This is a genomic window from Nocardioides daphniae (assembly GCF_004777465.1).
In the GTDB taxonomy this organism is placed as follows: domain Bacteria; phylum Actinomycetota; class Actinomycetes; order Propionibacteriales; family Nocardioidaceae; genus Nocardioides; species Nocardioides daphniae.
The window spans coordinates 2,975,075-3,086,633 of sequence record NZ_CP038462.1; the positions used below are offsets into that span (position 1 = coordinate 2,975,075).

The following is a 111,559-nucleotide window of genomic DNA, read 5'->3' on the forward strand; positions in this document are numbered from 1 at the left end:
AAGGTCGACCCGGCGACGATCACCATCAACGGCGCGCCGCTCGACCTGGGTGCGACCTACCGCATCACCACCAACAACTTCCTCGCCGACGGCGGGGACGGGTTCAGCGTCCTCACCGAGGGCACGAACCGCGCCGGTGGTGGCGACGACCTGGCCGCGCTGATCGACTACATGGGCGCCAACCCGGGCCTGCAGCCCGCTCCCACGGACCGCGTGACCGAGCTGCCCTGACCCTGCGCCCGACCCCCGTCCGGGGACTCGTCGACCTCGACCGGACCGCCCGCGTGGCGGTCCGGTCGAGGTGCTTCTGCAGAGTGGCGCCAGTGTGTGGACTGACGTGAGAGAATGAAGGTGCCGTTCTGCTCGTCACGAGCGGCCGCACGCAGATCCGCATCAAACGAAGAGTGTGAGCATGGAGTTCTCCCAGGGCCAGACGGTCATCCACCCCCACCACGGTCCCGCGACCGTGGCCAAGGTGTTCAGCCGTACCTTCAAGGGGCAGGAGCGCCAGTACCTGGAGCTGCAGGTCCACAGCAGCGACCTGTCGATCAACCTGCCCATCGACCAGGCCGACGAGGTCGGCGTCCGGGCCGTCTTCGCCCAGGACGAGACCAACGACCTCCTCGACGTCCTGCGCGCCCCCACCGGCGCCCAGGAGCAGAACTGGTCGCGTCGCATGAAGGCCAACTCCGAGCGCCTCAAGCTCGGTGACCTTCCCACCACGGCCGGCGTCGTCCGCGACCTCATCCGTCGTCAGGAGGAGCACGGCCTCTCCCCCAACGAGCGGGAGATGCTGAAGACCTCGAGCCGCCTCGTGCTGGCCGAGCTCGCGCTGTCCCTCTCGATCGACGAGGACGCCGCCGAGGAGCTGCTCCGGCAGACGGTGCTCGGCGAGGTCGCCGCGCAGCCCGCCGAGGCCTGACGCACCACGCATCTGGCTCTCCAGCCACCTGTCGTGACCGCCACTGGTCACTTGATGGGCATCCAGGACACCGGAACGCCCATCAAGTGACCAGTGTGCATTTCGGGGGCCGCGCTCAGTCGGCCAGACGGGCCTCGGTCCAGGCCAGCAGGTCGGGGAGCATCGGCGATTCCTCCTGCACCAGGCTCAGGTGGTCCAGGCCCGGGTAGACCACGAGGTCGACCTCGCGGCCTCCCGCTCGCACACCCGCCACGTAGTCGCGCTGCAACCGAGGGGTGATCAGGGTGTCGGCGGCACCCTGGGCGACCCACAGCGGCGACCTGCCGGGCGCGTCCGGCTCGTTCTCCTCCAGCCGCCGGCCCAGGGGGCCCGCGGCCGCGTCGCGGCGCAGCACGTCCTCGTCGCGCATCGACAGCGCGGTCAGCACCGAGGCCAGCACCCCGGGCTCGGAGAGGCAGCGGCTCGCCATCCGGCGCACCAGCGGCACGGCAGCCGGACGGACGACGTCGCGCAGGCGTACGTCGTCGTAGGCGCTGGCGTAGCCCTGCACCACGAACGCGGCGAAGACCGACCCGCCCGTGACGTCGGCCAGCACATGGTGACCGGCAGGCCGGTGCGCTCGCGGATCCGGCGCTCGAAGGCTGAGTTGCCCTCGGTGCCGCCCAGAAGGTCTCGGCCGACATGCCCATCACCATGCGCTCGGGCTCGGCCGTCAGCACGTCCCGCACGGCGTCGTCGATCGAGCCGCGGATCTGGGTGAGCAGGGCCTCGAAGCCGGCGTCGCCGTCGATGGTGGGGTCGGGGATGAACATCGAGCCGGCCCGGAAGGCGACATCCTCGACGCCGGCCTTCCAGTAGTCGTGCTCGACGACGGTGTTGGTGGGGGGACGATCACCCCGAACACCGCGCGCGGTCCGACGGCGTTGGTCACGCCTGGCCCTGCGGGAAGTAGAGGTCGACCGCACGGTGGGCCCGTTCGCGGCTGGCGGGCCGGTCGAGCAGCAGCGCGTCGACGAGGAGCGGCGCGACGATGGCGTTGACGGCGTCGTCGGCGACCTCCCCGGTGACGCCGTCGGAGGTGAGCACGGTGCGGAACGGCGCGACCAGGTCGTCGACGTAGCGCTGGCGCAGCGGGATCGCGGCGGGGTCGCTGGCGGCCATGGTGACCAGGGCCTGGAGGAAGGCCGCCACCGGACGGTCACGCAGGCGGTCGCAGAGCAGGTCGACCTCGGCGTGGAGGTCGGCCACGGGGTCGCCCGTGAGCGTCCGCTGCACCGGCGGCGCGACCTCGATGAGGGCGGCGAGCACGTCGGTGGGCGTCGCCCAGTGCCGATAGATCGTGGAGCGGGAGACGCCGGTGGCCTGGTGCAGGCGCAGCGGGGTCAGCGCGGCCCCACCCTCCGAGAGCAGCAGCTCGAGCGCCGCCGTGAGGACGGTGGTGACGGTGTCAGTTGCGGGCCCCGCGGGCCGTCCGATCTTGCTCACAAGAGTTGACGCTACATCGTGCACCGTGGCGTGTAGGACCTCTTGGGCGAGCCGGCATCGAATCGACCGAACCCGGGTAAGAGGTCACGGTGTGCGCACGCCCGGCACGCACCCCACAGCACCCGTTCCCCAGGAGGTCGCATGTCGAAGGTCATCATCATCGGCGGTCACGGCAAGGTCGCGCTGCGCCTGGCCCCGCAGCTGGTGGAGCGCGGTGACGAGGTCACCAGCGTCTTCCGCAACCCCGACCACGAGGACGAGGTGGCCCGGACGGGCGCGCGGGCGGTCGTCGGCGACGTCGAGACCATGAGCACCGAGGCGCTGACCGAGCTGGTCCGCGACCATGACGCCGTCGTCTGGTCGGCCGGAGCCGGGGGCGGTGACCCGGAGCGTACGTACGCAGTCGACGGGACGCCGCCGTGCGCTCGATGGAGGCAGCCAAGGCCGCCGGCATCCGGCGCTACGTGATGGTCTCGTTCCTGGGGGCGGCGAAGGAGAACCTGCCGCCCGAGGACGACTCCTTCTTCGCGTACGCCGACGCCAAGGTGGCCGCCGACGAGCACCTGCGGACCTCGGGGTTGACGTACACGATCCTGCAGCCCGGGATGCTGACCCTGGACGAGCCGACCGGCCAGGTCGACGTGCTCGACGCTGTGCCCGACGACGGCAACACCTCCGTCAGCCGTGGCGACGTCGCCCTGATGACGGCTGCGGTGCTGGCCGACGACGCCACCGCCAACCGGACCATCGCCTTCCGCAACGGTGGTACGCCCATCGCGGAGGCCATCCGCTCCTGACACCAGGCGTCGAGTCAGCCGGCCGTGCGTCGCCACCGGACCGGAGGGACGTCGCGTGAGGGAGGGTGACCCTACTCTCTCGCGCCGAGTTTGCCCGCCCGGTCGGTCAGGTGCTGGCGGATTTGGCCTGTGCGGAACCCCGGCCGGACTTGGACGCGAACTGACGCAGGAGCTGGTCCTCGGCGCGATCGAGGTAGTTGAGGAGCACCTCGAGAGCCTCCTGACTGCGCCCGGCTTCCACCAGCGTCGCGATGCGCTCGTTGTCGCCCAGGTACGGCTCGTAGAAGTCGCGCACGGTCGGCATCACATGGAAGACCAGTCGGAGCTCTGCCAGCAGCTGGTCCATGATCTCGTCGATCCGAGGGCTGTTGGCCAGCGCGGCAATCGAGCGGTGAAAGTGCATGTTGGCCGTTCCGACGCCGTCCCAGTCCGCCCGCTCTGCCGCAGCCACGCCCATGGATACGGCGGAGCGCACCTGCGAGACGGCCTGGGCGCGCCCAGCATCGGCCGACTCACCCCAGAATCGGAGGGCAGCTCCCTCAAGGGCCCGCCGTATCCGGTAAATGTCGACCACGTCGGCCTCGGTCAGCACCCGCACAAAGACGCCGCGGTTCAGCTCATGCACAAGGAGCCGCTCGTGGGTCAGCAGACGAAAGGCCTCGCGAAGAGTGTTGCGCGACACCTGGAGCGCATCCGCGATGGAGTCCTCGGCCAACTTCGTTCCTGGCAGGACCCGGCCCTCCATCACCATGTCACGCAGGATGTCGGCGACCTTCTCGGCCGTCGATGCGCGGACCAGCGAGCGCCTCGCCGAGATCAGCTCCGCGGTCCAGCCAGACGCGTCCGTCATGTCCCCCCCCCTCCTCCGGTGACCCTGTGCGCTCGTCCCATTGTCGCCAAGGACGGCGACCCGTGCGGTCGTGGTCCACCTGTCACGGGATTTAACAAGGTTGTCACACAAGTGCATTGCCGGATCGTTCAACAAAACTTAGGCTAGCCCAACCGCTGCACCGCAGTGAGCGTGAACCGAGGAGGCCCCCATTGTCGGCTGCACAGCTTGAACTGAAGTCCGTCGAGAAGGTGTTCGGCGACTCTGTCGCCGTTCATCCCACAGACCTCGAGGTCCACGACGGGGAGTTCCTCTCGATCATCGGCCCCAGTGGTTGCGGCAAGACCACGACGCTGCGGATGATCGCCGGCCTGGAGTCGCCGAGCGCGGGCCGGATCAGTTTCGAGGGCAAGGACATCACCACAGTCCCGCCGCACCGCCGCGAGTTCGGGATGGTGTTCCAGAAGTTCGCACTCTTCCCCCACATGGACGTCGCGGCGAACATCGCCTACGGCCTCAAGCTGCGGAAGGTGTCCAAGCGGGAGATCAGCGCGCGCGTCGACGAGATGCTCGAGCGTGTCGGGCTCACCGCCTTCAAGCACCGCAACGTCACCACCCTGTCGGGAGGCCAGCAACAGCGCGTGGGAATCGCGCGGGCGTTGATCACCAAGCCGCGCGTCGTCCTCCTCGACGAGCCGACGGGTGCCTTGGACGCCAAGCTCCAGCTCGCGATGCAATCGCAGCTCAAGCAGCTTCAGCGCGACCTCGGGCTCACGTTCATCCACGTCACCCACAACCAGAGCGAGGCGCTCGCCATCGCCGACCGCGTCGTGGTGATGAACGTCGGCTCCATCGAGCAGGTCGGTCGGCCCGAAGAGGTCTTCGAGCGGCCGCAGACCCGTCACGTGGCGGAATTCGTCGGTCGCAACAACATCCTCGTCGGCACCGTGAGCAGCGATGGGAGCACGTTCTCCTGCGCGCTGGGCGAACTGCCTTTGGCCACGCCCTGGCCGGCGGGGCCGGCGACCGCGGTCCTGCGGGCGGACGCCATCTCGGTCCGCCCAGGGAGGGCTATCCCCACCGCGCCGAGGTCGAGCTGCAGGCGCTGGAGTACACCGGCGCCCGCGTGTCGTGGTTCACCAGCGCCGGTGGCTCCGACATCACGGTCGACGTCTCCACACGCGCCACGCAGTCAGTGGCCCCTGAACTCGGGAACCGCTATCCCATCTGGCTCCGCCCCGGCGAGCTTCACCTCATCGACGACCACCTCACCCGCTGACCCGCGCCACTGACAGGAGATTTGCCATGGAAGCACGCCTCGGAAGACGCTCGTTCCTCAAAGGGGGTCTCGGCGCCGGTGTCCTGCTCGGCGGCGGCGCACTCCTCTCGGCCTGCGGGTCTGGCGGATCGGGGTCGTCGACCGCTGCCTCCGCGCGCAGCCTCGGTCTCAGCCTGACCACGGACCCGCGAATCCTCGCGGGCTTCAAGAAGAAGACCGGCAAGGTGATGCAGGGCCAGGCCGACACGGTCGGCAACATGCAGGTCCAGTGGGCCCAGGGTGCCTACCGTCAGCTGGACGTGCTGGAGCCCAACGCCCAGTGGGTGGGCCCGATCCAGGGCAACAAGCTCTTCAAGCCCGTCCCCGTGTCCGACGTGCCGCTGTGGACCGACGACGTCCTTCCCCTCTTCCGCGAGGTCGGTGCACCCGGCTACGTGAAGGAGTCGGGCTGGCCCCTCAAGACCATCTACACGCAGCAGGCCCTGGAGAGCAACGCGCTCGACGAGTTCACCATGGTGCCGACGTGGTTCGGCTTCGATGCCTTCGGCTACCTGGAGAACCGCGTCACCGAGGGCGAGGACATGGACTCCTACGGCCTCATCTTCGACAAGCGCTACGCCGGCAAGGCAGCCCTCTTCGATGACGCCATCCAGACGCCGTTGAAGGTCGCGACCTACTTGCAGGGCTCGGGCCAGTACTCCTTTGACGGTGCACTGGGCAACCTCACGAAGGACGACCTCGCGGTCGTCTTCGAGTTCCTCGACGAGATGAAGGCCCGCAAGCAGTTCCGTCTCTTGTGGAACGACTTCGGCCAGCTCGTGGACCTGATGGTCTCGGAGGAGGTGTGGGTCTGCGACGCGTGGTCCAGCGCCGTGTACGCAGCCAACGCCGCCGGCGCCAAGGCCCGGTTCGTCGACAACCCGACCGAGGGCAACAACGCCTGGTGGTACGGCGTCCTCGTCTCGCCCGAGACGAAGAACTACGAGACGGTCGTCGACTACATCGACTACTGGCTCGGTGGCGAGCCGCACAAGATCATGGCCCCGCAGGGCTACTACTCCCCACGCCCCGACCTGGTGAAGCCGCTCATCGAGAACACCTTCACCACCGACCCCGACGTCTCCGACTGGGACTACTGGTACGCCGGCGCCACCGACAACCGACCCTCGCTGGAGTCCCGGATCCAGAACACCGCCGAGTGGCAGCAGTACCCGGACGAGTTCGCCGAGTACTCGCGCCTCTGGACCGACTTCACCGCCAGCTGAGCCCGAAAGGGCACCGAGAAGGACCACGATGACGACGACGACGACCGAGACCGGGACCAGGTCTCCTCAACTCCGCGGACCCAGGCGACGCAGGGCACTCCCCCCACTCCTGGCATGGCCCGCACTGATCTGGATCTCGGTCTCGGTCATCGTGCCCGTCGCCTTCGTGGTCACCGTCGGGTTCTGGCGCCTGGACGGCTTCGAACTCGTCCAGGACTGGGACCCCTCGACCTACTCCCAGATGCTCGGCGACTCGACCTTCTGGGGCATCGTGGCCTGGACGGTGCGCACGTGGGTGACGGTGCTCGCGCTGGTCCTGGCCATCGGCATCCCGGCGGCGTACTTCATCGCCCGCCACGTGCGGTCGCTGTCGATGCAGACCGCGATCCTGATGCTGACCGTGCTGCCCTTCTGGGTCAGCTACGTCATCCGGATCATCACCTGGATCCCCATGTTCGGCAACAAGGGCGTGCTGAACGGCGCGCTCGTGAAGGCCGGCATCCTGGAAGACCCGAGCTCGGCGTTCCTCTACAACGCGACGGCGATGACGATCGCGCTGGTGTCGATGTACATCGTGTTCATCGTTGGACCGGTCTACTTCGGTCTGTCGCGGATCGACGCCGACACCCTGGCGGCGTCGCGCATGTCGGGGGCCTCACCGTGGACGACGTTCTGGAAGGTCGAGCTGCCTCTCGCCAAGCCGGGCATCGTCGCTGGCTCGTTCTTCGCGACCGTGTTCCTCCTCGGTGACTTCGCCACCGAGCAGATCGTCGGGGGCCACCAACCCGATGCTGGCCGGGCTCTCCCTGCGGTATGCCGAGACGCTCCAGTGGCCGATGGCAGCGGCGGTCTCCGCGGCGCTGCTCGCGATCGCACTGGTGCTGATCTGGCTGCTCAGCCGCGTCCACGACTTGCGGAAGGAGGTCTGAGCCATGGAGGTCCAGACCCGAGGACAGCGGATCTTCAAGTTCGTCAGCATGGCGTTCCTCATGCTGGTGCTGATCGCGCTGTACGCACCTCTGCTGGTGATGACCAGCCTGTCCTTCACCGAGGACCAGACGTCGACGTTCCCGCCGGAGAACCTGTCGCTGATCTCCTACGAGAAGCTGCTGCACCCCGACCGGATCGAGCTCTTCACGATCGCAGGCGAGCCGATCACCGACTACTGGGCCCCACTCCAGCTGTCCTTGCTGCTGGGGCCCTCACCGCCGTCGTGGCGACGGTACTGGGCCTCTCGGCCGCCATCGCTTTTCGCCAGCAGTTCCGCGGCCGCAACTCGCTCTTCTTCGTCCTGCTGCTCGGCATGATCGCGCCGGGGATCGTGGTCGGTCTCGGCATCCGGCTCCTGGCCACCGCGATCGACCTCGAGCCGCGCTGGTACACCACGGGGCTGCTCGTGCACGTGGGCTGGACGCTTCCCTTCTCGTTCGTGATCTTCATGATCTTCCTCAACCGCTTCGACCGCCAGATCGAAGAGGCGGCGTCGATGCTCGGTGCCACGGCGCTGCAGGTCTTCCGCCACGTCACCCTGCCGATCCTGCGTCCCGCGGTGCTCGCGTCCCTGCTGTTCGGCTTCACCCTCTCCTTCGACGAGCTCCAGCGCAGCGCGCTGGCGCTGGGTCAGGACGTCTCGCTGCCCCGCGCGCTCGTCTCGGTCACGACGATCCGGGTGACGCCGGTCGTCTACTCCCTGGGCGCAATCATCGCAATCGCCTCCCTGGCGCTGGTGCTCGTCTACCTGGTGGTGTTCGAACGGGATGCCAAGAAGCTCTACGCCCCGCCACGGCGAAGGACGACGAGTGATGGGCGACCCCGTGCCGACCGAGTCCGCCGACCTGCTGCCCGAGCTGTCGCCCGAGCTGAACCTGCTGCTCGCCCGCATGCGCGAGGTGGCGCTGGGCGAGACCGCCGTCGCCATGTCGTTCGACCCGAGCCGAGGGGCCCCGAAGTGAACAGTGACCTCGACATCCTGAGCGCCGGTGCCGCGATGCGCCGCGGCGACCTCTCGCCGGTCGAGCTGACCCGCGCCTGCCTGACCCGCATCGACGAGGTCGACGGTGCGGTCAACGCCTACGTCGAGGTCTACGCCGACGATGCGCTGGCCGCCGCCCGGCAGGCCGAGGACGAGATCGGGCGTGGCGTGGACCGCGGCCCCCTCCATGGCATCCCGATCGCGGTCAAGGACCTCTTCGACGTCGCCGGCCGGGTGACCGCTGCGGGCTCACGGTCGCTGGCCGACGCTCCGCCCGCCGAGGCGGACGCCCACAGCGTCGGGCTGCTTCGCGACGGCGGTGCCGTCATCCTCGGCAAGACCCACACCCACGAGTTCGCCTTCGGCTCCACCACGCCGCAGACGGGCAACCCGTGGGATCTCGACCGGGTGCCCGGTGGCTCCAGCGGCGGCTCCGCGGCCGCACTCGCCCTGGACACCTGCCTCATGGCCCTCGGCACGGACACCGCCGGCTCCATCCGGATGCCCGCCGCGTTGTGCGGCGTCGTCGGGATCAAGCCCACCTACGGCCGTGTGAGCAAGGGCGGCATCGCACCGCTCAGCTGGTCCCTGGACCACGCCGGGCCGCTCACGCGCTACGTCGCGGACGCCGCCGCAGCGCTGCAGGTGATGGCGGGTCACGACCCGGCCGACGTGGGCTCGCACGACGCGCCGGTCCCGGACTACCTGGCCCGCCTCGGAGACGGGGTCGAGGGCCTGACGATCGCCGTTCCGGTCAACCACTACGCGGAGAACCTCAGCGCCGGCATGCAGCAGGCCTACGAGCAGTCCCTTGCGGTGCTCGAGCAGCTGGGGGCAAACATCGTCGCCGTCGAGCTCCCCCTCGCGGGGGCGTACATGGGCGCAACGTTCGCGATCATGATGGCTGAGGCCAGCGCCTACCACCGGCGCCGACTCGGGTCGCTGGGCGACCTCTACACCGAGGACGTCCGCGCCCTGCTGGAGGCGGGCCTGAGCCTGCCCGCAGTGGACTACGTTGACGGCCAGCGCACCCGCGGCCTCGTCCAGGCCGAGTGGCAACAGATCCTGACCAGCGCGGACGTCGTGGTCGTCCCCACCCTCCCGACCTCCGCGGCACTGCGGGACTCCGACGTCCTGGACATCACCGACAGCTACTCCGAGTCGGTCATGAGTGCCTACGTCCGGCTCTCGTGCCCGGCGAACCTGACCGGGCTGCCCGCGCTGTCGGTGCCGTGCGGTGTGGACGCCCAGGGCCTGCCGCTCGGCCTGCAGATCATCGGTCGCCCGTTCGACGAGGCGACCGTCCTACGCGTCGGCGCGGCGTACGAGCGGGCCACCACGTGGCACCAGCTCCGTCCGCCGTCCCCGGAGCCCCACACGGGGAGCGGACAGCGGTGAGTGCCACTCCTCTCGCGGTCGACCTGAACTGCGACCTGGGCGAGTCCTACGGCACCTGGCGCCTCGGGGACGACGCCGCCATGCTGTCGCTGGTCAGCAGCGCGAACGTCGCGTGCGGGTTCCACGCCGGAGACCCGACGGTGATCCGACAGACCACGGCGACCGCCGCCGCCGAGGGCGTGACGATCGGCGCGCACGTCGGCTACCCGGACCTGGCTGGCTTCGGCCGCCGCTTCATGGACATGTCTCCGGAGTCCCTGGCCGACGCGGTGCTCTACCAGATCGCCGCGCTCGAGGGCTTCGCCCGGGCTGCGGGCCGACGCGTCGCCTACGTGAAGCCGCACGGCGCGCTCTACAACGCCGTCGTGCACCACGTCGGCCAGGCACGGGCGGTCGTCGCGGCGACGAGGACGTTCGACCCCTCGTTGAAGATCCTCGGCCTGCCCGGCTCCGCGGTGCTGGCGGCGGCCCGTGAGGAGGGGCTCGAGGTGGTCACCGAGGCGTTCGTCGACCGGGCGTACACCCCCGAAGGGACCCTCGTCAGCAGGTCCGAGCCCGGTTCCGTCCTCACCGACGTCGAGCACGTGGCCCGTCGGGCGGCCCGCATGGTCACCCATCGCGAGGTGGAGGCGATCGACGGCAGCATCATCAGCATCCACGCCGACTCCCTGTGCATCCACGGGGACAGCCCGCGCGCGTTGGAGATGGCACGCGCGGTCCGTGCCGCGCTGAGCGACGCCGGTGCCGAGATCAGAGCGTTCACCCGGTGAAGTTCCTGCGCTGCGGTGACGTCGGCGTGCTCGTCGAGCTGCCCACCCTCGACAGCGTGCTGTCCCTCCATGCAGATCTCGAGGCACGCCCGGTCCCCGGAATGACGGACCTGGTGCCGGCGCTGGAGACCTTGCTGGTGAAGTTCGACCCCGGCGCCGCGACTCCGGAACAGGTCTGCCAGGACATCAAGACAAGGTCCCCCCAGCGGCTGCAGCGACAGGCCGGAGAGGTGCTCACCGTGCCCGTCCGCTATGACGGCGAAGACCTGGCGGAGGTGTCCTCACTGCTCGGCATCTCGGCCTCCGAGACCGTCCGTCGTCACACCGGCCAGGTGTGGACGGTGGCCTTCGCGGGATTCTCTCCCGGGTTCGGCTACCTCGTCGGCGACAGCGGAGGGCTGGAGGTGTCACGCCGGGCCAACCCTCGCACCCGGGTTCCGGCCGGAGCCGTGGCCCTGGCCGGCGAGTTCACGGGGGTGTATCCGCGTGAGTCTCCTGGCGGGTGGCAGATCGTCGGTCACACCTCCCTGAAGGTCTGGGACCTCGACCGCGATCCTCCAGCCCTGCTGACGCCGGGGTCGCGCGTGCGCTTCGAGAGCGTGGACAGCTGTGCGTAGCCCGGAGCTGGTCGTGCTGCACGCAGGCCCCCTGGCGACCGTCCAGGACCTGGGCCGCCCGGGGCTGGCGAAGATCGGCGTCGGCGCCTCGGGCGCTGCCGACCGAGGGGCGTTCACACTCGCGAACCGGCTCGTCGGCAACCCCGAGGACGCCGCTGGCATCGAGGTCACGGTCGGCGGCTTCTCCGCCTCGCCGACGGAGGATCTGGTGATGGCGGTGACCGGAGCGCCGGTGCCCGTCTGGGTCGACGAGCGGCGAGAGGGGTGCAACGCCGTCCTGCGCGTCAGGGCTGGACAGACCATCAGGCTCGGCGTCGCTTCCTCCGGCGTGCGCAGCTATCTCGGGGTGCGGGGCGGGATCGCGGTCCCAGCGGTGCTCGGCTCCCGGTCGACCGACATGATGGCGCACCTCGGCCCGGCGGTGCTCGAGGACGGCGTACGACTGCCCGTTGGCGCCGCGCCGACCACCTGTCCCACGGTCGACCAGGCCGTCACCCGCGGGGCGACCGGCGGGCGGCTCCGGGTGATCATGGGTCCGCGCGACGACTGGTTCACCGCCGAGTCCCGCCGAGCGCTGGTCACCGAGCCCTGGACGGCAACCGCCGTCGGGGACCGGATCGGCATCCGGCTGGACGGGCCGGTGCTCCAACGGGCGGTGTCCCGGGAGCTGTCCAGTGAGGGGTTGGTCCGGGGAGCGCTCCAGGTGCCTCCCAGGGGCCACCCGACCCTGATGCTGTCCGACCACCCGGTGACCGGCGGGTATCCCGTCATCGCCGTGGTGGTGGACGCGGACATCGACCGTGCTGCAAACATGCGACCCGGCGACACGTTGTTCTTCGAAGAGACAAGGAAGCAGGACCTCACATGAGTGCACCAGTGGAATCGTTGACCCCCGCCGAGGCCCGACAGATGTTCCGCGACGGTCTGTCGGTGCCGACGAGCGGCTGGTGCACGGGGATGACCCAGGCCAACCTGATCGCCGTACCCAAGCAGTACGCCTACGACTTCCTGCTGTTCGCCCAGCGCAACCCGCAGTCCTGCCCGGTCATCGACGTCACGGACCCGGCTCCCCCCGCACGAGCCTGGCTCCCGGGGCCGACCTGCGCACGGACATCCCTGGCTACCGGATCATCGCCGACGGCGTCGTCGTGGAGGAGCGTTCCGAGGTCACCGAGCAGTGGACGGACGACATGGTCGCCTTCCTCATCGGCTGCAGTTTCACCTTCGAGCATGCGCTGGTCGAGGCCGGCGTGCCGGTCCGGCACCTCACTGCGGGCCGCAACGTGCCGATGTACCGGACACACATCGCCTCCCGCGCAGCGGACGTCATGCACGGACCGATCGTCGTGTCGATGCGGGCGATCCCCGCCAGCCAAGTGGCGACCGCCGTACAGGTGACGAGCCGCTACCCGACCATGCACGGCGCACCCCTGCACATCGGCGACCCTGCCTCCCTGGGCATCGCCGACCTGGCCTCTCCCGACTACGGCGATGCGCCGCTGATCGAGGACGGCGACGTGCCGGTGTTCTGGGGGTGCGGAGTCACGCCCCAGGCGATCGCCGTCGCCGCCGGCCTGCCCTTCGCGATCTCCCATGCTCCCGGCAAGATGATGATCACGGACGTGGCCGACAAGTTCTGGGCCGCCTGACCCTGCCCGCAGCAGCGTGGGACGGGTCCGCGCGCGATCTGGGTCATGCCGACCTGTCCTAGGTGTCGGCGCCTTGACGTCGAGACTCCCATCCGAAGCGGCTCGGCGGACGGTCGGTGGTTCGGTACCGCGCGAGCACGACCCGCATGTGGCCGACAGTCTGCTGGTGCTCGGCTGGACCGGGATGCGGTGGGGCGAGACGCGAAGAACCCGCAGGTCGGATCGACCTGCGGGTTCTTTGCCACCGTGGTGGAGCTGAGGGGATTCGAACCCCTGACCTTCTCATTGCGAACGAGACGCGCTACCAACTGCGCCACAGCCCCGTGAACCATTGGTCCACCGCACCAACCGATGCGTCGGAAAACATAGCACCTGCCGGCTCAGCCTTCCCAATCACCCCACCCCTGCGGGGCGGGACACCTCAGGAGCCGACAGCGCGGCGGTGGGCGGCCTCGTCGGCTGCCTGCTGCTCGGCCTTCTTGATCTCCTGGGCGGTGCGGGCCAGCGCCGACTCCGCCTCGGAGTGGCCCGACGTCCACACACCGGTGGACTCGAGGTCGAAGGACTGCACGGTGCGGCGCGCCACGGCCGGCTTGGTGACGTAGGTCGGGAGGGTCACCGGGACCATGTCCCAGCGCGACGGGTCATCGGGCGCCAGCTCGACGTCGACCGCGGGCAGCGTGACCGAGGAGTCGGAGAGCTCGGCCGTGACGACCGGGTGGGCCTGCGTCGGGCCGTCGTCCTCAGCTGCGGCCGGGGCGGCGGGGACACGGCGTACGACCGGGGTCGAGCGCCGCTCGGACTTCACCATCAGGCGGCAGGCCACCAGCCAGGCCGCGAGCAGACCGGCAGGGGCGGTCACCGACCACCAGGAGAAGACACCGGCCGCCGCCAGGGCGACCACGACGACGAGGCCGAGGAGGATCACCGAGAGCACGTTGCGACGACGGCGCGCCGCACGGTTGGCCGCGGCACGGCGGGCGGCGACGGAGGCGACGACGGGCGCAGGGCCCTTCGTCTCGATGACGGGACGCGACGGAGCGCGCCCGGGCTGGATCACCAGACGGGCGTCGCGCGACGAGGTGGGTTCACGACGGGCCAGGACCCGCATGCGATGGGAGAAGCGCTCCACCGAACGGCCGCGCTGCACCGAGTCATGGTGCTTGAGCGCCTTGGGCAACAGATACACGGCCCACGCCACGGCGAGGGCGACGAAGATCAGTGCGCTCGGGTCCACGTGACGAGACTAGATTCGTGGAGGCCGTCCGGCGTGCAGCGCAGTAGGTGTGTCGCACAACTACTGGTGTGGCTCATGTGATTTCGTTGCGCGACCGCTTCAACCGGACGAGCATCCCCTCCGGGACCTCCTCCTGGGTGACCGCGTAGATCCGGTGGTCGCGCCAGTCGCCGTCGATGTGCAAAAAGCGCGGGGCGAGACCGACCTCGTGCATCTGGAGCTTCTCCACGACGCGCAGGGAGTTGGTGTTCTCCGGGCGGATGCAGATCTCGATGCGGTGCAGCCCCGCAGTGGTGAAGCAGTGGTCGATCACCATGGCGACCGCCTGCGGCATCAGGCCGTGGCCGGCGACCCGCTGGTCGATCCAGTAGCCGATCGAGGCCGACTGGGCCGAGCCGCGCACGATGTTGTTGACCGTCACCTGCCCCACCAGCGACCCGGCGACCTCGATGACGAAGGGCATCGTGGTGCCGAGCCGGGCCGCGCGCCGCAGCCGGGCCACCAGGTTGTTGAAGGTCGAGGGGCGCGGCTCGGTGCCGGCCGGGACGGTCGCCTCCCAGCGCGCCAACCACTCCCGGTTGTGGCTGCGGGCATCCATCCACGCGCGCCCGTCGCTGCGAGTGATCGGACGGACCTTGACCGGTCCGTCGACCAGCACCGCGGGCCACCCCTGGGCCTGGGGCATCGTCAGTCTCCGTCCTGTCGCTCGTGGTCGCCGCCGGCGACCTGGTCGACCGCGTGGGCCAGCACCGGCGCGAGCACGGCCAGGCCGTCCTTCACGCCGCCGCGCGACCCGGGCAGGTTGACCACGAGCGTACGTCCGGCGAGGCCCGCCAGTCCTCGGGACAGCATCGCCGAGGGGACGCCCTGGGCGAGGCCGTACGCCCGGATCGCCTCCGCGATCCCCGGCACCTCGGCGTCGACGACCGCGCGGGTCGCCTCCGGCGTACGGTCGGTGGGCGTGAGGCCGGTGCCGCCGGTGGTGAGGACGACGTGGGCGCCGGCCGCCACGGCGTCGCGCAGCGCCTGCTCCACGGGGGCGCCGTCGCCGACGACCACCGCGTCACCGACGGCGAAGCCCTGCTCGCGCAGCCAGTCGACGATCAGCGGGCCGGTGGTGTCGGCGTACACCCCGGCAGCTGCACGGTTGGAGGCCACGACCACGACCGCGCTGGGTGCGGCGCCGCTCATCGGCGCCAGTCCCCCGACTTGCCGCCGGCCTTGGACTCCACGCGTACGTCGGTGATCACCGCCGCCTTGTCGACCGCCTTGACCATGTCGACCACGGTCAGCGCCGCGACCGAGACCGCGGTCAGCGCCTCCATCTCCACGCCCGTGCGGTCGGTCGTCGAGACGGTCGCGGTGATCTCCACCGCGTCGTCGGCCACGACCAGGTCGACGGTGACGGCGGAGATCGCCAGCGGGTGGCACAGCGGGATCAGCGCGGGCGTCTGCTTGGCGCCCATGATCCCGGCCAGCCGGGCCACGGCCAGGGTGTCGCCCTTGGGCACGCCGGCGCCGCGCAGCAGCTCGACGACCTGCGCACTGACCAGCACGCGGCCCGAGGCGACGGCGGTCCGCTTCGTGACGGCCTTGTCGGAGACGTCGACCATTCGGGCAGCCCCGGACTCGTCGACATGGGTCAGTCCCGGTGCTGCCTCGCCCACGCGAGCCTCCTCAGAAGTCCTCGTCCAGGCAGAGCACCTGGACCATCTCGCCGGCGCTGACGCCGGAGCTCTCCTCCGGCACCACGACGAGCGCGTTGGAGGAGGCCAGGTCGCCGATCATGTGCGAGCCGTGGCCGCCGACCGGCGTCGCGAAGGCGCCACCGCGGTCGGTGCCGTAGCGGGCGCGCACCAGCTGGCGCTTGCCCGGCGTCGAGGTGATCGGGTCGGTCAGCCGGGCGCGACGGGTCGGGCGCGAGGCCGGGGTCTTGCCCATCATGGTGCGCAGCGCCGGAAGCACGAACGTCTCGAAGGAGACGTAGGCCGACACCGGGTTGCCGGGCAGGCAGAAGATCGGGACCTCGTCCTCGCCGACGACGCCGAAGCCCTGCGGGCGACCCGGCTGCATGGCGACCTTGCCGAACCAGACCGTGCCGAGGCCGCCGAGCGCCTCCTTGACCACGTCGTAGTCACCCTCGGAGACGCCGCCCGAGGTGATCACCAGGTCGGCGCGGACGAGCTGGTCGCTCAGCGCCTCGGTGAAGGAGCGGACGTCGTCGGGCACGATGCCGACGCGGTACGCCGTCGCACCGGCCTGGCGGGCGGCCGCGGCGAGCAGGTAGGAGTTGCCGTCGTAGATCGAGTCGTGGCCGAGCGGGGTGCCCGGGTCGCGCAGCTCGGAGCCGGTGGAGATGACCACCACGCGCGGACGCGGACGCGAGCGCACGGTGGCGCGCCCGATCGAGGCCAGCAGGCCGAGGTGGCGCGGGCCCAGGACAGTGCCGTGCTCGACGACCAGGTCACCGGCCTGCACGGCCTCACCGGCCCGGCGGATGTTGGCGCCCGTCTCGACACCGCGCTCGATCCGGACGCTCACGACGCCGCGGTCGGTCCACTCGTAGGGCACGACGGCGTCGGCGCCTGCCGGCACCGGGGCGCCGGTCATGATCTTGACCGCGGTGCCCGGGGAGAGGGCCAGGTGGGCGGCGCGGCCGGCGCTGATCTCACCGACCACGGGCAGGTGCACCGGCTCGTCGGCCGAGGCACCCGCGACGTCGGCGGCGCGCACGGCGTAGCCGTCCATCGCGGAGTTGTCGAAGCTGGGCAGCGCGACCTCGGCGACCACGTCCTCCGCGACCGCCATCCCGAAGGCCTCCATCAGCGGCAGCGGGAAGTCGGCCAGCGGGCTGACGGAGGAGACGATGCGGGAGACCAGGTCGTCGACGTTCACCACGTCGGGCTGGGCCCCGGACACCGGCTCAGACATCGGCGCCCCCGTCACCGTCGGTGCCGGCCTCGCCCAGGACCTCGCCGGCCGGCACCCGCTGCGCGGACGTGGCCTCGAGCGCGACCTCACCGGTCAGGCGTACGCCGCGGCCGAAGGTCCAGTCGCCCTCGATGCGCACCGACGTGGCCTCGCGCAGCGACGGCGCGCCCTCGGGGAAGCGCTTGTCGAACTCGCCGACCAGCTTGTAGTAGTCGCCGTCGAGGTCGACGAACGGGATCGTCTCGGCGACCTGGTCGAGCACGAAGTCCTTGCCCAGGTCGTAGATGTCGGAGCGCAGCACCAGCAGGTCGTTGGTGGTCTTCACCGGCACGAAGCGGTCACGGCCGACCTCGATGGTCGTCGCGCCCTCGAAGACCTCGATCGCGGCCCCCATGGCGGTCTCGATCTGGACCACCTCGGGCGAGGACGGATCGGAGGGGTCGACCGTCTTGACGTTGCGGATCAGCGGCAGGCCCAGGATCCCGCTGCGCTGCACGAGGGTGTCGCGCATGGCGTGCAGGTCGAACCAGAGGTTGTTGGTGGAGGTGAAGCGGTGGCGCCCCAGGTCGGCGAGCGCCTCCTTGTCGGCCTCCAGCGTCTGCGCCGACTCGCGCAGCACGATGCGGCCGTCGGACTTGCGGCGGGCGAAGTGGCCGCCCTTGCGGTCGGAGGCGGTGCGGCGCACGGCCTCGATCGCGAAGGGGGCGCCCGAGGTGGCGAACCAGCCGGCCACCCGCGCGTCCGGCACGGCGCCCAGGTTGTCGGAGTTGGAGACGAAGACGTAGCGGTAGCCGGCGTCGATCAGCTGGCCGAGCAGACCGGAGCCCTGGAGCGCGGTGTAGATGTCGCCGTGGCCGGGCGGGCACCACTCGAGCTCCGGGGCGGTGGGCCACGCGACCGGGGTGAGGCCGTCGACGAGGAGCTTGGGCTCCTTGTTCTGCAGGAACTCCAGCGGCAGCCCCTCGACCGCGAGGTCGGTGTAGCGGGCCAGCGCGTCGAGGGTGTCCTGGGAGGTGCGGAAGCTGTTCATGAAGATCAGCGGCAGGGGGGCGTCGTACGCCTCGCGCAGCTGCAGCACCTGCCGCACGATGATGTCGAGGAAGGAGAGGCCGCGGCGCACGCAGAGCAGCGACTTCGCGCGGTCCATGCCCATCGAGGTGCCGAGGCCACCGTTGAGCTTGATCACGGCGGTGGCGCGGACGGCGGCGAACGCGTCCTCCTCGCTCACCTCGACGTCAGCGAGGGACTCCATGTCGAGCGGCTCGATGGACGACTCGGCGATCATGCCGGTCTCACCGTGCTCCAGGAGGCGGTAGTAGTGCGCAAAGGTCTCGATCGCCACCTCGTCGACACCCGCTGCGCGCATCTTGGCGCGGGCGGCCTCCAGGCCCTTGCTCCGAACAGTCATTGCCATACCCACGATCGTAGGCTGATCCGGTGACGGAAGCGGATTTCCCCCACGGACCGGTCACCGACCCTGCGTCGGTGGCCGCGAAGAAGGCGTTGCGCCGCGACGTCCTCACTGCGCGGGCGGCGCTCGACGCCGACGCGCTGGCCCTCACCGCCGAGCGTCTGCGCGACCACGTCCTCGCCCTCCCGCAGGTCGTCGCGGGGGCGTGCGTGGCGGCGTACGTCTCGGGCGGCAGCGAGCCCGGCACCCGACCGCTGCTCGACGCGCTGCGCGAGCGCGGCGTCCGCGTGCTGCTCCCGGTGCTGCTGCCCGACGACGACCTCGACTGGGCCGAGTACGCCGGCCCCGAGGCCCTCACCGAGGGGCTGCGGCGCACCCTCCAGCCCGCCACCCCGGCGCTGGGGGTCGACGCCGTCGCCGACGCCGACGTGGTGCTCGTGCCCGGCGTCGCAGTCTCCGCCACCGGGCACCGGATGGGGCGCGGCGGCGGCTCGTACGACCGTGCCCTGGCCCGTGTCGACGGCGCCTTCGTGGCGGTGCTGCTGCACCCCGGCGAGGTGGGCCGTCGGGTGCCCGTCGAGCTGCACGACCAGGTCGTCGACGCCGCCATCACCCGCGACGGCGTGGTCGTGCTCGCTCCCTGAGCCGTCCTCGCCCAGCCGTCGGTCAGTCGTCGGTCGGGGCGAGCAGCAGCCGGTCCTCGCTCGCCCTGCGCACCGCGTCGCGGCTGAAGTGCCACGGCAGGGTGCGTCCCTCGACGAAGAGCTCGACCTGGTCGTCGTAGTGGCTCGAGGCCGGGTGGCCGGAGACACCGGTCAGGTTGACCCAGCGCGAGTCGTCGAAGTCGGCCAGGTCGACGACCATCCGCATCGAGGGCGACGAGGTCACGGTGAAGCCCTCGGTCGCGTCGTACGCCGTCGCGTTGGGCGCCGCGTGGCTGCCGTCGACGCCACCGCCGTTGCGGTTGAAGATCCGCTCGACGAGGCCGATGCCCGAGGTGCCGAGCGTCTGGTGGGTGAGCTCGAGCTCGTGCAGGTGGCCCCACGCCCAGCGGTCGGGGTTGCGGGAGCGGCGGGCAGTCATCTCGTCGCGCGCCTCGACCAGGGCACGGCGCAGCACGTCGTCGCGCTGCTCGGTCTCCTCGGTGTCACGGTCGTCCCACAGCGCGTGGCGGGGCTGGGTGAGCAGCCGCTCGACCACGCTCACCCAGCGGGCGCCGCCGTTGGGGTGGATGCGCTCGCGCAGGTCGTCGTGGAAGGTCAGCGCGAGCAGTCGCTCCCACACCACGTGGAAGTACGCCGCCGCGGCACTGTCGGCACGGTCCTGGCCGTCCCACTCGGCGAGCAGGTCGACCGCCTCCTGGACGTAGGGGCTGAGGTCGTCTATCGCGGTCAACGCCGGGACCAGGGCGTCGGCCATCGGGTTGGCGGCGTCGAGCTGGATGCGGGCCATGTCGCCGACCGAGACCTCGGTGTCGTCGGCGAGCAGCTCGCGGATCCGCTGGGCGCGGTAGCCCTCGTCCCAGTCGTCGGTGAGGAAGTAGGGGTAGTCGGGCCCGGTGACGGCCTGGTTGGCGGTGACGATGAACCCCTCGGCGGGGTTGAGCACCGACGGCAGCGCCTCGAAGGGGATGTGGCGACCGGTCCAGTCGTTGGCCTTCCTCCATCCGGCCGCCGGAGTGCGGCCGTCGTGGCCGGGGCGGCGGACCGGGATCCGTCCGGGTGCCTGGTAGCCGATGTTGCCGGCCCGGTCGGCGTAGACGAGGTTCTGCGACGGCACGTCGAAGAGGGCGGCCGCGGCCCGGAAGGACGTCCAGTCCCCGGCCCGGTTGAGCGCGAAGACGGCGTCGGCGGTGGTGCCGGGGTCGAGGGCGGTCCAGCGCAGGGCGACGGCGTACGGGTCGGGCTCCCCGGCCTCCCGGGCCGCGTTGGCGCCGACGGAGCTGGCGTCCTGGAAGACGTCGGAGATCAGCGGGCCGTGGTCGGTGGAGCGGACCCGCAGGACGAAGTCCTCCTCGCCGCGCACCCGGATCGTCTCGGTGCGGTCCTCGAGGCGCCGGGCACGTCCGTCCTGCCACCACACGTCGCCGCGGACCCGCTCGAGGTAGAGGTCGGTGACGTCGGGGCCGAGGTTGGTGAAGCCCCACGCGATCTCGGCGTTGTGGCCGATGACGACGCCCGGGAAGCCCGAGAAGGTGAAGCCGGCGACGTCGAGCGTGCAGTCGGGCGTGACCTCGCGGCAGTGCAGCCCCATCTGGGTCCAGATGCCCGGCTGGCTGGTGCCCAGGTGCGGGTCGTTGGCGAGCAGCGGCTTGCCGGTGGCGGTGCGGGAGCCGGCGACGACCCACGAGTTGGAGCCGAGGCTGTCGCCGCGACCGAGGAGGGCCGGCACGGCGTCGGCCGCGGCGCGGGCGGCGTCGAGGGCTGCCACGGCCGCGGCAGGGCTTGATCCCCCGTCGGCCAGGTCGTCGGCCAGCTCGTCGGCCACCTCGTCGACCCGGCCGCTGACCGAGGCTGCCTCCGGCACGATCGACAGGTGCCGCCGGGCGTCGTACGGCGGGTGCAGGTCGGCCACCACGGACGGGTCGTTGTCCAGGGCCGCGACGGCCCGGTCGATCTCGTCGTCCATGTTGCCGCGCAGGTCCCACGCCATCGCCTTGAGCCAGGCCAGGGAGTCGGTGGCGGTCCACTTCGCCGGCACATGGTCGAGCCCGGTGAGGCCGAGCAGCGAGTACTCCACCGCGATCTCGTCGGGGTCGTGCTGCGCCAGGTAGGCGTTGACCCCGTCGGCGTACGCGTCGAGCAGGGCCCGGGTGTCGGTGCTGACCAGCCCCAGCTCCTCGTCGGCGACGCGGCGCCAGCCCATCGTGCGGACCATCTTGTCGCTGTCGAGCGCCTCGCGGCCGAAGAGCTCGGCGAGGCGACCAGCGGTCGCGTGCCGGCGGACGTCCATCTCGAAGAAGCGCTCCTGGGCGTGCACGTAGCCCTGGGCGCGGATGAGGTCACGGTCGGTGTCGGCGTAGAGCTGCGGTACGCCGTTGGCGTCACGCAGGACCTCCACGGCGGCACCCAGCCCGGGCAGCTGCGCCTCGCCGGTGGTCTGCGGCAGGGGCCGGCGGTAGACGTTGGTCGCGTGGACGGCGAGGGCGACCAGCAGCAGCACGAGCGCGATCACCAGGCCCGTCGTGACGTGGGCCCAGGTCGGCCAGCTCCGGTAGCGCTCCCACCACGACCCTGGCGCGGGTGTGGCGGGCGCGGCGGGTGCGGCATCGGTCACAGGGCCCGTCTGAGTGCTCATCGTCGGTCATTCTGCCTACAACCGGTGGCTTATCATGGGCGACGTGCCGACCTACCAGTACGCCTGCACCGAGTGCGACCACGCCTTCGAGCAGTTCCAGAGCTTCAGCGACGACGCGTTGACCGAGTGCCCCCAGTGCGCCGGGCGCCTGCGCAAGCTCTTCAACGCCGTGGGTGTGGTCTTCAAGGGATCGGGCTTCTACCGCACCGACTCCCGCTCGGGCTCGTCCTCCAGCGTCCCCGCCTCCTCGAACTCGTCGACGAGCTCCGACTCGAGCAGCTCCTCCTCGAGCAGCGCGAGCACCAGCACCTCTTCCGGCACCACCTCCAGCGCAGCCAGCTGACCTCCCCAGCGCCGCGACGTCGTCGCGCCTGTGGACGCGGCCCGTACGGACCCCGCCCTGCCCTCCTAGCGTCGGGGCATGCCTGCTCCTGAGTCACCGACCGGCCGCCCCCGGCTGCGCGTACGCCGGTGGTGGCGCCGCCACGTGCTGGCGCACCGCCGCGGCCTGGCGGCCTGCTGCGTGGCCGTCGCCGCGCTGGCGACCCTGCGGACCGTCGCGCCCCCTCCCCCGCCGGTGGTCGAGACGTGGGTCGCCGCGCGCGACCTGCCCGCAGGCACGGCACTCACGGCGAGTGACGTGGAGCTGGCTGCGTACGCGGTGGGGACGGTGCCTGACGGCGTCGTCGCCGCGCCCGCGGGCCGCAGGCTCGCCAGCCCCCTGCGACGCGGCGAGCCGGTGACCGACGCGCGGGTGCTCGGGCCCGACCTGCTCGAGGGCTACCCGGGGCGCACCGCCGTGCCTGTGCGGGTGCCGGACGCCACCGTGGTCGACCTGGTGCGGGTCGGCGACACCGTCGACCTGGTCAGTGCCGACCCCTCCACCGGGCGGGCCGCGACCGTGGCCCGCGACGCCCCGGTGGTGGCCCTCCCGCCCGATCCGGAGGGTGTTTCGGGCCAGGTCGCCTCGGGCAGGGTCGTCGTGGTGGCGCTCGCCCCCGACGACGTGGACGACGTCACGGTCGCCGCCGTGCAGCAGTTCCTCACCGTGGTCTGGTCGCGCTAGCGTGGTCCGAGGCGAGAGCCCACCGTCACGCACCATGACTCGGATCCGCCCATGGATCCGGCGAGAGATCTGGAGACACACATGAGCGGCTTCAAGGCATTCCTCCTCCGCGGCAACCTCATCGAGCTGGCCGTCGCGTTCATCATGGGCGGCGCGTTCGCCACCGTGGTCACCGCGACCGTGGCCCTGATCATGGACCTGCTGGGCAAGCTGGGAGGGACCCCCGACTTCTCCAACTACAAGCCCGAGGGCATCTCGGTCGGCGCCTTCCTGACGGCCCTGATCTCCTTCGTGATCATGGCCGCCGTCGTCTACTTCGCGATCGTCGTGCCCTACACCAAGGCCAAGGAGAAGTACTTCCCCGCCGCCGACGAGGAGGACGCCGCCGCCCCGGAGGACGTGCTGCTCCTGCAGGAGATCCGCGACCTCCTCAAGGCCCAGGCGACGCGTCCCGGGTCCCTCTGACCACGCGGAGCACGTCACGACGAAGGCCCGCCCGGGTGACCGGGCGGGCCTTCGTCCATCTGCAGCGCTCGGGCGTCAGTGCCCGCCGTGGTGCGGCGGCACCTGGCGCATGAGCCACGCCTCGCTGGCCGACTCGGTCGACCGCGCCTCGGGCTCGCGCTCGTCCTTCGTGGTGGCGGGGAGGACGTCGCCGAAGATCTCGGCGAGACGTCGACGCCGCTTCCACTCCGGCTCGGGACGGTCCTTCTCGCTCATGCGTCCAGCGTACGCCCGGGCCCGGACCGGTCGGCCGGGGCAGCCGTCAGGCGCAGCGCGCCTCGTACTCGGCGGCCGCCACCTCGGCGTCGGTGGGCTTTTCCTCGTCCGGGTCCACAGAGCCGGTGGCCGACGGGCTCGGCGAGTCGGAGGCCTTGTCCTTGCCCTTCCCGGGCGCGCGGTCGGCGCGGATGGCCTTCGACGTGAGCTCGGCGCCCAGCGGCCTGTCGCGGGCGATCTTGCGCCACATCTCGTCGGCCTGCTCGGTCCACTGCACCCGGCCCCAGAAGGGGGACTCACGGGGGAACTCGGAGTGCGGCACGGTCACGAACTTCACCTTGTCCATGCCGACGTTCTGCAGGCTCAGGGCGATGCCGGTGAGGCGCTTCAGGTCGCTGATGTTCTCCGAGATGGTGAGCGCCTTGGCGACGGCCGTGAGGAAGCCCAGCACCTTGTCCGGACGCGACAGCGTGCCGGCCGAGCTGACCTTCTTCACCATGGAGGCGATGAAGGTCTGCTGGCGGGAGATGCGCCCGATGTCGGAGCCGCTGCCGACCGCCCGCACGCGCACGTAGTCGAGGGCCTCGTCGCCGCGGATCTCTCGCTCGCCCGCCTTGATGAAGATGTCGTGCTTCTCGTCGTCGATGTCGTAGGGCACGCAGACCGGCACGCCGTCGATGGCGTCGACCATGCCCTTGAAGCCGTTGAAGTCGAGCTTCACGAAGCCATCGACGCGCACCCCGGTGTTGAGCTCGAACTGCTCGACCGTGCAGCCCTCCTGACCGACCTGGTACGCCTCGTTCCAGGTGGCGTTCTCCTCACCCGGGATCTCGTCGTCGACGCCGCAGTCGGGGCGGGTGACGAGCGAGTCGCGCGGGATCGAGATGCCGTACGCCCGGGAACGGTCGGCGGAGATGTGCAGCAGGATGTTGGTGTCGGAGTGCTCGGTGCCGGTCTCCCCGTCGATCTTGTTGCCCTCGCCGGCACGGGTGTCGGTGCCCATGACGAGGATGCGGACCGGCTTCTTGGGCCCGGTGTCGTAGTCCTCCGGGCGGTCCTTCAGCTGGTTCATCGCGTCGGACTCGTTGAGGTTGCCCGTGATGCTCCGGTAGAAGGCGACGGCTCCGAGGCCGGTGACCAGGGTGAGCACCAGCAGCGTGGAGAGGATGACCGTGCCGACCGTGTGGCGCTTCTTCTTGCGGCCGCGACGCTTCGGGCCGGCGCCCGGGTCGCTCGACGGCTCGGATACCTCGCTCACGCGCACCTCGGTGGAGATCAGGGGGAAACGCCCGGGGGGACCAGTGTCCGGGACGGGTCGAATGTACGGCAACTGCCCAACTCCCGCCGCCCTGGCCCTTGGCCGCCGGTGTGGCGCCTGTCACGATGGCCGGATGCCATCTTCTGACACCACCCGCGACCTCGACCTCGTCCTCCTCGGTGCGACGGGATTCGTGGGGCGACTGACGGCCGACCACCTCGCGGCCCACGCCCCCGCCGACCTGCGTTGGGCCGTGGCCGGGCGCAACGAGTCGAGCCTGCAGGCGTTGGTCGCCGACCTGGCCGGCACGGCGTGCCCACCGGTGGAGACGGTGGTGGTCGACGTCACCGACCGGGCCGCGCTCGACGCGCTGGCCGCCCGCACCCGGGTCCTCGCCACCACGGTCGGGCCCTACCTCACCTACGGGGAGCCCGTCGTCGCGGCCTGCGCCGCGGCCGGCACCGACTACCTGGACCTGACCGGGGAGGCGGAGTTCGTGGACCGCACCTGGATCCACCACCACGCCAACGCCGTGGAGTCGGGCGCCCGGCTGGTCCACGCCTGCGGCTTCGACTCGGTCCCCCACGACCTGGGCGCACAGTTCACCGTGGAGCAGCTGCCCTCGGACGCCCCGATCACGGTGCGCGGCGTCGTACGCAGTGACGCGGCCTTCTCCGGTGGCACCTACCAGTCGGCGCTCACCGCCATCTCGCGGATGTCGCAGGCCAAGCAGGCCGCCCGGGTCCGCCGCTCGCGGGAGGACCGTCCGCCGGGCCGTTCGTCGCGGGCCGTGGCTCCCAAGCCCCGCCGCGACGAGGTGCTGGGCTTCTGGCTGCTCCCGCTGCCGACCGTGGACGGCCAGATCGTGGCCCGAAGCGGGGCTGCGCTGGAGTCGTACGGTCCCCGCTTCCGCTACTCCCACTTCGCCGGCACCCGTACGCTGCGCGCCGCCGCGGCAGGCGTCCTCGGCGTCGCGGCGCTGGGCACGGCCGCCCAGGTGCCGCCGCTGCGCAAGCTGCTCTCCGACCGGGTGCCTGCCGGGACCGGGCCGTCACCGGAGAAGCGCGCACGATCGTGGTTCACCGTGGACTTCGTCGGCGAGGGCGGCGGACGCCGGGTGCACACCCGGGTCAGCGGCGGGGATCCCGGCTACACCGAGACCGCGGTGATGCTCGCCGAGGCCGCGCTCTGCCTGCTGCGCGACGACAACCCGGTGACGTCGGGCCAGGTGACCACCGCTGTCGCCATGGGGCCCCGGCTGCGTGAGCGGCTCGTCCGTCACGGGATGACCTTCGAGGTGGTCAACGAGGGTCCGCTGGCCTGAGGCCAGCCGCCGCACCGTCACGGCACGCACCCGACGGGATCGTCAGCGGTGGCGTCGGTGGCCAGTCCGTCGAAGACGGCGCCCGCCCCGACCGTGGCGGCTCTGCGGGGCCCCAACGCAGGTCCGTCCAGCCGGTCGTCGAGCGATCGGCGCATCCGGAGCAGGAGGACGTCCAGGTCGTCGAGGAGCCTGCGCAGCGCCTCGCAGGTGGTGACTACGGCGCGCAGCGGGACACGGAGGCGCGCGGCCAGCACCGCGATCCGGGTGGTCACCTCGGCCAGCACCACGGGGGTGGCCGCCCCCGCCGTGAGCCCCAGCACGATCATCCGTTGCATCACCATGCCGGCGACCTCCGCCAGCGCGTCGCGCACCAAGGAGTGCATGACACTGACGTAGCCGGCCGCCACGTCGAGGGCGCGGGCCACGCTGCCGGCCGCGGTCGCCGCCGCCTCCAGGTCAGCCACCAGGAGGCGGCACTGCTCGGCGCCCGTCTCCACGGCCAGCCCCTCCATGCCGTCGAGGGTCGCCACCATCCCACGTCGTACGTCGTCGGCGAGCGAGAGCAGCAGCTCCCCCTCGGCCTCCACCACCTGTGCCGCGGCCATCACCCGGTCACGGTCACCGGTGAGCTCCTGGAGCCACCCGCGCAAGGGCTCGACCTTGTCGAGCACCTCTGCTCCGAGGTGCGACAGCAGCGTGCCCAGCGGGTCGCCTACGACCCCCACGAAGGTGATCGTCGTGGCGCCGGACTGGAGGAAGGCGGCGCCCCAGTCTCCTTCGTCGAGCAGCTGCGCGACCTTGATGACGTCGTTGGCGACCGTGACGTGACCCGACAGCAGCCCGAGTCCCAGGTGGCTCATGGCGCCGCCCGCCCGTCGAGGCGGCACGCCACCCGGCTGTCGGTGTCCGACATGTCCCGGGCAAGAGCGGTGACAGCATCGGCCAGGGCGGTCACCAGCTTCGCGTGGGCGCCGACCTGGCCCACCAGCCCGTCGCGCACCCGGTCGAAGGCGAGAGCCAGCGGCAGGTTGACGAGTCCGAAGCTGTCCTGGCCGATCGAGACGTCGCCCAGCACCAGGCTGCGGTCGCCCACCCGGTCGCCGACCGCCAGCAACCTGTTCGCCTCGGCCTCCAGCACCTCGGGCTCGACCCGCAGCCGGGGTGCGACCCTCATCGCCCACCCCCGGGTGCGGTCTCGACCCCGAGACGCTCGCCGGCCTCCGTCATGATCCGCGCGACGAGCGGGTCGCTGCCCCACACACGCTCGGCGTGGGCCTGGACCTGGCTCAGCGCATCGACCTGGGCCACGCGCAGGGCCGACATCACTGCCCGCGCGAGGGAGTCACCGGCGGAGGGGCGGCGTGCGGGGCGAAGCAGAGGCCCGTGAGCAGGCCGGCGGAGTCGACCTCGACGGCGACGCCGGTCGCCGAACCGTGCCCGCGCAGCGTGCAGCGAGCGCCGCGTGGAACTCCCGGGCCCTGATCATCTCGGCCTCGGCCGCCCGCGTCTGGGCGTCGATGCGGGTGAGGACGTCGTCTGTCGTTTCGTACGTGACCATGACGCCCACCCTGCCGCCGCCGGGGCCGCGTCCGCGGCGGCCCTGCACAGCGCCAGAGCCGGGCGGTGCCTGTGGACGTACGGCGGTGGTTTCCTCAGCCCTGGTCGCCGGCCTCGAGGAGGAACGGCCGCTCCGGGGTGCGGTAGTCATACATCCAGGCCGCGCCGGTCCACATCTCCAGCTGACCCGGGCGGTTCGGTGAGGGGTAGTGCCCCGGAGGCAGGACCGACGGGTCCGGCGGGCTGACCACCCGCCGCGTGGGTCGAGGTGCCAGAGCCCACGCAGGTCCCAGGGTGCCGCGGAGAGGCCGGTGCTGGCGCCGAACCGGCCGTCCGGGTCACGCCCCCAGGTCCCGGCCCGCCACTCGACCAGGCGGTAGCCCGCCGCCACCTCGAGCCGCTCGCGGCGCTGCATCACCACGACCACGCGGACCACGAGCCCCACGACGACCACGACGACGCCGAAGGTCCAGACGCTCGGGGCCGCCACCACGACGGCGATCGCCGCCAGGGCGAGCAGCGCCACGGGCAGCACCCCACTGTACGACGGTCGGCAGACCAGCGCCGGTGGGGTGGGTGGCACCTGCGGCGTGAGCCCCAGGCGTACGGCCTCGTCGAACCCGGGGACGTCGCGCGGGTGCGGTCGACGGCTGTACGACGCTCTCCCCATCTGCCCCTCTCCTCTCCCGGTCGGTGGCCCGCCACGTCGTGCGGCGGGCCACCGCACCCGTCACGGAACGGTGAACTCGAAGACCGGGCTGGTGCCCGACCCGCTCTGCGAGACGACCTCGCGGCCCTTCACGTAGACCCGCAGCGTCCACTCCTGGCCCACGAGGCCGCAGCCGTTGAACTCGACGACCCGGACACCGTACGTCCCGGGGGGCGCCTCGCCCGTGGCCCAGTTGACGTTCTCCACCCACGACTGGGTCTGCTGGGTGTTGCCGCACCCGGGGATCCAGTCGTGGTCGAGCTCGCCGCCCGAGGCGCTGGTCGGGTTGCCGTAGTAGACGGTCTCCCCCGACGGGTCGGTCACGTGGAGGTCGTAGTCGGGGTTGCTGCCCCAGCGCAGGGTCGCACGGACGTCGCCGTCGCCGAGCTCCTCGTCGGTGGCGCACCCGTAGGGCCAGTTGGCCTCGAACAGCTCCTTGAGGGTGCCCTCGGCCAGGGTCAGGTTGCTGCCGACCTTGGCCGGCCCCAGCCAGGCCTCGGCCTTGAGGCCGATCGAGCCCTCGATGGTGCCGGTGAAGGTGGTGCAGTTCTCCTGGCCCTCACCGCCCCACTCGCCCTCGAGCCCGATCTTCGGGGCCCACAGGTCGCCGGTGAAGCCGGCCACGGCGCCGGCGGAGGTCTCCTCGCCGGAGCCGGCGATCGACCCGAAGCCGACGACGACGCCCAGGGCAGGTCCGAACTCGCCGGACGCCTTCGCCATCCCCGTGCCACCGTTGAAACGACCGTCGACGGAGGCGGAGCCGCTGACCCCGTCGTCGACGCCGACGCCGACGGCGACCGCGCCCTTCCCGCTGAGGGTGGCGCCGACCGCGATGTCCTTCACCCCGACCTCGCCGCCGACCGCGACGGCGAGACCGCCCTCGAACTGCACGGTGAGGGGTGCGGGGTAGGTCGGGATGTTGACCGGGAAGTCACGACCGATGAAGCAGGAGAGCTCCTTGGCCACCACTGCGTCCATCTGCACGTCGAACCCGACCTCGAACCACGCGTCGCCGACCATCGCGTGGGCCGGAGCCTCGAAGGAGCCCCACCGGGTGTTGACCCGGTGGCGGTGGAAGTCGAGGCGGAAGTTGCCGTCGGCGGTGGCGCTCCAGTCGTGCATCGACAGGTTGACGAAGGTGCCGTAGGACAGGCAGCTCTCCTGGCTCTTGGCGTCCTCGGCGCTGATCGCCGCGACGTCGGCAGGTGCCGTCAGGGGCGCGATCGCACGTGAGGAGCCGGTGGCGCGAGCTGCCGTCGCGCCCTCGGTGGCCTTGGCCACCTTGCTCGCCCGGGCACGCCGCAGCGTCTCCGTGCCGGTCCCGGGGGCCGGCGCGGGGGTCCCGAGCTCCACACCGGGCTCGGTGTCGGGGTCGGCCGACCCCACCTGGAGGTCGGGGATCTTCACGCTGGTGCTGTAGTCCGCGTCGATCCGGAACAGGTCGAACGCGTCGGCGAGCACGCCGGAGACGACCAACACGCGCCGGCCGTCCGGCGACACCTCGGCCACCTTGCCGATGGCACCGGCGGGCAGGGCCGCGGAGACCGGCAGCACGATGCCCGAGCCCACCGGAGGCGTGGGGCGTCCGGCCGCGAGCGTCACCCAGACGCCCCGGTCGGTGACCTGGACCTTGTCCTTGTCGCCGGTGTCGACGACCACGGCGCCCGGTGCGAGGGCGTACTCGGCGCCGAGCTCACCCTTGACCGTGCCAGCGACCAGGGTGGTGGGTCCCACCCACTTCTTGCCCTTCTTCGTCCACAGGGAGTAGGCGTAGCGGCCACCCTCCGCCAGGCCCTTGTCGGTGAGGGCCCTCTTCCTGCCGAGGTGCACCCGCTTGCCCGCCTTGCGCGTGGCCGGGGCCTTCTCCCCCGTGGCGCGACGCACCTCGAAGGTCTTGCCCACTCCAGCCCACTTGAGGTCGATGCTGCGGGTGGTGGCCCCGGTGGCGAGGAGGTCGCCCGTCCTGGCGACGGGCTTCCAGACCACCTTCAGGGCGACCTTCGCCGCCTTCTTCCCCTTGCGCACCTTCTTGACCTTGATCGTGGTGCGGGAGATGACGGGCTCGTAGAGCCGGCCGCGGACGACCAGGTCGGGCGCCACGACGCGGAAGGAGCCGGCGCGCAGCGGCACGACGACCTTCGCCCTCTTCCTCGCGGGGGCCTTGAAGACCGTGCGGCCACCGCGGCCCCTGAGGCTGACCTGGCCCTTGACCCCCTGCGGGCCGGCCATCGTGACGGTCACCCTGGCGGCCGGCTTCGGCGCGGCCGACGCAGCCGGCGACTCCACGGCCTGCGCAGGTGGGTGGAGCGTCGCGCTGGTCAGGGCCAGCGCGACGAGGACGGCAAGTCTGGGCATGCGTGAGCGGCTCACGGATCAATCCCCCCGGTCGTTGATCGTTGTCGAGCCGCGACTGTAGTGACGGAGGTGTGGGCGCCGAACCATCGAATTTCGGCATCCCGGAGGTGACGTGGACCACCCGGCACGTCCTGGTTGGTGCCCCAGGCAAGAGTCGAACTTGCGACCTTTCGCTTAGGAGGCGGCTGCTCTATCCACTGAGCTACTGGGGCGTGACGACCGGGCACGCGTCCCGACGTCAGGGGACATCTTGGCATGTCGGGCCACGGTCGTCGGCAAGGCCACGGGAACCGCGCGACCCCCACGCGCGTCACACCCGCATGAAGAGGTCACCCCGCCTGCGTCGCACCCTCCTGGCCGCGACCGCCGTCACCGCCCTGACCGGCGTCTTCGCCGCCGGGGTGCTGGTCGGCGGGGCCGAGCCGGACGCACGCCCCGACGCCCCGCCGCTGAGCCAGGGCCCGTTCCGCCTGGCCAGCACCGCGCTCGCGCCGACCCCGACGTGCGACGAGCTGCTGGAGAGCTACCAGGCGCGGGCGCTCCCGCTGGTCGGTCCGTGGGGGTGGGAGGGCGTCATGGAGCTGGCGGTCCCCGCGGCCGGCGCCGAGGTCGGTGACACCGCAGCCCGGCTCCCGGCCGCCGCGACTCCCCGGGCGGCGACCTCCAGCGAGACCGGCACCAACGTGCAGGAGGCCGGTGTCGACGAGCCCGACCTGGCGAAGACCGACGGGTCGCTGCTGGTCCGCGTCGACGGCAGCACCCTGGTGGTCCACGACGTCACCGGCGCCACCCCGGTCGAGCTCTCCCGGCTGCGCCTCCCGGGAGTCGTCGACCCCCAGATCCTCCTGGTCGGCGACACCGTCGTCGCCGTCGGGGCACGGGTCCCCGACCCCGACGAGTGGGCCGTCGGCAGCAGCGTCGTCACCGTCGACCTCGGCGACCCGAAGGCGCCCGAGGTGGGTGAGCTGGCGGCGTACGACGCGGGACTGGTGACCGCACGCCAGCACGGCGACGTGGTCCGTGTCGTCCTGCGCACCGACCTGCCGCAGCTCGACTTCCGGCACCCCGGCGGGAGGCTCGGCGAGCGCGGCGCCCGCCTGCGCAACCAGGAGCTGGTCCGCCGGACCACGCTCGCCGACTGGCTGCCGCAGGTCGACGGGGAGCTGGCGGTCGACTGCGCCGACGTGGCCGTCCCTGACGACGAGGAGGCAGTCCTGGGCACCGTCACCACCGTCGCCTTCACCGCGGCGGCGCCGACGCGGCGGACGTCGGTCGCCGTCGCCACCGCGACCGACCTTGCCTACTTCTCCACCGACCGCCTGCACCTCGCCACGCAGGCCTCCGGGTGGTGGGGGCTGTCGGAGGTGATGGGGCGCACCGCGATCCCGAGAGGCGCGGGGGGCACCCACCTCTACTCCTTCGCCCTCGACGGGACCGACACCACCTTCGTCGCGGCGGGCGGGGTCGACGGCGCGATCCGCGACCGCTGGTCGATGGATGCGGTCGACGGGGTGCTCCGCGTCGCCGTCGGACCGACCATGGAGACCGGCAACTTCAACTCGGTCATCACCCTGACCGAGGAGGACGGCGCCCTGGTCGAGACCGGCCGCCTCGACGAGCTCGGTGTCGGCGAGGAGATCAAGTCGGTGCGGTGGTTCGACGGACTCGCCTTCGTCGTCACCTTCCGCACCGTCGACCCGCTGTACGCCGTCGACCTCACCGACCCGGCCCGCCCGAGGCTGCTGGGCAAGCTGAAGATCCCCGGCTTCAGCCAGTACCTCCACCCCCTCGGCCCCAACCGCCTCCTCGGCATCGGCCAGGACGCCGACGTGCGCGACGGTGGCCTCCGCGGCGCCCAGGCGGCCCTCTTCGGGGTGACGGACCTGACCGCCCCCAAGCGCCTCGACACCGTCACCTACCCGCGCGAGAGCGTGGCGCAGGCGGGCCACGACCCCCGCCAGTTCACCTGGCTGCCCGAGCAGCGGGTCGCCCTGACGGTGATCTCGAAGGGCTGGGAGGGACGCACCGGGTGGCTGTCGATCATCAAGCCGCGCGGCCACCGGCTCACCGAGACGCGCACCGAGGTCGAGTACGGGCGCGACGTCGACCGCGTACGCATGCTGCCGCTGCCCGAGGGCCGGGTGGCGCTCGTGACGGGAGACGACGTCACGTTCGTCGACGTAGATTGAGTGGCATGTGCCGCAACATCCGCCCGCTCAACAACTTCGAGCCGCCGGCCACCCCTGACGAGGTGAGCGCCGCAGCGCTGCAGTACGTGCGCAAGGTCGCCGGCACCACCAAGCCGTCGGCGGCCAACCAGGCCGCCTTCGACGCCGCCGTCGCCGAGGTCGCCCACACCACCCGGCACCTCCTCGAAGCCCTCGTCACCACCGCGCCACCCAAGAACCGTGAGGATGAGGCGGCCAAGGCACGCGCCCGGGCCGAGCTGCGCTACGCCCGATGACCGACCAGCTCGTCACGGCTCCTCAGGGCCAGGCGTACGCCGCCGCGCTCGACCTGCTCTCCGACCGCCGGCTCGTGGTGCTCACCGGGGCCGGGCTGTCGACCGACTCCGGGATCCCCGACTACCGCGGACCGGGCTCGACCGCACGGATGCCGATGACCTACTCCGAGTTCGTCGGCACGGCCGCGGCCCGCCAGCGCTACTGGGCGCGCAGCCACGTCGGCTGGTCACGGATGCGCCACGCCGACCCCAACGCCGGCCACCACGCGCTGGCCCGCCTCGACCCCGAGCTGCTGATCACGCAGAACGTCGACGGCCTCCACGAGGCCGCCGGCAGTGGCCGGGTCGTGGCCCTGCACGGCCGGATCGACGAGGTCGTCTGCCTGGCCTGCGGCACCACCCTCCCCCGCGCCGAGCTGCACGCCCGCCTGGACGCGCTCAACCCCGGTTGGCTCACCGCGCACGCCGACGTGGAGTCGCGCCCCGACGGCGACGTCGAGCTCGACGACACGGGCGACTTCGTGGTGCCGGACTGCCCGCACTGCGGCGGCGTGCTCAAGCCGCACGTCGTCTTCTTCGGGGAGAACGCCCCCAAGGAGAAGGTGCTGCGCTGCTACGAGGCCGTCGACGCGCTGACCCACCCCGACAGCGGCCACACCGGCGCGCTGCTGGTGGCCGGGTCGTCGCTGACCGTGATGAGCGGGCTGCGCTTCGTGAAGCGGGCCGCGAGGAACGGCACCCCGGTCGTCATCGTCAACCGCGGCACGACGCGCGGCGACGACCTCGCTGCGCTCACCGTGCACGCCGGGACGAGCGACTTCCTCACCGACCTGGCGGGGCGCCGCGGTCGGTGAGGCCCGGTGACGTCGGGGTCAGATCGCCTTGACGAAGATGTGGTCGGCCGACTCGTAGTCGATCTCGGCGCTCTCGCCGCCGGAGCCCAGCAGGACGCCGTCGGCGGTCGCGACGATCTTGACCGACTTGTCGGGCACGGCGCCCACCCGGCGCAGGGTGGCCATCAGGGCCTCGTCCTTCTGCACCTCCTCGGAGATGCGGCGCACGTGCACGCGCGCGGCGTCGAAGGTGGCGATCTTGGAGAGGGGGGCGACGCCGGTCATGAAGGTCTCGCCGCTGTCCTCCTGGCCGAGCTCGTCCAGGCCCGGGATCGGGTTGCCGTAGGGCGACTCGGTCGGGTTGTCGAGCAGCTCCATGAGGCGACGCTCGACGGTCTCGGAGATCACGTGCTCCCAGCGGCAGGCCTCGGCGTGCACCAGCTCCCAGTCGAGGCCGATGACGTCGGTGAGCAGGCGCTCGGCGAGGCGGTGCTTGCGCATGACGCGGGTCGCGAGGCGCAGACCCTCCTCGGTGAGCTCGAGGTGGCGGTCGCCCTCGACCGTCAGCAGCCCGTCGCGCTCCATCCGCGCCACCGTCTGCGAGACGGTCGGCCCACTCTGGTGCAGGCGCTCGGCGATGCGGGCACGCAACGGCACGATTCCCTCCTCCACGAGCTCGAAGATCGTGCGGAGGTACATCTCGGTGGTGTCGATGAGGTCGCTCACCCGGCCCATTGTGTCCCATGGCGCCGACAAGTGGCACGCTGGTGAGATGAGCACGCTCATCGTCCCGTCCCGCTTCTGCGGGCCCCCGGTCTCGGGCAACGGCGGCTGGACCGCCGGGGAGCTCGCCGCCCACGTGGAGCACGGCTGCCCCACCGACCACGCCCGGGCGTGGCCCCCGGTCAGGGTGCGACTGCGCCAGCCTCCGCCGCTCGACGTCACGATGACGGTGACGGAGGTCGACGGCACGACCCGCAGCCACGACGGTGGCGTGGTGGCCGAGGCCGTGCCGGGCCTGGACGAACTCACCGCCGTGACCGGCGTGGACGTCGCGACGGCGCGGGCGGCCGAGGCCTCGTACGCCGGTGCGACGCGACACCCGTTCCCGACCTGCTTCTCCTGCGGCCCGGAGCGCGCCGCGGACGACGGCCTGCGGATCTTCCCCGGCGAGGTGGCGCCCGTCGAGGGCCGCCGCCGGGTGGCGGCCACCTGGACCCCGCACCCGAGCCTGGCCGAGGACTACCACCTCTACTCCGGCGGCACGCAGCGCGCGAGCCTGGCCGTCACGTGGGCGGCCCTGGACTGCGTGGGCGGCTGGTCGGAGGACCTGCTGGGGCGCCCGATGGTGCTGGGCCAGATGACGGCCCGGGTCGACCGGCTTCCCGAGATCGGGCAGACCCACGTCGTGGTCGGTGAGCACCGCGGCACCGAGGGCCGCAAGAGCCACACGGCCTCGACGCTGTGGTCGGGCGACGGCGACGTGCTCGCGGTCGCCGAGCACGTGTGGATCGCCGTCGACCCGAGCCGCTTCAGCTAGGCCAGCTCCTCGGCGAAGAGGGCGTTGTAGCGGCGCATGCTGGTCACGAAGCCGGCCAGCGCGGCGTCGTCCCAGCCCTCGATGCGCGCGCGCAGGCGCTCCCGTCGTAGCACCTCGACCTCGGCCATCCGGGCCCGTCCGGCCTCGGTCAGCGCGAGCAGGTGGGCTCGACGGTCGGCCGGGTCGACGGTCCGCTCGACCAGGCCCAGCTCGACGACGTGCTGCACCTGACGGCTCACCACGCCCTTGTCGAGTCCGTGGGCGTCGACGACCTCGGAGGCCCGGATCGACCCGCGCTCGCGCAGCATCGCCAGGAGCAGGTACGCCGCCGGCTGCAGCTCCGGGTGCACCAGCGCGGCCCGGGCAGCCACGACGCGGCGCGCCCGTCGCACCAGGACGACGATCTCGCGCTCGAGCTCGTCGAGCACGAGGTCGCGCTCGTCGCGCTCCTCAGTCACGACTTCGCCACAGGGACGGACGGCTCGGCCGCGGCCACCTTCAGCTCGTCGGAGCGCTGCACCGTGCGACGCAGCGGCACCTCCTTGATGAAGAGGATGCAGACGAAGGAGAAGAGGGCGAAGGGCACCGTCAGCGCGAAGACCGTGGCGATCGCGTCGCCGTAGGCGTTCTCGAAGAGCAGGCGCACGGGCGCCGGCAGCTCGTCGAGCTTGGGCACCGAGTGGGAGTCGCCCGACCCGGTGAGTGCGATGCCGAGCCGCGCCAGGCCGGCCGTCACCGAGTCGGAGACCTGGTGGGCCACGACGGCCCCCAGGGCGGCGACACCGGCCGACCCGCCGATCGAGCGGAAGAACGCGACCAGCGCGGAGGCGGCACCCATGTCGGCGAAGGCGGTGTTGTTCTGCACGGCCAGCACGAGGTTCTGCTGGATCGCGCCGACGCCGATGCCGAGCACGGCCATGAAGAGGCCGACGACGACCAGGTCGGTCTCGCGGTCGATCGTGCCGAGCAGGCCCAGACCCACCATCACGAGCACCGAGCCGCCGACCAGGTAGCGCTTCCACTTCCCGGTGTCGGAGATCAGCTTGCCGCTCAGGATGCCGGCCACCAGCGTGCCGGCGACCATGCAGATGCTCATCAGGCCGGCCTTGGTGGGGCTCATGCCGCGGGCGAGCTGGAAGTACTGGCTGAGGTAGACGCCGGAGCCGAACATCGCGACGCCGACCGTGATCGAGGCGAGCGTGGCCAGGGTGGTGGTGCGGTCGCGGAAGAGGCGCAGCGGGATCACCGGGTCGACGGCGACCTTGGCCTCCCAGTAGGTGGCCACGGAGAGCACCAGCACGGAGGCGCCGAGCAGGACGAAGCTGGTCGTGGAGCCCCAGTCGAACTGGTTGCCGGCCAGGGAGACCCAGACCAGGAGCAGCGAGACGCCGGCCATCAGCAGCAGCGACCCGACGTAGTCGATGGTGACGTCCTTGCGCGGGCGTGCCGGGAGCTTCAGGGTGGCCTGCAGCAGGAACCAGGCGGCCACCGCGAAGGGCAGGCTGACCCAGAAGCACCAGCGCCAGCCGAGGGTGTCGACGACCAGGCCGCCGACGAGCGGGCCCGAGACGGTGGCGACGGCGAAGACCGAGCCCATGTAGCCGGCGTACCTGCCGCGCTCCCGCGGCGGCACCATGCTGGCGATGACGACCTGCACCAGGGCGGTGAGGCCGCCGATGCCTAGGCCTTGGATGACGCGGGCGCCGATCAGCATCTCCATCGAGGTGGAGAAGCCGGCGATCAGCGAGCCGAGGGCGAAGATGCTGAGCGCGGTCTGGGTGAGGACCTTCTGGTCGAAGAGGTCGGCCAGCTTGCCCCAGATGGGGGTGGTGGCGGTCATCGCCAGCAGGGTGCCGACAAACCACCCAGGTGTAGCCGGTCTGGCTGCCGCCGAGGTCGGCGACGATGGGCGGGAGCGCGGTGTTGACGATGGTCGAGGCGACCATCGCGGCAAACATCGCCAGCAGCAGGCCGGAGAGCGCCTGCAGGATCTGGCGGTGCGACATCTGACCGGACTCCTCCGCGGTGGCGACGGGAGTGGGTGAGGACATGGGATCTCGTTTCGGTGGCAACGTGACGGGGTGGCATGGACCCGGACGGCTGGCGTCGAGGGATCACCCCCGACCCCGGTCCAGGGTCAGTCAGGTGCTTGAAGGTTGTCAGAAGCAACTTTATTCCGACCAATCGTCGCGTATTCCCCGCCGTTCGTCGCGGGGGGTGCACAACGGTGCGAGGAGGGTGGCGGGCACAAGGTTGAATGTGCCGGTGCAGAAGATCCGGGTCTTCTTGCTGGATGACCACGAGATCGTGCGTCGCGGGCTCCGCCACTTGTTGGAGGCCGAGGACGACATGACGGTCGTCGGCGAGGCCGGCACCGTCGAGGACGGTCGCCGACGAGTGTTGGAGCAGCGACCAGACGTCGCGCTGCTCGACGCGCGCCTTCCCGACGGCTCCGGCTTCGACGTCGCCCGCGGCGTACGCGAGGTCGCTCCCGAGATCAGGACGATGATCCTCAGCAGCTACGACGACGAGGAAACGCTCGTCGCGGCCTTCTCGGCCGGGGTGAGCGGCTACGTGCTCAAGCAGATCGAGGCCGACTCGCTGCTCGACGGCATCCGCGAGGTGGCTCGGGGCAAGTCCCTGGTCGCCCCCGCCGTCGCCTCCCGGATGATGGAGCGGATGCGCCAGACGCAGGAGAGCACCGTCGGCGCGCTGGCCGACCTGACGTCGCAGGAGCGACGCATCCTCCAGCTCATCGGCGCGGGCCTCACCAATCGCGAGATCGGCGACCGGCTCTTCCTCTCGGAGAAGACGATCAAGAACAACGTGACGCCGCTGCTCGCCAAGCTCGGCGTGCAGCGCCGCACCCAGGCGGCCGTGCTCGCCGCCCGCCTCGACGACTGAGCCGCGTACGGCGCCGGTGCGGGCGTCACCGTGCCATCGCGGCAGCACCCTCCCGGATCCGGTAGACCGACGAACGGCCGGCGGGGAGGCGCTCCCAGGCGTCGTCGACGCCCATCGTCATCTCCGCCGCGCCGAGGAACAGGTAGCCGTCGGGCGCCATCACCTGGCGGACCCGGCGCAGCACCTCGCGCTTGGTCTCCACGTCGAAGTAGATGAGCACGTTGCGCAGGAAGACGACGTCGAACTGGCCGATCGGGCCGAAGTTGCGGGTCAGGTTCAGCCGGGAGAACCTCACCATCGAGGCGATCTCGGGGTCGAGCCTCCAGCTCGCGCCGGAGCGCTGGAAGTAGCGCACCAGGGTGGTCGCCGGCAGGCCGCGGTTGACCTCCAGCTGGGAGTACTCGGCACGGCGCGCCTTCTCCAGGACCTCCTCGGAGATGTCGGTGCCGAGGATCTCGACGTCGAAGCGCTGCACGGCCGGCGTCTCGCGCACGGCCATGGCGACGCTGTAGGGCTCCTGGCCGGTCGAGCAGGCGGCGGTCCAGATCCGCAGGCGGCGCTGCGGACGGCGCGCGGCCAGCGCCGGGAGCACGTCCTGGCGCAGGGCCACGAAGGGGTCGTTGTCGCGGTAGAACGAGGTCTCGTTGGTGGTCAGCGCCTCGACGATCTTGCGCAGCAGCAAGGGGTCGCGGGTGCGCTGGGCGTGCCGGACGAGCTCGTTGACGTCGGCCTGACCGTGGGTGCGGGCCAGCGGGAGCAGGCGCGACTCGACCAGGTACTCCTTGCCCGTGTCGAGCACGATCGCGCTCTCGGCCCGGACGTGGTCGCGCACGAATGCGAAGGCGTCAGCAGCGAGGCTCATGCCTCTCCTCCTCTGTCGTCGGTCTGGATGGCCGCCAGGCGGCGTCGAACCTCACCGGCGACCTGCCCCAGGGGCAGCAGCTGCTCGGCGAGTCCTGCGGAGGCGACCGCCCCGGGCATGCCCCACACCACCGAGGTGGCGCGGTCCTGCGCGAGGACGCTGCCGCCGGCGTCGACCAGGTGCTGGGCGCCGCGGGCACCGTCCTGGCCCATGCCGGTGAGCACCAGGCCGAGCACCGGGCCGTTGGCGGCGACGGCGGCCGACCGGAAGAGCACGTCCACCGCGGGGCGGCAGTAGTTCTCCGGCGGCTGCTGGTTGAGCCGGGCCACCAGGTCACGGCCGGCGCGCTCCACCACCAGGTGGAAGTCGCCGGGAGCGATGGTCACCGTGCCCGGCGCGAGCACCGCGCCGTCGGTGGCCTCGCGCACCGGGTAGTCGCAGTGGCGGTCGAGGCGCGCGGCGAACTGGGTGGTGAAGACCGGCGGCATGTGCTGCACCACGACGACCGGGACCGGCAGCGGCGGCAGCGAGGTCAGCACCGTGAAGAGCGCCTCGGGGCCACCGGTCGAGCTGCCCACGGCGAGCAGGCGGTAGCCCGTGGCAGGCACCCGTCGCTCGCGGGTCGCCGGCGTCGGCGGTACGACGCTGGGCGCCGCAGCTGCCGTCGTACCGACGGTCGCCCGGGCAGGCGTCGACAGTCGCGACCCGGCGCGCGGGACCAGCGACTTGATGAGCGGGATCAGGGCGTCGCGCACCTGCTCCATGGAGCGGCTGACGCTGCCGACGTTGGCCGGCTTCGGGACGTAGTCCGAGGCGCCTGCGGAGAGGGCGTCGAAGGTGGCCGAGGCGCCGCGCTCGGTGAGCGTCGAGAACATGACGATCGGGACCCGGTTGCCGCTCGCGCGGATGGCGCGCACGGCCTCGATGCCGTTCATCTCCGGCATCTCGATGTCCATCGTCACGAGGTCGGGGGTGAGCGTCTCGAGCTTCTGCAGGGCGGCGCGGCCGTTGATGGCGGTCCCGACGACCTCGATGTCGGGGTCCTCCGACAGCAGACCAGTGACCAGGCGTCGGATGACGACGGAGTCGTCGACGACGAGCACGCGGATGGGGGGCACGCAAGGTCCTTCGGTCGTGGCCGCCGGGCAGTGGCCAAGCTTCTGATCGGCGCCGAGTGCCTCCACCTGAGCGGAAGCGGCGCACCGGGTGGTGAGGGACGCAGGTCGACCCGTCCCGAGATCGGGTCGACCTGCGTCGGGGCCGTGCTCAGACGCGGAAGCAGCTCACGCTGGTGCGCAGGCTCGCCGCCATCTGGGCAATGTCCGTGACAGCCGTGTGGGCCTGGGCGACGGCCTCCGTGGTGGAGGCGGCCGCCTGCGAGACACCCACGATGTTCTCGGCGACCTGGCCGGTGCCGGTCGAGGCGTCCGCGACGTTGCGGCCCATCTCGTTGGTCGTCGCGGTCTGCTCCTCAACCGCGGAGGCGATGGTCAGCTGGTAGTCGTTGATGGAGCGGATGATCGCGTCGATCTCACCGATGGCACCGACGGCCCCAGCGGCGTCACCCTGGATGGTCTCGACCCGACGGGCGATGTCCTCGGTCGCCCGCGCGGTCTCCTGCGCGAGTTCCTGCGCGAGCTCCTTGACCTCGTTGGCCACCACCGCGAAGCCCTTGCCGGCCTCGCCGGCACGGGCGGCCTCGATGGTCGCGTTGAGGGCCAGCAGGTTGGTCTGCTCGGCGATCGAGGGAGGCCTGAGTCACAAAGAAGTCGACCCGCCCGGATGATCCGGACGGGTCGACCCTGGAGCGTCGAGGGCTCAGGCCTTGAACTGGCCCACGGCCGTACGCAGTCCCGCGGTGAGGCGGGCGATCTCACCGACCGCGGCGTGCGCCTGGGCGACGCCCTCGGTGGTCTCGGTCGCGGCCTGGGAGACGCCGTCGATGTTCTCGGCGATCTGCTGGGTGCCCGTGGAGGCGTCGGTGACGTTGCGACCCATCTCGTTGGTCGTCGCCGTCTGCTCCTCCACCGCCGAGGCGATCGTCAGCTGGTAGTCGTTGATCGACCGGATGATCGCGTCGATCTCACCGATCGCAGCCACCGCACCGGTCGTGTCGGACTGGATCGTCTCCACACGACGGGCGATGTCCTCGGTCGCCCGCGCCGTCTCCTGCGCGAGCTCCTTGACCTCGTTGGCCACCACCGCAAAGCCCTTGCCGGCCTCGCCCGCACGCGCGGCCTCGATGGTCGCGTTGAGGGCCAGCAGGTTGGTCTGCTCCGCGATCGAGGTGATCACCTTGACCACGTTGCCGATCTCCTGGCTCGACTCCCCCAGCTTCGAGACCGTCGCGTTGGTCGACTCCACCGTGCGCACCGCGTCGGAGGCCACCCGCGCAGCCTCGTTGGCCGAGTGCGCGATCTCCCGGATGGACGCCGTCATCTCCTCCGAGCCGGCCGCCACCGTCTGCACGTTGCGACTGACCTCCTCGGCAGCGCTGGAGACGACGCTGGCCTGGACCGAGGTCTCCTCGGCCGCCGCCGCGATCTGCTGCGACCCCGCGGAGAGCTGGGTCACCACCGCGTTGACCGCGTCGGCGGAGTCGACGACCGCGCCGATGGCCTCGCGCATGCGTTCGGTCGCCAGGTCGAGGCCCTCGGCCATGTCGCCCATCTCGTCGCGGTTCACCACGCCGGCCCGACGGGTCAGGTCGCCCTCGGCGAGGCCGTCGATGACGTTCTTCACCAGGCCGATGTTGCGCGCCAGCGTGCGCGCGATCCAGTAGGCCAGCGCGCCGGCGAGCGCCAGGCCGAAGAACAGCACGGCGATGTTGGTGCGGCGCGTGGAGCGGTAGTCGGCCTGGATGGCCTCCACTGCGGCAGCGGCCTGCTCGAGCTCGTGGGTGGTGAGCTCCTGGAGGCTCTCCTCCATGGCCGAGGCGAGCGGCTCGACCTCGGTGCGGTTGGCCGCGTCCCAGCCCTTCAGGTCGCTGGCCATGGCCAGGTCGGCCATCCGGCCGGTCTGCATCTGCCGGTAGGCGGTCGCACTCTCGGTCTGGCGCGCGACCAGCTCGCGGCTGGTGTCGTCGAGGCCGGTCGCCTCGAACGCACGCGCCGCCTCCTCCATCGTCGCGAAGCGCTGCTCGAGCTTCTCGAGCGCCGCCTTCTTGTCCTCGCGGGACGTGGCGATGACGGCGTCGCGCGCGGCGGAACGCATGCCGTCGACGGCGATGCGCATCTCGGCGACGTGCTCGACGCCCATCAGGTTCTCGTCGTAGAGAGCTTGGGCGTCCTCGCTCAGCGCCTGCAGGGAGAGGATGCCGATGGCGCCGACCAGCATGGCGACGAGGCCGGCGATCGTCACGGCAGCCATGGTCTTGGTGCCGACGCTGCGGTCGCGCAGGAAGCGCTGCACGAAGGAGCGGTGCTCCGGGCAGGGGTGGAAGTGCTCATCAGGTCAGTCCTCGGGGTGACGTCGTGCGGTCGGGTGGGTGCAGTGCGGTCGCGCTCAGGCACGGGTGAAGTGCCCGATCTGGGACTGAAGGTCGGCCGACATCCGGGCCAGGTCCTGCGTGGCCACCTCCGTCTGCTCGACGCCCTCACGCGTGCTCTCGGCGGCCTGGGCGACGCCGACGATGTTGTCGGTGATCTGGTCGGCCCCGGTGGCGGCGTCGGCCACGTTGCGGCTCATCTCGTTGGTGGTGGCGGTCTGCTCCTCCACCGCCGAGGCGATCGTCAGCTGGTAGTCGTTGATCGACCGGATGATCGCGTCGATCTCACCGATCGCAGCCACCGCACCGGTCGTGTCGGACTGGATCGTCTCCACACGACGAGCGATGTCCTCCGTGGCCCGCGCCGTCTCCTGCGCGAGCTCCTTGACCTCGTTGGCCACCACCGCAAAGCCCTTGCCGGCCTCGCCCGCACGCGCGGCCTCGATGGTCGCGTTGAGGGCCAGCAGGTTGGTCTGCTCCGCGATCGAGGTGATCACCTTGACCACGTTGCCGATCTCCTGCGACGACTCCCCCAGCTTGGCGACGGTGGCGTTGGTCGACTCCACGGTGCGCACGCCGTCGGAGGCCACGCGAGCAGCCTCGTTGGCCGAGTGGGCGATCTCCCGGATCGACGCGGTCATCTGCTCCGAGCCCGCCGCCACCGTCTGCACGTTGCGGCTCACCTCCGCAGAGGCGGCCGAGACGAGGCCGGCCTGGGCGGCGGTCTGTCCGGCACCGGCCGAGATCTGCAGGGCCGACGACGACATCTCCGTGGCCGCGGTGGCCAGCGCCTGCGCCGAGTCGGCGACGTTGCCGACGACCCGGTCGGTGGAGTCGATCGCCTGGTTGAGGGCCCGCTCGAGCTGTCCGAACTCGGCCGTCGAGCGCTCAGGCACCCGCTGGCTGAGGTCTCCCCCGGCGAAGCGCGTCAGCGCGGCGACCGTGTCGTCGAGCGGCCGGACGATGGTGCGGGCGATGGCGACGGCCAGCCCCACCATGACGAGGAGCGTCGCCAGCACGACCACGACCAGCCACGTCTGGACCGTCGTACGGGTGCTCTCCGCCTCGGCCGTCTTCTGCTCGACGGAGGCCCGGATGGTCTCGATCGTCGCGGAGAGGACCTCGTCGATCGCGTCGTTGGCGACCTGAACCTCGTCGACGCGCCGCACCGCTGCGGGGCGGTCGGCGATGGCCAGCTCGACGAACTCGCTGATCGTGGTCGTGTAGCCGACCCACGCCTGCTTGAAGGCAGCCGTGGTCTCCTCGTCGGCCTCGAGGTCGAGCGCCTCGAGCTCGGCGACGAGCGCGGTGATCTTCGCGCTGTCGTCGACGACGTCCTGGGCGAAGCGCGCGTTGTCCGCGTAGACGGCCGCCTTGAGGCCGTCGACCTTGAGCTCGCTGGAGCGGGTGTCCAGGGCGTGGATCACCCCGATGGCCTCCTGCAGGCGGCCGAGCTTCTCGGTGTCCTCGTTGAGCTCGCGGAAGCCGACGTAGGCGACGGACGCGACGACCACGGCGCTCAGGACGCCGTTGGCGGCGATGGTCGTCAGCCGGCGGCGGACCGTCCAGTTGATCGTGATGGGCATGGATCCTCCTCGGTGGTGACCGTTATGGGGTCAGGCGGCCACGGCGCGCTCGACGTCCAGGGCGAGCAGGAGCTGGCCCTCGAGCTTGTACGCACCGTGCAGGAACTCCCGAGAAGCTCCGGTCAGGGTGTCGGGCGGGAGCTCGAACTGCTCCTCGTCCACGTCGATCACGGCACCGATGGTGTCGACCAGCAGCGCGATCGTCTCGCCGGCGACCCGGACGACGACGAGCATCGCCTCCTGGTCGGCGGCACGGTCAGGCAGCCCGAGACGGGCCCGCAGCTCGACGGCGCTGAGCACCTGGCCACGCAGGTTGATCAGGCCGGAGACGCTCTCCGGGGCCAGCGGGATGCGGGTCTGGGGCTGCCCACGGAGGACCTCCTGGACCGACGCGACGTCGACGCCGTAGAGGTGTCCGTCGAGGGTGAAGGTGACCAGTCGGGTGCTCACATCGTCTCCTGCAGCTGGGGCTGGAGCTCGAACTCCGAGGCCTCGTAGAACGTGGGGTCGGCCGAGAGGATCGCGGCCCGGACGTCGAGCACCTCGACGACCCGGTCACGGACGAGGGTCGAGCCCAGGACTCCGTGGGCGGTGACCTCGGCCTGGAGCTCGCCACCGTCGTCGACGATGTCGACGATCTCGTCGACCACGATCGCCACGCTGCGCAGGCCGACGGTGTAGATGACCACGACGAGCTCGTCGTCGTGACGGTCGCTGAGCGTGCCGTAGAAGTTGCTGAGCCTGACCAGCGGCAGGATGCCGCCGCGGTACTGCACGACCTCGCGGCCACCGATGTGCTCGACGGCGGAGGCCGGGAAGTTCTCCAGGCGGGTGACCGAGGAGAGCGGGATCGCCACCTTGCGGTCGCTGCCCAGCCCGGCGACCAGCAGGCGCAGACTCTCGTCGACGACCGTGCGCGTGTCGGTCTCCTTGACCTGGTCCTGCTCGAGCACGTCGCTGTTGAGCACGCGCCGGGCCAGCGCCTGGACGTCGAGGATCAGCGCGACGGTGCCGTCGCCCAGGATCGTGGCGCCGGAGTAGACGCCGATGGCCTTGAGCTGGGTGACCAGCGGCTTGACCACGATCTCCTCGGTCGACAGGACGCGGTCGATGATCAGGCCGAAGCGTCGGCCCTCGGCCTGGAGGACGGCGATCACGACGTGGCCGTCGGAGCGGTCGGACTCCACGCCCAGCAGGTCGGTCAGGCGGACCAGCGGGAGCAGCGCGCCGCGCAGGCGGTAGACCGAGGCACCGTTGACGTCCTCGACCGCGTTGGCGGCCCGGTCGGCGTCGAGCGCGACGAGCTCGAGCAGGCTGACCTGGGGGATTGCGTAGCGGTCGCCCGCGCACTCGACGGTGAGCGCCGGCACGATGGCCAGGGTCAGCGGGATGCGCAGGCGGCAGGTGGTGCCACGGCCCAGCACCGAGTCGATCTCGATGGTGCCGCCGATGGCCTCGATGTTGGTGCGCACCACGTCCATGCCGACGCCGCGGCCCGACACGTTGGTGACGGCCGCCGCGGTGGAGAAGCCGGGCAGGAAGATCAGCTGCAGGATGTCGTTGGGCGACATCTCCGCGAGCTGGGTCGACGTACGCAGCCCCTTCTCGAGCGCCTTGGTCGCGATCCGCTCGGGGTCGATGCCGGCGCCGTCGTCGCTGACCTCGACGACGACCTGGCCGCCCTCGTGGTAGGCGCGCAGGGTGAGCACGCCCTCGGCAGGCTTGCCGGCGGCGACGCGGGTCTCGGGCCGCTCGAGCCCGTGGTCGACGCTGTTGCGCACCAGGTGGGTCAGCGGGTCCTTGACCGCCTCGAGGAGCGAGCGGTCGAGCTCGGTCTCCTTGCCGACCATGCTCAGGGTGACGGTCTTGCCGCACTGCGCGCCGAGGTCGCGCACGACGCGCGGCAGCTTGGCCCAGAGGTTGTCGATGGGCTGCATGCGGGTCTTCATGACCCCCTCCTGCAGCTCGGAGGCGATCAGGTTGAGCCGCTGCGCGGAGCGCACCAGGTCGACGTCGTCCTGGTGGCTGGCCTGCCGCACGATCTGGTTGCGGGTGAGCACCAGCTCACCGACCAGCTGCATCAGGGCGTCGAGCAGCTCGACGTCGACGCGGATGGAGGAGTCGGCGACCGTACGCCGGTGCGGGGCCTCCTCGGCCGGCTCGGCTGCGGCCTTGGCGAGCGGTGCCGGCGCGGTGACCGCGGAGGCTGCGGGAGCGGCGGCCGCGGGGGCGGCGACAGGCTCGGCCACGGGGGCCGGGGTGACCTCGGTGGGCGCCTCGACCGTCGCGGTCGGCGCCTCCTCGACCGGTGCCTCCTGCTCGACCGGCGCGGGCTGCTCGGCGACCGCTGCCTCCGCCCGTCCCTCGAGGACGGCGGAGATCCGCTCGACGACGCAGGCGACGTCGATGTCGCCCTCGTCGCCGCCGGCCTCGATCGCGCCGAGCAGGTCACGCACGGTGTCGACCATGGCGAGCAGCACGTCGGTGGTCTGCGGCGTCATCGACATCTTGCCGTCGCGCAGCCGGGCCAGCAGGTTCTCCCCGACGTGGGTCACCGACTCGAGCTTGCCGAAGGCCAGGAAGCCGCTCGTGCCCTTGATCGTGTGGATCGTCCTGAAGATGCTGGCCAACAGGTCGCGCGAGTCCGGCTCCCGTTCGAGGGCCACCAAGTCGCGGTCGAGCTGGTCCAGGTTCTCGTGGCTCTCCACGAGGAACTCCTGGACGATCTCATCCATCTCATCCACGGCGGGATCCGCCCTCTCGTCGTCGCATGCTGCTTCGAGAGGACCCATCGGCCGGCGCGGGCCGGACCTGAGTTGATGGAGCGGATTGGAGGGGGCGTCACTCCCCCGGGCGCGGGGTCAGTCCTTGCGGCGGCGGAGTGCCTCGGCGAGGGTCGCCACGGCCTCCTGCGGCGGCGAGGCCGCACCCTGGTTGCTCGTGGCCAGCTCGGCCAGGAGCTCGGCGCGGTGCACGCTCACGGAGCGCGGGGCGTCGATGCCCACGCGTACGACGTCACCGCGGACCTCGAGGATCGTCACGGTGACCTCGTCACCCACGACGACGCTCTCGCCCGCCCGACGGCTCAGCACCAACATGGGACCAACCTACGCCACGGTGACGGGGACGCTGCGCGGGCGCTCATGAGGCCAGCGGCACGGCGACCGACAGGGTGGAGTCGTCGAGGATCACCTGGGTGGCTCGACGGGTGGTGGTGTTGACCAGCACGGGGGCGCGCAGGTTGGCGGTGCTCTCGGCCAGCGAGGCGCCGGCAGTCAGCACCAGCAGGACGAGGACGTCGGAGGCGTCCTCGATCTCGAGCTCGGCGACCACGTCGTCCCCGACCTCCGGCGCGTAGTCCGGGAAGAAGGGCACGGGCGAGGCCACCAGGAACCGCAGGTCGGGGTCCTCCAGCGACCGCAGGTCGCAGAGGAACCCGTCGTCGTCGAGCTGGACGAGGGCGAAGCGGCGGTGCTCGGGAAAACCGGGCAGCGGGTGGACGAGCTCGATCACCGGAAGGTCGTGCATGACGCCCACACTTCCACACTCGTCCCGCTCCTGCTCGGCCACCGGCCTCACCGTGGTCGTCACCGCAGGAAGTCCAGGAGGCTGGGCTGGAGGACGCGCGCGGTGGCACCGAGGGCCGCCTGGTAGGCGACCTCCTGCAGCTGCAGGTCGACCATGGCCCGCGGCAGGTCGACGTTCTCGATCTCGCTGAGCGAGCTGGTCATCGACAGCTCCCCGTCCTGCGCGCGCAGCAGCGCGGCCTCGAGTCGGTTGGTGCGGCCACCGATCTCGGCCAACGCGCCTGTCATGCGGTTGCCGGCCTCGGCCAACCGGTCGAGGCTGGCCGAGAGCTCGGCGGGGTCGCCCGAGCGGAGTGCGTTGACAGCGGCATCCAGGTCGTCGAACAGGTTGGCGCCGTCGGGGCCGAAGGCCTGACGGGCGTCCATGTCGACGCGGACGGAGACACCGTCGCCGACGGTACGCAGGACCTCGCCGGCATCGGTGCCGACGTAGGCGCCGTCCGCGTCGAAGGCCACGCTGCCCGCGGTGACCCCACCGAAGACCGGTCGTTCGAGGTACTTCGCGTTGGCCTGGCCGATCAAGGACTCGCGCAGCTGCTCGACCTCGATGGCCAGTGCCTCCCGGGCCGCGACGCTCATCGCCCCCTGGTTCGCGCCCTGGAGCACCAGCTCGCGGGCCCGTCGGGTCTCGTTGACCATCGACTGCAGGGCGGTGTCGACCTGGCCGAGCCAACCCTGGCCGTCCTCGGCGTTGCGCACGTACTGCTTGGCGTCGGCGAGCGAGGAGCGCAGGCGCATGGCAGCGGTGGTGTCGGTCGGCGAGTCGGACGGCCGGTTGAGCACCCGTCCGGTGGAGAGCTGCTCCTGGCTGCGGGCCAGGCGGCCGAGGCTGAGCTGCAGGCCCTCCAGGGAGCGCTGGCTCATCATCGACTGGGTCACGCGCTGGATGCTCATCGGCCCACCAGCCCGGTGCGGTTGATCAGGGTGTCGAGCATCTGGTCGAGGGTGCTCATCACCCTCGACGCGGCCTCGTACGCCCGCTGGGCGCTGACCAGACCGACCATCTCCTCGTCGAGGTTGACCCCGGCGAGCTGGTCACGGGTCCCGTCGACCTGGGCGGTCAGGGCGGACTGGTTGGAGGCGAGCCGCCGCACGGAGGCGATCTCGCTGCCGAGGCCGTTGACCAGCCGCTGGTAGCCGCTCTCCGCGCCGCCGGTGGCGGCCAGGGCGGTGGCGTTGCCGCCGTCGAGCCCGCCGCCGGGGATGCCGGAGGCGGCGACCTGGTCGAGGTCGGTGACGGCCACCCGCAGCGACCCGGCCGGGTCGGCCGCGTCGAAGGCGAAGAAGTCGCCGCCGGGGGTCCCGTCCAGCGCGTAGCCGCTGCGGTGCTGGGTGTTGACGTCGGTGACGAGCTCACGCACCACGTCGTCGAGCCCGGCACGGTAGTCGGGCAGGGTCACGGTGAGCAGGTCGGCGGTGGCACCGATCTCGCCGCGCATGCCGGGGGCCACGGCGGTGCTGCCGCCAGCGGTCTCGACCGCCAGGCTGACCGTGCCTCCGGTGGCGCCGGTCGCGACCACCAGGCGGCCGGCCTCCTGGCCGGTGACCAGGGCGGTGCCGTTGACGGAGACGTCGAGGCCACCGTCGGCGCGCTGCGTGGCGACGCCACCGGTCAGCTCGGAGAGACGCATCGCCAGCTGGTCACGCTGGTCGAGCAGCAGGTTGGCGTCGGTGCCACTGAAGCCAGCCACGGCGATGGCGCGGTTGGTGTCGGCCAGGTCGCTGGCCAACGTGTTGACCTCGCCGACGAGGGTCTGAAGGCGGTCGCGCTGGCTGCCCTCCTCCTTGGCCACGTTGCTGGCCTGGACGCGGATCGACTCGACGAGGGTGGCGGCGCGGTCCAGCACCTGGCTGCGGGCGGCGTCACCGCCCGGGGAGACGGCGAGGTCGTGCCACCCGGTGCGGAAGTCGTTGAGCGCGGCGGCGACGCCGTTGTCGCCGGGCTCTCCGATGCCCGCCTCGAAGCGGGTCAGGGCGGCCGCGCGGGTGGAGAGGTAGGAGTTGTTGCCGTGCTCGTAGCGGGCGCGCGACTGGAGAAACTCGTCGGTCATGCGTACGACGTCGGCGGTGCGCACGCCCTCGCCGGCGCCGTCGTAGCGCGACCACATGGCCGGCTGCGCGGGGGCGCCGACCGTCTCGGCCTCGGCCCGGCGACGGGCGTAGCCGGGGGTGGCGGAGTTGGCGATGTTGCTGCTCGCCACGTCCATCAGCACCCGGTTGTGGTGCAGGGCACTCAGGGCGGTGCCGAAGGAGGAGAAGGTTCCGCTCATGGTCACAGGTTCCGATCGACGAGGGGCTTGCGGGCGAGGCCGACGACGGCGCTGCCGTCCGCGCTGTAGCCGTCAGTGCCCTCGGTCAGGGTCAGCAGGGTCTCGCGGGCCGAGCGGATGCCCGCCGTGATCAGCTCGCGGTTGGTGTCGGCCATCGCGGTGACGTCGGCGGTGATCCGCGCGAAGGCGTCTCGGTGGTCGGCGAGGATGGTCGGCCAGGGTTCGTCGGCCGCCTCGATGAGGGCCCGCAGGCTCGGGTTGGGGGCGAGGCCGAGGACCTCGGCGGCCTCGTCGGCGGCCACCGCCCGTACGACCTCGGTCTCGCGGATGGTGCCGAGCACCGACTCGACCTCCTTGGCTGCCTGGAGCAGCCAGCGGGTGCGGCCGGTGGCCATCACCAGCTGCTCCACCTCGAGCTTGTAGAGGAGTGTCTCGAGCAGCTCACGCTCGCGCCACAGGATCTGCGAGAGCTTCTCCATCAGTCTTCCCTTCGTCGTCCAGGCCGCCACCTGGCCGGTGTCGTGCTGCGTCAGACACCCCCATCGGCGCCCCGGTGCCGATCCTGAAGGATTGTCGCGACCTGTCGCAATTGGTGACTCGGTTCACTGGGACGGTTGACCCAGCCAGCCCGTCTAGCCCCGGGTGACCACGAGGCCCCGGGACCTTGGTCCCTGCTTTGGCCCTGACCGGGCTATATACCCAATTTTGGGCAAGGGGGCTGTTAGTTCGGCGGTGAACTACTCCCGTGACCTCGGAAACCAGCACGTCCCCCCAGCGTCATGAGCTGATCACCGCCACCATGCCACTGGTGGGGCACATCGTCCGCGAAATGGCCGGGCGGGTGCCCAACCACGTGTCGCGGGACGACCTCACCTCGGCCGGCCTGGTCGCCCTCGTGCGCGCCGCCGACTCCTTCGAGGACGAGCGCGGGGTGCCGTTCGCCCGCTACGCCGCCACCCGGATCCGTGGCGCCCTCATCGACGAGCTCCGCAGCGTCGACTGGGCCTCGCGCTCCGTGCGCCGCCGTGCCCGCGACCTGGAGGAGACCCGCCACCAGCTGGCCGTCGCCCTCGGCCGGGTCCCGAGCAACGCCGAGGTCGCCAGCGCCACCGGCATGAGCCTCGACGAGGTCATCGCCAACGACGACGACGTCGCCCGGGCCCAGGTGCTCTCCCTGCAGGGCGCCCCCGAGGACGCGCTCGACGAGCTGGTCCCCGCCGACACCGCCACCCCCGAGCAGCTGGCGCTGCACCGTGAGCGCCTCACCTACATGGTGGAGGCGGTCGCCGAGCTGCCCGAGCGCCTCCGCATCGTCGTCACCGAGTACTTCCTGGCCGAGCGGCCGATGACCGAGATCGCCGAGCAGCTCGGCGTGAGCGAGTCCCGGGTCTCCCAGATCCGCGCCGAGGCGCTGAGCCTCCTGCGCGAGGCGCTCAACCGTGAGCTGGACCCCCACCTGGTCGCCGCGCCCAGCCGCCCCGAGGGCTGTGCCGCCCGACGTCGCGAGTCCTACTTCGCGGCCGTCGCGACCCGGCACGCCGCCGCCCTGCGCCCTGCCCGCGTGGGCGTCGAGGCGCGCGCCTGACCTCGTACGAAAAAACTTCGGCGAACGCCTCAGACCTGCTGCGCAGGCGCCGAACAGACAGGCAACGAAGTCCACGGACGGACTTCGGCACGTGACTCTCCAGGAAGGAAACCACCATGAGTCTCCGCATCAACCAGAACATCGACGCCTTCAACTCGTACCGCAACCTGTCGGTCACCCAGGGCCAGATGTCCAAGTCGCTGGAGAAGCTCTCCTCGGGCTTCCGCATCAACCGCGCCGCCGACGACGCCGCCGGTCTCGCGATCTCCGAGGGCCTGCGCTCGCAGGTCGGTGGCCTCAAGGTTGCCGCCCGCAACGCCCAGGACGGCATCTCCGTCGTGCAGACCGCGGAAGGCGCCCTGACCGAGGTCCACTCGATCCTCCAGCGTCTCCGCGACCTGTCCGTCCAGGGCGCCAACGACAGCAACAACGCCGAGGCGCGCGCCAACATCAAGACCGAGGCCGACAGCCTGGTCAAGGAGCTCGGCCGCATCGGCGAGTCGACCAACTTCAACGGCGCCAACCTGCTCGACGGCACCGCGGGCGCCGGCGGCAAGATGCACTTCCAGGTCGGTGCCGACGGTGACGCCAACAGCCGCATCACGGTCGACCTGTCTGGCGCCAACGTGAAGAACATGGCCGACCAGCTCGGTGCCGCCACCACTGGCTCGACGATCAACGTCCTCACCCCCACCGACGTGACCGGCGCCATGACCTTCACCACTCGTAGCGTCGTCGGCGGCAACAACGTCGACACCACCATCACCACCGCGTCCCTGGGTGCCGCCGGCTCCCTGAAGACCGTGGACGACGTGGCGAGCGCGCTCAACAAGGACGCGAACTTCTCCAAGCACCTCTCTGCTTCGGTGAACAAGGACAACCAGCTCGTGGTCACCGCCAAGGACGGCGCTGCCGTCTTCGGTGGCAACACTGCCGGCACGCACGCAGCCGCCGGCACCGGCGCTGCGGTCTCCGCCGCCCTGGTTCCGGGAACGACTGGGCTGGACTTCAGCACGGCCGACGGCGCCCAGGCGTCCATCAAGCGGGTCGACGACCAGATCAAGGCCGTCTCCACCGCTCGCGCCGGTCTCGGTGCGATGCAGAACCGCTTCGAGCACACCATCAACAACCTCAACGTGGCCGTCGAGAACCTGTCGGCCTCCGAGAGCCGCATCCGCGACACCGACATGGCGCAGGAGATGATGAGCTTCACCCGCTCGCAGATCCTGTCGCAGGCCGGCACCGCGATGCTCGCGCAGGCCAACCAGGCCCCGCAGGGCGTCCTGTCGCTCCTCCGCTGATCCAGCGGTAGGCGACACCAGCCTCACAGCACCACCCGCGGAGCCCCGGACCTCACGGTCCGGGGCTCCGTCCCTATTCTCTCCCGCCCCCGTCGGGCTGCTCCCACGTCAACGCCTCAGGTCTGCCCCCCAGGTGCCGATGAGGGCGTCGAAGGAGTTCGTACGACCTCCGGCATGACCTGTTCCTTCGAGAGGAGACCACGTGGCAACCGCGAACATCTCTGGCCTGGGCAGTGGCCTCGACACCGCCAACATCGTGGGCCAGCTCATGCAGCTCGAGGCGATGCCGCAGACGCGACTCCAGAGCCGCGCGAAGTCCGAGGGCTACGTCCTGACCTCCTACCAGTCGCTGAACTCCAAGGTGGCCGCCCTGGCCACCAAGGCGACGTCCACCGGGACCGGCACCACGTGGGACGCCCTGAAGACGACCTCCTCGCTCCCCGGCGTCACCGTGAGCGCCACGTCGAGCGCCACGCCGACCGCCTTCACCGTCAAGGTCGCCAGCGTGGCGCTCTCCCACCAACTGGGCTACAAGGACTCCGCCGCCCTCACCGACGTGGTGACCACGGGCTCCACGACGGTGAAGCTCGACCGGCTCGACGGCACCACCGTCGACCTCGACACCGGCGACGGCACCCTGGCCGGCCTGGCCGCAGCCATCAACGACCCGACCAAGGACACGGGGCTGCGCGCGACCACCGTCAAGGACGCGAACGGCGCCTACCGCCTCCTCGTCGAGTCGACCGCGACCGGCGCGGGCGCGGACTTCACGCTGACCAACGCCGACGGCACCGCGCTCCTCGGCGGCGCCACGGTGCGCGCCGGCGCCAATGCCCGCCTCGACCTGGGCGCCGGCATCGCGGTGGAGTCGAGCAGCAACACCTTCACCGAGCTCATGCCCGGCGTCACGGTCACCCTCTCGGCCGGCGCCGAGGTCGGCAAGAGTGGCGAGATCGCCGTCTCCCGCGACGCAAGCACCCTGCACGCGTCCGTCAAGGGACTGGTCGACAACGTCAACGCGATCCTGACCGAGATCGACAACGGCTCCAAGTACAACGTCGCCACCTCGTCCCGGGGTGACTTCGTGGGCGACGTCACGGTCCGGACGCTGCGCAACGACCTGGCCAGCGCGATCTTCCCCGGCGGCAACACGTCGATGGCCGAGCTGGGTCTCAGCGTTGACCGCTTGGGCAAGCTCGTGCTCGACGAGGCAGCGCTCACGAAGGCGTACGAGGCGGACCCCGCCGCCGTCGCCAAGGCGTTCGGCACCGACGACGGGTTCGCCGCGCGCGTCGCGACCGTCGCCCAGAAGGCGAGCGACCAGACCACCGGCGCGCTCACCTCCGTCATCGACGGCCGGTCCAAGGGCATCGAGCGGCTCAACAAGTCGATCGCCGAGTGGGACCGTCGCCTCGAGCTGCGCGAGTCCGCCCTGACGCGTCAGTTCACCGCCCTCGACGTGGCGCTGAGCAAGATGAACAGCCAGTCCACGTGGCTGGCCGGCCAGATCAACTCCCTCTCCCGCTCCGAAGGCTGAGTGACCCCATGAACGCGAACGTCCGCCAGACCTACCTCGGCGCCTCCGTGACCACCGCCAGCCCCGAGCGTCTCGTCGTCATGCTCTACCAGCGGCTCGTGCTCGACCTGCAGCGTGGGCGCGACGCCCAGGCCGCCGGTGAGCGCGAGGCCGCGCACACGCACCTCCTGCACGCCCAGGACATCGTCATGGAGCTGCGTACGAGCCTGCGCACCGACGCCTGGTCGGGCGCCCTCGCGCTCGCCTCGCTCTACGACTGGATGCACACCCAGCTCGTGCTGGCCAACACCCGCTGCGACGTCGCGATGACCGAGCACGTGCTGGCCCTGGCCGAGCAGCTGTGCGACACCTGGCGCGAGGCTGCCCTGCAGGCGGCTGGCTGATGGGTCGCGAGAGCGCCGCCCGGAGCCCCTGGTACGACGAGCTGGACCGCCTCGAGGCCGAGGTGGAGGCCGTCCGCGCCCTGCTCTCCTCGACCGAGCACGAGGTCGACCCGGAGTCGGTGGACACGACCTGGACGCCGACCAGCGGGCTCGGCCCGGTCCCCCGCGACCTCCTCAGCCGCGCCGAGGCGCTCCTGGCCGCCCAGCGCCAGGTGCAGCTCGACCTCTCCCTGGCGATGGCGGCCACCTCCCGCCAGCGTGACTTCGCCGCCCGCGTCACCGACGCCACGGCGGCGCCCGCGGCACCGGCGTACCTCGACGTCAGCGCCTGAGGTCCACCCCACGGGCCGGTTCTGCTCAGGATCGACCGACCACGACCGATGGAAGCCCCGTGAGCCCGCATTCCCCCCTGGTCCCCCACCCGACAGGAGCCTGACGTGCACGCGCTCGTCATCGACGACTCCCGCTCGATGCGGATGATCCTGGCCCGCATCCTGCGCGGCGCCGGATTCGAGATCACGGAGGCCGGTCACGGCCAGGAGGCTCTCGACCACATCAACGGCGGCCTCCGCCCCGACATCTGCCTCATCGACTGGAACATGCCCGTCATGAACGGCTACGAGTTCGTCACCCAGGTCCGCAAGGTCCGTGAGTGGCGCGACATCACGCTGATGATGGTCACCACCGAGAGCGAGCACTCGCAGATCGTCGCCGCCCTCGCGGCCGGCGCCCACGAGTACGTCATCAAGCCCTTCACCGCCGACGCGATCCTCGACAAGCTGGAGCTGCTCGGCTGACTCGGCCTGCCCCCGAACGGAGCGATCGCATGACCGCCCCCACGAGCACGGACGTCCAGCCCGACGCCGTCCTCAGCCCCGACGACGTACGGACGCTGACCGAAGAGGTGTGGTCGACGTTCCTGGGCCACACCGCGCCCTTCGCCCCGGCCGAGCGCCGCGACTTCACCCCGGAGTGGTCCGCCAGCGTCACCGTCAAGGGCGAGTGGAACGGCATGATCGCCATGGAGCTGACCGCCGTCGGCGCCACCACCTCACCTGCGGCATGCTCGGCATGGACCCCGACGCCGACGAGCCGTCGGAGGCCGACGTCGTCGACGCCGTCGGCGAGCTGGTCAACATGGTCGGCGGCAACGTCAAGAGCCTCGTCCCCGGCCCCAGCCAGCTCTCGCTGCCGCTGGTCGCCACGGGGCAGTTCGCCCACGGCTCCGACCAGCACGAGATCGTGCACCTCGACTTCGTGTGGGGCGACGAGCCCGTCTCCCTGACCGTCCACTCCGGCAGCCCTGCCGTGACCAGCCCCGCCGTGAGCAAGGTGACCCGATGAAGATCCTCGTCGTCGACGACAGCCGCGTCATGCGCCAGATCGTCATCCGTACGCTGCGTCAGTCCGGCTACGCCGGCCACGACGTGGTCGAGGCCGAGAACGGCCTCCAGGCCGTCGAGATGGTGGCCACCGAGAAGCCCGACCTGGTGCTCTCGGACTGGAACATGCCCGAGATGAGCGGCATCGATGCCCTCGCCCGCCTGCGCGCCTCCGGCTCCCAGGTGCCCTTCGGCTTCGTCACCTCGGAGGGCTCGGAGGAGATGCGCGCCCGCGCCGCGGCCGCCGGTGCCCTCTTCCTGATCGCCAAGCCCTTCACCCCGGAGCTGTTCGACGAGGCTCTCTCGGCGGTGCTCCCCCGGGCATGAAGGTTCACCTCCCCGTCGCCAAGGAGGTCCGCGACCTCCTCAGCGACCTCCTCGGAAAGTCCGTCTCGATCGAGCCGGCCGCACCGCTGGCCCCCGGCCCGAAGCGCCCGGCGACGATCGGCGTGTACGTCGACGACTCGCTGCGCATCGCTGCCCTGATCTGCTTCGACCTGCCGCTCTCCGCGTACGCCGGCGCGGCGATCGGGCTCGTGCCGCCGAAGACCGCGGAGGACGCGGTCGCCCAGGGCACGCTGCCCGAGGTGCTGCGCGAGAACCTGCACGAGGTGCTCAACATCGCGGTCGGCCTCTTCAACAGCACCCCCGGCGCCGACCACCTGCGGCTGCACGCCATGCACCCGGCCGGTGAGCCGACTCCGCGCGACGTGCTGGTGCACGCCCTCACCCTGGGTCGACGCACCGACATGCGGGTCGACGTCCCGAACTACGGCGCGGGGGTCATCTCGGTCGTCCAGACCTTCTGACCCGCGAACGATCCGGCACCAGGCTCGCCCCCTGCGCACTCCTGCGCACCCCCTTGCGCACCGTCGGGGGACGAGCCGGACCAGCACCCCTCCCCCCAGACGCTGGTCCTTCTCGGGTGGTGCGCGCATCCGCAGCCCACGTCGACATTCGTCCCGCAGTTCTCCTCAACTGCCTCGGCGAGCCGCCGAAGTGAACTGCGAGCACGGAGCGCTCATCCCCGCCGAAGGACCGGCAACCCCCTCCCCGAGAGGTTCCCTGCCTTGCCCTTCGCCGTCTCCGACGCGGTCTCCCGCGTGCTCAACTCCGCCCTGGACGGGGTCTCCCTGCGTCAGCGCGTGATCGCGGACAACATCGCCAACGTCGACACCCCCGGCTTCCGCGCCACCTCGGTCGACTTCGAGTCGTCGCTGCGCCAGGCCATCGCGTCGGGCTCCTTCGCCGACGGTGACGCGGCCGTGACCGCCCGCGGGATCCCCACCAACACGCCGGTGGGCCTGAACGGCAACAACGTCGACCTGCGCAAGGAGTCGCTCGCCGCGATCCAGTCGCAGTTCCAGTACTCGCTCCTGACCCGGGCGGCCTCCGACCGGCTCTCCGTGGTCCGCACCGCAGCGACGGGCCAGTGATGGGCGCCTTCGACATGCTCCGCATCGCGGGCTCGAGCCTCGGCATGCACCAGACGTGGCTGGACGCGCTGGCGCACAACATCTCCAACGTCAACACCGTCACCAGCACCGACGAGGACGCCTTCCAGGCCCAGATGGTCGTGGCGCGCACCCGCCCCGACGGTGGTGTCCGGGTCGGCGGCATCGAGTACGGCGACGCCGAGGGCCGGATGGTCCACAGCCCGGACCACCCGCTGGCCGACGAGAACGGCTACGTGCGCATGCCCGACATCGACATGTCCAGCCAGATGAGCCAGCTGGTCATGGCCCAGCGCGGCTTCCAGGCGTCGGTGCAGGTCACCAAGAACGCCCAGGACTCCTACAACGCAGCCCTGCAGATCGGACGCTCATGAGCATCTCTGGTATCGAGGCGATGGGCTTCACGCCGTACGTCGCCCCGGTGGTCACCCCGACCGCCGTCCCGACCGTCGCAGGGCCGCAGGGGCCCGACGGCACCGGCGCGGAGTTCGGCGAGCTGCTGCTCGACGGCATCGAGCGCCTCGAGTCGGTGCAGACCAACGCCGACCAGCTCGCCGTGAAGGCCGCCACCGGTGACCTCGACAGCATGCACGACTACACGATCGCCGCGACCGAGGCCAGCGTGACCACCCAGCTGACGGTCGCCGTGCGCAACCGTGCGGTCGAGGCCTTCAACGAGATCATGCGGATGCAGGTCTGATGAAGGAGAACGCCACCCGCCTCCTCACCCGCGTCCGCGAGTCCCTGGCCGGGATCAACACCGGCCAGAAGGTCATCGCGGGCGTCGGCGTGCGCGCGCTGCTGCTCGCCGGCTTCATGGTCTTCCGGTGGGTCGCCACCCCGAGCTACAGCCCCCTCTACTCGCAGATGAGCTCCGAGGACGCGGCCGCCGTCATCGAGGAGCTCACCGCCAAGGGCGTGCCGCACAAGCTCTCCGCCGACGGCAACTCCGTGCTGGTGCCCAAGGAGCAGGTGCACGAGACCCGGATCGCGCTGAGCGGCGAGGGCCTCCCCGCCAACAGCAGCGGCGACGGCTACTCCCTGCTCGACGAGCAGAGCCTCTCGACCTCGCAGTTCCAGGAGCAGACCTCCTTCAAGCGCGCCATGGAGGGCGAGCTCGCCAGCACCATCGAGGCCATCGACGGGGTCAACACCGCCGTCGTGCACCTGGCCATGCCGGCCAAGCAGGTCTTCGCCAAGGAGCAGGACCCCACCACCGCCTCCGTCCTGGTCGACACCCAGGCCGGCAAGTCCTTCACCCCCGACCAGGTGCAGGCCGTGGTCCACCTGGTCGCCTCCAGCGTCGACGGCCTCGCGCCCGAGAAGGTGACGGTCGCCGACGCCAGCGGTCGCGTGCTCTCCGCCGACGCCGCCTCGGGCGGCCTGGGCGCCGGCACCCGCGCCCAGGCGATCCAGGAGTACCAGGACGAGCTCAACGCCAAGATCCAGCGCACGCTCGACACCGTCGTCGGCCCCGGCAACTCCACCGTCGCGGTGACCGCCGACCTCGACTTCGACAAGTCGGTCAGCACCAGCACGACGTACGAGTCGGACCCCGACGCCAAGCCGCTGTCGAGCAACCGCCAGCGCGAGACCTACACCGGCCCAGGCGCCCCCGGCGTCGGCGGCGTGGTCGGCCCCGAGGGCAACACCGAGCTCGACGGCAACGGCAACGGCAACGGCAACTACTCCAAGAACTCCACCACCGAGGACAACGCGGTCAACTCCGTCGTCGAGCGCCGTGAGTCCGCCCCGGTGGCGTCGACTCGCTGCACATCGGTGTGGCGATCGACAGCAGCGCCCCGATCAAGGTCAGCAACGCCGACATGCGGCGCCTGATCGCGGCCGCCATCGGTGAGGACCTCGACCGTGGCGACACCGTCGAGGTCACCTCGATGCCCTTCGACCGCAGCGCCCAGGAGGCCGCCGAGGCCGAGCTGGCCGCCGCGGAGGAGGCCGAGGCCAAGGCTGCGCGCCTGGCGCTCATCCGCAACGTCGCCATCGGTGTCGTCGTGGTCCTCGTCGGCCTGCTCGCCTGGCTGCAGGGCCGCCGCCGCGCCCGCGCCCGTGCCGAGGCCACCAACTACGTGGTCGAGCAGCTCCGCCTGGACGCGCAGACCCGTGCCGAGGCGCTGCCCGAACCCAACCCGGCCCTGGCTGCGCTGGAGTCGGCCGAGCAGGACGAGGTCGAGAAGATGCGTGACGAGCTCGCGGCCCTGGTCGAGCGCCAGCCCGAGGACGTCGCCGCGCTGCTGCGCGGCTGGCTCGTGGAGCCGCCCCGATGAGCGCCGTGACCACGACGGCAGGCGTGCGCAAGAGCGCCGTGCTGCTGATCCAGATGGGCCGCGAGAAGGCCGCCCAGGTGATGAACCACCTCTCCGAGTCGGAGGTCGAGCTGGTCTCCGCGGAGATCGCCCGCCTCAGCTCGGTGGGTGCCGACGAGTCCAACAACGTGCTCTCGGAGTTCCACGACCTCATGGTCGCCCGGGCCCACGTCTCCAAGGGCGGGCTCGACTTCGCCCACCAGATGCTGGTGGAGTCCCTCGGCCCCGAGCGCGCGGCCGAGGTCATCGAGCGGCTCAACGCCGCCGCGGTGCAGATGCCCTTCCAGTTCCTGCACCGTGCCGACCCCGCCCAGATCCGCTCCTTCATCGCCGACGAGCACCCCCAGGTCATTGCCCTGGTCCTCGCCCACATGACCGCGGACAAGGCGTCGCTGCTGCTGTCGGGGCTCACACCCATGCTGCAGGCGCAGGTCGCGCACCGCATCGCCGTGATGGACCGGACCTCCCCCGAGATGATCCGCGCCGTCGAGGCCGTCCTGGAGCGCAAGCTCTCCTCGATGCTGCAGCCCACCGAGCTGTCGCAGGTCGGCGGCGTCGACCCGCTGGTCAACATCATCAACCGCTCCGACCGCTCGACCGAGCGTCAGATCGTCGAGGGCCTGGAGGCGCTCGACGCCGCCCTGGCCGACGAGATCAAGAGCAAGATGTTCATGTTCGAGGACATCGTCACCCTCGACGACCGCTCCGTGCAGCAGGTGCTGCGCGAGGTCGACGGGGCCGACCTGGCGCTCGCCCTCAAGGGCGTGCCCGAGGGCGCGGTCCGCAACAAGATCACCGGCAACCTCTCCGAGCGTGCCGCGGAGAACCTGCTCGAGGAGGTCGAGCTGCTCGGCCCGGTCAGGCTCACGCAGGTCGAGGAGGCCAGGCAGAACATCATCCGGACCATCCGCCGCCTCGAGGAGCAGGGCCAGATCATGGTGCGCCGTGGCAACGACGACGAGTTCGTCGACTGACATGACCACCGAGTCCGACGTCGCTCCCTTCCGCACCCGCGACCTGCGGGTCGGGACCTGGACCCGTCTCGCCCCCGACAACGCCCTGGGCGACGCGGTCAGCGAGCGCACCCTGACGGAGGTCGCCGAGCAGGCCCGCGCCGCGGCGCAGGCCCAGGGCTACTCCGTGGGCTGGGCGCAGGGTCGCCGCGAGGCGGCCGCCGAGGCCCGCGAGGTCGCGGCGGTCGAGGCCGAGCGCCTGGCGCTGGCCGAGGCGAAGCGTGCCGCGGAGCACCGCGAGTCGGTGCAGGCCCTGCTCGACGCCGCCGCGCAGCTGCGCGCCGTGCTCGACGGCGCTGCCGCCCGGGTCGAGACCCAGGCCACCGAGCTGGCCTGGGCGCTGACCGAGGAGCTCGTCGGGCACGAGGTCCGGGGTGCGGGCGCGGCCGACGTCGTACGCCGTGTGCTCGCCCTCGCACCCGCCGGCGAGGTCGCGCGCGTGCGCCTGCACCCCGACCACCTCCAGGCGCCCGAGCTGGCCGCGCTGGCCGACGGCACGAGCTGCGTCGGCGACCCCACCCTGGGTCGTCTCGACGCGGTCGTCGAGGTCGACGACCACGCGCTCGACCTGCGGGTCGACACCGCGATGACCCGGGTGCGCGAGGTGCTCACGTGAGCGCCCTCGAGCCGCGTACGTCCGTGGCCGCCCTCACCGCCGCAGCCCCGGTCCGCCTCGGCCGGGTCTCCCAGGTGCTCGGTCTGCAGCTGGTCGTGACCGGCCTGCCGGCCGCCGTCGGCGACCTCGTCGAGGTCGAGGGCGACACCCCGGTGCTGGCGGAGGTCGCCGCCAGCGGCCCCGAGGGCCTGACCTGCCTCCCGCTGGGCTCCACCACCGGCCTCACCGCGGGCTCCCTGGTGCGCCACACCGGCGGTCCCCTGCGGATCCGGGTCGGCGAGGAGCTGCGCGGACGCGTGCTCGACGGCCTCGGCCGCCCGATCGACGACGGCCCGTCGCTCGACCACCTGCCCCTGGTCGGCGTCGACCACCCCGCCCCCGACGCGCTGGCCCGCCCGCGCATCGTGCACCAGCTCGGCCTCGGCGTCCGGGCGCTGGACTCCCTCGTCCCCTGCGGACGCGGCCAGCGCCTCGGCATCATGGCCGGCTCCGGCGTGGGCAAGTCGAGCCTGCTCTCCATGGTCGCCCGCGGCACCGACGCCGAGATCTGCGTCCTGGCGCTGGTCGGTGAGCGCGGCCGCGAGGTGCGCGAGTTCATCGAGAACGACCTCGGACCCGAGGGCCTGGCCCGCTCGGTCGTGGTCGTCGCCACCTCCGACCCCCGCCCGTCGAGCGCCTGCGCGCCGCCTTCGTCGCCACCCGCATCGCCGAGTCGTTCCGCGACGAGGGCCGCGACGTGGTGCTGATGATGGACAGCCTCACCCGGGTGGCGATGGCCCAGCGCGAGATCGGTCTCTCGGCCGGCGAGCCGCCCGCCACCCGCGGCTACCCGCCGAGCGTCTTCGCGCTGATGCCGCGGCTGCTCGAGCGGGCCGGAACCTCTCCGGTCGGCAGCATCACCGGCCTCTACACGGTCCTCGTCGAGGGCGACGACATGCAGGACCCGATCGGTGACACCGCCCGCTCGATCCTCGACGGCCACGTGGTGCTCTCCCGGCGCCTGGCCACCTCCGGCCACTTCCCCAGCATCGACGTGCTCGAGTCGATCTCCCGCGTCAACGGCGCGGTCACCACCCCCGACCAGCGCCGCGACGCGACCCAGCTGCGGCGTCTGCTGGCCGCGCACCGCGACGTCAAGGAGCTTGTCGAGATCGGGGCGTACGCCCGTGGCGCCGACCCCGACGCCGACCAGGCGCTCGCCCTGATGCCGCGGATCAACGACTTCCTGCGCCAGGAGATGGACGACTCCACCCCGACGGCCGACACCTGGGGCCGCCTGCACGCCCTGCTGCATCCCGCTGAGCTGGAGGCGGCGTCGTGAGCGCCCGGGACCTCGACCGCGGCATGCGGGCCGTCGAGCGCGTGCGCGCCGTCCGCGAGCGCGACAGCCGGATCGGCCTGCAGCAGGCGCTGACCGAGCGCGAGCAGCGGCGTGCCCGCGTCGCCGCGCTCACCGAGCAACTGGCCTCCTCCCCCGCCTGGGAGGAGGGCGACGCCACGTCCTTCCGCGCCCGCCGCGACGCCGTCCTGGCGATCGGCGCAGCGGCCGGCGTGGCCACCGATCAGCTGGGCGCGGCCCAGCGCATCGCCGACTCCGCCCAGGCGCACTGGTCCACCGACAAGGCACGCCTCTCGGCCGTCGAGTCGCTGCTGGCCAACCGCGCCGAGGCCCGGCGCGTCGAGCGGGCGCACCGCGAGGCCGTCGAGCTCGACGACATCGCCGCCCAGCTCTGGAGCCGCGCCCAGGCATCCCTCCCCGTCTCCACCGTCTCCTCCCCCACCTGTTCCCCCCTCGACCCGCAAGGTGCCCGATGAGCGTCGCCGACGTCACCAGTCGGATCTCCGAGATCCAGGGCCAGCTGTCGCTGCTCGCCCCCACCCCCTCCCTCTCCACCGGTCAGGCGGCCTTCAGCGCTGCCCTGGAGGGGGCCCTCCTCGACGCCGGCACGACGGGCGGCACCGGCGCGTCCGGTGGCTCGGCCGAGGGCCAGGCCGTGGTCGACGAGGCGAAGAAGTACCTCGGCATCCCTTACGTCTGGGGCGGCACGGACCCGTCGAAGGGCTTGGACTGCTCGGGCCTGGTCCAGCTGGTCTACCGCAACCTGGGCTACGAGCTGCCGCGCGTCTCCTACCAGCAGGCCGCCGCCGGCCGTCCGGTCGCGAGCATGGCGCAGGCCCAGCCCGGCGACCTGCTCGCCTGGGACAACTCCAGCCGCAACAAGGGCGTCGACCACATCGCCATCTACATCGGCAACGGCAAGATGATCGAGGCACCGCGCACCGGCCTCGACGTCCGGATCATCGACGTGCCCACCACGCCCGACGTGATCCGCCGGATCGTCCCCGACGGGGTCGCCGGCACGCAGGCGACGGCGCTGCCGACGCTGCCCGGCCTCCCCGCCGACGGCGCCGCCTTCGCCCAGCTCTTCACCAACGCCGGTGCGGCGCACGGCGTCTCCCCGGCCCTGCTCGCCGCCGTCGCGCGCCAGGAGTCCGGCTTCGACCCGAACGCGGTCAGCTCGGCCGGCGCCCAGGGCCTGATGCAGCTGATGCCCGCGACCGCCCAGGGCCTCGGCGTCACCAACTCCTTCGACCCCGGCCAGGCCGTCGACGGCGCCGCACGGCTCCTGCGCGACCTGCTCGACCGCTTCGGCAGCACCGACCTGGCGCTGGCTGCGTACAACGCCGGGCCGGGCGCGGTGATGCGCCACGGCGGCATCCCGCCCTACCAGGAGACGCAGAACTACGTGCGCTCGATCATGGCGATGCTGGAGGGCGCCCGATGACCGCACTCCCCCCGCTGCCGGCCAGCGCGGCTCCGGCCGCCCCTGCAGGCGGCGTGGCCGCCTCGTCAGGTGCGTCGGGCGCTGCCTCGGGCGGCTTCCTCGCGATGCTGCTCGCGGCCCTGCCCGGCGCGGCCCCGGCTGCCCCTGCGGGCCCGGCGACCCCCGGCGTCCCGACCGCCCCGCTCACCGGCCTGCCGGTCGACCCGGACGGCGCGACCGCACCCCAGGAGGACGTCGACGCGGAGCCCGAGCAGCCTGAGGGCGAGGTGGCGACCGTGGCCGCCCCGTTCGTTGCCTCCGTGGCCCCGGCCCCGGTGCTGGCGTCGCTGCCCGCCCCGCCGGCCGCGGTGACCGAGGCCGTCCGCCTGGCCGAGGCACCCGCCGCCGCCCCGGTCGACGTCGCCGGTGCCGTCGGCGACGAGTCGGGCGTACGCCCGCAGCCGCTGCCCGCCGCCGGCGCACCGCAGGCCGGCCCCCTCGCCGGGAGCGTCGCGCCGGGAGCCCCGCTTCCGCCTGCGGCCCCGACCCAGTCGCCCGGCCCGTCCGGCCAGTCCGACGCCGGCTCCGACACCGGCTCCGGGTCCCCGGAGCTCCAGACCGCGCCCGGCCGCGAGACAGCCGCTGCTGCCGCCCCCGGTACGCCCGTGGCCACGACCCCGAGCCCCGCCACGAGCCCCTCCCCTGGCATCGACGTCTCGACCATGACGCCGGTCCAGGCCGTGGCTCCCGGTGCTCCCACGACAGCCGCGTCCGCCGCGACGCCGACCGCGACCCCGGCCCCGGCCGCCCCTCCGGTGGCCGACCAGGTCTTCGGCGAGGTGTCGCGCCTGGTCACCCGCGGCGACGGCACCCATCGGCTCACCGTGACCCTCACCCCCGAGGCGCTCGGCGACGTCCGCGTGACGCTCACCGTCCGCAACGGCGAGGTCACCGTCGACTTCGCCGCCGGCGACGAGGCCCGGCGTGCCCTGCTCGAGGGCGCGCCCGAGCTGCGCCGCCTGCTCGAGCTGACCGGTGCGAGCGAGAGCCGGGTCACCGTGCGCGACGGCTCCACCGCCGGCAGCACCGCGGGCGGCACCGCGGGCCAGGCGTACGAGGGCCAGGGCCCGACCACCAGCGGCCGGGGCGCCGACGACGCCCGCCGCGACCAGGACCACCACGCAGGGACGCGTGAAGGAGAGAACGCCATGGACGGCAGCCACCGCGGACCGGCGACACCCGCCTGCCGCACGACCCGGTCAGGTCGACCCGCGCTGCGGGCCTCGACCTGACCCTGTGAGGAGGAAACGTGTCGATCCCGGCCACCGAGGCCGTGACTCCGGGACTGTTCGGAACCGGAAGCACCGCGACGCAGACGACCCAGGACAAGGACATGTTCCTGCAGCTCCTGGTCACCCAGATGCGTTACCAGGACCCGCTCAACCCACCGACTCCGGCGAGTTCCTCGCCCAGTCGGCGCAGTTCACCGCGCTCGAGAAGATGCAGTCCGTGGCGGACCAGACCTCCCTGCTGCTCGCCTCCCAGATGGCCTTCGGCGCCAGCGGCCTCGTCGGTCGTCACGTCACCTGGAGCGACGCCGACGGCGAGATCCACAAGGGCGTCGTCTCCGGCGTGACCTTCGGCGCCTCGGGTCCGGTGCTGGACATCGGCGGCACCGAGGTGCCGCTGGCCAACGTCGTCTCGGTCACCGACGGGACATCCACCCCCGACGCGACCACCGACTCCGACTCCGACTGACCCTCCGGCCGGACCTCCGGCTGACCTTTCCTGAACGTCCCTTCTCCCCGACTCTGCGAGGAAACCCCATGCTCCGCTCACTCTTCTCCGGCATCTCCGGCCTGCGCGTCAACCAGACCATGCTCGACGTCACCGGCAACAACATCGCCAACGCCAACACCACCGGCTTCAAGTCGTCGACCACCGTCTTCCAGGACACCCTCAGCCAGCTGCTCGGTGGCGCCACCGCGGCCAACGCGACCGGCGGCGGCACCAACCCGACCCAGGTCGGTCTCGGCGTGCAGCTCGCCGCCACCGCCACCAACTTCGGCCAGGGCTCGGCCCAGACCACCGGCCGGGCGACCGACCTGATGATCCAGGGCGACGGCATGTTCGTGGTCCGCAAGGGCAACGAGCAGCTCTACACCCGCGCCGGCGCCTTCGCCTTCGACGAGACCGGCGTGCTGGTCACCCCCAGCGGCAACCGGGTGCAGGGCTACCTGCTCGACGCCGCGGGCAACACCACCGGTGGCCTCGTCGACGTCACCCTCGACGTCGCCAACGCCGTGCCGGCGGTCCCGCGGGCGTCACCATGACCTCCTACCAGATCGGCAGCGACGGCAAGGTGCGCGGCATCTTCTCCGACGGCGTGCAGCGCGACATCGCGCAGATCGCCCTGGCCAACTTCACCAACGTCCAGGGCCTGGAGAAGGTCGGCGAGACCTCCTTCCGCGCCAGCGCCAACTCCGGTGCCGCGCAGATCAGCACCCCCGGCCAGGGCCAGATGGGCAAGATCGTGGGTGGCGCGCTGGAGATGTCCAACGTCGACCTCGCCGCGGAGTTCACCAACCTCATCCTCGCCCAGCGTGGCTTCCAGGCCAGCTCGCGCGTCATCACCACCTCCGACCAGGTGCTCGAGGAGCTCGTCAACATCAAGCGCTGACGACTCCCCTGCCGCGACCGGCGCGTCCCCCACCGGGGCCGCGCCGGTCGTCGGCATTTTCGGCCCCTTGTACGCCTCAGGTGCCGTCGCGGCCCGCCGATGGGGTGGATGTCGGCCCACGGACGGGCCGACGCCATGGACAGCACAAGGATGGTGCGCTCGATGATCATGTTGACCGTCTGTCGGGCAAGGCCTTCGTGCTCAACGCAGACCTGATCGAACGCATCGACGCGACCCCCGACACCGTCGTGACGCTCACCGACGGCACCAAGTACGTCGTGGCCGACTCGATGACCCAGGTCATCGACGCCGTGCGCACCTACCGCAGCGAGATCGTCGCGCTCTCCTGGCAGCTCGACCCAAGCTCCGGGCGTACGCCGGCGCCTGCCCCCGCCACGACCCACCTGGCCCCGGTCGCACCGCTGCCGAGCGTCGAGCCCGAGACGCTCCCGAGGAGGAGATCTGATGGATCCGGCCACCCTGATCGGCATCGTCCTGGCCTTCGCGGTGATCGCGATCGCCAACATCCTCGAGGGCGGCGACCCGACGGCGATGTTCCTGCTGCCGCCGATGCTCCTGGTCTTCGGAGCCACCCTGGCGATCACCTTCGCCGGTGGCACCGTGGCCGACGCCAAGCACGCCATGGTCGCCCTCAAGCGCGCCTTCACCGGCAAGCCCGCCAGCTCCGCCGACCTGGTGCCCGTCGTCGTCTCCCTGGCCGAGCGCGCCCGCCGCGAGGGCCTGCTCGCCCTCGAGGACTCGCTGCGCGACATCGACGACCCGTTCCTGGTCAAAGGCATGACCTTGGCGATCGACGGCACCGACCCCGAGGAGGTCCGCGAGATCCTCGAGGCCGAGGTCTACGCCAAGAAGGCCCAGGACAAGCACTCCGCCAAGTTCTTCGCCGACGCCGGGGCCTACGCCCCCACCATCGGCATCGTCGGCACCGTCATGGGCCTCGTGCACGTGCTCGAGAGCCTCGCCGAGCCCGAGAAGCTCGGCCACCTGATCGGTGCCGCCTTCCTCGCCACCCTGTGGGGCGTCTTCTCCGCCAACGTCCTGTGGCTGCCGATCAGCAGCCGTCTCAAGCGCCTCAGCGAGCTCGAGACCACCCGCATGGAGGTCGCCATCGAGGGCATCGCCGCCATCCAGTCCGGCTCCAACCCCCGGGTCGTGGCCCAGAAGCTGACCTCGCTCCTCCCCGCGGGACAGCACGCCGAGGCGGCCTGAGATGGCTCGCCGCAAGCGTCGTGAGCTCGAGGAGGAGCACGAGAACCACGAGCGGTGGATGGTCACCTACGCCGACATGGTGACGCTGCTGATGGTGCTCTTCATCGTCATGTTCGCGATGAGCCAGGTCGACGAGGAGAAGTACGACGCGCTGAAGCAGGGCCTCGCGGCCGGCTTCGGCCAGTCGGCCACCGTGATGGACGGCTCCCGAGCGCTGCTCGACAACAAGGGCAGCGCCCCGGTCACCCCGCTCCCCAACGAGGACGACCCCGACCTCACCGCCGAGCAGCGCCAGGCGGTCGAGGCCGCGGTCACCCGCAAGGAGCAGCTGCGCCAGCAGCGGGCGTACGGCGACGTGCAGGCCGAGGTCGACCGCCTCCTGGAGATCCGCCGCCGGCTCGAGCGGGCCATACGGGGCGCCGGCCTCGAGCGTGACGTCGTCACCACCATCGACAACCGCGGCCTGGTCGTCAGCCTGGTCTCGCGCCACGTCGTCTTCGAGGCCAACCGGGCCGAGCTGACCCCCCGCGGCACGAAGGTCGTCAACACCCTCTCCAAGGTGCTGCGCCGGATCCCCGACCCGCTCCAGGTCGACGGCCACACCAACCAGGTGCCGGTGAAGCCGAAGTACTACGCCACCGACTGGGACCTGTCGGCCGCCCGCGCCATCACCGTCCTGAGGCACCTGGACGAGACCCAGGGCATCGAGGGCTCACGCCTCACCGCGTCGGCCTTCGGCCACGAGAAGCCGCTGGTCGACCCGGACAAGCCGGGGTCCCAGCGCATCAACAAGCGAGTCGACATCGTCGTCCTCTCCTCCCTCCCGGCCGAGAGCCGCGAGCTGCTGGAGCAGGCCGCGAAGCAACGAGGAGGCAGGACATGACGGTGACGGCGATGCCGCCCACGGCAACCGAGAAGGCGGACGCCCCGGAGGGCACCGGCAAGCGCAAGAAGGTGGTCATCGCGGCCGTGCTGGTCCTGGTGCTCGGGGCCGCGGGGTGGTTCTTCTTCCTCAAGCCCGAGCCCGAGGGCCCGCCGGTCGCCGGCGAGGTGGTGGTGCTGGACTCGATCCAGGTCAACCTCGCCGCCGGCCACTACCTGCGCCTGGGCCTGGCCCTGCAGCTGGTCGAGGGCGCCCACGAGGTCAACGGCAGCAAGGCGCTCGACGCCGCGATCACCGTCTTCAGCGGCCTGGAGATCGCCGACGTGGCGCGCGGCGAGCAGCGCGAGAAACTGCGTACGACGTTGCTCGCCAAGCTCGACGACGCCTACCACGGCGAGGTGCTCGAGGTGTACTTCACCGAGTTCGTCACCCAGTGACCCCGCCGGGACGCACCGTCCGGACCCACGGTCCGGACGGTGCGTCCCGTGCCGTGGGCCGAAAACGCTCAGGAGGGCCCGCGGGCCGCCGATTCGTCAGCACGTGACCCCTCCTGCCCCCACAGCCGTGTCCCGCACCGGGACCTCGGGCGCCCGTGCGCGACGTCGTACCCGCCGCGCCGAACCGGTGCCCTACGACTTCCGGCAGCCGATCCAGCTCTCCCGCGAGCACTCGCGCAACCTCCAGCTCGGCTTCGACTCGTTCGCCCGCCAGGCGACGACGGTCTTCACGTCACTGCTGCGCACCGTCTGCCAGGTGCAGCTGGTGTCGGTCCAGCAGCTGAGCTACGACGAGTACATCGACTCGCTGCCGGCGCCCACCTACCTGACCAAGTTCCTCGCGGAGCCGATGAGCGGGCAGGGCATGGTGGCCATGCCGCTGAGCGCCGCCATGGCGAGCATCGACCACATGCTCGGCGGCCCGGGCTCACCCTTCCAGCCGCAGCGCCCCCTCACCGAGATCGAGGGCAGCGTGATCTCCCACCTCTGATGCGCGCTGCTCCATGAGATGCGCTACGGCCTCGCCTCGATCGTCGACCTCGAGCTCTCCGCGACCGGGGTCGAGTACAGCCCCCAGTTCGCCCAGGTCGCCGGCGCCGGTGACGCGATGGTCGTGGTCCTCCTCGACCTGCGCATCGGTGAGCAGACCCACCAGATGAGCCTCTGCCTCCCCTTCAACGGCCTGCTCCCGCACCTCCAGCGAGCCGCCGCCCCCGCGCCCGTCTCCGACCGTGAGCGCGCGAAGAAGGCGCAGGCCGCCGAGATGCTGAAGGCCCAGTTCTCGCTGGTGCCCGTCGACGTCTCGATCCGCTTCCGCACCACACACCAGGACCCGCACCGCCTCGGCTCGCTGAAGCCCGGCGACGTGCTGCGCCTCTCGCACCCCTCGACCGCGCCGCTCGACGTCGTCGTCGACGACACCACCTTCGCCCACGCCACCCCCGGGGCCAAGGGCCCCCGACTCGCCGCCCTCATCGTCGACGCCACCAAGGAAACCCGATGACCCTCCCCACCGACACCGACCTCGCCATCGCCGCTGCGGAGGCCGCCGCCGAGGTGCTGCCCGCCGTCACCCCGCTGACGGCCGCCGGCGCCCAGCAGGGCACCGAGCACGTTACGGCCTCGTTCGCCGGTGCCGCCACCGCCCAGCTCACCACCGCTGACGGGCGTACGCACCGTGTCGCGGTGCTGGTCGGGCAGGACCTGGTCTCAGCACTCGCCGAGAGCCCACTGGGCGGCCTCGACCTGGCCGCGGCCACCCAGCCCGCGGTGGACGCGCTGGCCGCGGTCCTGGGCGCCACCGCCCGTGCGGGCGTGGTGACCGAGATGTCCCTGGTCATCTCCGACCTGGGTGGCCCCTTCACCGTCGTCCCGCTGGTGGGCGACGGCATCGACGCCGCAGTGCTTTTCCCCGACACGATCCTGACGGGTGCCGCTGGCGCCCCTGCCGCCGCACCGGCCCCGGGTGGCGCTCGCCTCGCGCACCCCGTCGAGCCCGCCCAGCCCGGCTCCGAGCAGCTCAACGGCGGGGTCAACGGAGCGGTCAACGGTGCGACCCCGGTCGCCCCCGCGGCCACCGCCACGGTCCCGCAGCAGTTCGGCGCGGCCACGAGCCAGGTCTTCGCCGGCTCCTCCGCCGCCCCGGCGAGCCGCGGCATCGAGATGCTGGCGGGCGTCGACATGGAGGTCACCGTCGAGCTCGGCCGCACCCGGATGGCCGTGCGCGACCTGCTCGCGCTCTCGCCCGGCACGGTGCTCGAGCTCGACCGCGCGGCCGACGGCCCGGCTGACCTGCTGGTCAACGGCCGCCTCATCGCGCGCGGCGAGGTCGTCGTGGTCGACGAGGACTTCGGCCTGCGCATCACCGAGATCGTCGAGGAAGCGGGCGCCTGACCCGTGCTCGAACTCACCCTCCGGCTGGTCTTCTCGCTGGCCGTCGTCGTCGGGCTGCTCCTGCTGCTCGCCCGGTTCGGTGCCCGCCGCTTCGCCGGCGGCGCCGGGAGCCTGGTGCACGTCGTGCACCGCCAACCCCTCAGCCGTACGTCGGCCGTCGCCGTCGTGACCGTGGGCAGCCGCGTGCTCGTCCTCGGCACGACCGAGCAGCAGGTCAGCGTGCTGGCCGAGCTCGACCCGGAGGAGCTCGTCACCGAGGAGCAGGTCGCGGAGGCGCTTGCCGCACCGGCCACTGCTGCGCCCATCTCGGCCACCTCCTCGGACCCTGCCGCCGCCCACGAGGCCGACGCCCCGACCGTCTCGGTCGTCCAGCCGGTGCCCCGCACCTCGCTCGGCACCCCCAAGCACCTCGCCGGCCAGCCCGGCACCGGCGGCCTGAACGGCTCGGTCCTCTCCCCGCAGACCTGGAAGCAGGCGCTGGCCGCCCTCTCGACCGCCAGGAAGGCGTCATGAGCACGTCGCTGCGTCGCTCGCTGACGCTCCTCCTGGTCGGCCTGCCCGTGGTCGCGCTGGCCCTCCTCGCGGTGCTCACGCCGACCGCCGCGACCGCCGTCGAGCCCGACGCGTACGCCGCCCTGGCCACCGTCGACCTCGAGCGCGGCATGCTGCTGGCCGACCCGGTGGGCCCCGGCGGCCCCTCGGGCCCGTCCAGCTCGGTCACCGTCGAGCTCGACGACCTGACCAAGAAGCCGAGCACCTCGGTGGTCGTCATCCTGGCGATGACGCTGATCTCGCTGCTCCCGGCGATCCTGCTCACCTGCACCAGCTTCACCAAGATCCTCGTGGTGCTGGGCCTGACCCGCAACGCGCTGGGCCTGCAGCAGACGCCGAACAACCAGGTGCTGGCCGGCCTGGCGCTCTTCCTCAGCCTCTTCATCATGGGCCCGGTCCTGAGCCAGATGAACGACGTCGGCCTCCAGCCCTACCTGGCCGGCGACAAGACCGTCTCGGTCGCGATGGACGACGGCATCCAGCCGCTGCGCGAGTTCATGCTCGACCAGTCCGGTGACGAGGAGCTGCTGCTGCTCACCAACGTCGCGGGCCGCGACCTCCCCGACGACCGCGCCGACGTCGCCCTCACCACGCTGGTGCCTGCCTTCGTGCTGAGCGAGCTGAAGGAGGCCTTCATCATCGGCTTCGTCATCTTCATCCCGTTCCTGGTGATCGACATCGTCGTCAGCGGCGCGCTGATGGCGCTGGGCATGATGATGATGCCGCCGGTGATGGTGTCGCTGCCCTTCAAGCTGCTCCTCTTCGTCCTGGTCGACGGGTGGGGACTGGTGATCTCCTCCCTGGTCGCCAGCTACGGCGGGAGTGGCTAGTGACCGACACCACCGTCATCGAGATCGCCCTGCAGACGATGCTGGTCGCCCTCAAGCTCTCGGCGCCCATCCTGGTGACCTCGCTGGTCATCGGCTTCGCGGTCTCGCTCTTCCAATCGATGACCCAGATCCAGGAGTTCACGCTCGCCTTCGTGCCCAAGCTGATCGGCGTGGGCGTGGCCCTGCTGATCTCGGGCAACTGGATGCTGCACACCCTGGTCAACTTCACCCTTGACCTCTTCGAGGCATTGCCCTCGATGCTCGGCTGAGCCGGAGCCCGTGCCATGACCCTCACCGTGGACGGCCAGGAGCTGATTGGCCTGCTCCTGGCGTCGGTGCGCATCGTGGCCTGGATGGCCATCGTGCCGCCGTTCTCGTCGCGCTCGGTGCCGGCGATGGCGAAGGTCGTGCTGTCCCTCGGCCTCGCCTTCGCGGTCGGGCCGTCGGCCGTCGGCGAGCTCCCGGTCGACGGCTGGGGCCTGATCGTGGTGACCGCGACGCAGGTGGCGGTCGGGGTCGGCATGGGCTTCGTGACCTTCCTGCTCTTCCAGGCGATCGCCACCGCGGGCACCCTGGTCGACCTCTTCGGCGGCTTCGCCCTCGCGCAGGGCTTCGACCCCCTCGCCATGAACATGAACACCGTCTTCGGCAAGTTCCACCAGATGCTCGCCACGGTGCTGCTCTTCGTGACCGGGGGCCACCTGCTGGTCATCGGGGGCCTGCTCAGCACCTTCGAGCTGCTGCCGCTGGGCGAGGTGCCCGACACCTCCGCCGCCCCGGGCGTGCTGACCACCGCCTTCTCGCTCTTCTTCGTCACGGCCGTGCAGATCGCGCTGCCGATGATCGCCGTCCTCTTCGTGGCCGACCTCGGGCTGGCGCTGCTCACCAAGGTCGCGCCGCAGCTCAACGCGATCAACGTGATGTTCCCGGCCAAGATCGGCCTGACCCTGCTGCTGCTGGGCCTCTCCTTCCCGGTGCTGCCCGACGCCCTCGAGCGGCTCGTCAACCTCGCCAACGAGGCGATGGCGACCATTGCCGGCGGGGGGTGAGCGGTGTCCGAGGAGAAGACCGAGAAACCCACAGCCCAGAAGCGCAAGGAGAACCGCAAGGAGGGCCAGGTCCCCCGCACCCAGGAGCTGGGAGGATGGGGATCGATGCTGCTGGTCGGCATGATCCTGCCGTTCCTGCTCGGGCGCGAGCTCGAGGCGCTGCGCGAGCTGATGGTGGCCTCCTTCCGGGCGGCCTCCGGTGCCGACGTGCCGACGGCGCTGGAGATGCTGGCCGAGGGGCTGTGGCACGTCGGGACCACCCTGGTGATCCTGGGCGCAGGCGTGATGGTGATCGGTGTCGCGGCCACCGTGGCGCAGGGCGGCTTCTACCTCGCCACCAAGGCCGTGAAGCCCACGTTCTCCAAGCTCAACCCGATCAACGGCGCCAAGCGGATCTTCGGCCCCCAGTCGTGGTGGGAGGGCGCGAAGATGCTGGTCAAGAGCGCCGTCGTGGGGGCCCTGGCCTACGGCGTCATCGTCTCGATGATGCCGCTGCTCGGCGGCCTGGTGCCCATCCCGGTCGTGCTCGAGGTGGTGCGCGAGAAGGCCCTGTCACTGATCCGCAACGTCGCGCTGGCGGCCCTCGTGCTCGGAGGCCTCGACTACGCCTTCCAGCGGCGCCGGGTGGCCAAGCAGGCCAACATGACCAAGCACGAGGTCAAGCAGGAGAACAAGAACACCGAGGGTGACCCGCTGGTCAAGAGCGCGATCCGCTCGCGCCAGCTCGCCGCGGCCCGCAACCGGATGATGGCCGACGTGCCGACCGCCGACGTCGTGCTGGTCAACCCGACCCACGTGGCGGTGGCGCTGAAGTACGACGCCGAGAAAGGCGCCCCGCGGGTCGTGGCACGTGGAGCGGGGGCGGTCGCCCAGCGCATCCGTGACCTCGCCACCGAGAACCGCGTGCCGCTGGTGCGCGACGTACCGCTGGCGCGTGCCCTGCACTCCTCCACCCAAGTCGGGCAGGAGATCCCCGCCGAGCTCTTCGCGGCCGTCGCCCAGGTCCTGGCCTTCGTGATCAGCCGCCGCACCCGTGGCCACCACGGCGGCGAGCACCGTACGCCGCGCTCCGACGACGAGCTGCCCCGCGTGCTGCCCGCGGGGCGACGGCGGCCCTCGGCGTCGCTGCCGCCCGGCCCCTCCACCTGACGCCCACCGCACGCCCGGCAGCCGGCCCAAAACCCTCAACCCGGCGCCCGGGTGGCCGATCGGTCCCCACGGACGCCAGGGACGGTGATGCCGGTGCCACGGAGGGCACACCCCGATCGGTGACCCTGAAAGGTCCTCCATGCCCCTGAAGCGCCTCACCCAGCTCGGTGTGCCCATCGGCATCGTGGCGATCGTCGTGATGCTCGTCGTGCCCCTGCCGGCGATGGTGCTCGACGTCCTGATCGCCCTCAACATCACCGGCGCGCTGCTGGTGCTGATGGTCGCGATGTTCGTGAAGCGCCCCTTGGACTTCGCGGCGTTCCCGGCGGTCGTCCTGGTGATGACGCTCTTCCGTCTGGCGCTCAACGTCAGTGCCACCCGGCTGGTGCTGCTCGACGGCTACGCCGGCAAGGTGATCGACACCTTCGGCCACTTCGTGGTCGGCGGCTCACTGGTCGTCGGCATGATCGTCTTCGTGATCCTGCTGGTCATCCAGTTCGTGGTCATCACCAACGGTGCCGGTCGTGTGGCCGAGGTGGGCGCCCGCTTCACCCTCGACGCCATGCCCGGCAAGCAGATGGCCATCGACGCCGACCTCAACTCGGGCCTGATCACCGAGGACCAGGCCCGGCAGCGCCGCGCCGACGTGCACGCCGAGGCCGACTTCTACGGCGCGATGGACGGTGCGTCCAAGTTCGTCAAGGGTGACGCGATCGCGGCGATCATCATCACGCTGGTCAACCTGATCGGTGGCTTCGCCATCGGTGTCGCCCAGCTGGGCATGCCGATGGGCGAGGCGATCCAGACCTACAGCCTGCTGTCGATCGGCGACGGCCTGGTCTCCCAGATCCCGGCGCTGCTGCTCTCGGTCGCGACCGGCCTCATCGTCACCCGCAACACGGGTGACGACGACATGGGCTCCGACATCCTGCGCCAGATCGGTGGCAACCGGATGCCGTTGCGGATCGCCGGGTTCGCCGCCTTCTCGCTCTGCCTGATCCCCGGCCTGCCGAAGATCCCCTTCCTCCTCGCCGGCGGGCTGATGCTGCTGGCCTCGACCCGGGTGCCGGTGGAGGAGGAGCCGCAGACGCCGGAGCAGCGCGAGGCCGAGGCGCTGCCCTCCCCCGACTCCCCCGAGCGGCTGGCCGCCGAGATCCAGGTCGACGCACTGGGCCTGGAGCTCTCCCCCGACATCATCGACCTGGTCGATCCCAGCGTCGGCGGCGACCTGCTCGACCGGGTCAAGGCGCTGCGCCGCAAGGTGGCCTCCGACATAGGCATCGTCGTCCCGCCGGTCCGCACCCGCGACAACATCGAGCTGCCGGCCCGCACCTACGCGATCACCCTCTTCGGCATCGAGGTCGCCCGCGGCGAGGCCCCGCCCGGCTCGGTGATGGCGATCGGCGACCTGCTGGGCAACCTGCCCGGCCACCCGACCGTGGAGCCCGTCTTCGGGCTCGAGGCCAAGTGGATCCCCTCCGAGCTGCGCGCCCAGGCCGAGCTCAGCGGCGCCACCGTCGTCGACCGTGCCTCGGTGATCACCACGCACCTGTCGGAGGTCGTCACCCAGCACGCCGCGCGCCTGCTCGGCCGTGAGGACGTCCGCCTGCTCACCGACGTGGTCAAGCGCACCCACCCGGTCGTCATCGAGGAGCTCACCCCCGCCCAGCTCAGCCTGGGCGAGGTGCAGCGGTGCTCCAGTCGCTGCTCGACGAGCAGGTCAGCGTGCGCGACCTGGTCCGCATCTTCGAGGCGCTCTCACTGCGCGCCGCCGTCTCCAAGGACCTCGACGGACTGGTGGAGGCCGCCCGCCAGGCCCTGGGCCCGGCCATCGTGGCCCCCTACCTGCAGTCCGGCGACGTGCACGTCATCAGCCTCGACCCCCAGCTCGAGCACCGCATGCTCGAGTCGATGCGCTCCACCGAGCAGGGGGCCGTCCTGGCGATGGACCCTGAGCTCGGCCAGCGGGTGCTCATGCAGCTCACCGCGCTCGGCCGCGAGGCCGAGGAGGCCGACCAGCGCCCGGTGCTGGTCTGCGCCCCGCAGATCCGTGCCGCGCTGCGCCGCATGGTGCGTCCGACGCTCGACCGCCTGCCGGTGCTCTCCTACACCGAGCTGACCGGCAGCGGGCAGGTCCGCTCGGCAGGCGTGGTCACCGGCGACCTGAGCCTCACCACCGCCGGGGGCTGAGCGGCGTACGACGTCAGGCGCTCGCGTCGGCAGCGGCACCAGCGGCCGCAGCCGCGTCGGCGGCCGACCCCTCGGCGGTGCCGACCGGGACGCGCCAGATGATGACAGTGCCCTGCGGCTCGCGTCGCGCGACGGTCAGCGAGCCGCCCAGGAGCAGGGCGCGCAGACGGGCGTTCTCCAGGCCGCTGCGCGGGGCCTCCAGGTCGATGCCGCGGCCGTCGTCCGCCATCTCCAGGCTGAGCCAGCCGTTGCACCGCACCAGGTCGACGCGGCATGTGCTCGCCTCGGCATGACGGGCGACGTTGGAGAAGAGCTCGCGCGCGGTGGCGAGCAGGTGCCGGCCATGCCGGGGTCGATGCTCTCGAGGTCACCCTCGGTGCAGACCAGCGGCGCGAAGCCGAGGATCCGGGCGTACTCGACGCCCAGCTCGAGGACGTCCTCCCGAGGCCTGGCACACATCCCGTGGGTGAGCTCGAAGATCGCCGAGCGCACGCCCTCCATGGTCTCGTCAAGGTCCACCGCGATGCCGTTGAGCTCCTCGCGCACCGCGTCGTCCACCGGACCTCGGGTGACGGCCTTGAGCTGGAGACCGGCTGCGAAGATCCGCTGGATCACCACGTCGTGCAGGTCGCGGGCGATCCGGTCGCGCTCCTCGCGCACGATCCCCAGCTCACGCTCACGGAGCAGGCGGGCGCGGGTGAGCAGCAGCTCGACCTGCTCGGCGAAGGTCTCGACCAGGCCACGCTCGGCGTCGTCGAGCGCCATCGACCGGTGCACGAACCAGACCAGGAGCGAGCGCCGGTCCACGTTGCCCTCGCCGACGGGGGCGACGATGACGCGGTCACCGGCCAGGTCCACGTCGCGTGACCCACCGACCGCGACCAGCTCGTCGAGGCGCGGGCGGGCGGTGGCGAAGTGCTGGCGCAGGCGCGCGACCTGGTCGGGCGCGATGTCGGCGGCCCGCATCTCGTGCAGCCCGCTCGGGTGCGGGAAGAGGACGGCCACCCCGGAGGCGCCGAGGACCGACCGCGCGGCAGCCGTCGTCATCTGCAGGACCTCCTCCAGCGAGGTCCCGGCGTTGAGGTCACGCACGGCCCGCATGAAGACCTGGGTGCACTCCGCCAGTCGTCGGCTGGCGGCGTGGGCACGGGCGTTGCGCACGGCCGGGACCGCGAGCTCGAGGAGCTCCTCGAGCCGCTGCGCTTCCGCCGGGTCGAGCGCGTCGCCGGGCGTCAGCAGGCAGAGTCGCGCCACCCTGGTCCCGTCGACCACGAGGTCGACGGAGGTCTCGACGTGACCCGCCGTCGGCCAGTCGGCGTCGACCCCGTGCAGGACGGAGGTGACGGCGCCCTCACGGTCCAGGACCTCCAGCCGGACGGCCGAGGCCCCGGTCGCCTCGCGGGCCCGGGCCACCAGACGCTGCAGCACCCCCGCCTCGTCGAGGTCACTGGCCAGCTCGAGCACGACGCCGGTGGACGCCTGAGGGGTCGGGGGCATGGCTCCAGAATGACACGGGCCGGACATGCAGCGACCCACAGGCCGTTCCGAGGAACGCGAACCGGTGGATGGGACCGGGCCTGTGGGTCGGGTGTCTGCGTTGGATTCGCCAGGAGCACGCTCCTTGCGAGGCGCGAGCTCTACTGGCTCGCAGCCACCTCACTCATCCGAAAAGACTTCATATCTTCGGACCACCTCCTTTCCGTGTGCCTCCACGGTAGGTCGGCTCCGGCGCCGGGACAAGGCATTTATTTCTCCGGGCTCCGGAGCCCTCGCGCGACCCCCGGCTCACTCCTCCCCCACCACCGCCGCAGCGAACTGCGCGGCGCTGAGCCGGGCGTACGCCCCTCCGGCGGCGAGCAGCTCGTCGTGCGTGCCCTGCTCCACGATCGCGCCGTCCTCCATCACCAGGATCACGTCGGCGTCGCGGATGGTCGAGAGGCGGTGCGCGATCACGAAGGAGGTGCGGTCGGCGCGCAGCGCGGCCATCGCCTGCTGCAGCAGCAGCTCGGTGCGGGTGTCGACCGAGCTGGTCGCCTCGTCGAGGATCAGCAGCGCCGGGTCGGTGAGGAAGGCGCGGGCGATCGTGACGAGCTGCCGCTCGCCGGCCGACAGGTTGCCGCCGTCCTCGTCGACCACCGTCTCGTAGCCCTCGGGCAGCGAGTGCACGAAGCGGTCCACGAAGGTCGCTCGCGCGGCCTCGACGACCTGCTCGCGGGTCGCGTCCGGGCGGCCGTAGGCGATGTTCTCTGCGATGGTCCCGCGGAAGAGCCAGGTGTCCTGGAGGACCATGCCCATCCGCCCGCGCAGCTCGGCGCGCGGCACGCTGGCGATGTCGACGCCGTCGAGGGTGATCCGGCCCCCGGTCACCTCGTAGAAGCGCATCACCAAGTTGACCAAGGTGGTCTTGCCGGCGCCGGTCGGGCCCACGATCGCGACCGTCTGGCCGGGTCGCGCGACCAGCGAGAGGTCACGGATCAGCGGCCGCTCGGGGTCGTACGAGAAGGAGACGTCCTCGAAGCGCACCTCGCCGCGACCGGCGCCGGAGGCGGCCAGCGAGCCGCGGGCGGAGTCGTCCTCCTCGGGGGCGTCCAGCAGCTCGAAGACCCGCTCGGCCGAGGCGACGCCCGACTGCAGCAGGTTGACCATCGAGGCGAGCTGGGCGACCGGCTGGTTGAAGGAGCGGGTGTACTGGATGAAGGCCTGCACCTCGCCCAGGGTCAGTGCCCCCGACGTCACCCGTACGCCGCCCACCACCGCGACCGCGACGTAGCTGAGGTTGCCCACGAGCTGGCCGATCGGCATGATCAGGCCGCTCACGAACTGCGCCTTCCAGGCCGCCTGGTAGAGGCCGTCGTTCTCCTCGGCGAAGCGGGCCTCCGAGGCCGGCTGCCCACCGTAGACCTTGACCAGGGTGGCCCGAGAAGGCCTCCTCGACGTGGGCGTTGAGGCGCCCGGTCTGGCGCCACTGGGTGATGAAGAGCGCCTGCGAGCGCTTCATCACCTGGGCGGCCAGGACCATCGTCAGCGGCACCGAGACGATCGCGATCAACGCGAGCAGCGGCGAGATCCACAGCATCATCCCGAGCACGGCGAAGACGGTGAGCAGCGCGGTGAGCACCTGGCTGAGCGTCTGCTGCACCGAGGTGGAGACGTTGTCGATGTCGTTGGTGGCGCGGCTCAGGATCTCGCCGCGCGGCTGCCGGTCGAAGTAGCCGAGCGGCAGGCGGTGCACCTTGGCCTCGACGTCGTCGCGCAGACGTCGTACGACGCCCTGGACGACGTCGTTGAGCAGGTAGCCGGCCAGCCACTGGAGCAGCGCGCCCGCGACGTAGACGGCGAGCACGATGAGCAGCACCTGCCCGACGGCCGAGAAGTCGACGCCCCGGCCCGGCACCAGGTCCATGCCCGCGACCATGTCGGCCTGGGTGTCGTCGCCGGCGGCACGCAGCTGCGCCACGACCTCGGCCTTGGTCTGGCCGGCCGGCAGCCGGTCGCCCCAGAAGCCCGCGAAGACGAGGTCGGTGGCGTGGCCCAGGATGCGCGGGCCGATCGACGTGAGCACGACGCTGAGCACCGTCAGCCCCACCACCGCCAGGAGGCGGGGCCGCTCGGGGCGCATCCGGCCGAGGAGCCGGCGCCCCGACGGCCAGAAGGTGTTGGCCTTCTGGCCGACCAGGCCGCCGCCCGGGCCGCGACCGGGGCCGCCCTGGCCGACGATCCGCTCGGTGGTCTTGAGGTCGCCGCTGGGCGTGCGAGGACTGGGCCTGCGAGGGCTGGGCCTCTTCTGCTCGCTCATGCTGCCTCCTCCCCGGCACGCTGGGAGGTGACGATCTCCTGGTAGGTCGCGCAGGTCTCCAGCAGCTCCTCGTGGCTGCCCTGGCCGACCACCCGGCCGTCCTCGAGCACGACGATCCGGTCGGCGTGACGGATGGTGGCGACGCGCTGCGCCACGATCACCACGGTGGCGTCGCGGGTGATCGGCGCCAACGCCCTGCGCAGCCGGGCGTCAGTGGCGAGGTCGAGCGCCGAGAAGGCGTCGTCGAAGAGGTAGATCGCGGGTCTCCGGATCACCGCCCGGGCGATCGCCAGGCGTTGGCGCTGCCCGCCGCTGACGTTGGTGCCGCCCTGGGCGATCGGCGACTCGAGCCCGTCGGGCATCGCCCGCACGAAGTCACTGGCCTGGGCCACGTCGAGGGCGGCCCACATCTCCTCCTCGGTGGCGTCCGGCTTGCCCTGACGCAGGTTGCTGGCCACGGTGCCGGAGAAGAGGAACGCCTTCTGCGGCACCAGGCCCAGCTGGGCCCACAGCACCTCGGGCTCGAGGTCGCGCACGTCGACCCCGCCGACGCAGACCCGGCCGTCGGTGACGTCGAAGAGCCGCGGCACCAGGTTGACCAGGGTCGACTTGCCGGAGCCGGTCGAGCCGATCACGGCCAGGGTCTCCCCCGGTCGGGCCGCCAGGCTCACGCCCTGCAGCACCGGGCTGGCCGCGCCGGGGTAGCAGAAGGTCACGTCGTCGAGGTCGAGGTGGCCCGGACGGGTGACCTCGGTGACCGGGTCGGCGGGCGGCACCACGGACGTACGCGTGTCGAGGACCTCCGCGATCCGCTCGGCGCAGACGGTCGCGCGCGGCAGCTGCATCAGCATGAAGGTCCCGAGCATCACCGACATGACGATCTGCATGACGTAGGAGATGTAGGCGGTGATCGCACCGATCTCCATCGCCCCGGAGTCGACGCGGTGGCCGCCGAACCAGATCACGCCGACGGTGGCGACGTTGGAGACCAGCGTGACGATCGGGAACATGCTCGCCATCCAGCGGCCGGCGGTCACCGCGACCTGGGTGAGGTCGGCGTTGGCCTCGGCGAAGCGCTGCTCCTCGTGCCGCTCGCGGACGAAGGCACGCACCACGCGCACGCCGGTGACCTGCTCGCGCAGCAGGCGGTTGACCTCGTCGATGCGGCCCTGCATCTTCTTGAAGCTCGGGATCATCCGGCTCACGACGAAGCCGATGGAGGCCCCCATCACCGGGATCAGGGCGGCCAGCAGCCACGAGAGGCCGACGTCCTCGCGGATCGCCATCACCAGTCCGCCGACCATCATGATCGGCGCCATCACCATCATCGTGGAGGCCATCAGCACCAGCATCTGCACCTGCTGGACGTCGTTGGTGCCGCGGGTGATCAACGACGGGGCGCCGAACTGCTGCAGCTCACGGGCCGAGAAGGTGCCCACCCGCGCGAAGAGCTCGGCGCGCAGGTCGCGCCCCAGCGACATCGCCATGCGGGCGGCGAACCAGACCGCGGCGACCTGGCAGACCGTCTGGGCGGCCGCGACGGCCAGCATGACTCCGCCGCGCTGCCAGATGAATCCGATGTCGCCGGGCACCACGCCGTCGTCGATGATCTCGGCGTTGATGCTGGGCAGGAAGAGGAAGGAGAGGGTGGCGGCGAGCTGGAGGGCCACCACTGCGGCGACGTGCCCCCGGTAGGGACGCAGGTGGTCGCGGACGAGACGCAGGAGCACCCGCCGAGCCTACGGCGGCGACCCTCACGGTGCGAGGCGAATACGCTCCCAGCCCTGCTCCGTGCGGGTGTAGAGCAGCCGGTCGTGCAGCCGGGCGTAGCGCCCCTGCCAGAACTCGATGCTCTCGGGGGCCACGCGGTAGCCGCCCCAGGTCGGCGGCACCGGCACCTCGGCGTCGGGGCCGAAGCGGGCGTCCTCACGGGCGTACGCGGCCTCGAGGTCCTCGCGCGAGCCGATCGACTGCGACTGCGGCGAGGCCCAGGCCCCCACCTGCGCGCCGCGGGGACGCTGACGGAAGTACGCCTCCACCTCGGCCGCCTCGAGTCGCGTCGCGGTGCCCTCGACGCGGACCTGCCGCTGCAGCGGGTGCCACGGGAAGAGCAGCCCGCAGGCGGGGTTGGCGGCGAGGTCGGCGCCCTTGCGCGAGGCCTGGTTGGTGAAGAACGTGAATCCGCGTCCGTCGAACCCCTTCATCAGCACCGTGCGCAGCGTGGGCCGTCCGTCGGGGGAGACGGTGGCGACCACCATCGCGTTGGGCTCGTGGAGGCCGGAGGCGACGGCGTCGTCCCACCAGCGACGGAACTGCACCATCGCGTCGTCGGCGGCGTCGACCTCGTCGAGCCCGGTCTCGGCGTACTCCCGACGCAGGTGCGCCAGGTCGACCTCGTGCTCCATGCTGCTCCCTCCCACGCGTCGTCGCTCCACCGTGACGGTGCATGCCGAGTATGCCCCCGGCCGCCCCTCGTGGACCCGCGATGGTCCGTGGGTGGGCGCGTGGGGGCAGAATGGGGCCCGCCCGTGCGGCCGCACCCGGCCCGGGCTCGGAAACACCGCGCAAAGGAGCGTCACGTATGACCGAGGTGCACCACGGACTCGAGGGCGTCATCGCCTTCGAGACGCAGATTGCAGAGCCCGACAAGGAAGGCAGCGCGCTGCGCTACCGCGGCGTCGACATCGAGGACATCGTCGGCCGCGTCCCCTTCGAGAACATCTGGGGCCTGCTGATCGACGGCCAGTTCACGCCGGGCCTGCCCGCTGCTGAGCCCTACAACCTGCCGGTGCACACCGGCGACGTCCGCGTCGACATCCAGGCCGCCATCGCGATGCTCGCGCCGGCCTTCGGCTTCGGCCAGACCTACGACATCTCCGACGAGCAGGCCCGCGAGGACCTCGCGCGCGTCGCCGTCATGGTGCTCTCGTACGCCGCCCAGTCGGCCCGCGGGCTGCACCAGCCCGTCGTGCCCCAGAAGATCGTCGACGAGGGCGCGACCCTGGCCGAGAAGTTCCTGATCCGCTGGAAGGGCGAGGCCGACCCCAAGCACGTCAAGGCCATCGACGCCTACTGGTCGTCGGCCGCCGAGCACGGCATGAACGCCTCGACCTTCACCGCGCGCGTCATCACCTCCACGGGTGCCGACGTGGCGGCTGCCTTCTCGGGCGCCATCGGCGCCATGTCCGGCCCGCTGCACGGCGGCGCCCCCTCCCGCGTGCTCGGCATGATCGAGGACGTGGAGAAGCTCGGCGACGCGCGGGCGTACGTGAAGAAGCTGCTCGACGACGGCGAGCGCCTCATGGGCTTCGGCCACCGCGTCTACCGCGCCGAGGACCCGCGCGCCCGCGTGCTGCGCCGCACTGCCCGCGAGCTCGACGCCCCGCGCTACGAGGTCGCCGAGGCGCTGGAGAAGGCCGCCCTGGCCGAGCTGCGCGAGCGTCGCCCCGACCGCGTGCTGGAGACCAACGTCGAGTTCTGGGCGGCCATCGTCCTCGACTTCGCCGAGGTCCCGGCCAACATGTTCACCTCGATGTTCACCTGCGCCCGCACGGGCGGCTGGTCGGCGCACATCCTGGAGCAGAAGAAGACCGGCCGCCTGATCCGCCCGTCGGCGATCTACACCGGCCCGGCCCCGCGCCCCGCCTCCGACATCGAGGGCTGGAACGACGCCTGGGGCAAGTGACCCCCTGACCGTCGGCCCGGCCGACGGTCCTGCGGCCCCGTCGTCACCTCGGTGACGGCGGGGCCGTTTCCGTGCCACGGTGTACGGGTACCGGAGGAGGGCTCCACTTTCCCCACCACCAGGAGGTAGCCATGTCGCAGGGACCCGACAACGAGGCCTACGGCGAGTACAGCGTCGACGACGAGGACCAGCCCCAGGGAGACGGCGACAGCCTGGTCGACAACCGCGGGCTCACCGAGCCGCTGGACGAGGGCTACTCGCCGCCCGAGAAGTGGTCGGTCGCGCAGGGCTACGGCAACACGCCCCGCGAGGAGGCCGAGGGCGAGACGCTCGACCAGCGGCTGCGCCAGGAGGACCCCGAGCCCGACCCGTACGTCGCGGCCGAGGAGGCCGAGGACATCGAGGACGTGGACGACGGCGAGGTCGGCGACGCCCGGGCCGGCCGCCTGGTCGACCCCAACCGCGGGATCGGCGAGGACCAGGAGAAGGACCTCGTCGGCGACGACGTGGGCATCGACGGTGCCGGCGCCAGCGCCGAGGAGGCCGCCATGCACATCGTCGAGGAGTGAGCGCGCGCCGAGGGCCCGCTCAGGTCGTTGCTCAGCTCAGTCGCTGTGCTGGGCGACGTACCAGCTGAGCTGGCCCTTGGCGGCCTTGCGCGTCAGCGAGATGTGCACGTGGTCGCGGTGGCGCGCAGTCTTCGAGCACTTCTTCCTCGACGTGCAGGACGACGGCAGGTAGTCCTTCGGCTTGAAGTTGCGGTAGGAGCTCCACTGCCGGTCGTTCCAGATGATGTACATGATGCCCATGCGCCGGGCGAGCGCGTGCGGGTTGCCGTCGGCGTCGGGCGCGAAGATCTCGTCGAGGAAGGCGCGGCCAGCTGGCGGTCCTTCTCTTCGTGGCGTCGAGCATCCAGTCGAAGGCGCGCGACTCCTTGTGCTCCGAGACCGAGGAGCCCTTGCAGGCGCGGAAGATGCCACCGCGACCGCCGCCGCGCAGCACGAGGTGGTCGGCCAGCAGCCGCACGCCGGGCGCAGCTTGCGGTTGCAGGTGGTCTGCGGCTGGTAGTCGGCGTAGTCCTCGACGGGTTGCGTGAAGACCAGGTCGGTGCCGGCGTACGCAGCCTGGCTCCAGGCGCTGCCCATCAGGGTCGCGACGAGGGTGAGGGCGGTCGCGAGCACGGTCGTCACGACGCGGCTGCGGGGGGTCGTGGCCACGGATGGCCTCCTTGCTGGTCCGAGAGGGCTGGGGTCCCACGGACCACGGAACCACCCGTCGAGCGGCCCCGCAGAATTTCCGTCGAACTCCACCAGTGGAATTCGGCCACGCGCCCGCTCGGTCAAGGAGAACGCCCCGCGTGGGCCGGATCCCTGGTCGGGCCCACGCGAGGCGTCGGGGTGGAGGGTGTGGCGCGGACGTTGACTGCCCCCAGTCGCGCGCCCCGGCGTCGTCGTGGACGACGTCGGCCTCCACGTCAGTGAGTCACTCCGACCCGGTCCACGAAGGTGGCGAGGGCCGAGGGGGCGTACACCTCCGCGGTCCGGGTGGCCTGTCGCGACCCTTGGCGGGGGCCTTGAGGACCCAGAGCAGGGCCTTCTGCAGCAGGCGGGAGTGACTCATGGAGTTGATAGTACACAACTTTGGTCGACTTACTAGTGGATCGAGCCCGGCCGTGGACGCCTGTCACCACTCCTTGGCGTACGACCTCGACACCTCTTCGTGGGCGTAGTGCCCGAAGCCGGGGATCTCCCGGTAGCCCGACGACAGGTAGAGGGCGATCGCCTCGGGCTGCTTCAGCCCGGTCTCCAGGATCACCGAGCGGGCCCTTGCGGTGCGCGCGTCGGCCTCCACGGCCGCGAGCATCGCCCGCGCCAGCCCGCGGTTGCGCCAGGCCTCGACGACGTACATGCGCTTGAGCTCGGCGGTGGGCGTGCCGCGTACGCCGTCGGGCGTCGCGTGCCAGCGCCACGCGGCGGTGGCCACCGGCACGTCGTCCAGGTAGCCGACCAGGAACACCCCGTGCGGCTCGGCGAACTCGGAGACGTCGATCGGCGACTCGTCGCGCCCGCCGTAGCGGACGACGTACTCGGCCTGGACCTCCTCGACCAGCCGGGCGGCGTCGGGATGGGTGATCGGCCGCCGTTCGATCCGGAGGCCGGCGCCGTCAGCCGTCATGGGAGGATCCATTTCATTGAAGTGCCGTGCGAGTGACAGACTAGGCAACGCTGCTGACAGCGTCGTCAGGACTCCCACTCAGGCACCCACGCCGAGGACCGAATGCGAAAGGATGTCCGGTGACCAGCACCGACGCCATCAAGATTCCCGCAGACCTGCTGCCCGTCGACGGCCGCTTCGGAGCGGGCCCGTCGAAGATCTCCACCACCGCCCTGGACGCGCTCGCCGCGACGGGCGACAAGCTCATGGGTACGTCCCACCGCCAGGCCCCGGTGAAGAACACCGTCGGCCGCGTGCGCGAGGGCCTCGCCGAGCTCTTCTCCCTGCCCGAGGGCTACGAGATCGTCCTCGGCAACGGTGGCGCGACCGCGTTCTGGGACATCGCTGCCTTCGGCCTGGTGCGCAACAAGTCGCAGCACCTGAGCTTCGGTGAGTTCTCCTCGAAGTTCGCCTCGTCGGTCAAGAAGGCGCCGTGGCTCGCCGAGCCCACCGTGATCACCTCCGAGCCCGGCTCGCGCCCCGACGCCGTCGCCGAGGAGGGCGTCGACGTCTACGGCTGGGCCCACAACGAGACCTCGACCGCCGTCATGGCTCCGGTCGTGCGCCCCGAAGGCATCGACTCCGACGCGCTCGTCCTGATCGACGCCACGTCGGGCGCCGGCGGCCTGCCCGTCGACCTCAACCAGGTCGACGCCTACTACTTCGCCCCGCAGAAGTGCTTCGCCTCCGACGGTGGCCTGTGGCTCGCGGCGATGTCGCCCAAGGCGCTCGCCCGTGCCGAGGAGATCGCGGCGACCGACCGCTACATCCCGCCCTTCTTCTCGCTGCCGACCGCGATCGACAACTCGAAGAAGAACCAGACCTACAACACCCCGTCGGTCGCCACGCTCTTCCTGATGGCTGAGCAGCTGGACTGGATGAACGCCAACGGTGGTCTCGCCGGGATGGTCGAGCGCACCACGGCCTCGTCCGACGCGCTCTACGGCTGGGCCGAGCGCACGTCGTACACGACGCCCTACGTCACCGACCCGAGCCACCGCTCGCTCGTCATCGGCACCGTCGACTTCGACGACGCCATCGACGCCGCGGCGGTCGCCAAGGTGCTGCGCGCCAACGGCGTCGTCGACACCGAGCCCTACCGCAAGCTCGGCCGCAACCAGCTCCGCATCGCGATGTACCCCGCGATCGACGCCTCCGACGTCGAGAAGCTGACGCAGTCGATCGACTACGTGGTCGGCCAGCTCGGCTGATCGAGCCTGTCGCAGGACCCCGTCGCCCTCGTGGTGGCGGGGTCCTCGCCATTTCGGGGTCCCGCAGCCGGTCAGCCGGTCAGCGCCGCGGCCCAGCGCGACCAGACGCCCTGCCACCAGCCCCGCAGCGGGTCGAACGCCTTGGCGACGTCGCCGGGCGGGTCCACCCGCAGCACGTCCCGGTCGCGGCCCTCGGTGCTGATCAGCACCTCACCCTCCGGCAGCACGGTCAGCCCCTCCCCCTGCGGCTGCCGGGGCAGCTCGAACTCGGCCACCACCTCCCACCCGGGATAGGTCAGCAGGTAGGCGCGGCTGTAGTCGCGCAGCATGACGTGGTCACCCGACGGCAGGAACGCCCCGTCGGTGATGATCGCGGGCACCTGACCCAGGTCGCGCAGCGTCGTGGGGTCCGCGGCGTCGGCGGCGGGCACCTCCATCACGCGCCCCTCGAGCGCGCCCTTGGTGATCACGTAGAGCTGGCCGGTGCCGGGGTGGGCGAGCAGAGTCTCGGCGTCGCGCGGGCGGTCGGGGTAGCGCAGCGTACGCGTCTCGGGGGCGTCGGCCACCCGGTCGCCGGGCCCCACCGGGACGCGGGTGAGGGTGATGCTGTCGCGCCTGCGGAGGTTGTCGCCGATGTCGGCGACCCAGACGTGGTCGTCGCCCGCGGGCGCCACCGCCTCGACGTCACTCGGGGTGGGCGCGAAGGTGGTCACGCCGACCGTGTCGCCGCTCCCGGGGTCGAGCACGAAGACCTGCCCGGCGTCGCCGGAGTCGTTGACGGTCACCATCCAGCGGTCGTCGTCGACGTCGGCCCAGGCCAGGCCCGACGACTCGACGATGCGGTGGTCCGAGACCCGGAAGGCGGCCTCGCCCTCGGGCGGCTCGTCGGCGCTGGCCGCCCCGACGACGAAGGGGGCGGCGAGCACGGTGGTCACGGCGAGGGCGCGCAGCGTGCTCGTACGACGGCCCTCGCGCATGTCAGTCCGCCGCGCGCAGGGCGGCGCCGTCGCCGCCCACGGGCTCGTCGAGCAGCTCGGCGAGCTTGGGGCTGATCCCCCAGGTGCCGACGAGCTCCTCGTACTCCTTGCGCACGCCGCCGCCCTTCACCCTGCTGCCGGTGCGGATGGCGCGCAGCAGCGTGTTGCGCGGGGTGTGGGCCGACTCGACGAACTCAACGACGTCGACCTTGTAGCCCTCGAGGCGCATCAGCGAGGCGCGCAGCGCGTCGGTGAGGGTGTCGGCGAACCGCTCGCGCAGGATTCCGTGACGGGTCAGCGCGGCGTAGGGCGACGGCGTACGCGCCTTGCGCAGCTGGGCGGCGATGTCGTGGTGGCAGCAGGGCGCGGCGAGCACGAGCGAGGCGCCCCACTCGACCGCGCGGTGCAGGGCCTCGTCGGTGGCGGTGTCGCAGGCGTGCAGCGCGAGGACGACGTCGGGGGCCGGGTCGAGGACCGCGTCGGCGATGGTGCCGACGACGAAGTCGGCCTCGATGCCGAGCTCGGCGGCCACCTTCGTGTTGTGGTCGGCGGACTGCTGCTTCACGTCCACGCCGGTGACGTGCACCGGGAGCTTGCGTACGTGGGTGAGGTAGCGCTGGGCGGCGAAGGTCAGGTAGGCGTTGCCGCAGCCGAGGTCGACGATGCGCAGCGGGTCGGCCTTCGAGGGCTGGCGCAGCGCCTTCTTCTTGAGCGCGTCGGTGATGGAGGCGTCGAGGAGGCGGAGGAACTCCTCGACCTGGCGGTACTTGGCCTGACGGGTCGGCTTGACCTTGCCGTCGGCGGTCGAGATGCCCACCGCGAGCAGCACCGGGTCGTCCTCCGCGAGGAGGCGCTCCTTGGCCTGGTCGTGACTGCGCTCGACCTCGACGGCCTCGGCGCGGGCGGTGACGTTGACCATCGCCTCGAGTTTCTTGGTGACGCGGACCTGCACCTGCTCCGTGGTGGTCTCGACGTGCCAGTTGCCGAAGGGCTCGTCCAGCAGGGCGTCGACGACCTCGCGCAGGTCGCCGTCGGCGGTGTGGTTGGAGGTGTGCGCCTGCGTCTCGTCGTACCGCACGACCTGCAGGTGGCGGCCGGCCTTGAGGTCGACCCAGCGCAGCTCGACCCGCTTCCAGTCGGGCGTCTCGCCCTTCTGACGGCCCGAGGCGACGGCACGCACGAGCGTGGCGTCGTCGAGGAGCATCGCACGGACGCGCATGAGGGCACGGAGCAGGGGTTCAGCAGCCATCGAACTCTGGGTCACTTCACTCTTCGTCGCGTCGCGTCACTTCACCAGGGCGGCGATGACGGCGATCAGGATCAGGGCGCCCAAGGAGATCGGGATGACGAGTCGACGCTGCTTGGGGGTCATTCCTCGATGGTAGGCCGCTGGGGGCTGGCCAGCGAAAACTGTCGGCGGCCACTGGTTGGGTTGACCCATGGAAGCCACCACCCGCCCCGCCGACTCGGCCACTGCCGCCGAGCTGCTGCGTGAGCTGGGTGCGCACCGGCAGCTGATCGCGGCCGCGGAGGCCGAGGAGCTTGAGCTGGTCTACGCGTGGGTGGTCAGCCACCCCGCGCTCGGTGAAGGCGGGGTGCTGTCGGCTGATGAGTTCCCGGGCGGTGCGGGTACGCCGGGGGTGGCGGCCTTCACCGCGGAGCCGTTGGCGGGGGTGCTGCGGGTCTCGCCGGCATCGGCTCAGAGCTTGTTGGCTGACACGGTGGATCTGGTGCACCGGTTGCCGCGGTTGTGGGACCAGGTCCAGGCCCTCGAGGTCGCCGTGTGGAAGGCCCGCCGGATCGCGACCGCAACGCGGTCGTTGTCGCTGGAGGCAGCACGGTGGGTCGACCGGCAGATGATCGGCGCCGCTGGCTCGATCGGCGCGGCGGCGTTGGACCGGTTGATCGCGCTCGCGGTGGCCCGCATCGACCCCGCAGGTCAGAAGGAGAAGGAAGCCGCCGAGCGGGCGAAGTGGGACGTCGACCTGACTCACCCGCGTGGCTGGGCCGGGACCAGCCAGCTGACCGCTGTCGGTGACACCGTGGCCCTTGGTGAGGTGATGGACCGGATCAGCGCCGACGCCGATGCCCTGGCTGGCGCCGGGGACGCCGACACAGTCGGGGCGCGGCGGGTAAAGGCACTGCTCTCGCTCGCTCGCGAAGGTGTCGACCAGCTCGCGTTCGGGTTCGCCGCCGCCGACGCCGCTGCGTCCAAGACCGGTCGCGGGGCGCCGAGGCAGGCGCTCAAGGTGTACGTCCACGCCTCGTTGGCGGACCTGGCCACGCTCGGCCGGTCCGGTAACGGCAGCCAGACCGGCGCAGAGGTGGCGATTGCCGAGGTCGAGCGGTTCGGCCCGATCACCACCGACCTCCTCAAGCAGTGGCTCGGCGGCACGAAGGTGACCGTCACGCCAGTCCTCGACCTCGCCGACACCACCTGGAGCCCGCCGCACGATCCGCCGCCGCGGACGCGGGACCAGGTGGTGCTGCGACACCACGGGTGCGTCTTCCCGTTCTGCGGCCGCGACGCCCGCGCCGGGGACCTCGACCACGTCGTTCCTTGGGACCCCGACGGGCATGCAACTCCGGGGACCACACCCGACAACCTGGCGCCCCTGTGCCGACGCCACCACCGCGCCAAGACCGACGGACGCTGGCGCTACGTCGTACTCACCGATCGCACGGCCGACCCACCCGGAAGGCCGGACACCAGACCCGGTCACCCACCCGACCACCTCTGGACCGACCCCACGGCCAGACCTTCCTCGTCACCGGCGGCCGGACCATCGCCATGGATGATCGACAGGCCCCGGCTACTCTCGAACCATGAGCGTCACCCCTACCGCCGTCACCCTGCGTCCGTTCCTCGGCTGGCTCCACCCGGCCGAGGGCCAGGCGGTCGACCCTGCCGACGTGCTCGACCACCTGCGCACCAACGGCGTGCTCGGCTCGGTGCAGGACGGTCCCGTGGGCGTCGACGAGGCGTGCACGATCGTCCTGCTGGTCGACGACGTCGACCGCGTCCAGGTGCTGCGTGACGGCAAGGTCCGTGCCGGCGCCCCGCTGAGCACGTTCGGCCCGGCGCTCGCCGAGTCGCTCGGCCTCGAGCTGGTCATCGGCGACGAGGCGTGGGGTGGCTTCGAGGAGGGCGACGAGGAGGAGGACGTCCCCGACGTCATGCTCTGCCGTGCCGTCGACTCCTCCCTCCCGCTGCTCGCCCACGACCTCGGGGCCCTCGACGCGACCCACGTCGGCGGCTGGACGCTGGTCCGCTTCGACGAGGCGTACGTCGCCCCCGACGACCACGGCTGGCTGCCGAGCGACCTGCCCGCCGTCCTCCTGCACCGCCACGGGCGTACGCGCGAGATCCAGGTCCTCACCGCGTGGAACGACACCATCGGCCACGCCCTCACCCACGAGCCACACCTGCAGCCGGCCTTCGCCGAGGTCGACGACCCCGCCGTCGCCGGCCTGACCAACCCGCACCTGGCCGTCGACTCCGACCTGCGCGAGGTGCTCACCCACCCGCGCTTCCGCCACCTCGACGTGGCGAAGGTGGCCGACGTGCTCCAGTCCCCGATGGACGAGCAGTGGACCGCCCGCGTCCTCGCTGCGCTCGGCCTGCCGACGCTGGCCGCCGACGTGCACGAGGGCCGCGCCGAGCTCCCCGACTCGTCCCGCTTCGAGGCCGCGTCGATGGCCCGCTCGGTCGTCGACACCGTCCTGCGCTACTACGACGCGCCGGCCGAGGAGGTCGCGCGTCGGACTGCGTACGGCCGTCTCTACGACCGGGTGCAGCGCAACCGCGTCGCCACCGGCGCCGTGCTCACCGCCGAGGTCGCTGCCTCCGCCGCGATGCTGACCGCCGGCGTACGCCCGGGGCGCAGCGCTGCCGCTCGCACCGCCCTCGTCTCGGGAGCGGTCTTCACGCTGCTCGATGCCGCCATGGGCACGGCCCTGGCCGTACGCCGCTTCGGTCGCCGCCACACCTGAGGTCAGGCTCCCGCCAGCAGCTCCGCCAACGTCAGCACCTCACGCCCGGCCAGGTCGGTGACCTGGGTCCGGCACGACATCCCGTCGGCCAGCACCACAGCGTCGGGATGCGCACGCAACGCAGGCAGCAGGTGGGTCTCGGCGACCGCCACCGACACCTCGTGGTGGCCCTTCTCCACGCCGAAGTTGCCGGCCAGGCCGCAGCACCCGGACACCTTCACGACCGTCGCGCCTGTCCGCCGCAGCAGCGCCTCGTCCGGAGCGAAGCCGCCGACGGCGTACTGGTGGCAGTGCGGCTGCACCACGACCGTCCTCCCGGTCAGGTCCGGCAGCCGCACCTCAGCACGCTCCAGCAGCTCGGCCAGGGTCACCGTCGCGTCGGCCACCCGCCGCGCAGCCGCGGGGTCCGTAGCCAGGCGTACGGCGTCGCTGCGCAGCGTCGCCAGGCACGACGGCTCCAACCCGAGGACGGGCGCACCGGTGGCGACGTACGGCTCGAGCGCCGCGACGAGGGAGTCGACACTGCGGCCGGCAGCGTCGAGCTGGCCGGTGGAGACGTACGTCAACCCGCAGCACCCGCGCGCCCCGATGACCTCCGCTCGCATCCCCGCGCCGTCCAGCACCCGGGCGGCTGCTCGGGCAGCGTCGGCCGCGAAGTGGTCGGTGAAGGTGTCGGCCCAGATCCAGACGTCTGGCGCGACGCGCGCTGCGTCGGTGGGTGCGACTCCGCTCCCCCGCAGGCGTTCGCCCGACGGCATCGGCAGCGAGCGTCGGCCGTCCACCCCGGCCACCCGCTTGGCAGCGCGCGCCAGCAGCGAGTCTCCGGCCGCCAGCGGCATCAGCCCTCGCACCGGTGAGTTGAGAAGGGCCGGCAGTCGGCCGAGCGTGTGGTGCGTCCGCGGCCGGCGCAACCTCCCCAGCGGCCCCGCGAAGCGCTGCTGCAGCACCTCCGACTTGAGCGTCGCCATGTCGACGCCGGTCGGACAGTCGGTGGCGCACGCCTTGCACGACAGGCAGAGGTCCAGCGCCTCGGCGACCTCCGGCCCGGCCAGGTCGATGCTGCCGCGGGCGTCCAGCGCCTCCTGAAGCACGCGCGCCCGCCCGCGGGTGGAGTCCTTCTCGTTGCGCGTCGCCTGCCACGACGGGCACATGACACCGGGTGAGTGGGCAGAGACGCACTTGCCGACGCCGGTGCAGCGGTGCGCCTCGCCGGCCAGGTCGTCCACGAGCCGCAGCCCCGGCACCGCACGCACGGCCCGCGCGGGGCGCAGGTCGGCCACCAGCGGCGCGGGGTCGACCAGCACTCCGGGGTTGAGCAGGCCGTCGGGATCCGCGGCCGCCTTCACCGCGGTGAAGAGCTCGAGCGAGCGGGCGTCGTACATCAGCGGCAGCAGCTCGGAGCGCGCCCGCCCGTCGCCGTGCTCCCCCGACAGCGAGCCGCCGTGCGCGGCGAGCGCCACCGCGCACTCCCGCAGGAACGCCTCGAACCGCCCACCCCCGTCGGTGAAGTCGAAGTCGATCCGCACGTGCACGCAGCCGTCGCCGAAGTGGCCGTAGGGCACGCCGTCGAGGTCGTGGGCGCGCAGCAGCGCGTCGAACTCCCGCAGCCAGGCCCCCAGCCGCTCGGGCGGCACCGCCGCGTCCTCCCAGCCGGCGTGGGCCGGCCGCGTCAACGACCGGGCCGCCAGCCCGGCGCCGTCCTCACGAATCCGCCAGAGCAACGCCTGCTGGGTCGGGTCCGTGACGACCGACGCCTCCAGCGCACCGGCCGCTGCGAGCACAGCGCGTGCCCGCTCCCCAGCGACCCCGGCGTCCTCGCCGGTCACCTCCGCGAAGAGCCATCCGGCGCCCCGCGGCAGCGCTGGCGGCGAGGTCACCAGCCGCACGATCCGCTCGTCCAACCCCTCGCAGGCGACCAGCCCGTCGACCGCCAGCAACCCCGGCACGGCGTCCGCCGCCTCGACCATCGACGCGTAGCCGAGCACCACCAGCTGGCGCACCGGCGCGTCCCGCACCAGCCGCACGGTCGCCGCCTCGACCAGCGCCAACGTCCCCTCGCTGCCCACGACGAAGCGCTCCGGCCGCAGCCGCTCGGGCAGCAGGTGCTCGAGCGCATAGCCGCTGACCTGCCGGGAGAACTGCCCGAACCGGGTCCGCACGTGCCCCAGGTCGGCGGCGGCGACCGCGGCGACCCGGCCGGCGACGCCGTCGCTGACGCCGGGCGCCAGCCGCTGCCGCTCGCCGGTGCCCCACAGCACGTCGAGCGCCTCGACGTTGTCACTCGTACGCCCGTAGCCCAGCGCCCGCGACCCGCACGCGTTGTTGCCGACCATCCCGCCGACCGTGCAGCGGGTGTGCGTCGAGGGGTCGGGGCCGAAGCGCCACCCCGCCGCGACCGCACGGTGCTGGAGCGCCGCGTGCACCACGCCGGGCTCGACGACGGCGGTCCCGGACTCGAGGTCGAACTCACGGATCCGGGTCAGGTGGCGCGAGGTGTCGACGACGATCCCCGGCCCGACGGCGTTGCCGGCGATCGAGGTGCCGGCTCCGCGCATGGTGAGCGGAGTGCCGGTCTCCCGCGCGACGGCCAGCACGGCGGAGAGCTCGTCGGTGTGCCAAGGCCGCACCACCACCCTCGGCAGCACCCGGTAGAGCGACGCGTCGGCCGCGTACAGCGCCCGGTCGAGGTCGCTGGCCCCGACGTCGTGCACGCCGACCGCAGCCAGGGCCGCGACCAGGTCCTGCGCGCTCACGCCCGGCACGGCGCGCACTCAGGCCTCGGGCACGTCGCGGTAGAAGCGGTTGCGACGCAGGATCACGACGGTCAGGACGACGCAGAGCAGCGCAATGACCCCGACGACGTACCACCCCAGCGCTCCGGACATCTCGCCCCGCCGCGTCGCCAGCACCATCGCCGGGCAGATGGCGACGACCAGCGCGATCATCCAGCCGTTGACCAGCGCCATGTCGACCGCAAGCCGCTCCCTCGCGACCGCCTCGTTCTCGGGGCGCGACCAGAACTCCTTGCGCGGGATGTTGACCATCGACCAGTGCAACCGGTCCGACGCGTGCGACAGCCACGCGACGAAGAGCCAGGCAGCGACGACGATCGACCCAACCACGCCGACCAGCTCGGTGCGGGTGCCCCAGCTGTCGGGCTCGCCGCCGGCACCGAAGTGCACGGCGATCCGACCCGAGGGCATCGCCGCCCAGCTGAGCGCCAGCACGACGAGCAGCACCGCCAGGGAGAGCAGGTTCAGCTGCCGCGGCGTCACCGCGCGCTCCAGTGCTCCACGGCGTACCGCGCCACGTCGTGCAGCTCCACCTCGCCGGAGCGCAGGCGCGACAGCGGCACGAACTCGACCGCGTCGGTGGTGCCGCCGAGCTCGGCGACGTAGGGCTCCGCCCCCTCGGCGAGCGCAGCTTTGAAGACCAGGTGCACGCCGTGGTAGTCCTCGAGCCGCCCCTCGGGCGAGGTGCCCGTGAAGTGCTCGTCGTGCACCCCGAGCAGCTCGCCGACCTCGCAACCGACGCCGCACTCCTCGAGCACCTCGCGCGCCAGCGCGTCGGCCGGCGGCTCGCCGTGCTCGACTCCCCCGCCGGGCAGCGTCCAGGCACCGGAGTGGAAGCCGGCCGACGAGATCCGGGTCATCAGCCACTCCTCGCCGTCGGCGCCCTGTCGGGTGACGACGCCGTACGCAGCCAGCCGCTGCAGCCGCGTCGGCTGCAGGTCGCCGAGCGCGTCGGCGACCATCGCGAAGACCGGCACCTTTCCGGTGACGACGTCCGCGATCGGCTTCCAGGCCGACTCGACGGTGGAGCCGTCGACCTCCATGACCTGCGGCGCCGGGGCGTCCTTGGCGACCCACCCCTCGTAGACGATGCGCAGCGCGTGCGCGTCGACCATCCGCCCGTCACGTCGTACGCCGGGCATGTAGGCCGAGTAGACGTGGGCGGTCTCGCCGACCGCGGCAGCCAGCCCGGCCTCCTCGTAGACCTCGCGCACGACCGCGTCGCGGGGGTCCTCGCCGTGGTCGACGCCACCGCCGGGCAGCGTCCACATCTCCTGCGCGGAGATCCGCTCGGCGACGCGCGAGAGCAGGATCTCGTCGGTGCCGTCGGCGAGCGTCCGTCGGATCACCGCGTACGCAGCGACGCGCTGGTAGCGGGGCAGGGATCCGGGCGCGTTCATGCCACCAACCTAGGTCACTCGCCCCAGACTTGATCGCTCGCCTACGGTGTCGAGATGCCGACCGTGACGAGCCGACCCGGCCGGGAAGCAGCCTCCGCACCCCTCCGACGCGACCCCTGGATCGACAACGCGAAGACCGTGCTGGTCACCCTCGTGGTGGTCGGTCACTTCCTCACGATCGCCCCGGAGAGCGCCCCGGCAGCGCACGTCTACGACTTCCTCTACCTCTTCCACATCCCCGCCTTCGTGCTGGTCTCGGGTGGACGTCGCGCAACGCGACCTGGAGCCGGCGCCACCTCACCCAGCTCGTCACGGTCTTCCTGGTCCCCTACCTCCTGCTCTCCACGGCGATGGGCTGGGTGCGGGTCAACGTCTCCGACGACGTCTCGAGCCTGGAGTCGCTGAAGCCGTGGTGGATCGACCCGTCGTGGCCGTTCTGGTACCTGCTCGCCATGGTCGTCTGGAGGCTGGCCACGCCCGTCGTGCGGCGCAGCTGGCTCTGGCTGCCCGGCGCGGTCGCGCTCAGCCTGGTGGTCGGTCGCTGGGACCTCCCGTGGCTCGACCTCAACCGGGTGATCGGGTTCCTGCCGTTCTACGTGCTCGGCGTGCACCTGCCCGGCTGGCTGACGGTGCTGCTGAAACGCCGGGTCTCGGTGCCGTTCGCACTCGTCGCGATGGCCGGCCTGTGGTGGTTCTCCGCCCACACCGACACCTGGTTCCCGACCGAGTGGCTCTACTACCGCACGCCCTACGGCCACCTCGACGCCTCGACCGAGCAGGGCATGGCGATCCGCGCGCTGCTGCTGGGGCTGGGTCTGGTCGGGGCCCTGTCCGTGCTGGCGCTGCTGCCCCGCAGGAAGCACGCGATCACCGCGATGGGCGCCTGGACGATGGTGGTCTACCTGCTGCACGGCTTCGTGATGCAGGGCGTGATCGCCCTCGACCTGGTCGACCTGCTGCCCGACCACGCCTGGACGCAGGTGCTGGCGGTCGTCGCCTTCGCGGTGGCGCTCGCGTTCTTCCTCGGCTGGCCGCCGGTGGCGAGGCGGCTGTCGTGGATCGTCGACCCGGTCGACGCCGTACGCAGCCTCAGGCGCCGCCGGGGCTGAGACCGTCGGTGGCGCCATCGCTGGCGCCCCCGTCACGCGGCCACCCGAGCCACGGCGGCCCCCAGGTCGCCGGCACGGCATGGCGGGGCGTGTTGTCCCACGCCTCCGCCTCCGAGCGGCAGGGCGCGTGCCCGCCCAGGTGCTGCGGATACCAGGGCGCGTGCTCCCCCGGCGAGGGCCGGTGGTGCTCCAGCGTCTGCAGCCCCTCGAGCATGTCGGTGAGCCGCACGCCGAGCTTGGTGGTCCACTCGGTGAGGTCCTCCCCCGGCCCCACCGTCAGCGGCTGCCCGAAGTGCAGGTCGATGCGCCGCCCACGGGTGAGGTCCGGCGGCGGCTCCTTGCCGCCCAGCACGCCGCCCTCGGGCCGACCCACGCTGTAGATGCGCTGCACGCCCCACAGCGCGGTCGGGACGACGACCGCGCCGGTCTCCCGGGCCAGCGCCGCCGTGCCGCGCATCAACGGGCGCACCGTGTACGAGTACGAGATCCCGGCCTCGGGGAAGGTCGCGACCGTCTCGCCGGCACGCAAGAGGCGTCGCGCCTGAAGGTACGCAGCGGCCGGCGCGGCCCGGTCGACGGGGATGTGGCCCATGGCGGTCATCGGCCGCGCGATACCGCGGGCGTGCCACACGTCGTACCGCGACATGAAACGGGGCAGACGCCCCCGCCCGCGGGCCGCCAGCGCGATCGGCAGCATGTCGCCGTAGGAGACGTGGGTGGAGGCGATGATGACCGGACCGGTGGTCGGGATGTTGTCGACGCCGACGACCTCGACGCGGGCGTCCAGGGCGCGCAGCGCCGCCCGCCCCAGCGTCAACGCCGTGCGGTAGGTCAGGTCCCTGCGTGCCACGGCACCCATGGTCGTCGTGCCGAGGTGCGCTGTCAGGAGAACGGCGGCCTGGCGTCGCGGGCGATCGACTGGCGACCGGCCCAGCGCCACACGCGGGCCGCCCGGTCGCGGTCCTCCTCGGTGACGAGGTTGCCCATCCAGCGCAGCGCCAGCGTCATCAGCAGGTCCGAGCGCATGCCGATCGGGCCCAACGCCGTGATCACCTTCGGCACGGTCGCGATCCCCGCGAGGCGGCGCGCGATCGAGAACGACTCGCCGTAGCTCTCGCGCAGCAGCGCGGGCCAGGCCTCGGCCAGCGAGTAGCCGTCGTCCTCGCCGTGGACGGCGAGCAGCTCGGCCAGCACGCGGCCGGTCTCCAGGCCGTAGTCGATGCCCTCACCGTTGAGCGGGTTGACGCAGCCGGCGGCGTCGCCGACCAGCGCCCAGTTGCGACCGGCCACGTTGCTCACCGCGCCGCCCATCGGCAGCAGCGCGGAGGCCTCGGCGCGCAGGTCGCCGTGCAGCTCGAACTCGTCGCGCAGCTGGTCGGCGTAGTGGCGCATCAGCGGCTTGACCGCGATGTCGGCGGGGCGCTTGGCGGTGGCCAGCGCGCCGGCGCCGAGGTTCACCTCGCCGGTGCCGAGCGGGAAGATCCAGCCGTAGCCGGCCAGCGCCTTGCCGCCCTCGTCACGCAGCTCGAGGTGCGAGGAGATCCACGGGTCGTCGCTGCGCTCGGACTTCACGTACGACCGGCCCGCGACCCCGTAGACCGTGTCGCGGTGCCACTCGCGCCCGAGGCGCTTGCCGAGCGGGGAGCGTACGCCGTCGGCGACGACCAGCCAGCGGCAGCGGACCTCGACCCGCTGCCTGCCGTCGGGGCCGGTGGTCTCGAGGACGACCGCGGAGACCCGGTCGCCCTCCATCACGACGTCGACCGCGCGTGCCCCGTCGACGCAGGTCGCGCCGGAAGCCACGGCCGTACGCCGGAGGTGGTCGTCGAACTCGGTGCGGGCGACCGCGGAGCCCCAGGTCGGCAGGTCGGAGCCCTTGACGTCGGGCCAGTTCAGCTCGAGGGTCTGGCCGAAGCCGTGGGCGCGCAGGCCGTGGTTGACGGTGTGGCCCCTCACCCAGTCGGTGAGCCCCAGCGCCTGCAGCTCGTGGATGGCGCGCGGCGTGAGGCCGTCGCCACAGGTCTTGTCGCGCGGGAAGACGGCCGCGTCGACGAGCAGGGTCTCCATGCCGTGGCGGGCCGCCCACGCGGCAGCACCGGATCCGGCGGGACCGGCGCCGACGACGAGGACGTCGGTCTGGGCGGGCACGGTCGGGGCGGGCACGGTCGGGGCGGGCACTGGCTGGACGGGCGGGGAGGCGGGCACGGGTCGATTGTCGCAGGGTGGTCCTGAGGCAGCGACTTCCCACCGGAAATGCCGCGAGGGCCGACCCCACCGAGGTGGAGCCGACCCTCACGGGTGACTGCGGGCGACGACTCAGTTCTGGTAGGAACCGAAGTCGAAGTCGTCCAGCGCGACGGCCTGGCCGCCACCCTGACCGAAGTCGTAGTCGTAGTCGTAGCCGGTGACCTGGTAGGCGGCCGCACGGGCCTCCTCGGTCGGCTCGACGCGGATGTTGCGGTAGCGCTCCAGACCGGTACCGGCCGGGATGAGCTTTCCGATGATCACGTTCTCCTTCAGACCCAGCAGGGAGTCCGAACGACCGTTGATCGCCGCGTCGGTGAGGACTCGGGTCGTCTCCTGGAAGGAGGCGGCCGAGAGCCACGACTCGGTGGCCAGCGAGGCCTTCGTGATGCCCATGAGCTCCGCACGACCCGAGGCCGGCTTGCCGCCCTCGGAGACCACGCGACGGTTCTCCTCCTCGAAGAGGGAGCGGTCGACCAGGTCGGACGGCAGCAGGTTGGTCTCACCGGACTCGATGACCGTCACGCGACGGAGCATCTGGCGCACGATGATCTCGATGTGCTTGTCGTGGATCGACACACCCTGGCTGCGGTACACCTGCTGGACCTCGTCCACCAGGTGCTGCTGCGCCCGGCGGATACCGAGGACCCGCAGGACCTCCTTGGGTCGGGCGTACCGAAGGTCAGCAGGTCGCCGACCTCGATGTGGTCACCGTCGGCGATGCGCAGGCGCGAACGCTTGGAGACCGGGTACTCGACCTTGTCGGAGCCGTCGTCGGGGGTGACGATGACCTTGCGGGCCTTGTCGGTGTCCTCGATCTCGACGCGACCGGCGACCTCCGAGATGGGCGCCATGCCCTTCGGGGTGCGGGCCTCGAAGAGCTCGACGACGCGGGGCAGACCCTGCGTGATGTCGTCGGCCGACGCCACACCACCGGTGTGGAAGGTACGCATCGTGAGCTGCGTGCCGGGCTCACCGATCGACTGGGCCGCGATGATGCCGACGGCCTCACCGATGTCGACCAGCTTGCCGGTGGCCAGCGAGCGGCCGTAGCACTTGGCGCAGGTACCGGTGCGGGCCTCACAGGTGAGGACCGAGCGGACCTTGACCTCGGTGATGCCGGCCTCGACCAGCTCGCCGATCTTGACGTCACCCAGGTCCTCACCCGGCGCGGCGAGGACCTCGCCGGTGGTCGGGTGGACGACCTCGGTGGCAGCCGAGCGGGCGTACGCGGCGGTCTCGGCGTTCTCGTGGCGGACGACGGTGCCGTCCTCCAGGACCTCACCGATGACCTTGGCGAGACCACGCTCGGTGCCGCAGTCGTCCTCACGGATGATGACGTCCTGCGAGACGTCCACCAGACGACGGGTCAGGTAGCCCGAGTCGGCGGTACGCAGCGCGGTGTCGGCGAGACCCTTGCGAGCACCGTGGGTCGAGATGAAGTACTCGAGCACCGACAGGCCTTCACGGAAGTTGGCCTTGATCGGGCGCGGGATGATCTCGCCCTTCGGGTTCGCCACCAGGCCACGCATGCCGGCGACCTGACGGATCTGCATCATGTTTCCGGAGGCACCGGAGTCGACCATCATGTAGATCGGGTTCGACCGGTCGAAGTTCTTCGCCATGGCCTCGGCGACCTCGTTGGAGGCCTGGGTCCAGATCTCGATGAGCTCCTGACGGCGCTCCTCGTCGGTGACCAGACCACGCTCGAACTGCTGCTGGACCTTCGAGGCCTGCGCCTCGTAGCCCGACAGGATCTCCGCCTTGGCGGCCGGAGCCGTCACGTCGTCGATCGACACGGTGACACCCGAGCGGGTGGCCCAGTGGAAACCGGCGTCCTTGAGGGCGTCGAGCGAGGCAGCGACCTCGACCTTGGTGTAGCGCTCGGCCAGGTCGTTGACGATCGACCCGAGACGCTTCTTGCCCACCTCTTCGTTGACGAAGGGGTAGTCGGCCGGGAGCGTGTCGTTGAAGATCGTGCGGCCCAGCGTGGTCTCGACGATCGCCGTGGCCGGCTCGTCACCGATCTCGGCGACGTAGTCGGTCAGACGGATCTTCACCTTCGACTGCAGCGAGATCTCGCGGCGGTCGAACGCCATGATCGCCTCGGCCTGCGAGAGAAGAGACGCCCCTCGCCCTGCTCGTCCTCACGGTCGGTGGTGAGGAAGAACAGACCGATGATCATGTCCTGGGTCGGCATCGTGACCGGGCGACCGTCGGACGGCTTGAGGATGTTGTTGGTCGAGAGCATCAGGATGCGAGCCTCGGCCTGGGCCTCCGCCGACAGCGGCAGGTGGACAGCCATCTGGTCACCGTCGAAGTCTGCGTTGAACGCGGTGCAGACGAGCGGGTGGATCTGGATGGCCTTGCCCTCGATCAGCTGGGGCTCGAAGGCCTGGATGCCGAGGCGGTGCAGCGTGGGTGCACGGTTGAGCAGCACCGGGTGCTCGGTGATGACCTCTTCGAGGACGTCCCACACGACCGGGCGCGCGCGCTCCACCATCCGCTTGGCGGACTTGATGTTCTGCGCGTGCGAGAGGTCGACGAGACGCTTCATCACGAACGGCTTGAAGAGCTCCAGGGCCATCTGCTTGGGCAGACCGCACTGGTGCAGCTTCAGCTGCGGACCCGACACGATGACCGAACGACCCGAGTAGTCGACGCGCTTTCCGAGCAGGTTCTGACGGAAGCGACCCTGCTTGCCCTTGAGCATGTCGGAGATCGACTTGAGCGGACGGTTGCCGGGGCCCGTGACCGGGCGACCGCGACGGCCGTTGTCGAAGAGGCTGTCGACAGCCTCCTGGAGCATCCGCTTCTCGTTGTTGACGATGATCTCCGGCGCACCGAGGTCGAGCAGGCGCTTGAGCCGGTTGTTGCGGTTGATCACGCGGCGGTACAGGTCGTTGAGGTCGGAGGTCGCGAAGCGGCCACCGTCCAGCTGGACCATCGGGCGCAGGTCCGGCGGGATCACCGGAACGGCGTCGAGCACCATGCCGATCGGCTGGTTGCCGGTCTTGCGGAAGGCGTCGACCACCTTGAGGCGCTTGAGGGCGCGGACCTTCTTCTGGCCCTTGCCGTTGGCGATGGTGTCGCGCAGCGACTCCACCTCGGCGGCGATGTCGAAGTCCTGGAGGCGCTTCTGGATCGCCGTGGCGCCCATGTGGCCCTCGAAGTACTTGCCGAACCAGTCCTTCATCGAGCGGTACAGGATCTCGTCACCGAGGAGGTCCTGGACCTTGAGGCTCTTGAAGGTGTTCCAGATCTCCTCGAGGCGGGCGATCTCGTTCTCGGAGCGCTTGCGGACCGCAGCCATCTCGCGCTCCGCGCCGTCCTTGACCTTGCGACGCTGGTCGGCCTTGGCACCCTCGGCCTCGAGGGCAGCCAGGTCCTCCTCCAGCTTCTTCGCGCGGTCGTCGATCATCGAGTCGCGACGCTTCTCGAGACGCTCGCGCTCGAGCTGCACCTTGTTCTCGAGGGAGGACATGTCGCGGTGACGCGCCTCCTCGTCGACGGAGGTGATCATGTACGCCGCGAAGTAGATGACCTTCTCGAGGTCCTTCGGGGCGAGGTCGAGCAGGTAGCCGAGACGCGACGGGACACCCTTGAAGTACCAGATGTGGGTGACCGGCGCGGCCAGCTCGATGTGGCCCATCCGCTCGCGACGCACCTTGGAGCGGGTGACCTCCACGCCACAACGCTCACAGATGATGCCCTTGAAGCGGACGCGCTTGTACTTGCCGCAGTAGCACTCCCAGTCCCGGGTCGGACCGAAGATCTTCTCGCAGAAGAGTCCGTCGCGCTCGGGCTTCAGGGTGCGGTAGTTGATGGTCTCCGGCTTCTTGACCTCGCCGTGGCTCCACTCGCGGATGGAGTCCGCGGTGGCCAGCGAGATCTGGAGCTGGTCGAAGAAATTGACGTCGAGCACTGTGTTGATTCCCTACCTTCTCAGACTTCTTCGACGGAGCTGGGCTCGCGACGGGACAGGTCGATGCCGAGCTCCTCCGCGGCGCGGAAGACGTCGTCCTCCTCGTCCTTCAACGAGATCGGGGAGCCGTCCTGCGACAGCACCTCCACGTTGAGGCAGAGCGACTGCATCTCCTTGATGAGAACCTTGAACGACTCAGGGATGCCGGAGTCGGGGATGTTCTCGCCCTTCACGATGGCTTCGTAGACCTTGACGCGACCGGGCACGTCGTCGGACTTGATCGTCAGAAGCTCCTGGAGCGCGTAGGCAGCGCCGTACGCCTCCATCGCCCAGACCTCCATCTCACCGAAGCGCTGGCCACCGAACTGGGCCTTACCGCCGAGCGGCTGCTGGGTGATCATCGAGTACGGGCCGGTCGAGCGCGCGTGGATCTTGTCGTCGACCAGGTGGTGGAGCTTGAGGATGTACTTGTAGCCCACCGAGACCGGGTCCGGGAACGGCTCACCGGAGCGGCCGTCGAAGAGACGGGCCTTGCCGGTGGAGTCGATCAGACGCTTGCCGTCGCGGTTCGGGAGCGTCGCGTCGAGCAGACCGACGATCTCGTCCTCACGGGCACCGTCGAAGACCGGGGTGGCGACCTTCGTGCCCGGCTCGGCCTTGTCCGCACCGATGCGGATGAGGCGCTGCTTCCAGGCGGCGTCCGACTGGTCGTCGGACAGGTTGAGGTCCCAGCCCTGCTTGGCGAGCCAGCCGAGGTGGAGCTCGAGGATCTGGCCGATGTTCATACGACGCGGCACACCGAGCGGGTTCAGGATCACGTCGACCGGGGTGCCGTCCTCCATGAACGGCATGTCCTCGATCGGCAGGATCTTGGCGATGACGCCCTTGTTGCCGTGACGACCGGCGAGCTTGTCACCGACGGAGATCTTGCGCTTCTGCGCCACGTAGACACGAACCAGCTGGTTCACGCCCGGCGGCAGCTCGTCGCCCTCCTCGCGATCGAAGACGCGGACGCCGATGACCGTGCCGGACTCACCGTGCGGCACCTTCATCGAGGTGTCGCGGACCTCGCGGGCCTTCTCACCGAAGATGGCGCGCAGCAGGCGCTCCTCCGGGGTCAGCTCGGTCTCACCCTTGGGGGTGACCTTGCCGACGAGGATGTCACCGGTGGTGACCTCGGCGCCGATGCGGATGATGCCGCGCTCGTCGAGGTCGGCCAGACCCTCCTCGGAGATGTTCGGGATGTCCCGGGTGATCTCCTCGGGGCCGAGCTTGGTGTCGCGGGCGTCGACCTCGTGCTCCTCGATGTGGATCGAGGTGAGGAGGTCCTCCTGAACCAGGCGCTGGCTCAGGATGATGGCGTCCTCGTAGTTGTGGCCCTGCCACGGCATGAAGGCCACGAGCAGGTTGCGACCCAGCGCCATCTCGGCGTTCTCGGTGCAGGGGCCGTCGGCGATCGGCGTACCGACCTCGAGGCGGTCACCCTCGCTGACCAGCGGGCGCTGGTTGATCGCGGTGCCCTGGTTCGACCGGCGGAACTTCGCCAGGCGGTACGAGGAGTACGTGCCGTCGTCGTTCATGGTCTCGATGAGGTCGGCCGAGACCGACTTCACGACACCGGCGTTGTCGGCCACCATCACGTCACCGGCGTCGACCGCGGCGCGGTACTCCATGCCGGTGCCGACGAGCGGGCTGTCGGAGGTGATCAGCGGAACGGCCTGACGCTGCATGTTGGCGCCCATGAGCGCGCGGTTGGCGTCGTCGTGCTCGAGGAACGGGATCAGGGCAGTCGCGACCGACACCATCTGGCGCGGCGAGACGTCCATGTAGTCCACGTCGCCGGGCAGGATCTCGGCGACCTCGCCACCCTTCGTACGGACCAGGACGCGCTCGTCGACGAAGCGGCCGTCGTCGTCGATCGCGGCGTTGGCCTGCGCGATGACGTAACGGTCCTCGTCGTCGGCGGTCAGGTAGTCGATCTTGTCCGTGACGACGCCGTCCTCGACCTTGCGGTACGGGGTCTCGACGAAGCCGAACGGGTTGATGCGACCGTACGACGCGAGCGAACCGATCAGGCCGATGTTCGGGCCTTCAGGGGTCTCGATGGGGCACATGCGGCCGTAGTGCGACGGGTGGACGTCTCGGACCTCCATGCCGGCGCGGTCACGGGAGAGACCACCGGGGCCGAGCGCGGAGAGGCGACGCTTGTGCGTCAGGCCCGCGATCGGGTTGGTCTGGTCCATGAACTGCGAGAGCTGCGAGGTTCCGAAGAACTCCTTCAGCGCCGCGACGACCGGGCGGATGTTGATCAGGGACTGCGGCGTGATGGCCTCGACGTCCTGGGTCGTCATGCGCTCACGGACGACGCGCTCCATGCGGGCCAGACCGGTGCGGAGCTGGTTCTGGATCAGCTCGCCCACGGTGCGCATGCGGCGGTTGCCGAAGTGGTCGATGTCGTCGGCGGCGACCTTGACCGGCTTGTCGTCGTGGCCGATGACGACGTTGCCCTGGGCGTCGACGAGGTCGACGGGCTCCGTCGGCACGCCGGAGGCGTGCAGCTGGACGATGTAGCGGATCGCGGCGACGACGTCCTGGATGGTCAGCGTCTGCTGGTCGAACGCCTCGTCGAGGCCCAGCTTCTTGTTGATCTTGTAGCGACCGACCTTGGCCAGGTCGTAGCGCTTCGGGTTGAAGTAGTAGTTCTTCAACAGGGTGAGGGCAGCCTCACGCGTCGGCGGCTCGCCCGGACGGAGCTTGCGGTAGATGTCCAGCAGCGCGTCGTCAGGACCCTGGGTGTTGTCCTTCTCCTCGGTCAGCTGGATCGACTCGTACTGACGGAGCTCGGCCATGACCGACTCGTAGTCGTACGGCTCGCCCTCGTAGTCCTCCTCGGACGCGAGCGCCTGGAGGGCCTTGAGCAGGACGGTGACGTTCTGCTTGCGCTTGCGGTCGAGGCGGACGCCGACCAGGTCGCGCTTGTCGATCTCGAACTCGAGCCAGGCACCACGCGAGGGGATGACCTTGGCGGTGTAGATGTCCTTGTCGGAGGTCTTGTCCGCGGTGCGCTCGAAGTAGGCACCCGGCGAGCGGACCAGCTGGGACACGACGACACGCTCGGTGCCGTTGATGATGAACGTGCCCTTCTTCGTCATCATGGGGAACTCACCCATGAAGACCGTCTGGGCCTTGATCTCACCGGTCGTGTTGTTCATGAACTCGGCGGAGACGTAGAGCGGTCGGGAGTAGGTGAAGTCCTTCTCCTTGCACTCCTCCTCCGTGTACTTCGGGTCCACGAAGACAGGGTTCTCGAACGACAGCGACATGGTGTCGTTGAAGTCCTCGATCGGAGAGATCTCCTCGAAGATCTCCTCGAGCCCCGACTTCTCGGAGACGTCCTCGCCGGCTGCCTTGCGGGCAGCAACGGTCGCGTCCCAGGTCTCGTCGCCGATCAGCCAGTGGAAGCTGTCGGTCTGGAGAGCCAGGAGCGAAGGAACCTCGAGGGGCTCGTTGATCTTTGCGAAAGAGATGCGACGGGGATTACCAGCGGAGCTGCGCGCGGCCAAGATGTGCGTCCTTCGAAATCATCGCTGAAGGTGAGTGGCGCCTCCGACCACTACAACACCCCTCCGGACAGGGCGAGAGCATATGAGGGCAGGCGCAAAGAAGGAGCCTATCCCACGAAGGGGGTCGCCACCAAGACCCGCGAGGAGGGAGTTGGGTCACACGCAAGAACATTTGACCGTTCCCGCGGACCCACTCCGGGTGACGGCCACGATGATTACCCCCGAGAGGGGTCCGGGTCAAGCAGCGCCGCGGCGAGGCGCCCGGTTGACGCGACGAGCGGCCGCGTACGCACGAAGGCGGCCACCCTTGCGGGTGACCGCCTTCGCGGTGCTCACGAGGAGCGGTGCTCTGACGAGCAAGGAGAACCAGACGTCACTTGAGGGTGACGGTGGCGCCGGCGCCCTCGAGCGCCTCCTTGGCCTTGTCAGCGGCCTCCTTGTTGGCGCCTTCGAGGACAGCCTTGGGGGCGGACTCCACCAGCTCCTTGGCCTCCTTGAGACCGAGACCGGTGAGGGCGCGCACCTCCTTGATGACGTTGATCTTCTTGTCACCAGCGGCCTCGAGGACGACGTCGAACTCGTCCTTCTCCTCGGCAGCCTCGCCGCCAGCGGCGCCGCCAGCGGCGGGAGCAGCGGCAACGGCGACGGGGGCAGCGGCGGTGACGCCGAAGGTGTCCTCGAACTCCTTCACGAACTCGGAGAGCTCGATGAGGGTCATCTCCTTGAACGCGTCGAGGAGCTCTGCGGTGCTGAGCTTCGCCATGGTGGGCGATTCCTTCCATTCGGTGGCCGGACCGGTGTCGGTCCGACCGGGGGTTTCAGGTGGTGTACGTCGGCCTGGGATCAGGCGTCGGTGGACTCGGCAGCCTCGTCAGCAGCCTCGGCGGGAGCCTCCGCAGCGGGAGCCTCCTCCGAGACGGCCTCGTCGGCAGCCGGAGCGTCCTCGGCAGCGGCCGGCGCGCCGGCACCACCTGCGAGGATCGAGGGGTCCTGCTCGGCCTTGGCCTGCAGGGCGCCGGCGAGCCGGGCAGCCTGCGAGATGGGGGCGTTGAGCAGGTAGACGGCCTGCGACAGGGAGGCCAGCATTGCGCCAGCCATCTTGCCGAGCAGGACCTCGCGCGACTCGAGATCGGCCAGCTTGGCGATCTCGGAGGCGTCGAGGATGTTCCCGTCCAGGACACCGCCCTTGATGACAAGGGCGGGGTTTGCCTTGGCAAAGTCACGCAGACCCTTCGCCGCCTCGACCACGTCGCCCTCGATGAAGGCGATGGCGGTCGGGCCGGTGAGCAGGTCGTCGAAGCCGGTGATGCCCACCTCGTTGGCGGCAAGCTTGGCCAGCGTGTTCTTGACCACGGCGTAGTTGGCGTTCTCGCCGAGGGAGCGCCGCAGTTCCTGCAGCTGCTTCACGGTGAGACCGCGGTACTCGGTCAGCACAGCACCTGCGGAACCGTTGAATGACTCAACGATGTCCGCGATGGCTGCTGCCTTCTCTGGCCGCGCCATGGGTCTCCTTCCGGACTACGCTCGAAGACGTACCGGCTGGCCCCTGAAACGACGAACGCCCCGGGCACAGGAGCCCAGGGCGTGATGGACGATCGAGATCATCCTGCTCTGTTCACCTGCGCTGGCCGTCCGCAGCTGCGGAACCTTAGGTCATCCCCACCCTTGCGAGCAGAGCGACCACCGGCGGTCTCTGGTTACGAGGAGTGACACTAGACCAGCGCGGCGGGCTGAACAAAATCCACGCGTGGTTGGTAGGTGGTGGCGAGCCTCACCGGCCCTCAGTCTGACAGTTTTCCCACGGTCATCGGCGTTGCGTGTTGCAATCGGTGGCGTGGACCCGATGCTGACTCCCCTCAACGAAGTGCTGGAGCGTGTCGACAACCGCCTGCTCCCCCGAGGCCGACGTCCGGATCTGGGGCACGGGCTTCCCGTTGCTCGACGACGCGCTCGGCGGTGGCCTGCGCGCAGGCACCCTCAACCTCCTCGCCGGCTCCCAGGGCGAGGGCAAGACCACCTTCGCCCTGCAGATCGCACGGCAGTGCGCCAAGGCCGGGCAGCCGGTCGTCTTCTTCTCCTTCGAGCTCGAGGCCGAGGTCCTGGTCCAGAAGATGATCGCCGCCGAGGCCGCCGACCACGCGCCGCACAGCCCGGCCAGCGTCTACCAGGTCCGTGCGGCCTTCGAGGGCACCGACGGCGGCGCCGGTGGCCTGCCCGAGCGCCTGAGCCGCTACAACGGCGGCCTGGACGCCCTGGCGTCGGTCTCCGAGTTCGCCCCGCGCCTCCACGTGCACCGGTCGACGACCACCTCGACCAACCTCGACGTGATCGCCCGGACCATCAAGGAGGTCATGGTCCAGCACGGCGAGCCGCCGCTGGTCGTCATCGACTACCTCCAGAAGGTCCGCCCGCGCGAGCAGATGGCGGAGGAGCAGGCCGTCACCCACGTGACCGAGCGGCTCAAGGACATCGCCATCGAGTTCGAGTGCCCGGTGCTGAGCATCTCCGCCTCCGACCGCGCCGGCCTCGAACCGGGCCAGCGCATGCGCGCCCGCAACATGAAGGGGTCGACGGCACTGGCGTACGAGGCCGACGTCGTGCTGATCCTCTCCAACAAGGCCGACATCGTCGCCCGGCACCACCTGCTGTACGCGGCGAACAACGGCGCGAACTTCCGCGAGTACTCGGTGCTCACGGTCGACAAGAACCGCTCCGGCCGGACCGGCGCCGAGGTGGAGTTCCGCAAGCAGTTCACCAGCGGCCGCTTCGTGCCCGAGGGCTCGGTGGTCTCGGAGGACCTGGTGGACGAGCGAGTCTTCGTGGAGTGATCCCACGGCTTCGGTCGGTCGGTGGGAGGTCGACCGACGCCGAGCACTCCCGCAGCCGGTGAGGACCGGCCACCCTCAGGTGGCCGGTCCTCACTGGTTCCGGGCACGGCACGTCGCCAGAAATGGCA

The 111,559-nt window shown here is 71.3% G+C and carries 112 protein-coding genes, 2 tRNA genes and 11 pseudogenes (1 of these 125 only partly in view); 69 read left to right on the forward strand and 56 right to left on the reverse strand.

The window, feature by feature from the left end; genetic code table 11:
• Positions 1 to 231 carry the end of a bifunctional metallophosphatase/5'-nucleotidase gene (locus E2C04_RS14615; protein WP_202977809.1) on the forward strand. Its footprint begins 1,518 nt before the window's first position, so only the last 231 of its 1,749 coding nucleotides appear in the window; its start codon lies off the left edge, out of view; its stop codon occupies positions 229 to 231.
• A gap of 181 nt (positions 232 to 412) precedes the next feature.
• Entirely contained in the window at positions 413 to 922 is a 510-nt protein-coding gene (locus E2C04_RS14620; RefSeq protein ID WP_135833145.1) for a CarD family transcriptional regulator, read from the forward strand.
• Between the two features lie 115 nt (positions 923 to 1,037).
• On the opposite strand, the gene E2C04_RS14625 is transcribed toward E2C04_RS14620, so the two are convergent.
• Positions 1,038 to 1,517, reverse strand: a complete 480-nt coding sequence (locus E2C04_RS14625) for an alpha/beta fold hydrolase domain-containing protein (RefSeq protein ID WP_158630706.1) — start codon at positions 1,515 to 1,517, stop codon at positions 1,038 to 1,040.
• An 86-nt stretch (positions 1,518 to 1,603) separates the two neighbouring features.
• Between E2C04_RS14625 and E2C04_RS17830 the strand changes: the two genes are divergently transcribed.
• Positions 1,604 to 1,780: a hypothetical protein gene (locus tag E2C04_RS17830; RefSeq protein ID WP_158630707.1), complete on the forward strand. Its 177-nt coding sequence runs from the start codon at positions 1,604 to 1,606 to the stop codon at positions 1,778 to 1,780.
• Positions 1,781 to 1,849: 69 nt separating this feature from the next.
• Here E2C04_RS17830 and E2C04_RS14635 read toward each other — a convergent pair whose 3' ends face one another.
• Complete coding sequence (locus E2C04_RS14635; RefSeq protein WP_135833147.1) at positions 1,850 to 2,407, reverse strand: TetR/AcrR family transcriptional regulator; 558 nt, start codon at positions 2,405 to 2,407, stop codon at positions 1,850 to 1,852.
• Between the two features lie 141 nt (positions 2,408 to 2,548).
• On the opposite strand from E2C04_RS14635, the gene E2C04_RS21105 reads away from it, so the two are divergent.
• On the forward strand, positions 2,549 to 2,875 hold the full coding sequence (locus E2C04_RS21105; protein WP_275106516.1) for an NAD(P)-dependent oxidoreductase: 327 nt from the start codon (positions 2,549 to 2,551) through the stop codon (positions 2,873 to 2,875).
• The gene (locus tag E2C04_RS21110; RefSeq protein WP_275106517.1) at positions 2,836 to 3,204 is read left to right on the forward strand and encodes an SDR family oxidoreductase; all 369 of its coding nucleotides are present in this window, start codon (positions 2,836 to 2,838) and stop codon (positions 3,202 to 3,204) included. Before E2C04_RS21105 ends, E2C04_RS21110 begins: the two co-directional genes overlap by 40 nt.
• A 106-nt stretch (positions 3,205 to 3,310) precedes the next feature.
• On the opposite strand, the gene E2C04_RS14645 is transcribed toward E2C04_RS21110, so the two are convergent.
• Entirely contained in the window at positions 3,311 to 4,054 is a 744-nt protein-coding gene (locus E2C04_RS14645) for a GntR family transcriptional regulator (RefSeq protein ID WP_135833148.1), read from the reverse strand.
• 116 nt (positions 4,055 to 4,170) lie between these two features.
• Between E2C04_RS14645 and E2C04_RS14650 the strand changes: the two genes are divergently transcribed.
• From E2C04_RS14650 to E2C04_RS20260, 10 genes and pseudogenes are all read left to right on the forward strand, one after another.
• Entirely contained in the window at positions 4,171 to 5,325 is a 1,155-nt protein-coding gene (locus tag E2C04_RS14650) for an ABC transporter ATP-binding protein (RefSeq protein WP_135833149.1), read from the forward strand.
• Between the two features lie 13 nt (positions 5,326 to 5,338).
• The gene (locus tag E2C04_RS14655) at positions 5,339 to 6,577 is read left to right on the forward strand and encodes an ABC transporter substrate-binding protein (protein ID WP_135833150.1); all 1,239 of its coding nucleotides are present in this window, start codon (positions 5,339 to 5,341) and stop codon (positions 6,575 to 6,577) included.
• 373 nt (positions 6,578 to 6,950) lie between these two features.
• Positions 6,951 to 7,301 (forward strand): annotated as a pseudogene (locus E2C04_RS22155) (ABC transporter permease); the annotation flags it as partial.
• Positions 7,302 to 7,323: 22 nt separating this feature from the next.
• The gene (locus E2C04_RS20245) at positions 7,324 to 7,506 is read left to right on the forward strand and encodes a hypothetical protein (protein WP_238694320.1); all 183 of its coding nucleotides are present in this window, start codon (positions 7,324 to 7,326) and stop codon (positions 7,504 to 7,506) included.
• A gap of 3 nt (positions 7,507 to 7,509) precedes the next feature.
• Positions 7,510 to 7,884, forward strand: a complete 375-nt coding sequence (locus E2C04_RS20250) for an ABC transporter permease subunit (protein WP_238694321.1) — start codon at positions 7,510 to 7,512, stop codon at positions 7,882 to 7,884.
• A complete protein-coding gene (locus tag E2C04_RS20255; RefSeq protein WP_238694322.1) occupies positions 7,791 to 9,947 on the forward strand; it encodes an amidase family protein in 2,157 nt (718 codons plus the stop codon). Before E2C04_RS20250 ends, E2C04_RS20255 begins: the two co-directional genes overlap by 94 nt.
• Complete coding sequence (locus E2C04_RS14665) at positions 9,944 to 10,717, forward strand: LamB/YcsF family protein (RefSeq protein ID WP_135833152.1); 774 nt, start codon at positions 9,944 to 9,946, stop codon at positions 10,715 to 10,717. The genes E2C04_RS20255 and E2C04_RS14665 overlap by 4 nt, the downstream gene beginning before the upstream one ends.
• Complete coding sequence (locus tag E2C04_RS14670; protein ID WP_135833153.1) at positions 10,714 to 11,334, forward strand: 5-oxoprolinase subunit B family protein; 621 nt, start codon at positions 10,714 to 10,716, stop codon at positions 11,332 to 11,334. Before E2C04_RS14665 ends, E2C04_RS14670 begins: the two co-directional genes overlap by 4 nt.
• 13 nt (positions 11,335 to 11,347) lie before the next feature.
• Positions 11,348 to 12,202 (forward strand): 5-oxoprolinase subunit C family protein, encoded by an 855-nt coding sequence (locus E2C04_RS14675; RefSeq protein ID WP_229721556.1) that lies wholly within the window; start codon positions 11,348 to 11,350, stop codon positions 12,200 to 12,202.
• Positions 12,203 to 12,482: 280 nt separating this feature from the next.
• Positions 12,483 to 12,983, forward strand: a complete 501-nt coding sequence (locus tag E2C04_RS20260; RefSeq protein ID WP_238694323.1) for a D-glutamate cyclase family protein — start codon at positions 12,483 to 12,485, stop codon at positions 12,981 to 12,983.
• Positions 12,984 to 13,230: 247 nt separating this feature from the next.
• On the opposite strand, the gene E2C04_RS14685 is transcribed toward E2C04_RS20260, so the two are convergent.
• The 7 genes from E2C04_RS14685 to E2C04_RS14715 form a co-directional block, all read right to left on the reverse strand.
• Positions 13,231 to 13,306 (reverse strand) — tRNA-Ala (locus E2C04_RS14685).
• 98 nt (positions 13,307 to 13,404) lie between these two features.
• Complete coding sequence (sepX, locus tag E2C04_RS14690; RefSeq protein WP_135833155.1) at positions 13,405 to 14,220, reverse strand: divisome protein SepX/GlpR; 816 nt, start codon at positions 14,218 to 14,220, stop codon at positions 13,405 to 13,407.
• 73 nt (positions 14,221 to 14,293) lie between these two features.
• Positions 14,294 to 14,905, reverse strand: coding sequence for a GNAT family N-acetyltransferase (locus E2C04_RS14695; RefSeq protein WP_135833156.1), 612 nt, complete (start codon positions 14,903 to 14,905; stop codon positions 14,294 to 14,296).
• A gap of 2 nt (positions 14,906 to 14,907) precedes the next feature.
• Positions 14,908 to 15,411 (reverse strand): MogA/MoaB family molybdenum cofactor biosynthesis protein, encoded by a 504-nt coding sequence (locus E2C04_RS14700; protein ID WP_135833157.1) that lies wholly within the window; start codon positions 15,409 to 15,411, stop codon positions 14,908 to 14,910.
• Positions 15,408 to 15,887 carry a cyclic pyranopterin monophosphate synthase MoaC gene (moaC, locus tag E2C04_RS14705; protein WP_135833158.1) on the reverse strand — a complete coding sequence of 160 codons (480 nt, stop codon included), beginning with the start codon at positions 15,885 to 15,887 and terminating at the stop codon, positions 15,408 to 15,410. Before moaC ends, E2C04_RS14700 begins: the two co-directional genes overlap by 4 nt.
• Positions 15,888 to 15,897: 10 nt before the next feature.
• Positions 15,898 to 17,151: a molybdotransferase-like divisome protein Glp gene (gene glp, locus E2C04_RS14710; protein ID WP_135833159.1), complete on the reverse strand. Its 1,254-nt coding sequence runs from the start codon at positions 17,149 to 17,151 to the stop codon at positions 15,898 to 15,900.
• Entirely contained in the window at positions 17,144 to 18,559 is a 1,416-nt protein-coding gene (locus tag E2C04_RS14715) for a UTP--glucose-1-phosphate uridylyltransferase (RefSeq protein WP_135833821.1), read from the reverse strand. The genes glp and E2C04_RS14715 overlap by 8 nt, the downstream gene beginning before the upstream one ends.
• 29 nt (positions 18,560 to 18,588) lie before the next feature.
• Between E2C04_RS14715 and E2C04_RS14720 the strand changes: the two genes are divergently transcribed.
• Positions 18,589 to 19,206: a 5-formyltetrahydrofolate cyclo-ligase gene (locus tag E2C04_RS14720; RefSeq protein WP_229721555.1), complete on the forward strand. Its 618-nt coding sequence runs from the start codon at positions 18,589 to 18,591 to the stop codon at positions 19,204 to 19,206.
• A 22-nt stretch (positions 19,207 to 19,228) separates the two neighbouring features.
• Here the strand turns inward: E2C04_RS14720 and E2C04_RS14725 are convergent, their stop codons facing one another.
• Positions 19,229 to 21,859, reverse strand: coding sequence for a penicillin acylase family protein (locus E2C04_RS14725; protein WP_135833160.1), 2,631 nt, complete (start codon positions 21,857 to 21,859; stop codon positions 19,229 to 19,231).
• Positions 21,860 to 21,893: 34 nt separating this feature from the next.
• Between E2C04_RS14725 and E2C04_RS14730 the strand changes: the two genes are divergently transcribed.
• The 3 genes from E2C04_RS14730 to mscL all read left to right on the forward strand — a co-directional run bounded on the left by E2C04_RS14730 (position 21,894) and on the right by mscL (position 23,390).
• Positions 21,894 to 22,202, forward strand: coding sequence for an FmdB family zinc ribbon protein (locus E2C04_RS14730; protein ID WP_135833161.1), 309 nt, complete (start codon positions 21,894 to 21,896; stop codon positions 22,200 to 22,202).
• Between the two features lie 78 nt (positions 22,203 to 22,280).
• Positions 22,281 to 22,925 carry an SAF domain-containing protein gene (locus tag E2C04_RS14735; protein ID WP_135833162.1) on the forward strand — a complete coding sequence of 215 codons (645 nt, stop codon included), beginning with the start codon at positions 22,281 to 22,283 and terminating at the stop codon, positions 22,923 to 22,925.
• A gap of 81 nt (positions 22,926 to 23,006) precedes the next feature.
• Positions 23,007 to 23,390, forward strand: a complete 384-nt coding sequence (mscL, locus tag E2C04_RS14740) for a large conductance mechanosensitive channel protein MscL (RefSeq protein WP_135833163.1) — start codon at positions 23,007 to 23,009, stop codon at positions 23,388 to 23,390.
• Positions 23,391 to 23,465: 75 nt separating this feature from the next.
• Here the strand turns inward: mscL and E2C04_RS14745 are convergent, their stop codons facing one another.
• Both E2C04_RS14745 and E2C04_RS14750 read right to left on the reverse strand, forming a co-directional pair.
• Positions 23,466 to 23,645, reverse strand: a complete 180-nt coding sequence (locus tag E2C04_RS14745) for a hypothetical protein (protein WP_135833164.1) — start codon at positions 23,643 to 23,645, stop codon at positions 23,466 to 23,468.
• 46 nt (positions 23,646 to 23,691) lie between these two features.
• The gene (locus E2C04_RS14750) at positions 23,692 to 24,903 is read right to left on the reverse strand and encodes an LCP family protein (protein ID WP_135833165.1); all 1,212 of its coding nucleotides are present in this window, start codon (positions 24,901 to 24,903) and stop codon (positions 23,692 to 23,694) included.
• 133 nt (positions 24,904 to 25,036) lie between these two features.
• On the opposite strand from E2C04_RS14750, the gene E2C04_RS14755 reads away from it, so the two are divergent.
• The gene (locus E2C04_RS14755; protein ID WP_135833166.1) at positions 25,037 to 26,227 is read left to right on the forward strand and encodes a saccharopine dehydrogenase family protein; all 1,191 of its coding nucleotides are present in this window, start codon (positions 25,037 to 25,039) and stop codon (positions 26,225 to 26,227) included.
• 17 nt (positions 26,228 to 26,244) lie between these two features.
• On the opposite strand, the gene E2C04_RS14760 is transcribed toward E2C04_RS14755, so the two are convergent.
• The 6 genes from E2C04_RS14760 to E2C04_RS14775 form a co-directional block, all read right to left on the reverse strand.
• On the reverse strand, positions 26,245 to 27,087 hold the full coding sequence (locus E2C04_RS14760) for a hypothetical protein (protein ID WP_135833167.1): 843 nt from the start codon (positions 27,085 to 27,087) through the stop codon (positions 26,245 to 26,247).
• Positions 27,084 to 27,401, reverse strand: a complete 318-nt coding sequence (locus tag E2C04_RS14765; protein ID WP_135833168.1) for a hypothetical protein — start codon at positions 27,399 to 27,401, stop codon at positions 27,084 to 27,086. Before E2C04_RS14765 ends, E2C04_RS14760 begins: the two co-directional genes overlap by 4 nt.
• The gene (locus tag E2C04_RS17835) at positions 27,398 to 27,550 is read right to left on the reverse strand and encodes a hypothetical protein (protein ID WP_158630708.1); all 153 of its coding nucleotides are present in this window, start codon (positions 27,548 to 27,550) and stop codon (positions 27,398 to 27,400) included. The genes E2C04_RS14765 and E2C04_RS17835 overlap by 4 nt, the downstream gene beginning before the upstream one ends.
• Before the next feature lie 329 nt (positions 27,551 to 27,879).
• Positions 27,880 to 28,035, reverse strand: a complete 156-nt coding sequence (locus E2C04_RS17840) for a hypothetical protein (RefSeq protein WP_158630709.1) — start codon at positions 28,033 to 28,035, stop codon at positions 27,880 to 27,882.
• 479 nt (positions 28,036 to 28,514) lie between these two features.
• Positions 28,515 to 30,848 carry a YfaP family protein gene (locus tag E2C04_RS14770; RefSeq protein WP_135833169.1) on the reverse strand — a complete coding sequence of 778 codons (2,334 nt, stop codon included), beginning with the start codon at positions 30,846 to 30,848 and terminating at the stop codon, positions 28,515 to 28,517.
• Between the two features lie 136 nt (positions 30,849 to 30,984).
• A tRNA-Arg gene (locus tag E2C04_RS14775) sits at positions 30,985 to 31,060 on the reverse strand.
• Between the two features lie 108 nt (positions 31,061 to 31,168).
• Here E2C04_RS14775 and E2C04_RS14780 point away from each other — a divergent pair.
• From E2C04_RS14780 to E2C04_RS14790, 3 genes are read left to right on the forward strand one after another with little or no spacing between them, the layout of a single operon-like run.
• Positions 31,169 to 33,037: a beta-propeller domain-containing protein gene (locus E2C04_RS14780; RefSeq protein WP_135833170.1), complete on the forward strand. Its 1,869-nt coding sequence runs from the start codon at positions 31,169 to 31,171 to the stop codon at positions 33,035 to 33,037.
• 5 nt (positions 33,038 to 33,042) lie between these two features.
• Positions 33,043 to 33,312 carry a DUF2277 domain-containing protein gene (locus tag E2C04_RS14785; protein ID WP_135833171.1) on the forward strand — a complete coding sequence of 90 codons (270 nt, stop codon included), beginning with the start codon at positions 33,043 to 33,045 and terminating at the stop codon, positions 33,310 to 33,312.
• On the forward strand, positions 33,309 to 34,166 hold the full coding sequence (locus tag E2C04_RS14790) for an NAD-dependent protein deacetylase (protein ID WP_135833172.1): 858 nt from the start codon (positions 33,309 to 33,311) through the stop codon (positions 34,164 to 34,166). Before E2C04_RS14785 ends, E2C04_RS14790 begins: the two co-directional genes overlap by 4 nt.
• Before the next feature lie 18 nt (positions 34,167 to 34,184).
• On the opposite strand, the gene E2C04_RS14795 is transcribed toward E2C04_RS14790, so the two are convergent.
• The gene (locus E2C04_RS14795; RefSeq protein ID WP_135833173.1) at positions 34,185 to 34,871 is read right to left on the reverse strand and encodes an iron-dependent transcriptional repressor DtxR; all 687 of its coding nucleotides are present in this window, start codon (positions 34,869 to 34,871) and stop codon (positions 34,185 to 34,187) included.
• A gap of 46 nt (positions 34,872 to 34,917) precedes the next feature.
• Here E2C04_RS14795 and E2C04_RS14800 point away from each other — a divergent pair, with 46 nt between their 5' ends.
• Positions 34,918 to 35,685: a hypothetical protein gene (locus E2C04_RS14800; RefSeq protein ID WP_135833174.1), complete on the forward strand. Its 768-nt coding sequence runs from the start codon at positions 34,918 to 34,920 to the stop codon at positions 35,683 to 35,685.
• Here the strand turns inward: E2C04_RS14800 and E2C04_RS14805 are convergent.
• Both E2C04_RS14805 and E2C04_RS14810 read right to left on the reverse strand, forming a co-directional pair.
• The gene (locus tag E2C04_RS14805) at positions 35,682 to 36,143 is read right to left on the reverse strand and encodes a MarR family winged helix-turn-helix transcriptional regulator (protein WP_135833175.1); all 462 of its coding nucleotides are present in this window, start codon (positions 36,141 to 36,143) and stop codon (positions 35,682 to 35,684) included. The genes E2C04_RS14800 and E2C04_RS14805 overlap by 4 nt on opposite strands.
• Complete coding sequence (locus tag E2C04_RS14810) at positions 36,140 to 37,525, reverse strand: MFS transporter (protein ID WP_238694324.1); 1,386 nt, start codon at positions 37,523 to 37,525, stop codon at positions 36,140 to 36,142. The genes E2C04_RS14805 and E2C04_RS14810 overlap by 4 nt, the downstream gene beginning before the upstream one ends.
• Positions 37,526 to 37,950: 425 nt before the next feature.
• On the opposite strand from E2C04_RS14810, the gene E2C04_RS14815 reads away from it, so the two are divergent.
• Positions 37,951 to 38,589: a response regulator gene (locus E2C04_RS14815; RefSeq protein ID WP_238694325.1), complete on the forward strand. Its 639-nt coding sequence runs from the start codon at positions 37,951 to 37,953 to the stop codon at positions 38,587 to 38,589.
• A gap of 25 nt (positions 38,590 to 38,614) precedes the next feature.
• On the opposite strand, the gene E2C04_RS14820 is transcribed toward E2C04_RS14815, so the two are convergent.
• From E2C04_RS14820 to E2C04_RS14875, 12 genes are all read right to left on the reverse strand, one after another.
• Complete coding sequence (locus tag E2C04_RS14820; protein WP_135833176.1) at positions 38,615 to 39,451, reverse strand: CheR family methyltransferase; 837 nt, start codon at positions 39,449 to 39,451, stop codon at positions 38,615 to 38,617.
• The gene (locus E2C04_RS14825) at positions 39,448 to 40,569 is read right to left on the reverse strand and encodes a protein-glutamate methylesterase/protein-glutamine glutaminase (RefSeq protein ID WP_135833177.1); all 1,122 of its coding nucleotides are present in this window, start codon (positions 40,567 to 40,569) and stop codon (positions 39,448 to 39,450) included. Before E2C04_RS14825 ends, E2C04_RS14820 begins: the two co-directional genes overlap by 4 nt.
• Before the next feature lie 148 nt (positions 40,570 to 40,717).
• Positions 40,718 to 41,194 carry a methyl-accepting chemotaxis protein gene (locus E2C04_RS14830; RefSeq protein ID WP_135833178.1) on the reverse strand — a complete coding sequence of 159 codons (477 nt, stop codon included), beginning with the start codon at positions 41,192 to 41,194 and terminating at the stop codon, positions 40,718 to 40,720.
• Between the two features lie 75 nt (positions 41,195 to 41,269).
• Complete coding sequence (locus E2C04_RS14835; RefSeq protein WP_202977810.1) at positions 41,270 to 42,862, reverse strand: methyl-accepting chemotaxis protein; 1,593 nt, start codon at positions 42,860 to 42,862, stop codon at positions 41,270 to 41,272.
• Between the two features lie 93 nt (positions 42,863 to 42,955).
• Complete coding sequence (locus E2C04_RS14840; protein WP_135833179.1) at positions 42,956 to 44,524, reverse strand: methyl-accepting chemotaxis protein; 1,569 nt, start codon at positions 44,522 to 44,524, stop codon at positions 42,956 to 42,958.
• Positions 44,525 to 44,554: 30 nt separating this feature from the next.
• A complete protein-coding gene (locus tag E2C04_RS14845; protein WP_135833180.1) occupies positions 44,555 to 44,974 on the reverse strand; it encodes a chemotaxis protein CheW in 420 nt (139 codons plus the stop codon).
• Complete coding sequence (locus E2C04_RS14850; protein ID WP_229721587.1) at positions 44,971 to 47,259, reverse strand: chemotaxis protein CheA; 2,289 nt, start codon at positions 47,257 to 47,259, stop codon at positions 44,971 to 44,973. Before E2C04_RS14850 ends, E2C04_RS14845 begins: the two co-directional genes overlap by 4 nt.
• 126 nt (positions 47,260 to 47,385) lie before the next feature.
• Positions 47,386 to 47,622 carry a carbon storage regulator CsrA gene (gene csrA / locus E2C04_RS14855; protein ID WP_135833182.1) on the reverse strand — a complete coding sequence of 79 codons (237 nt, stop codon included), beginning with the start codon at positions 47,620 to 47,622 and terminating at the stop codon, positions 47,386 to 47,388.
• A gap of 43 nt (positions 47,623 to 47,665) precedes the next feature.
• On the reverse strand, positions 47,666 to 48,115 hold the full coding sequence (gene fliW / locus E2C04_RS14860) for a flagellar assembly protein FliW (RefSeq protein ID WP_229721552.1): 450 nt from the start codon (positions 48,113 to 48,115) through the stop codon (positions 47,666 to 47,668).
• Positions 48,112 to 49,005: a flagellin N-terminal helical domain-containing protein gene (locus tag E2C04_RS14865; RefSeq protein WP_135833183.1), complete on the reverse strand. Its 894-nt coding sequence runs from the start codon at positions 49,003 to 49,005 to the stop codon at positions 48,112 to 48,114. Before E2C04_RS14865 ends, fliW begins: the two co-directional genes overlap by 4 nt.
• Positions 49,002 to 50,381: a flagellar hook-associated protein FlgK gene (flgK, locus tag E2C04_RS14870; RefSeq protein WP_135833184.1), complete on the reverse strand. Its 1,380-nt coding sequence runs from the start codon at positions 50,379 to 50,381 to the stop codon at positions 49,002 to 49,004. Before flgK ends, E2C04_RS14865 begins: the two co-directional genes overlap by 4 nt.
• Before the next feature lie 2 nt (positions 50,382 to 50,383).
• Positions 50,384 to 50,860, reverse strand: a complete 477-nt coding sequence (locus tag E2C04_RS14875) for a flagellar protein FlgN (protein WP_135833185.1) — start codon at positions 50,858 to 50,860, stop codon at positions 50,384 to 50,386.
• A 320-nt stretch (positions 50,861 to 51,180) separates the two neighbouring features.
• On the opposite strand from E2C04_RS14875, the gene E2C04_RS14880 reads away from it, so the two are divergent.
• The 37 genes and pseudogenes from E2C04_RS14880 to E2C04_RS15045 form a co-directional block, all read left to right on the forward strand.
• A complete protein-coding gene (locus E2C04_RS14880) occupies positions 51,181 to 51,966 on the forward strand; it encodes a sigma-70 family RNA polymerase sigma factor (RefSeq protein WP_202977992.1) in 786 nt (261 codons plus the stop codon).
• A gap of 116 nt (positions 51,967 to 52,082) precedes the next feature.
• Entirely contained in the window at positions 52,083 to 53,267 is a 1,185-nt protein-coding gene (locus E2C04_RS14885) for a flagellin N-terminal helical domain-containing protein (RefSeq protein WP_135833187.1), read from the forward strand.
• 202 nt (positions 53,268 to 53,469) lie between these two features.
• The gene (gene fliD, locus E2C04_RS14890; protein ID WP_135833188.1) at positions 53,470 to 54,804 is read left to right on the forward strand and encodes a flagellar filament capping protein FliD; all 1,335 of its coding nucleotides are present in this window, start codon (positions 53,470 to 53,472) and stop codon (positions 54,802 to 54,804) included.
• 8 nt (positions 54,805 to 54,812) lie between these two features.
• The gene (gene fliS / locus E2C04_RS14895) at positions 54,813 to 55,187 is read left to right on the forward strand and encodes a flagellar export chaperone FliS (protein WP_135833189.1); all 375 of its coding nucleotides are present in this window, start codon (positions 54,813 to 54,815) and stop codon (positions 55,185 to 55,187) included.
• Complete coding sequence (locus tag E2C04_RS14900) at positions 55,187 to 55,519, forward strand: hypothetical protein (protein WP_135833190.1); 333 nt, start codon at positions 55,187 to 55,189, stop codon at positions 55,517 to 55,519. The genes fliS and E2C04_RS14900 overlap by 1 nt, the downstream gene beginning before the upstream one ends.
• Positions 55,520 to 55,624: 105 nt before the next feature.
• Entirely contained in the window at positions 55,625 to 55,984 is a 360-nt protein-coding gene (locus E2C04_RS14905; RefSeq protein ID WP_135833191.1) for a response regulator, read from the forward strand.
• Between the two features lie 265 nt (positions 55,985 to 56,249).
• Positions 56,250 to 56,531 (forward strand): chemotaxis protein CheX, encoded by a 282-nt coding sequence (locus tag E2C04_RS14910; RefSeq protein ID WP_135833192.1) that lies wholly within the window; start codon positions 56,250 to 56,252, stop codon positions 56,529 to 56,531.
• Entirely contained in the window at positions 56,528 to 56,896 is a 369-nt protein-coding gene (locus E2C04_RS14915) for a response regulator (protein WP_135833193.1), read from the forward strand. Before E2C04_RS14910 ends, E2C04_RS14915 begins: the two co-directional genes overlap by 4 nt.
• Positions 56,893 to 57,378 carry a hypothetical protein gene (locus E2C04_RS14920; RefSeq protein WP_135833194.1) on the forward strand — a complete coding sequence of 162 codons (486 nt, stop codon included), beginning with the start codon at positions 56,893 to 56,895 and terminating at the stop codon, positions 57,376 to 57,378. Before E2C04_RS14915 ends, E2C04_RS14920 begins: the two co-directional genes overlap by 4 nt.
• A 261-nt stretch (positions 57,379 to 57,639) precedes the next feature.
• On the forward strand, positions 57,640 to 58,005 hold the full coding sequence (gene flgB, locus E2C04_RS14925; RefSeq protein WP_135833195.1) for a flagellar basal body rod protein FlgB: 366 nt from the start codon (positions 57,640 to 57,642) through the stop codon (positions 58,003 to 58,005).
• Positions 58,005 to 58,397 carry a flagellar basal body rod protein FlgC gene (locus E2C04_RS14930; protein ID WP_135833196.1) on the forward strand — a complete coding sequence of 131 codons (393 nt, stop codon included), beginning with the start codon at positions 58,005 to 58,007 and terminating at the stop codon, positions 58,395 to 58,397. Before flgB ends, E2C04_RS14930 begins: the two co-directional genes overlap by 1 nt.
• Positions 58,394 to 58,723 carry a flagellar hook-basal body complex protein FliE gene (gene fliE, locus E2C04_RS14935; RefSeq protein WP_135833197.1) on the forward strand — a complete coding sequence of 110 codons (330 nt, stop codon included), beginning with the start codon at positions 58,394 to 58,396 and terminating at the stop codon, positions 58,721 to 58,723. The genes E2C04_RS14930 and fliE overlap by 4 nt, the downstream gene beginning before the upstream one ends.
• Positions 58,723 to 60,308: pseudogene (fliF, locus tag E2C04_RS14940) on the forward strand (flagellar basal-body MS-ring/collar protein FliF). Before fliE ends, fliF begins: the two are co-directional and overlap by 1 nt.
• Complete coding sequence (gene fliG / locus E2C04_RS14950; RefSeq protein WP_135833200.1) at positions 60,305 to 61,321, forward strand: flagellar motor switch protein FliG; 1,017 nt, start codon at positions 60,305 to 60,307, stop codon at positions 61,319 to 61,321. Before fliF ends, fliG begins: the two are co-directional and overlap by 4 nt.
• A gap of 1 nt (position 61,322) precedes the next feature.
• Positions 61,323 to 61,976: a FliH/SctL family protein gene (locus tag E2C04_RS14955; protein ID WP_135833201.1), complete on the forward strand. Its 654-nt coding sequence runs from the start codon at positions 61,323 to 61,325 to the stop codon at positions 61,974 to 61,976.
• A gap of 479 nt (positions 61,977 to 62,455) precedes the next feature.
• A pseudogene (locus E2C04_RS21115) lies at positions 62,456 to 62,967 on the forward strand (EscN/YscN/HrcN family type III secretion system ATPase); the annotation flags it as partial.
• 42 nt (positions 62,968 to 63,009) lie between these two features.
• Complete coding sequence (locus E2C04_RS21120) at positions 63,010 to 63,297, forward strand: hypothetical protein (protein ID WP_275106589.1); 288 nt, start codon at positions 63,010 to 63,012, stop codon at positions 63,295 to 63,297.
• Positions 63,294 to 63,791, forward strand: coding sequence for a flagellar FliJ family protein (locus E2C04_RS14965; RefSeq protein ID WP_135833202.1), 498 nt, complete (start codon positions 63,294 to 63,296; stop codon positions 63,789 to 63,791). Before E2C04_RS21120 ends, E2C04_RS14965 begins: the two co-directional genes overlap by 4 nt.
• Entirely contained in the window at positions 63,788 to 64,762 is a 975-nt protein-coding gene (locus E2C04_RS14970; protein ID WP_135833203.1) for a transglycosylase SLT domain-containing protein, read from the forward strand. Before E2C04_RS14965 ends, E2C04_RS14970 begins: the two co-directional genes overlap by 4 nt.
• Positions 64,759 to 66,033 carry a flagellar hook-length control protein FliK gene (locus tag E2C04_RS14975; RefSeq protein WP_135833204.1) on the forward strand — a complete coding sequence of 425 codons (1,275 nt, stop codon included), beginning with the start codon at positions 64,759 to 64,761 and terminating at the stop codon, positions 66,031 to 66,033. The genes E2C04_RS14970 and E2C04_RS14975 overlap by 4 nt, the downstream gene beginning before the upstream one ends.
• A 41-nt stretch (positions 66,034 to 66,074) precedes the next feature.
• Positions 66,075 to 66,179 (forward strand): annotated as a pseudogene (locus E2C04_RS22160) (flagellar hook capping FlgD N-terminal domain-containing protein); the annotation flags it as partial.
• 71 nt (positions 66,180 to 66,250) lie between these two features.
• On the forward strand, positions 66,251 to 66,499 hold the full coding sequence (locus tag E2C04_RS20265) for an FLgD tudor-like domain-containing protein (RefSeq protein WP_170213473.1): 249 nt from the start codon (positions 66,251 to 66,253) through the stop codon (positions 66,497 to 66,499).
• Positions 66,500 to 66,567: 68 nt separating this feature from the next.
• Positions 66,568 to 67,074: a flagellar hook-basal body complex protein gene (locus tag E2C04_RS20270; protein WP_238694326.1), complete on the forward strand. Its 507-nt coding sequence runs from the start codon at positions 66,568 to 66,570 to the stop codon at positions 67,072 to 67,074.
• Entirely contained in the window at positions 67,071 to 67,421 is a 351-nt protein-coding gene (locus tag E2C04_RS20275; RefSeq protein ID WP_238694327.1) for a flagellar hook-basal body complex protein, read from the forward strand. The genes E2C04_RS20270 and E2C04_RS20275 overlap by 4 nt, the downstream gene beginning before the upstream one ends.
• Positions 67,422 to 67,525: 104 nt before the next feature.
• Positions 67,526 to 67,744: pseudogene (locus tag E2C04_RS21125) on the forward strand (flagellar FlbD family protein); the annotation flags it as partial.
• A gap of 142 nt (positions 67,745 to 67,886) precedes the next feature.
• A complete protein-coding gene (locus E2C04_RS14995; protein WP_135833205.1) occupies positions 67,887 to 68,651 on the forward strand; it encodes a motility protein A in 765 nt (254 codons plus the stop codon).
• A gap of 1 nt (position 68,652) precedes the next feature.
• A complete protein-coding gene (locus tag E2C04_RS15000) occupies positions 68,653 to 69,534 on the forward strand; it encodes an OmpA/MotB family protein (protein WP_135833206.1) in 882 nt (293 codons plus the stop codon).
• Entirely contained in the window at positions 69,531 to 69,971 is a 441-nt protein-coding gene (locus E2C04_RS15005) for a flagellar basal body-associated FliL family protein (RefSeq protein WP_135833207.1), read from the forward strand. Before E2C04_RS15000 ends, E2C04_RS15005 begins: the two co-directional genes overlap by 4 nt.
• A gap of 187 nt (positions 69,972 to 70,158) precedes the next feature.
• Positions 70,159 to 70,707: pseudogene (locus tag E2C04_RS20285) on the forward strand (flagellar motor switch protein FliM); the annotation flags it as partial.
• Between the two features lie 87 nt (positions 70,708 to 70,794).
• On the forward strand, positions 70,795 to 71,034 hold the full coding sequence (locus tag E2C04_RS20290) for a FliM/FliN family flagellar motor switch protein (protein WP_238694529.1): 240 nt from the start codon (positions 70,795 to 70,797) through the stop codon (positions 71,032 to 71,034).
• Positions 71,031 to 71,924, forward strand: a complete 894-nt coding sequence (gene fliN / locus E2C04_RS15015) for a flagellar motor switch protein FliN (RefSeq protein ID WP_135833208.1) — start codon at positions 71,031 to 71,033, stop codon at positions 71,922 to 71,924. The genes E2C04_RS20290 and fliN overlap by 4 nt, the downstream gene beginning before the upstream one ends.
• Before the next feature lie 3 nt (positions 71,925 to 71,927).
• Complete coding sequence (locus E2C04_RS15020; RefSeq protein ID WP_135833209.1) at positions 71,928 to 72,437, forward strand: flagellar biosynthetic protein FliO; 510 nt, start codon at positions 71,928 to 71,930, stop codon at positions 72,435 to 72,437.
• Entirely contained in the window at positions 72,434 to 73,306 is an 873-nt protein-coding gene (gene fliP / locus E2C04_RS15025) for a flagellar type III secretion system pore protein FliP (protein WP_135833210.1), read from the forward strand. Before E2C04_RS15020 ends, fliP begins: the two co-directional genes overlap by 4 nt.
• A complete protein-coding gene (locus tag E2C04_RS15030) occupies positions 73,306 to 73,575 on the forward strand; it encodes a flagellar biosynthetic protein FliQ (protein ID WP_135833211.1) in 270 nt (89 codons plus the stop codon). Before fliP ends, E2C04_RS15030 begins: the two co-directional genes overlap by 1 nt.
• Before the next feature lie 15 nt (positions 73,576 to 73,590).
• Positions 73,591 to 74,355: a flagellar biosynthetic protein FliR gene (locus tag E2C04_RS15035; RefSeq protein ID WP_135833212.1), complete on the forward strand. Its 765-nt coding sequence runs from the start codon at positions 73,591 to 73,593 to the stop codon at positions 74,353 to 74,355.
• A 3-nt stretch (positions 74,356 to 74,358) separates the two neighbouring features.
• Positions 74,359 to 75,504: an EscU/YscU/HrcU family type III secretion system export apparatus switch protein gene (locus E2C04_RS15040; RefSeq protein WP_135833213.1), complete on the forward strand. Its 1,146-nt coding sequence runs from the start codon at positions 74,359 to 74,361 to the stop codon at positions 75,502 to 75,504.
• A 223-nt stretch (positions 75,505 to 75,727) separates the two neighbouring features.
• Positions 75,728 to 77,565 (forward strand): annotated as a pseudogene (locus tag E2C04_RS15045) (flagellar biosynthesis protein FlhA); the annotation flags it as partial.
• Between the two features lie 142 nt (positions 77,566 to 77,707).
• Here the strand turns inward: E2C04_RS15045 and E2C04_RS15050 are convergent.
• The 7 genes and pseudogenes from E2C04_RS15050 to pdxH form a co-directional block, all read right to left on the reverse strand.
• On the reverse strand, positions 77,708 to 78,028 hold the full coding sequence (locus tag E2C04_RS15050) for a sensor histidine kinase (protein WP_338088847.1): 321 nt from the start codon (positions 78,026 to 78,028) through the stop codon (positions 77,708 to 77,710).
• A gap of 143 nt (positions 78,029 to 78,171) precedes the next feature.
• Positions 78,172 to 79,218: pseudogene (locus E2C04_RS15055) on the reverse strand (histidine kinase); the annotation flags it as partial.
• A 261-nt stretch (positions 79,219 to 79,479) separates the two neighbouring features.
• Complete coding sequence (locus E2C04_RS21625) at positions 79,480 to 80,340, reverse strand: ABC transporter ATP-binding protein (RefSeq protein ID WP_338088777.1); 861 nt, start codon at positions 80,338 to 80,340, stop codon at positions 79,480 to 79,482.
• A 75-nt stretch (positions 80,341 to 80,415) separates the two neighbouring features.
• Positions 80,416 to 80,604 (reverse strand): annotated as a pseudogene (locus E2C04_RS21630) (ABC transporter transmembrane domain-containing protein); the annotation flags it as partial.
• 61 nt (positions 80,605 to 80,665) lie between these two features.
• Positions 80,666 to 81,490, reverse strand: a pseudogene (locus E2C04_RS21635) (ABC transporter permease); the annotation flags it as partial.
• Positions 81,487 to 83,220, reverse strand: coding sequence for an ABC transporter ATP-binding protein (locus E2C04_RS15065; protein WP_135833216.1), 1,734 nt, complete (start codon positions 83,218 to 83,220; stop codon positions 81,487 to 81,489). The pseudogene E2C04_RS21635 and the gene E2C04_RS15065, both read right to left, overlap by 4 nt.
• Positions 83,221 to 83,244: 24 nt before the next feature.
• Positions 83,245 to 83,895 (reverse strand): pyridoxamine 5'-phosphate oxidase, encoded by a 651-nt coding sequence (gene pdxH, locus E2C04_RS15070; RefSeq protein WP_135833217.1) that lies wholly within the window; start codon positions 83,893 to 83,895, stop codon positions 83,245 to 83,247.
• A 176-nt stretch (positions 83,896 to 84,071) separates the two neighbouring features.
• On the opposite strand from pdxH, the gene E2C04_RS15075 reads away from it, so the two are divergent.
• Together E2C04_RS15075 and E2C04_RS15080 are read left to right on the forward strand one after the other, a co-directional pair.
• The gene (locus E2C04_RS15075) at positions 84,072 to 85,175 is read left to right on the forward strand and encodes a citrate synthase 2 (protein WP_135833218.1); all 1,104 of its coding nucleotides are present in this window, start codon (positions 84,072 to 84,074) and stop codon (positions 85,173 to 85,175) included.
• A 131-nt stretch (positions 85,176 to 85,306) separates the two neighbouring features.
• Positions 85,307 to 85,744 carry a DUF5709 domain-containing protein gene (locus tag E2C04_RS15080; protein WP_135833219.1) on the forward strand — a complete coding sequence of 146 codons (438 nt, stop codon included), beginning with the start codon at positions 85,307 to 85,309 and terminating at the stop codon, positions 85,742 to 85,744.
• Positions 85,745 to 85,780: 36 nt separating this feature from the next.
• Here E2C04_RS15080 and E2C04_RS15085 read toward each other — a convergent pair whose 3' ends face one another.
• From E2C04_RS15085 to E2C04_RS15090, 3 genes are all read right to left on the reverse strand, one after another.
• Positions 85,781 to 86,392, reverse strand: coding sequence for a hypothetical protein (locus E2C04_RS15085; RefSeq protein WP_135833220.1), 612 nt, complete (start codon positions 86,390 to 86,392; stop codon positions 85,781 to 85,783).
• Between the two features lie 265 nt (positions 86,393 to 86,657).
• Positions 86,658 to 86,795, reverse strand: coding sequence for a hypothetical protein (locus E2C04_RS17845; protein ID WP_158630710.1), 138 nt, complete (start codon positions 86,793 to 86,795; stop codon positions 86,658 to 86,660).
• A gap of 63 nt (positions 86,796 to 86,858) precedes the next feature.
• The gene (locus E2C04_RS15090; RefSeq protein WP_135833221.1) at positions 86,859 to 87,350 is read right to left on the reverse strand and encodes a GNAT family N-acetyltransferase; all 492 of its coding nucleotides are present in this window, start codon (positions 87,348 to 87,350) and stop codon (positions 86,859 to 86,861) included.
• Between the two features lie 119 nt (positions 87,351 to 87,469).
• On the opposite strand from E2C04_RS15090, the gene serC reads away from it, so the two are divergent.
• Complete coding sequence (serC, locus tag E2C04_RS15095) at positions 87,470 to 88,600, forward strand: phosphoserine transaminase (RefSeq protein ID WP_188421689.1); 1,131 nt, start codon at positions 87,470 to 87,472, stop codon at positions 88,598 to 88,600.
• A 71-nt stretch (positions 88,601 to 88,671) separates the two neighbouring features.
• Here serC and E2C04_RS15100 read toward each other — a convergent pair whose 3' ends face one another.
• From E2C04_RS15100 to E2C04_RS17850, 3 genes are read right to left on the reverse strand one after another with little or no spacing between them, the layout of a single operon-like run.
• On the reverse strand, positions 88,672 to 89,577 hold the full coding sequence (locus E2C04_RS15100) for an esterase-like activity of phytase family protein (protein WP_135833222.1): 906 nt from the start codon (positions 89,575 to 89,577) through the stop codon (positions 88,672 to 88,674).
• Between the two features lies 1 nt (position 89,578).
• Complete coding sequence (locus E2C04_RS15105; RefSeq protein WP_135833223.1) at positions 89,579 to 90,826, reverse strand: class I SAM-dependent methyltransferase; 1,248 nt, start codon at positions 90,824 to 90,826, stop codon at positions 89,579 to 89,581.
• A 36-nt stretch (positions 90,827 to 90,862) separates the two neighbouring features.
• The gene (locus tag E2C04_RS17850; protein WP_158630711.1) at positions 90,863 to 91,018 is read right to left on the reverse strand and encodes a hypothetical protein; all 156 of its coding nucleotides are present in this window, start codon (positions 91,016 to 91,018) and stop codon (positions 90,863 to 90,865) included.
• Here E2C04_RS17850 and E2C04_RS15110 point away from each other — a divergent pair.
• On the forward strand, positions 91,017 to 92,615 hold the full coding sequence (locus E2C04_RS15110; RefSeq protein WP_135833224.1) for an HNH endonuclease: 1,599 nt from the start codon (positions 91,017 to 91,019) through the stop codon (positions 92,613 to 92,615). The genes E2C04_RS17850 and E2C04_RS15110 overlap by 2 nt on opposite strands.
• Positions 92,616 to 93,572: 957 nt before the next feature.
• On the opposite strand, the gene E2C04_RS15115 is transcribed toward E2C04_RS15110, so the two are convergent.
• Genes E2C04_RS15115 through E2C04_RS15125 form a run of 3 tightly spaced genes read right to left on the reverse strand, consistent with a single transcriptional unit; the run spans position 93,573 to position 97,762 of the window.
• Positions 93,573 to 96,323, reverse strand: coding sequence for an FAD-binding and (Fe-S)-binding domain-containing protein (locus E2C04_RS15115; RefSeq protein WP_229721546.1), 2,751 nt, complete (start codon positions 96,321 to 96,323; stop codon positions 93,573 to 93,575).
• 18 nt (positions 96,324 to 96,341) lie between these two features.
• Positions 96,342 to 96,845, reverse strand: coding sequence for a DUF1648 domain-containing protein (locus tag E2C04_RS15120; protein WP_158630712.1), 504 nt, complete (start codon positions 96,843 to 96,845; stop codon positions 96,342 to 96,344).
• Positions 96,842 to 97,762 (reverse strand): NUDIX hydrolase, encoded by a 921-nt coding sequence (locus E2C04_RS15125; RefSeq protein WP_135833227.1) that lies wholly within the window; start codon positions 97,760 to 97,762, stop codon positions 96,842 to 96,844. The genes E2C04_RS15120 and E2C04_RS15125 overlap by 4 nt, the downstream gene beginning before the upstream one ends.
• Before the next feature lie 54 nt (positions 97,763 to 97,816).
• Between E2C04_RS15125 and E2C04_RS15130 the strand changes: the two genes are divergently transcribed.
• A complete protein-coding gene (locus E2C04_RS15130) occupies positions 97,817 to 98,167 on the forward strand; it encodes a hypothetical protein (protein WP_135833228.1) in 351 nt (116 codons plus the stop codon).
• Positions 98,122 to 98,871 carry an acyltransferase family protein gene (locus E2C04_RS15135; protein WP_158630713.1) on the forward strand — a complete coding sequence of 250 codons (750 nt, stop codon included), beginning with the start codon at positions 98,122 to 98,124 and terminating at the stop codon, positions 98,869 to 98,871. Before E2C04_RS15130 ends, E2C04_RS15135 begins: the two co-directional genes overlap by 46 nt.
• Here E2C04_RS15135 and E2C04_RS15140 read toward each other — a convergent pair.
• The 6 genes and pseudogenes from E2C04_RS15140 to rplJ form a co-directional block, all read right to left on the reverse strand.
• Positions 98,852 to 99,721 carry a lysophospholipid acyltransferase family protein gene (locus E2C04_RS15140; RefSeq protein WP_158630714.1) on the reverse strand — a complete coding sequence of 290 codons (870 nt, stop codon included), beginning with the start codon at positions 99,719 to 99,721 and terminating at the stop codon, positions 98,852 to 98,854. The two genes, E2C04_RS15135 and E2C04_RS15140, sit on opposite strands and share 20 nt — an antisense overlap.
• A 32-nt stretch (positions 99,722 to 99,753) precedes the next feature.
• The gene (locus E2C04_RS15145; protein WP_275106518.1) at positions 99,754 to 101,076 is read right to left on the reverse strand and encodes a geranylgeranyl reductase family protein; all 1,323 of its coding nucleotides are present in this window, start codon (positions 101,074 to 101,076) and stop codon (positions 99,754 to 99,756) included.
• Between the two features lie 111 nt (positions 101,077 to 101,187).
• Positions 101,188 to 105,040 (reverse strand): annotated as a pseudogene (locus E2C04_RS21130) (DNA-directed RNA polymerase subunit beta').
• A gap of 20 nt (positions 105,041 to 105,060) precedes the next feature.
• Positions 105,061 to 108,603, reverse strand: a complete 3,543-nt coding sequence (rpoB, locus tag E2C04_RS15155) for a DNA-directed RNA polymerase subunit beta (RefSeq protein WP_135833231.1) — start codon at positions 108,601 to 108,603, stop codon at positions 105,061 to 105,063.
• Between the two features lie 373 nt (positions 108,604 to 108,976).
• The gene (gene rplL / locus E2C04_RS15160) at positions 108,977 to 109,366 is read right to left on the reverse strand and encodes a 50S ribosomal protein L7/L12 (RefSeq protein WP_135833232.1); all 390 of its coding nucleotides are present in this window, start codon (positions 109,364 to 109,366) and stop codon (positions 108,977 to 108,979) included.
• Positions 109,367 to 109,446: 80 nt separating this feature from the next.
• Positions 109,447 to 110,106 carry a 50S ribosomal protein L10 gene (gene rplJ, locus E2C04_RS15165; RefSeq protein ID WP_135833233.1) on the reverse strand — a complete coding sequence of 220 codons (660 nt, stop codon included), beginning with the start codon at positions 110,104 to 110,106 and terminating at the stop codon, positions 109,447 to 109,449.
• Between the two features lie 371 nt (positions 110,107 to 110,477).
• Here rplJ and E2C04_RS15170 point away from each other — a divergent pair, with 371 nt between their 5' ends.
• A complete protein-coding gene (locus tag E2C04_RS15170; RefSeq protein ID WP_135833234.1) occupies positions 110,478 to 111,431 on the forward strand; it encodes a DnaB-like helicase C-terminal domain-containing protein in 954 nt (317 codons plus the stop codon).
• The last annotated feature ends 128 nt before the right edge of the window (positions 111,432 to 111,559 follow it).

Bases quoted from the DNA above. Each gene is read 5' to 3' on its own strand.
- E2C04_RS21625 (WP_338088777.1), bottom strand. From the start codon at position 80,340: ATGGTCAACCTGCTGCAGTCGGGCGTCGCCTCGGCCGAGCGGGTCTTC.
- E2C04_RS17845 (WP_158630710.1), bottom strand. From the start codon at position 86,795: ATGAGTCACTCCCGCCTGCTGCAGAAGGCCCTGCTCTGGGTCCTCAAG.
- E2C04_RS14850 (WP_229721587.1), bottom strand. From the start codon at position 47,259: ATGGATGAGATCGTCCAGGAGTTCCTCGTGGAGAGCCACGAGAACCTG.
- E2C04_RS14920 (WP_135833194.1), top strand. From the start codon at position 56,893: ATGAAGGTTCACCTCCCCGTCGCCAAGGAGGTCCGCGACCTCCTCAGC.
- E2C04_RS14785 (WP_135833171.1), top strand. From the start codon at position 33,043: ATGTGCCGCAACATCCGCCCGCTCAACAACTTCGAGCCGCCGGCCACC.
- E2C04_RS20290 (WP_238694529.1), top strand. From the start codon at position 70,795: ATGCTGAAGGCCCAGTTCTCGCTGGTGCCCGTCGACGTCTCGATCCGC.
- E2C04_RS14780 (WP_135833170.1), top strand. From the start codon at position 31,169: ATGAAGAGGTCACCCCGCCTGCGTCGCACCCTCCTGGCCGCGACCGCC.
- E2C04_RS14800 (WP_135833174.1), top strand. From the start codon at position 34,918: ATGAGCACGCTCATCGTCCCGTCCCGCTTCTGCGGGCCCCCGGTCTCG.
- fliN (WP_135833208.1), top strand. From the start codon at position 71,031: ATGACCCTCCCCACCGACACCGACCTCGCCATCGCCGCTGCGGAGGCC.
- E2C04_RS14620 (WP_135833145.1), top strand. From the start codon at position 413: ATGGAGTTCTCCCAGGGCCAGACGGTCATCCACCCCCACCACGGTCCC.
- E2C04_RS14655 (WP_135833150.1), top strand. From the start codon at position 5,339: ATGGAAGCACGCCTCGGAAGACGCTCGTTCCTCAAAGGGGGTCTCGGC.
- E2C04_RS14995 (WP_135833205.1), top strand. From the start codon at position 67,887: ATGGATCCGGCCACCCTGATCGGCATCGTCCTGGCCTTCGCGGTGATC.
- E2C04_RS20275 (WP_238694327.1), top strand. From the start codon at position 67,071: ATGACCTCCTACCAGATCGGCAGCGACGGCAAGGTGCGCGGCATCTTC.
- flgK (WP_135833184.1), bottom strand. From the start codon at position 50,381: ATGAGCGGAACCTTCTCCTCCTTCGGCACCGCCCTGAGTGCCCTGCAC.
- E2C04_RS14695 (WP_135833156.1), bottom strand. From the start codon at position 14,905: ATGCCCCAGGCCCAGGGGTGGCCCGCGGTGCTGGTCGACGGACCGGTC.
- glp (WP_135833159.1), bottom strand. From the start codon at position 17,151: ATGTCTGAGCCGGTGTCCGGGGCCCAGCCCGACGTGGTGAACGTCGAC.
- E2C04_RS14880 (WP_202977992.1), top strand. From the start codon at position 51,181: ATGCCACTGGTGGGGCACATCGTCCGCGAAATGGCCGGGCGGGTGCCC.
- E2C04_RS14730 (WP_135833161.1), top strand. From the start codon at position 21,894: ATGGGCGACGTGCCGACCTACCAGTACGCCTGCACCGAGTGCGACCAC.
- mscL (WP_135833163.1), top strand. From the start codon at position 23,007: ATGAGCGGCTTCAAGGCATTCCTCCTCCGCGGCAACCTCATCGAGCTG.
- E2C04_RS14910 (WP_135833192.1), top strand. From the start codon at position 56,250: ATGCTCGGCATGGACCCCGACGCCGACGAGCCGTCGGAGGCCGACGTC.
- E2C04_RS14760 (WP_135833167.1), bottom strand. From the start codon at position 27,087: ATGAGCCACCTGGGACTCGGGCTGCTGTCGGGTCACGTCACGGTCGCC.
- E2C04_RS15035 (WP_135833212.1), top strand. From the start codon at position 73,591: ATGACCCTCACCGTGGACGGCCAGGAGCTGATTGGCCTGCTCCTGGCG.
- fliG (WP_135833200.1), top strand. From the start codon at position 60,305: ATGAGCGCCGTGACCACGACGGCAGGCGTGCGCAAGAGCGCCGTGCTG.
- E2C04_RS14820 (WP_135833176.1), bottom strand. From the start codon at position 39,451: ATGAGCCTCGCTGCTGACGCCTTCGCATTCGTGCGCGACCACGTCCGG.
- E2C04_RS15080 (WP_135833219.1), top strand. From the start codon at position 85,307: ATGTCGCAGGGACCCGACAACGAGGCCTACGGCGAGTACAGCGTCGAC.
- fliP (WP_135833210.1), top strand. From the start codon at position 72,434: ATGAGCACGTCGCTGCGTCGCTCGCTGACGCTCCTCCTGGTCGGCCTG.
- E2C04_RS15075 (WP_135833218.1), top strand. From the start codon at position 84,072: ATGACCGAGGTGCACCACGGACTCGAGGGCGTCATCGCCTTCGAGACG.
- E2C04_RS15090 (WP_135833221.1), bottom strand. From the start codon at position 87,350: ATGACGGCTGACGGCGCCGGCCTCCGGATCGAACGGCGGCCGATCACC.
- E2C04_RS14765 (WP_135833168.1), bottom strand. From the start codon at position 27,401: ATGAGGGTCGCACCCCGGCTGCGGGTCGAGCCCGAGGTGCTGGAGGCC.
- E2C04_RS14875 (WP_135833185.1), bottom strand. From the start codon at position 50,860: ATGGAGAAGCTCTCGCAGATCCTGTGGCGCGAGCGTGAGCTGCTCGAG.
- E2C04_RS14865 (WP_135833183.1), bottom strand. From the start codon at position 49,005: ATGAGCATCCAGCGCGTGACCCAGTCGATGATGAGCCAGCGCTCCCTG.
- E2C04_RS14900 (WP_135833190.1), top strand. From the start codon at position 55,187: ATGGGTCGCGAGAGCGCCGCCCGGAGCCCCTGGTACGACGAGCTGGAC.
- rplL (WP_135833232.1), bottom strand. From the start codon at position 109,366: ATGGCGAAGCTCAGCACCGCAGAGCTCCTCGACGCGTTCAAGGAGATG.
- E2C04_RS14715 (WP_135833821.1), bottom strand. From the start codon at position 18,559: ATGACTGTTCGGAGCAAGGGCCTGGAGGCCGCCCGCGCCAAGATGCGC.
- E2C04_RS14725 (WP_135833160.1), bottom strand. From the start codon at position 21,859: ATGAGCACTCAGACGGGCCCTGTGACCGATGCCGCACCCGCCGCGCCC.
- E2C04_RS15005 (WP_135833207.1), top strand. From the start codon at position 69,531: ATGACGGTGACGGCGATGCCGCCCACGGCAACCGAGAAGGCGGACGCC.
- E2C04_RS20270 (WP_238694326.1), top strand. From the start codon at position 66,568: ATGCTCCGCTCACTCTTCTCCGGCATCTCCGGCCTGCGCGTCAACCAG.
- E2C04_RS14885 (WP_135833187.1), top strand. From the start codon at position 52,083: ATGAGTCTCCGCATCAACCAGAACATCGACGCCTTCAACTCGTACCGC.
- E2C04_RS14770 (WP_135833169.1), bottom strand. From the start codon at position 30,848: ATGCCCAGACTTGCCGTCCTCGTCGCGCTGGCCCTGACCAGCGCGACG.
- E2C04_RS15100 (WP_135833222.1), bottom strand. From the start codon at position 89,577: ATGCGCGAGGGCCGTCGTACGAGCACGCTGCGCGCCCTCGCCGTGACC.
- E2C04_RS14745 (WP_135833164.1), bottom strand. From the start codon at position 23,645: ATGAGCGAGAAGGACCGTCCCGAGCCGGAGTGGAAGCGGCGTCGACGT.
- E2C04_RS15105 (WP_135833223.1), bottom strand. From the start codon at position 90,826: ATGGCTGCTGAACCCCTGCTCCGTGCCCTCATGCGCGTCCGTGCGATG.
- E2C04_RS14645 (WP_135833148.1), bottom strand. From the start codon at position 4,054: ATGACGGACGCGTCTGGCTGGACCGCGGAGCTGATCTCGGCGAGGCGC.
- E2C04_RS14955 (WP_135833201.1), top strand. From the start codon at position 61,323: ATGACCACCGAGTCCGACGTCGCTCCCTTCCGCACCCGCGACCTGCGG.
- E2C04_RS20250 (WP_238694321.1), top strand. From the start codon at position 7,510: ATGGAGGTCCAGACCCGAGGACAGCGGATCTTCAAGTTCGTCAGCATG.
- E2C04_RS14755 (WP_135833166.1), top strand. From the start codon at position 25,037: ATGCCATCTTCTGACACCACCCGCGACCTCGACCTCGTCCTCCTCGGT.
- E2C04_RS15130 (WP_135833228.1), top strand. From the start codon at position 97,817: ATGCCGACCGTGACGAGCCGACCCGGCCGGGAAGCAGCCTCCGCACCC.
- E2C04_RS17850 (WP_158630711.1), bottom strand. From the start codon at position 91,018: ATGGGTCAACCCAACCAGTGGCCGCCGACAGTTTTCGCTGGCCAGCCC.
- E2C04_RS14840 (WP_135833179.1), bottom strand. From the start codon at position 44,524: ATGCCCATCACGATCAACTGGACGGTCCGCCGCCGGCTGACGACCATC.
- rplJ (WP_135833233.1), bottom strand. From the start codon at position 110,106: ATGGCGCGGCCAGAGAAGGCAGCAGCCATCGCGGACATCGTTGAGTCA.
- E2C04_RS17835 (WP_158630708.1), bottom strand. From the start codon at position 27,550: ATGTCGGCCCTGCGCGTGGCCCAGGTCGATGCGCTGAGCCAGGTCCAG.
- E2C04_RS21110 (WP_275106517.1), top strand. From the start codon at position 2,836: ATGGAGGCAGCCAAGGCCGCCGGCATCCGGCGCTACGTGATGGTCTCG.
- E2C04_RS15110 (WP_135833224.1), top strand. From the start codon at position 91,017: ATGGAAGCCACCACCCGCCCCGCCGACTCGGCCACTGCCGCCGAGCTG.
- fliS (WP_135833189.1), top strand. From the start codon at position 54,813: ATGAACGCGAACGTCCGCCAGACCTACCTCGGCGCCTCCGTGACCACC.
- E2C04_RS15000 (WP_135833206.1), top strand. From the start codon at position 68,653: ATGGCTCGCCGCAAGCGTCGTGAGCTCGAGGAGGAGCACGAGAACCAC.
- E2C04_RS15125 (WP_135833227.1), bottom strand. From the start codon at position 97,762: ATGAACGCGCCCGGATCCCTGCCCCGCTACCAGCGCGTCGCTGCGTAC.
- E2C04_RS14930 (WP_135833196.1), top strand. From the start codon at position 58,005: ATGGGCGCCTTCGACATGCTCCGCATCGCGGGCTCGAGCCTCGGCATG.
- fliE (WP_135833197.1), top strand. From the start codon at position 58,394: ATGAGCATCTCTGGTATCGAGGCGATGGGCTTCACGCCGTACGTCGCC.
- E2C04_RS14735 (WP_135833162.1), top strand. From the start codon at position 22,281: ATGCCTGCTCCTGAGTCACCGACCGGCCGCCCCCGGCTGCGCGTACGC.
- E2C04_RS17830 (WP_158630707.1), top strand. From the start codon at position 1,604: ATGCCCATCACCATGCGCTCGGGCTCGGCCGTCAGCACGTCCCGCACG.
- pdxH (WP_135833217.1), bottom strand. From the start codon at position 83,895: ATGGAGCACGAGGTCGACCTGGCGCACCTGCGTCGGGAGTACGCCGAG.
- E2C04_RS14790 (WP_135833172.1), top strand. From the start codon at position 33,309: ATGACCGACCAGCTCGTCACGGCTCCTCAGGGCCAGGCGTACGCCGCC.
- E2C04_RS14915 (WP_135833193.1), top strand. From the start codon at position 56,528: ATGAAGATCCTCGTCGTCGACGACAGCCGCGTCATGCGCCAGATCGTC.
- E2C04_RS14810 (WP_238694324.1), bottom strand. From the start codon at position 37,525: ATGACCGCCACCACCCCCATCTGGGGCAAGCTGGCCGACCTCTTCGAC.
- E2C04_RS14970 (WP_135833203.1), top strand. From the start codon at position 63,788: ATGAGCGTCGCCGACGTCACCAGTCGGATCTCCGAGATCCAGGGCCAG.
- E2C04_RS14700 (WP_135833157.1), bottom strand. From the start codon at position 15,411: ATGAGCGGCGCCGCACCCAGCGCGGTCGTGGTCGTGGCCTCCAACCGT.
- csrA (WP_135833182.1), bottom strand. From the start codon at position 47,622: ATGTTGGTGCTGAGCCGTCGGGCGGGCGAGAGCGTCGTCGTGGGTGAC.
- E2C04_RS21105 (WP_275106516.1), top strand. From the start codon at position 2,549: ATGTCGAAGGTCATCATCATCGGCGGTCACGGCAAGGTCGCGCTGCGC.
- E2C04_RS14975 (WP_135833204.1), top strand. From the start codon at position 64,759: ATGACCGCACTCCCCCCGCTGCCGGCCAGCGCGGCTCCGGCCGCCCCT.